The organism is Dyadobacter tibetensis Y620-1 (assembly GCF_000566685.1).
Classification (GTDB): domain Bacteria; phylum Bacteroidota; class Bacteroidia; order Cytophagales; family Spirosomataceae; genus Dyadobacter; species Dyadobacter tibetensis.
In genome coordinates this window covers 749,727-865,069 of the sequence record NZ_AZQN01000003.1, presented here as the reverse complement: position 1 = coordinate 865,069, position 115,343 = coordinate 749,727, and the positions used below count along the sequence as shown (strand labels likewise).

Below are 115,343 nucleotides of genomic sequence, written 5' to 3'. Positions count from 1 at the left end.
TGTAATAGCTTCATCGCGATCGCTTTGCCTATGCCACCAGATCCACCTGTTACCAGAGCTACCCGGCGCGATACGGTTTTCTCCTTAGGCATACGCTGAAGTTTCGCCTCTTCGAGTAACCAATATTCGATATCAAAAGCCTCTTGCTCAGGCAAAGAAACGTAGGAAGAAATGGCCTCAGCCCCTTTCATCACATTGATGGCATTAATATAAAACTCAGCTGCTACACGAGCAGTCTGTTTGTCTTTAGCAAAAGAGAACATGCCCACTCCTGGTATCAAAATAATTACGGGGTTCGGGTCACGTACCGCTGGGCTGTTATCACGCTTACAGCGGTCATAATAGGCTTGATAATCTACCCGGTAAGCCTCAAACTGAGGGGTAATCTGAGCCAGTATTTCCTCATCGGTACCTCCTAATAATTCAAAAGGGAAGTCCAGAACCAGAGGACGGATTTTGGTACGAAGGAAGTGATCGGGACAGCTGGTACCTAATGGTGCCAATTTATCCAGATCATTACTTCCGATGAATTCCAGAACACGTTCATCGTCGGTAAAATGTCCGATCATCGCTTGCTTGTCCGAGGCCAGTCCGCGAAGATATGGCGCCAACTTGCCAGCTACTTCCATGCGGCGCTCTGGTGCCTCATTTTCTATTTTCTTTCCGCCAAAAACGGGACCCTTTTTCCCATAATTTTCCGCCAGATATTCCGAAGCCTTTTCTATGGTATTCAAGGTGTTGATATAGGATTCATAGGCAGTATCGCCCCAGGTAAACAGTCCATGTCCGCCCAATACGATCCCACGGATACCGGGATTATCTGCCAGAGCCTTCTCTAACTGAAGCCCCAGATCAAAGCCCGGACGTTGCCAATTAACCCATGCCAACTCGCCCTCAAAAAGTTCTTTCGTAATAGCTTCACCGTCCTTAGAGGCAGCAATGGCTATTAACGCGTCTGGATGTAAATGGTCGATATGCTTAAATGGCAAGAGCCCGTGAAGTGGAGTATCAATGGAAGGAGCCTTCGATTTCAGATCGAAGATACAGTGGTTAAAAAGCTCCACCATCTCATCTTCAAATTCTAATCCACGATAGATATTCTTCAGGCTATGCAGACGCTCCTGGTATAATCCGGCAAGTCCACTACGGGTTAAGGTTCCAATATCCCCCCCCGACCCTTTGATCCACATCACTTCAACCTCTTTACCCGTCAAAGGATCTTTCTCCATGGTTTTACAACTGGTGTTACCTCCAGCATAATTGGTAAGTCGCAAATCTGCACCTAGCAGATTAGAGCGGTAAAGGAGTAGAGCTATCTGGTCATCTCCCAGGGAGTCTGCCTTCTCTTGATCCCATAAATAACTTACATACTTGTACTGAGCGACTTTGGTTTGGTTCATGTGTTCTTTTAATTTTAATACGAATAGGTAATTTTTAATTACTTCAAAAGGCTAGGGAAAGGAATAATTGATCCACTTCTAATGTTCTGCAAGATTATTGAACTTCCTGTTGGGTTCCGTCCTGTGGTATCCTGTCTGTAGCAATAAAATAAGATAGAATAGCAATTTATGAGCTTTCGTGAAAGGAAAGGCACAAAAAAAGTCTGGCTACTCACCAGACCTTTTTTTATAAATAAAATTTTTAACTCATTTTTTACTGCCAGACCAGTCCCATATTATGAAACATGAAACCATAAATATCGGCTTGAGTTTCCAGGGCTTTTCTTGTATTACTAGCTCCATGACCCGAATTCGTATCTATTCGTATCAGTAATGGATTTTCCGACGAAGGACCCGCAACCCTTTGTAATTGGGCAGCATACTTAAAAGAATGTGCAGGCACCACCCGGTCATCATGATCAGCAGTAGTAATCATGGTAGCAGGATAAGCCGTATTCTCCTTCACATTATGAAGAGGAGAGTAACTGTAGAGCATTTTGAACTCCTCAGCATTTTCACTGCTACCATAGTCAGCTATCCAGTTCCACCCGATAGTAAATTTGTGAAAACGCAGCATATCCATTACGCCTACCGCCGGAAAGGCCACCTGGCAAAGGTCGGGCCGCTGATTAATCACCGCCCCCACGAGCAGTCCACCGTTGGAGCCACCCTGCAGCGCTAATTTGGAAGGGCTGGTATATTTTTCTTGAAACAAAAACTCAGCCGCTGCAATAAAGTCATCGAAGACATTCTGTTTTTTAAGTTTCATACCCTGCTCGTGCCAGGTTTCACCATATTCTCCCCCACCCCGTAAATTCGCCTGTACATACACCCCTCCCTGGTCCAGGAATGGAATTCGGGTGGGGCTAAATGCTGGAGTAAGACTGATGTTAAAACCTCCATAGCCATAAAGAAGGGTGGGATTCTGCCCATTCAGCTCTAAACCTTTTTTAAAAGTGATAAAAGCTGGAATCCGTGTTCCATCCTTACTAGGATAAAACACCTGACGCGTTTCATAGTCCCCGGGTTCGAAAGCCAGTTCCGGTTTTTTAAACAAGCTGCTAACTCCAGAGGAAATATCATATTTAAAAATCGTCGGAGGATAGATAAAGGAGGTGTAGGTATAAAACACAAAAGTATCCGTTGCTTCACCTCCAAAACCTGTGGCAGTCCCTAAGCCAGGCAATTCTACCTCCCGTTCTTTTTTGCCCTGCATATTCAAGACATATATTCTTGTGCTTACATCCTTAGAGTAGGAAACAAATAGTTTCCCTCCTGCCGAGCCAACACCTTGCAACGGCTCAGGCTGTTCGGCCAGCACGGTACGCCAAGCCTTCTTAATGGGATCAAAATGCATCAGCTTACCATTAGGTGCCTCTTCATTGGTTTCTATGAGAAATCCATCCGAGACATTCTCTACCAAACTATAGCTATAGTTCGTAATTTCGGCTATTACAGGCCGGAAAGTAGAAGATTGAGCGTCCTTTACCCAAAGCCCATTTCCATCTTTACCTTTACCCCGATCGCTTACATAGAGTACCGCAAAGCGTTCATCTTCCGTGGTAGATACAGTATGAAAGCGTTGAGAATTAGCCTTATCTTCAAATATTAATTGATCGGCCGACTGCTCCGTTCCAATTTTATGGAAATAAACCTGATGATTTTCATTTTTAGCGGCCAAAGCGCTACCATCAGGCTTGGGATAGCGACTATAATAAAATCCATCACCCTGCCAGGCAGCACCTGAAACCTTCACCCATTCTACCCGATCGGGCAACATTTCCAAGGTTTTCATATCCATAACCTGATACGTTTGCCAGTCGGAGCCACCTTTGGAAAATCCACAAATGGCATAGGCACCATTTTTAGAAAGATTGAAGACGGTAAGCCGGGTGGTAGCATCCGTAGACAGTGAATTAGGGTCAATAACTACCTCAACTTCCCCATTTTCACCCTTCTGTCTGTATAATACAGACTGATTCTGCAGGCCATCATTCTTATAAAAATAATAATAGTCTCCCTTCTTCTTGGGTGCAGAATATTTAGGGTAATTATATGCCTTTTCCAGATCATCAAATATTTTTCCTTTATATGGGATCGCATCCAAAAATTGAAAGGTTACTTTATTCTGGGCCTTTACCCATGCTTCCGTTTCTGCGGACCGGTCGTCTTCTAACCAACGATAGGGATCGGCAACAGGGGTACCGTGATAGTCGTCCACCTGCTCAACGGTTGTAGTACTAGGATAGGCAATTTTTTGGGCCAGGGTGTCTCCACCCATTAACCCGGAAGTGATCAGACTCAACATTAATATATTATTTCTCATGATTACAAATTTCAATAGCATCAAAATAATGCAGGGACACTACTTTCTTTTAAAGTAATTCAAACTCACCGAGGATGCATTTCCCAGTTCACTTAGGGTATAATATCCTTTGAGGTCTTTATCGAAACAAATACCTTCCCCCTGAGGTTCGGGAGCGATTAAGAAGCTGCGCTTTGCTGGAGTTGTCAAGGCCTGAGCAACTGATTGCCCGGAAGAAAGGCGCCAATAGCTTACCGTTAAATAAGTCCGGATCAGAACCTCGTCTCCTTTTACCGATACATCTCCCCCGGTCACTAAATTCAGACTGGGGATATTGCCTACTTTTTCCGCGGTAATGACATTGACCGTTGATTGGGGATAGGGCAATCGGTAGATCCCCGCCCGATCGGCTTCTTTGGAAATAATGATCAGATCGAGCGTCAGCGGATCTAATAGCAAGGCTTCAGCATTCAGGTTTCCATCCGGATAACGAAACTGTATTTTCTCCACCGCATCTGCGGCAAAGCTACCGCCTACCACCTGCAGGTCAGGCACACGATAAATGGTATTATTTCTGTCCACCCCGCCATTATTGCCTATATCGGCAATATATACATAGTTTTTTGTGGCATCGGGACCTTTCCCCGATGCAATGTCTTCCCAATCGACATTCGAAGAGCCAGGAATCGTGTAAGGGGTAATAGAGCTGCCATTTTTGGCCACCAGAAATATGGCGTTCGGCCCCCCGGAATCCTCTACCGACCAAAGGTAATCATTGAGATATTGTGCCGGAGCAATACCCGAAGCTTCATCAATTATACCGGCAGCAATTGGAAAACTGGTTGGAACCGTTTGAAAATCATCGGTAGTGGCGACATCCGGATCTTTTCCATTGTCACAGCTATATAAAGCAAAAATGCTTAAGGATAAAAAATACGGTAAAATGTGTTGTACACTGTGTTTTGACAAATTCATAAAAAACTGTTCATGATAGATTTGGTAAAAATACGTAGTTTTGCGGCATTTATTATGAAGCACCTTCATTATACCAGTATTAAAAATATTATATGTTACGTTCACATACCTGCGGGGAGTTAAGTTTAGAGCAAGTTAATCAAAATGTCGTTTTATGTGGTTGGGTTCAGCGCGTTCGTGACAAGGGAGGCATGATCTGGCTAGACCTTCGCGACCGGTATGGAATTACCCAATTGTTGTTTGAAGAGGGCAAAACACCAGCAAATATTTTAGAAATGGCACGTTCGCTAGGACGTGAGTTCGTGATTTCTGCCTCGGGAGAAGTTATTGAACGAGTTGCCAAAAATGACAAAATCGCTACAGGAGCCATTGAGATCAGAGTTTCGTCCTTAGAGATTCTCAATCCCGCAAAACTCCCCCCCTTTCTGATAGAAGATGAGACCGATGGAGGAGATGACATCCGTATGAAATATCGTTATTTGGATCTTCGTCGCAGCATTGTTCGTAAGAATTTACAGTTACGCCATCAGGTTGCCAAACATACCCGCCAATATCTTGATAACTTAGACTTTATTGAGGTTGAAACCCCTGTACTGATTAAGTCTACTCCTGAAGGCGCCAGGGACTTCGTGGTACCCAGCCGGATGAATCCTGGCGAGTTTTATGCATTACCTCAGTCTCCTCAAACTTTCAAGCAGCTTCTGATGGTGGCAGGATTCGACCGATACTATCAAATCGTTAAATGTTTCCGCGACGAGGATCTTCGAGCCGACCGGCAGCCAGAATTTACCCAGATAGACTGCGAAATGTCTTTTGTCACCCAGGAAGACATCCTTAATACTTTCGAAGGTATGGTTGTACACCTCTTCAAGCATGTAAAAGGAATCGATATGCCGGAAGTACCCCGTATGACCTATGCCGATGCCATGAAATTATACGGCTCCGACAAGCCCGACATTCGTTTTGAAATGAAGTTTGTTGAGCTTAAAGGGCAGGATCGTGATCTTGTTTCCGGAAAAGGCTTTGGTATTTTCGATGAGGCACCCATGGTCGTTGGAATCTGTGCCCAGGGCTGTGCCACCTACACCCGCAAGCAAGTGGATGAGCTTACCGACTGGATGAAACGCCCGCAAATAGGCGCCAAAGGTTTAATTTACGTTCGTTATAATGCTGATGGTAGCATCAAGTCTTCAGTAGACAAATTTTATGATGAAGCCACCTTACGGAATTGGGTGGAGGTATTCGATGCCAAGCCTGGCGACCTGATATTGCTCCTTTCGGGAGCAGAAGATAAGGCTCGCAAACAGTTGAACGAGTTACGTCTTGAAATGGGAAGCCGGCTGGGCTTGCGCAACCCAGATGAATACAGGGCCTTATGGGTTTTAGACTTTCCATTATTAGAATATGGAGAAGAGGAGGATCGCTGGTTTGCCATGCACCACCCCTTTACCAGCCCGAAGCCAGAAGATATAGCCTTACTGGAAACGGACCCAGGGAAGGTTCGTGCCAATGCTTATGACCTGGTCATTAATGGCGTTGAAGTAGGAGGAGGCTCCGTGCGAATCTTCGAAAGGGAATTGCAACAGAGGATGTTTGGTATACTAGGCTTCAGCCCGGAGGAAGCTCAGGAACAATTCGGCTTCCTGATGAATGCCTTCGAATATGGCGCACCTCCTCATGCCGGAGTAGCCTTCGGTTTCGATCGACTTTGTTCCCTATTTGGCGGAGCTGATTCAATTCGTGACTTTATTGCCTTTCCAAAGAATAATTCGGGGCGTGACGTAATGATCGATTCCCCGTCTACAATCTCCGCTGCCCAATTGAAGGAATTAGCAATCGATGTAAAACCAAGTGTTTGATGTATATAGGTTTGAAAATCACCATTTAAAAAAAACTAACCAATTTTACATTTCAATTTTGTAAATTCGCTCGTCGTTATTGTAGATTCATTTTTGCAGTAGTTATATTGGATTCTATTTTTCCGATTGTAGAAGAAATTATATATAAATTTTTAAGTTTACAGGGCGATATATTAGATCACAAAACCGAATGTATTGGTTGGAACCTATGGCAGAAAATAGAATTGTTATTTTGGGCGATTCCCTAGCGATGCCAAGAATAATGGATGGGATCAGGTTCGAAGACACATACGCTTATCATTTAGCCAAAGAATTTGAACCTGATTTCACCTTGTACAATAGAGCTAAGAGGGCTAATACCTTTGCCAAACAAGCTGTAGAATGGACCCTAAATGATGATTTTATTTGCTATAATCCTAAGATTGTCATAATTCATTTAGGCATAGTAGATTGTGCGCCAAGATTGTTTTCTGAGTTGCAAAATAAAGTCATAGAAATGATGCCGGCCCCAATCAGGAAGCCAATTATAACTTTTTTTAGCAAACGCCGTTTATTCTTTACCCGCCTTTTTAAGAAGGTGTATGTTGACAAAAAATGTTTTGAAGCTGGAATCAGGAGTATCTTAACACATATTGATTCAAGCAAGCAAAAAACGATCATAGTAGGCATTGCGCCAACTAATACAGTGAACGCAAATCGCTCTTACGGGTTTGAGGCCAATATTATGGATTATAATAATATCTTAAAAAATGTAGCAGCCACGAAAGAGAATACTATTTTTCTGGATGTAAGAGACCAAATAAATCCAGATATTCACCTTTTACCTGATGGTATTCATCTGACAAAAGAGGGACATTTAATAATTTCCAAAATGATTATCAACCATCTGAATAATTCACTAAAACTTACGGCAATGACAAAATAGTAACCATCATTCTGGTATTCGTTATAATTATTAGGTTTTTTATGATCGCTATTAAGCACACTTGGAACATTTTCCCGCCGACAGGCACCTTTAATATGTTTAATAAATTTATAGTAACAGTATTCTTTCTGTTTTTACCCTTTGGTTTCCTTACTTACGCTCAAGAAGTCCCTACCCCCGCTCAGACTCCGACTTCAACGCCTACAAATCCCGACCAGCTCCCCCCCCAACAAGTCATAGATTATTATAATAAAGCAAAATCATCAGGAATGTCGGATTCCGATATTGAAAGGGCTGCCATACAAAACGGATACACCCCGGCACAGATTTCGGAAATACGTAAACGTCTGGAAAATTCATCTAATACTAACACCAGTAATGACACCGACCGGGACGACCTAGATGAAACCCGGGATGATGAGCTGGATGAAGACGAAAGCGATCCCAGCGACACCACCGCTACCAGCAGGGCCAGCAGAAGAAGACTTAGGAGTACATTCGGGTCATCCTTTTTCGCTCGTTCCTCCAAAACATTTGAGCCTAACCTAAGGATTGCCACCCCAAAAAACTATATTCTAGGGCCTGAAGATGAACTTAATGTAGACATATACGGAAATTCGGTCGAGCATTTCAAACTAAAGATAAGTCCGGAAGGGACAGTCAAAATGCTCAATTTGGCTCCAGTCTATTTGAATGGTTTGACTATTGAACAGGCAAGTGACAAAATCGTTAGTACCCTTCGCCAGGCCTATTCTACCCTGAATAGACCGGGTTCCGGAACTCGTGCCTCTATCACCTTAGGAAATGTCAGGAGTATACGGGTCATGATAACCGGGGAGGCCTATCGACCAGGAACTTACACGGTTTCCAGCTTGGCGACCGCCTTCAATGCTTTATCCGTTTCTGGAGGACCAAATAGAAATGGTTCTTTCCGGAACATTGAAGTAGTGAGGAATAATAAAGTAATCAAAACGATCGATTTATATAGATTTTTAGTAGATGCCGATCTGAACGATAACATAGCCCTTCAGGACCAGGATATCATTCTAATTCGCCCCTACCTCTCCCGGATTGAATTAAATGGGCAAGTGAAAAGGCCAGGAATCTTTGAAGCAAAGCCCAATGAAGGACTTGCCGATATTATTCGATATGCTGGTGGATTTACTCCAGAAGCCTATACTACGCTGCTTACCTATCAACGTAATAATGGAACAAATTATGTAATTGGTAGTATCGACTCCACGGAAATAGATACTTTTCAACCCAAGAATGGTGATATCATTAACGTGTCCAGAATATTGGATATGATATCCAATCAGGTCGAAGTAAGAGGGGCTGTTATGATGCCTGGATTCTATCCCCTTGAAGAACGTAGTAATACGGTAGGTAAGCTTATAGAGCGGGCACGTGGCATTTCTCCCAAGGCATTTTTGAATCGTGCCATCCTCGAAAGACCATATGGCAGTTTAGAAACGGGAATTATTTCCATTGATATAAGGAAATTACTCAATAAGGAAATTGAAGATATTGAATTGGTTCCTGGTGATATCCTAACCATCAAATCGGTAGATGATTTAAAGGAATCTGCATTCTTAACTATTTCCGGTTCAGTGATTAACCCTGGTAGTTATCATTTCTTTAAAGGAATTACTATTGAAGATCTAATTTTCACGGCAGGAGGTTTTAAAGAAGGAGGTATCCCCTATCGTGTTGAGATCTCCCGTCGAGTAAAAGCTGACACATTGGGTCTTGCAGACAACCAGAATGTCAGAATATTCACGCTAGAGGTGGATGAAAACCTGGCCCTAAATCCGGCAGATAAGGCTTTTCAACTCGCCCCCTATGATATCGTTTCTATCCGGAAATCGCCCCGTTACGAAACGCAAAAAACCGTCACCATTCTGGGTGAGGTCATGTATCCCGGGAATTATACAATTCAGAGCAGTTTTGAGCGTATAGCAGATATATTTCCTAAAGCAGGGGGTCTAAAACCAGGCGCTTATTTAAAAGGTGCTAAGTTTTACCGAAATAATGAATTAGTCGCTCTGGACCTTAAGAAGATTATAACAAAACCCGAAATATCAGCCAATCTGCTGCTTTATGATGGGGACACTATTTATATCCCTCAGAAATCGGAGATTGTACGGATACAAGGAGCCGTACAAAACCCCTCCTTGGTCAATTTTGAACCATCCTTTTCCTATAAGGACTATTTATCTCAGGCTGGTGGTTATCTGGATAACGCTCAAAAAAGAAACGTCTATGTTTCTTATCCAAATGGAAAAACACAACGGACCAAACGCTTCCTTTTCCTTAAGTCCTATCCAAAGGTAGAACCAGGATCGACCGTTACCGTTCCAGCCAAAACAGTTACGGCCGAAAACAAGCTTAGTCGTTCAGAGAGGATAGCGATTTTCTCCCTGATTGCAACGATGACCATAGCGGTTATACGATTGTTTTAACCTGATTCAGTAGTCTTAATTACTGCATGGCCGTTTCAGATTCTTTAGCTTTCATGCTTATTGCGGACAGAAGGCCCTGTAATTTTTTGATTTCGACAGCAACTTTTTAAGTACATATAATGAAACCAACAGAGACACCCTTGACGGAATCGCCTAAGGGAACAGAAATCAGTTTAAAGGATATTATTGGATTTTTGAAAAGGAATTTTCGATTTGTCTTTATTAGCGCTTTCATCTCCGGTATTCTGGGAATTGCCCTTAGCTTTTTGGTGACCAAAACATTTAAAGCGGAAACCATCATCCTCCCCGAAATGGGAAATGAGGATAAAAAAGGCTTAAGTTCCTTAGCCATGGGACTGGCAAGTCTGGGCATGAACACAGGAGATGCCACAGATGCCATTCGTCCTGATTTATACCCGTCCATAATTCAAAGTATGCCAGCAATGGTTCACCTGTTGGAAAGACCTGTCATGGATAAGACCGGGAAGAAGTATGCAACTTTCGAAAGCTACCTTACCCGCGATTCAAGCCAAACCTTTCTGGCCAAGATCATTCCAAAATCCGACAAGAAGGAGGAAGTATTTCCAGAAGTAAAGAAAGAAGGCGTCGTTTTTCTCCCACGAGAAAGAGAGAAAGTGGTAAAAATGGCGAGGGAAATGATTATTGCAAGTCTGGAACTTAAAAGCGGGGTTATCTCTATGACAGCAGAAACTGACGACCCGGTGGTCTCTGCTATCATTCTTCAGGAGGCCGTAGATTACCTGACTAACTTTGTTACTGAATATCGTACTGAGAAAATCCAACAACAAATCGATTTCCTTCGCACAAGTTCTATTAAGGCTAAAAAAGAGAAAGATATGGCAGAGGTACGACTACAAAATTATCGTGATCAAAACCGCAATCCCTTTCTCAATATGGCTAAGGTGGAAGAACAACGCTTGGTAGAAAGTTTAGCTTTGGCCCAAACCGTATATAATGACTTGATTCAGAGATATGAACAGTCCAAAATAAAAGTTAAGGATGAAAAACCCGTATTTAAGATACTAGAACCCACCAGGATACCCATCGATAAGGCCGGGCCCAAACGCCTGGTTTATGGAATGTTATATGCTGTAATTGGTACCATCTTAGCTTTGGTATATATTTTCTTCTATCGTGAAAAATTGCATCGTAAATTATTTTCCGAATTACAAAGTCTTTAGACATACACAGACCAAAAATTATGGAGTTAAATCTTAATGAAAAGTCAATCTTAATTACTGGAGGCACGGGTTCTCTGGGTAAAGCACTCACTAAAAAAATTCTGAAAGAATGGCCCTCGGTAAAACGATTGGTAATTTTTTCACGTGACGAGCAAAAGCAGTTTCAGATGGCTCAGGAATATCCTAGCCATTTATATCCACAATTACGATTTTTTATCGGCGATGTCCGAGATTTAGAAAGATTAAAAAGAGCCTTCCAGGGGATCGATTATGTAATACATGCAGCGGCAATGAAGCATGTACATATTGCAGAGTATAATCCTGACGAATGTGTCAAAACGAATGTTGGAGGGGCTGATAATGTCATTAAGGCGGCATTGGAAACCAATATCAAAAAAGTTGTGGCGCTCTCTACAGATAAGGCTTGTGCTCCCATTAATCTGTATGGTGCCACAAAATTGACTTCTGACAAATTATTTGTAGCTGCCAATAATATCAAAGGATATAAGGACATCCGTTTTTCTGTCGTTCGATATGGCAATGTAATGGGCTCTAATGGTTCTGTTATCCCCTTCTTTATCAACAAGCGTAAAGAGGGTATTTTACCTATTACGGTAAAAAGCATGACCCGGTTTAATATTTCATTGCAAGGTGGTGTGGACATGGTACTGCATGCCCTTGAAAATGCCTGGGGAGGTGAAATCTTCGTTCCAAAAATTCCTTCATACAAAATTACAGATGTTGCCACGGCCATAGGTCCCGAATGCGAACACCCTGTGGTGGGTATTCGCCCTGGTGAGAAAATTCATGAAGAGATGATCACTTCTTCCGATTCCTTTTTTACTTATGATTTAGGAAAATATTATGTGATTGTGCCCCAAACACCTGCATGGAAACTAGAGACCTTTATAAAGGAGTTCGATGCCAAATTGGTCGAGGAAGGTTTTTCATATAATTCCGGAGAGAATACAGAATGGGAAACTGTAGATAGCTTAAGGAAATTAATCAAGGAACACGTAGATTCAACCTTTGAGGCATAAAAATGAATTCGATACCATACGGAAAACAGTACATTTCCCAGGAGGACATCCATTGCATAGTCGAGACCTTGCAGTCTGATTTTCTTACCCAAGGCCCAAAAATCGAAGAATTTGAAGTGGCATTTGCCAATTATGTTGGCTCAAAATATGCAGTTGCAGTTTCCAACGGCACGGCCGCCCTTCACTTATGTGCCCTTGCCTTAGACGTAAATGAAAAAAGTAAGGTAATCACCACACCCATAACCTTTGCTGCTAGTGCTAACTGTATCCTATACTGTGGAGGCAATGTGGAGTTTGTCGATATCGACAAAAAAAATGCACTTATAGACATAGATGCCGTAGAGACACTCCTGAGAAGTCAGCCTAAGGGTACATTTTCCGGAATTGTACCTGTGGATTTCGCAGGACATGCTGTCGACCTGGAAAGGTTACGAAAGCTAGCCGATGAATATGAATTGTGGATTATTGAAGATGCCTGTCATGCACCAGGCGGTTACTTTACTGATAGTCATGGTGAACAGCAGAAATGCGGCAATGGAAAATTCGCAGACTTAGCCATTTTTTCTTTTCACCCGGTAAAGCATATTGCCTGTGGAGAAGGTGGGATGATCACCACCAACAGAAAGGACCTCTATAACAAAATTATCCGTCTGCGTACCCACGGGATCACAAAGAACCCTGAATTGATGCATGAAAATCACGGAGGATGGTATTACGAAATGCAGGAGTTGGGTTATAACTACCGCATTCCTGATATACTTGCAGCCTTAGGGCTGTCACAACTGAGCAGAGCCGACCAGGGCTTAGCGCGAAGAAGAGAGATAGCTCAGAAATACGATTCTGCCTTTGCTGAAAGTCAGATCGAGGTACTTCAAAGCCCTGAAGACAAGGGCCATGCGTATCACCTGTATGTGATCAGAACCAAAAAAAGGAAAGAGCTGTATAATTTTCTGAAACAACATAATATTTTTGCTCAGGTACATTATATCCCGGTTTATACCCTTCCATATTATAGGAACTTAGGTTATACTTCCGACGCTTACCCAATGGCTGAAGATTATTACGCAGAATGTCTGAGCCTACCCATGTACCCAACGCTGACGGAGAAAGAACAAGAATTCGTGATTGAAACGGTTAAAAAGTTCCATGATGAAGCTTAGTAATAAACTGGGAATTGGAACAGTGCAGTTTGGCCTGGAATATGGGATTAATAATCGTATGGGCATACCCAGCGATGAGGAAATCAACCATATTCTAGCATATTACAGGCAGTCTTGTCGCGAACCTCTAATCGACACCGCTGTGGCCTATGGAAATAGTCATGAAAGGCTAGGAATAGCCTTTCAAAAAGACAATAATTATAAAAATTGCATCGTTTCAAAATTTTCTCCAAGAGTTAGAACTGCCCAGGAACTCCGGGATGAGTGTCAAACCAGTTTGCAGATCCTAAAAGTGGAAGCACTTTATGGTTTTCTTGCGCATAGTGCCGAAACGCTCATAACCAATCCTTCTTTATTAGAAGCTCTATTAGAATTAAAGAAAGAAGGGTATGTTGAGAAAATTGGTGTTTCCGTTTATTTCCCTGCCCAGGTCGACTATTTCATTGATAAAGATCTTCCAATCGATATCATTCAGGCTCCTTTTAATGTGTTTGACCAGCGATTCGCAAAGACAATTGAGCTTGCTAAAAGTAAAGGAATTGAAGTTCATACCAGATCAGCGTTTATGCAGGGGCTGATATTTAAGCCTCAACCCTTCTTTGAAGGGTATTTTGCTCCCTTCCTTCAGGGAAAGAAATGCCTAGAAGATCTGGCGAAAACTTACGATATACCTGTACAAGGGTTAGCCTTGGCTTTCTGTCTGAAGCAGCCGTTTATTGACCGGGTAATCATTGGAGTAGATTCTAAGCATAACCTGGAAGAAAATATTGAGGCCATAGCGTTTTTCGAATCATCTGGACTGAATGAGACCATATTGAAGCGCTTTCAAGAGCTAGAATCTATTCCAGAGGAGATATTATTGCCATATAACTGGCCCAAATAAATGAACATGGAAATTTTCAATTTATCAGGAAAAAATGCAGTAGTTACAGGTGGTTATGGCTATCTGGGTACAGCCATGGTAAATGCCTTACATTCCTTTGGCGCCAATGTAATCGTAGCCGGAAGATCCAGGGCTAAGTTTGAAGAAAAATTTAATAATGAACATTCGAGGCTCAGCTTCCAGGAATGCGATATAATGCAATCTGAGAGCTTTAAAAAGTTATATCAAAATACGTTTGAGAATTTTGGAAGTCTTGATATCATTATCAATAATGCTTATTCCAGTCGAGGCAACGACCCCGAAAAGATGACGGATGAAGATTGGGCATATACTTTAGAAGGAGGACTAGCATCGGTCCATAAGTCCATAAGAGAATCTATACCCTATCTGAAGCAACAGCAATCCGGCAAAATCATCAATATTTCCTCCATGTATGGAATGGTTAGCCCGAATTTCGAGGTGTACGAGGGCGAAGAATGTAGGAGATTTTTGAATCCTCCGCATTATGGTGCTGCCAAGGCGGGTATAATACAACTGACAAAATATTATGCCGCATATTTGGGAAAGGATAATATACAGGTAAATACCCTGACACCAGGTCCTTTTCCCTCTGAAAATATAAAAAATGAATATCCAGGATTTGTAGATCGGCTCAAAACCAAAAATCCACAAAATAACATTGGGGTCCCAGAAGATTTGTCGGGAGCATTAATCCTACTTTCGTCCAAAGCATCCAATTTTATTACAGGTCAAAACCTTGTTGTAGATGGAGGATGGACCAGCTGGTAACCAACCGAGCCAAGGCCTATTAGTTAATAGTTTCAGCTAACTTTAGAATTTAGTTGAGCATAATGAGTTTATATTAGTATTTACTATTCACACCATTTAAATCTTGTATGATTTATCAAATTATTGAAGTAGCCAATACGCATGCAGGGAAATTCGATTACCTGCAAGAGTTGATTGAAACCTTCTCTGTCTATACAGAGGGCTACGGCATAAAGTTTCAACCACTAAAACCGGAAACCCTGGCTACCGCAGATTACGAATGGTTTGGCGTCTATCAGCAGCTGTACTTTGACAACCAGGAATGGGCTACCATCATCGACCAGGCGAATCAGACCAAGGATGTCTGGCTTGACCTTTTCGATGCTTATGGTGTTTCCATCCTAAAGGAAAACCTTAGCAAAGTCTACGGGATTAAGTTCCAATCTTCTGTGTTGTATAATTATGCTTTATTGGATCAACTTTCAAATGTGGACCTAAGCGATAAGCGTATTATATTAAATCTGGCTGCTCAACCCCTTTCCGATATTCAAGAAATAGTAGATCGGTTTGAATCACAACTCAAGCCCAAGGAGATCCTTTTCGAAATCGGTTTTCAGGGTTATCCCACTACTCTTGCAGACTCGGGCCTCAACAAGATTCGGATCATTAAAGAAAAGTTTGCGAATCGTCTGGTTTTTGCCGACCATACGGATGGCAATAGTGATGATGCTTTATGGCTTCCTGTTGTTGCCGCATTCGAAGGGGCTGAAGTGGTAGAAAAGCATGTTATGCTATCTAACCGCGAAACGAAATTCGATTTCTATTCTAGTTTGACTCCTGAGCGCTTTCAGGTCTTTACCGAGAATATTATTAAATATTTCTCTCTACTTTCCGAGCCCTTTATCAATAGGAAAGAGGAGCAATACTTAGAAAAATCCTTGATGGTCCCCATTCTAAATAAAAACAAAGATGCGGGGTCGGGGATTAATTTGATTGATGAAGTCGATTATAAACGATCAGGAAAGAATGGTCTGAATGTAAAGTCTATAGAGTCTTTAATTAATAACTATCATATTTTAGGAGCAGATAAGACCATGGGAGATTCGTTAAAAGCTTCCGACTTCAAAAAGGCATCGATTGGGGCCGTGATCGCATGCAGAATGAAATCAACCCGGCTAAAGAAAAAAGCCCTTCTAAAAATTGGAGACCTCAGCTCCATTGAACTTTGTATAAAAAATACGCTCAGCCTGCAAAATGTCAATACTGTTGTATTGGCTACGAGTACAGAGGAGGAAGATGCCATTTTGAAGGACTACACCTACGACCCTAGAGTAAAATTTCATCAAGGTCACCCGATCGATGTCATGCAAAGGGTACTCGAAGTCTTAGACCTGTATAACCTTGATATCTTTATCAGAATCACGGGTGACAACCCTTTTATCTCTAATGAAATATTAGAGATTCTCTTAGCTTCCCATTTCGAAACTGGCGCCGATTATACAAGTGGTCGTGCCACGGCATTCGGAGTAAACCTGGAAATTATTAATACTGCTGCGCTTCGAAAAGTCAAGTCATTTTTCCCAATGGCCGATTATTCGGAGTATATGACCTATTATTTCTGGAACAACCCTGAATATTTCAGCATCAATATGGTAGATCTGCCAGAAGACTTGGTAAGATCTTATAGACTTACTTTAGATTACGACGAAGATTTGCTGTTGTACAACAATATTGTCGATTACCTTTCTAAGGAAAAGCTGGAAATGTCTCTAAAAAACATTTTCGCCTATCTGGACGCTAATCCAGAAGTAGCGGCCATGAATTCCGGAGTTGAAGTTAAGTATCATACTGACAAGGATTTGATCAAGCGAATTTTTGAGCATACAAAAATAAAGCAGTGAGAAAAAAAGTATTTGTCCGTGCCGATGGAAATTCACAGATGGGTCTGGGCCATGTGGTCCGCTCCTTGTCTTTGGTAGAAATGCTTCGTGATTTCTTCGAATGTACTTTTGTCATACGCAATCCTTCCCTGGCACTTCAAAACCAGATTGAGGCCATAGCACACAAGCTGATAATGGTACCTGAAGAGGTAGCCATAGAAAATGAAGTAGCATTCCTGAACGATCAATATCTTTCTTCTGAAGATATTGTCGTGCTGGACGGCTATCATTTCCGGGAAGATTATCAGCGCTCAGTCAAAGACCTAGGCTGCAAATTGGTCTGTATTGACGATATACATGCCTATCATTTCCTGGCCGATCTAATTATCAATCATGCTGGAGGCATTCCCGACTCACTCTATTCCAGGGAAGCATATACTACCATGGCTCTGGGTCCCGAATACGCGCTTTTACGTCCTCCATTTCTGAAGGCCGCTCAGGAAAAAAGATCTGCAGAGCCTATAAAAAACGTCTTCATATGTTTCGGTGGCGCAGACCCCAAAAACCTGATGCCTTCAGTTGCTCAGGCCGTACTCGAATGTAAAGAGATAGAACGAGTAATAATCGTTGCGGGTAGTGCCAATAAGAATCTGGATAAATTGCTGGCATGGGCCCAGGCCAATGAAAGAGTTAAAGTCTATCATGACTTATCGGCAGCAGACATGATAGAGCTTATGTCTGCCTGCCAGCTGGCAGTGGCACCTGCGAGTACCATTTCCTATGAAGTATGTTCCCTAGGACTTTTGCTCTACTGTGGTAAATACGTTGACAATCAGGATTTCTTGTACCATTATTTAATTAGCGAAAAACTAGCATTGAGTGCAGGGGATTTTGAAAGTTCTTTTCCGCCCATGACCTCCCTGCCTAGCGAAGAGACCTATGCGTCCATTCTGGACTCCCAGCAACGAATTTTCGACGGACTGTCTGGTAAAAGAATACGAAAACTATTTTTAAAGCTTGCCCTGTTAATCAGAGATGCCAGAGCAGCAGACGCAAAGTTATACTTTGATTGGGCCAATGAGCCGGAAACACGACTAAACTCTTTAAATACGGAGGCAATTAAATGGGAAGATCATTGCCAATGGTTTTCCAATAGAATAGATCGTCAGGACTTTCGTTTTTATATTTTCGAAATTAATGGCATTCCCGTCGGGCAAGTACGGTTTGATATACAAGAGGGCATTGCTACCATCAATTACTCCATCGACAAATGCTATCGTGGAATTGGAATAGGGTCCCCCCTCTTAGAATTGGCCATTAATCAATTAAAAACAGATTTTCAGGAGTATATTAAAATCTGTGGCATAGTAAAATATGCTAATGTTTCATCGGCAAAAGTGTTCCGAAATCTGGGTTTTCAGGAAACCAAACACCCGGATTTCATTCAATTTTCCTTAAATCATTAAATGAATAAAACGATGGATAGTCAAAACATACAAATAGGTACTTTTGAAATAGGACAGAATAATCGCCCTTTTGTTATCGCTGAAATGTCGGGCAATCATAATCAGTCATTGAGCCGTGCATTGGAAATTGTAAAAGCTGCCGCAGAGGCCGGTGCTCATGCGGTCAAGCTACAAACCTACACGGCAGACACCATGACGGTTAAGGGGGCATACACCATTCATGACGACAATTCTTTATGGAATGGAAGAGAATTGTACGATCTGTACAAGGAAGCCTATACCCCATGGGAATGGCACAAACCTATTTTTGAGTATGCCAAAGAATTAGGTATGATCTGCTTTTCCAGTCCGTTCGACGAAACTGCCGTGGACTTTCTAGAGGAGTTAAATGCTCCCTTATATAAAATTGCGTCTTTTGAAAACACGCACCACCCACTCCTGAAAAAAGTTGCGAAAACGGGCAAACCCGTTATTATGTCCACAGGAGTGTCATCCATAGGAGATATTATGGAATCTGTGCAGGTACTCCGCGATAATGGCTGTAAAGAATTGATGTTATTAAAATGTACGAGTACCTACCCTTCTACTCCTGAAAACACGAACTTGGCTACGATTCCTGCTTTGCAGCAAATTTTTCCTGACTGCCTAATCGGGTTGTCGGACCATACCATGGGGATCGGAGTCGCTGTAGCATCTGTAGCCTTAGGAGCCAGAGTAATTGAGAAACATTTCACCCTTTCGCGAGCTGATGGTGGCGTAGATAGTGCCTTCTCTACGGAACCTGCAGAAATGAAAGCATTGGTTACAGAAACGGAAAGAGCGTTTCAAGCATTGGGAAAAATTCAATTAACTGTTCAGAAAGCGGAAGAAAAAAGCCTATTCTTTAAGAGGTCGGTTTATGTCGTGGAGGATATTGAAGCCGGAGAAAGTTTCACCACCAGTAATACGAGGGTGATTAGGCCAGGAGATGGACTGGCACCCAAACATTACGACGAGGTATTACGTAGTGTAGCATCTCAGAAAATCCCTAAGGGGACCGCCCTGAAACCGAAACATATTGGATAGTCTAAAAAATAAAATGGTGGGTTGGAATAAGTTGATTCAGGTAGCGAAATCAGGTGTGGTGCAATTCGTTGTGCTGCGTTATAGCACACTCGCTATTCAGTTTATCAATGCCCTAATCATAGCCCAGTTTCTGGGAGCCTATTATTTCGGTATTTATAGCTTTGTTACCCTGGTTCTACAGTATCTTACTTACTCAAACCTAGGGATCAATTACTCGGTCAATGTCCTGCTTTCTATCAAGAAAGGGAACCCTGAGTTGACATCTAAGTTATGGGCCAATTCTTTATATATCACCTTCATTGCAGGAATACTCGTGGTATTTATGGGGATAATAGGCTTGATGTTTGACCCTCCCTACTTTCAGAAATACGAATTCTCACGTTATATATTGCCTGTAGTTTTCAATGCCATTCTAGTCAATTATAACGGTCTATTTGTCAATAGCTTTCGCATTTACGGCAAACTTCGAGAGATCAATATTTACCAAATGCTAATTCCACTCGGAACTTTGGCTTTACTTCCATTTTTCAAAGGGCAGCTATTACTTGATGTTTGGATTGGGATGAATTTTGCGTGCAACCTTTTTTCCTTTTTATTATTTGTAAATAAGGCTCCTCATTCCTTAGCGCATCACCATAATGTCAAGATTCCAGCCATTCTCCTTCACAAAGGGGCTCATTTGCTGCTGTATAATATGAGTTTCTATTTTATCACCATTGCCGCCAGAACCGTAATCAGTGTGGGTTATTCCGTGGAAGAGCTGGGGTTTTACTCCTTCGCAAATGCCATAGCTAATGCAGTAATGACAGCTGGAGGGGCCTTTGTATTCGTATTTTTCCCGAAAATGCTCAACCGTTTCCACGCTATGACCAATCTCGAAACGCTCGCCTTTTTGAAGCGAATTCGGATTGCCTATATTACGGTATTGAATCTGATGGTACTTGCCAGCATGGTGGTGGTGCCATTGATCGCTTATTTTATTCCAGAAATGGCTCCCGCTGAAAATGCCATTCTAATATTGCTCTGCTCTCAGATCATAATTAATACTAATATGGGGAATGCCACCATGTTGATAGCCCGCAAGCAGGAAAAATATCTTACACCCTTCGGATTTGAAGCAATTTTGATTGTTGTCGTTTTCGGTTCTCTTTTAGCATGGATGGAGTACAATTTAGATTTCATTGCCCTCGTTGTATTACTGGCGTCGGCCTATTATACCTTGAGGGTAAACCGCTATGCCTTGAAATTTTTAGGGCTCAAAGATGATGGAGTGAAAAGAGATCTTATGCTGTACTATTGTTTAATCTCTTTGATAGTAATTGGTGTTTTCTTTAGTATATCTGCTTTGATTTATATTTCAATTCTTCTGTATGTTATACTTAAACGGGCTGATATTATAACCGCTGGAAGAGAATCTTTAAAGCTATTGGGCGGCAATGCCAATCAATTCTGAAAAGTCGATATACCATGGAAATACTACAAATGCCCGCACTAAACCATACCTTAATAAGGGAGAAACAAGAGTCGACATCCAAACTAATAATGCGTTTGTCGATTATACTTGGACTCATTTTGACAGGATTGATACTACAGTATGCTACCAGCTATACAGCTTGGTTTGCATATCTGGGTTGGGCCCTGTTTATGATTGCCCTGTATCAGATCTTTATCCTCGATACATTTTTCTTTATTCTACTCTTTATGATAATCATGGGCCACTGGGGGGTGATAACCTCCTTAATCCTGGTGGAAAGTGGTGCTTATATGGGAGAAATATTAGAGTATGGCTATCCCACTGGGGCTACCATGCGCTTTGCCTTCTATATCCTGTTATTTTTTCTAGGGGCATATCTGGCCTTCTATTACATTTTATATCCCAAAATTTACAAGAATCCAGTAAATATCCCATTCCTTAATCATAGCTCCTTAATCATAGGGTTCTATATATTGCTTGTGGGTATTGTTATCACTTTAAATATAATTGTAGTTTTTTATGGTTCTCCTTTGTGGTTGGGTATGTATCGAACCCAATATTGGGCGCATGTAGCCCCTCCGGGAACTGAATATATTCATAATACCTTACCTCAATTAAGCTGTATCAGTGGGCTGATTTATACTCAGGCAATCAAACCACGATGGAAAAAACTTATTTTGATTCTCTTCTTTATAACCCTATTTACAGAGATACTTCAAGGGGAAAAATTTTCTAAGTTATACGCGACGACCTACTTCTTCACATTGCCTATCCTGCTAAATAAATTTATGCTAAGGAATGTAAAAATTAATGTACGCCTGATCCTGTACATTGTTTTGGTTATAACTTTTGCATTAATACTAATTTTTGTCAATTATACCCTTACCAAGGGAAGCACAGGTCTAGCAGCTCTTACTCTGGCCAATAGACTTTCTTTACAGGGACAAGTCTGGTGGGCAACCGACAGACTGATGGGTATGGGAACAAAAGATTTTATGTATTTTTATAATCATGTATTTGGTTTCGGTGTACCTGAGGATGAGGTTGGATTATTTTACCTAATGAGCTTAATTAGTCCTGTTCGTGCCATCGAATATTATAATATGGGATCTTCATTTACTTGCGGGTATCCATCAATAATAATTATCGGTACAGGTTATATTTTAGCAATTCCCATCATTCTATTGAGTGGCAGCTTTCTTGGGTTAGTCGTATTTTTTCTTTATGAATTTATACGTCGAAAGGACATAATCCCTGTCCTTTTTGTAATTAAACTGTATTTCTTATGTTTCCTGGCATTCGTAATGGGTACCATGCAATTATTTATTTCTCTAAAGTTTTTATTATTTTTTGGAGGAGCAGTTTGTTTTTATTACGTTCGTTTTCGGAGTAATAACATATCTAAGCTAGTTGCGAACAAAGAAGAGCTTCACATATCAAATAGCAAGAATGAACTTATCCAATAAATTTAATTTACCGGAAGTTTCTCCGATTAAGCTAAGGTCAGAAGCAGACTATTATGGAACTTCAGACCTGGTAGCCTCCAGGTTAGGAATCCCGTCACCACCCGTTTCCAATGCCAGTTGGCTGCATGGATGGAGATTTCAGAATGTCAAGAATGTCGGGGAGCTAATCCTACCTTTTAACTCCCATGTCAAAAGGCATTTAGTTGCTAAAGAGATTCATACTCAATTCTTAAAAAGTAAAGGCTACGAAAATGTATTTACTGTGGGGATGCCTTTTGCCTATTTTTTGGAGGACTCCGACCTTACCGACCGGTCGAAAAAAATCCCCAACAGTCTCTTGGTTATGCCTCCCCATACAACCAAACGGGTAGACTCCGCTCCAGAGGAAAAAAAATACATCAACTATATCCGTGAGAACGTAAGTAAAGATACCTTTGTGTGCTTCTGTGTTCATCAGGATTGTGAAGCCAAGGGATACTGGGTAAACGAATTGAATGAGGCAGGTATTCCTTACGTTGTTGGGGCCTCCCTGGAAGACAAGAATGGAATCTTGCGTATGATTGAAATATATAAGCATTTTGAGGCCATGACCACCAATACCTTTGGATCGCATGTACTCCAGGCTAGTTTGTGTAATTTAAGCGTGTCGGTCTGTGGACCCATGTATAAACATTCTTTGAGTGGTGCAATCAATAGTACGCATTGGATATATAAGAAAGACGATATCCAGTCGTTTAAAAATCTAATCCATGGGTATGACCATGAAGTGCTATTAAAAGATTATCCGCATTTATTCTGCGATATTAAGGATGCTGTTCCTCACCTTGACTGGGCACGGGAAGAAAGCGGCTATAATAAAAAGGTATCATTCGAGGAGTTGGCAGTACTCTTAGGATGGAATGAAAAACTATACAATTTAATTGATTACCACACATTCCGGTACATGCGGCTGATCAAAAGAGAAATAGGCTATCATTTGTCTCGGTTGTCTAACAAATCGGCATAACTATATTCTACTTACTGAAAGCCTATATGCTAAGTACTATGTAAAAGAAATATAAATGATCAAAACAACACACACACCATACTTAATTTTTTTAATTGCCTTTATCTGCCTCCCCTCCTACCTGCTTGCCTTTTCAGGACAGCCACTCCAGGACTCTATCATCACCAAAAAAATTTGGGATGGCGGCACTCATAATGCATTCCCCGATATTATACGGTATAAAAACGCATTCTACTGCTCCTTTCGCGAGGGGCAGACTCATGTAGACTCTCTGAACCGGGGGATAGCCCGAATCATCAAATCGAAAGATGGGGAAAACTGGGAAACCGTTGCAATATTAAAAAGTGACATTTATGATCTGAGAGATCCTAAACTTTCTATTACCCCGCAGGGGAAATTGATGGTCATTATGGCCGGGTCCATATGGGGAAATCTTAACAAAAAATTTACCGCCAAAGAGATCGTTCCAATGGTTGCCTTTTCCGATAAAAAAGGAGAGACCTTTACCAGTCCCGAGTTGATCAATATGGATACTATTAACGAAGGACTCAACTGGATTTGGAGGGTTACCTGGCATAAAGGAACGGGCTATGGAGTAGTCTACCATATGATGTTCTATCGCCAGAACGAAGTTTTTTTGATGAAAACTAAAAACGGAAGAGATTTCGAAATGCTGTCGAAACTCGAAGTAGATGGGGCTCCTAGTGAAGCAACCGTTCGTTTCGATAAAAAAGGCAAGATGTTTATACTCTTGAGACGTATTAAAAACGGCATGCTAATCACCGGGAAACGTCCCTATAAAAACTGGACATATGAACCTCTGGATTATCCCCTGGGGGGCCCGAACTTTCTTTTTCGAAACAAAAATAAAATGCTGGTGGCCACGCGTGGTGGAGAGAAAAATCAGCGGACCATCGTTCAGGAAACAAACCGGTTGGGGCAAGTAGAGAAAAAGATTGCCTTACCCAGCGGAGGGGATACAGGATATCCTGGAATGCTCATTTATAAAGGCAAGTTATGGGTAGCTTACTACTCTTCCCACGAAAAAAAGGTAGCGATCTATTTGAGTAAAATCCCTTTGGATAAAACCTTTTGAATTAAATTAAACGTACTCATTTTCAATAGCTTTAAACAATCTAATATCCATAATTTCCTTGAATCCAGACATTCTATAATACCATACACTAAGCTACAGACATTATTTTTTAAAACATTAATTCAATAAGCCATTATGATTACCAAATCGATCAACCAGTTTCTGAAAAAGTGGAACTATAAGATAAGTAAGGATTACACGGAAAGTGAATTACTTGCTGACCCCGTTTTCGCAGATTTCCTTAAACGCTGTCAACCTTATACCATGACCAGTATCGAAAGGATGCATACGGTATATACTTCAGCCAATTACGTTTCAAAAAACAAAATAGCCGGCGACTATGTAGAATGCGGCGTCTGGCGGGGCGGAAGCTCGATGATGGCTATATTAACATTTCTCCATAATAAGGATACCAGCAGAGAAATCTATTTATATGACACCTATGAAGGCATGAGCGAGCCGTCGAAAGACGACGTCGATGTTAACGGAAAAACGGCAAAAGTTCTCTTGGAAACAGAAGATAAATTTGCCGGTAATAATAATTGGTGCTTCGCTACTTTAGAGGATGTAAAAAATAATATTTTAAAGCTGGGATATCCAGCCGACAAAATTCACTTTGTCCAAGGAAAAGTAGAGGAATCGATTCCTGCTACCATTCCAACAGAAATTTCTTTACTACGCCTGGATACGGATTGGTATGAATCTACCAAACATGAAATGGAATATTTATATCCGTTGCTAAAAGAAAAAGGTGTACTGATCTTGGACGACTACGGACACTGGCAGGGAGCCAAAAAAGCTGTCGATGAGTATCTTCTTCAGCATGGAATTACCTTGATGTTAAATAAGATCGATTATAGCGGACGTGTGGCCATTAAATAGCATTTTCCATTTCCTGAAAGGGTGATGTATCAATTATTCTTAAGACTGGTCCGACACAGAATTGATGTGGGCCTCTGAATATATTTTTAAACTTTCTAATGAAGCGTATTCTCCAGTATTTTCGCCAGCAGAGTCTGAACCCTCAATTGATAAGTATTTTTTTTCATCCATACTATTTCATCAGACGAGGACTATATCTGAATATTCAGAAATTTGCACCCAGGCTCAAAGGAAAGTTGATGGATTTTGGCTGCGGGCAGAAACCATACCAAAACTTGTTTTCCAATGCCAGCAGCTATATTGGTGTAGACATGGAGTTTACCGGTCATGACCATAGTACCTCCAAAGTGGATATTTTTTATGATGGTAAACATATTCCGTTTGAAGAAAATACTTTCGATTCCATATTTTGTAGTGAGGTTTTAGAACATGTCTTCAATATCGATGAAATACTGGCCGAGCTTAACAGAGTTTTAAAAGAAGATGGGCAATTACTACTGACGGTTCCATTTGCCTGGAATGAACATGAGATCCCCTACGATTTTGGCCGTTATACCTCCTTTGGTCTGACACATCTATTGAAAAAGCATCATTTCGACATTATCGAATTTGAAAAGAGTGGTCATTTTAGCCGGGTAATTTTTCAGCTAATCAATCTCTACAGCTTTGAAAATTTCATGAGACTATGGCCTAGGGCTAAGTGGACTTACGTCTTCATTATGCCACTCATTGCCCTTAATAATATAATTGGACTACTACTGACCAGCATATTACCCAAGGATAAAACGCTTTACTTTAATAATGTTGTATTGGTCAAAAAGGTAAAGAAGGAGTTAAATCCTGAGCTATAATGAAAGTACTATTAGTTAACGATTTCTGGGAAGCTGGTGGTGCCGAGGAGGTTTTTAGAAGAACAGGAGAATGCATTCAGGATCAGTATGCGGTGTCCTACTACTATAAAAGCAAAAACTATAGCAAGGCCGATGGACTTCTAGACTATATATTCTCATTCAGAAATAAGTCAACCTTCCTTGAGAAACTGAAAAAAGAATCTCCTGATATCGTTCATATCCATAATTATTATCACGTCTTATCTCCTTCGATTCTTTATTCGCTGAGGCAGTATAAGAAGAATCATCCAGTCAAGGTACTTATGACCGCTCATGATTATCATTTGATATGTCCCAACTCGGGCTTAACACATTTCAAGGAAATTGACGGCAAAAGGCAACTACAAAAGGTAGAGAAGCAACTTAGCATTTGGGATAAATTATTCCTTCAGTTCGACAACCGGGGCTTCGCTTACAGTACAGCCAAGAAATTACAATGGATATTGGCCTATGATATTTTAAAGCTTTATGATGTAATTGACCTGATCCTATCCCCTAGCAAATTTCTAAAAGACACTTTTCAATATCATCATCCCAGTCTGCCCGAAATTAAGGTAGTAAGGAATCCTATCAAACTAAAGAAAAACCAAGAGGGGACACATCTCCCTGTCAATAACACCGTTCCTACCCAAACCCTCCGTATGATCTTTTTGGGGAGGATATCACCAGAAAAAGGATTATTAGAGCTAATCGAAAGTCTTGGTAAGATAGATAAAACCAAATTTGTTCTTGACATTTATGGCTCTGGGGAAGAAGCTTATATGCAAGGTTTAAAAGACGCTGTTGCTCAACATGCCCTTCATGAAAATATTCATTTCCGGGGTTACGTTAGTTCCGACGTATTAGACACCGTCATGAATAATATGGATGCAGCCATTTTACCCTCCTTATGGTTCGAAAATGCTCCCCTCTCCGTGCTGGAAGCGGCTATTAAAGGTCTACAGATTCTCACTCTGAACTATGGTGGAATGAAAGAAATGGCCGAAATTGCCGGTAACTATCAATTATTTGAATTAAACGATTTTACCAGCTTAGAACGGGCAATAGATCATGCTATCCAGGAAAAAAATGCGAACCGAACCACTATTCCGTCCCTGGAAAATAATGCGGAATACAAGAAAATGGTAAATTATGAGGCGGTAATTACAAAGGTATATAAGGACATTCTCACCGATGTCTAGAATTGAAACCAATTATTTTTAAACTACAATTAGGCAGCTATGACGAAACCAACTGCAATAATCGCAGGTATTACAGGGCAAGATGGTGCATATTTATCCAAATTGTTGTTGGATAACGGATATCAGGTAGTTGGCCTACTTCGAAGTTATATCAATAATGCTCTCAGGGGCTTGCGTTATTTAAAAATTGACGATAAAGTAATTCTGGAAGAATGTGATCTTTTGGATATCACGCAGCTCATCAACGTGATTAAAAAATATCAACCCACCGAAATTTATAATCTTTCAGCCCAAAGCTCTGTTTCAATTTCCTTTAAACAGCCCATAGGAACTGTGCAGTACAATACCCTATCGGTACTAAATATTTTAGAAGCTATCAGGCTTACAGACACAAAACTTAAGTTTTACCAGGCTTCCAGTAGCGAAATGTATGGTATGGTGAACGATTTACCTATCACCGAAAATAGCATTATGCACCCCTTGAGTCCTTACGCGGTGTCTAAAGCGGCAGCACACTGGCTTTGCATTAACTATCGGGAGTCATATGATTTGTTTATCTGTTGCGGGATATTATTTAATCATGAATCTTATCTAAGAAGTGATAATTTCTTTATTAAAAAAATCATCCGGGAAGCCATTCAGATCAAGCAGGGAAAACAGGAGATTCTAAGGGTGGGAAATATTGATATATCCCGGGATTTTGGATTTGCTCCTAGATATGTGGAGGCTATGTTCCTGATGATGCAGCACAGTGTCCCCGACGATTATCTCGTTTGTTCAGGACAGTCGATATCCCTACGAGCGATCATTAATCATGTTTTTGATCAATTGCATATTGACAAAAACAAAATCGTAGAGGACCCTACTTTATTCCGCCCTACGGACATTGAAGATATCTACGGAAGTAATGTAAAGGCTAATGAAGTTTTAAATTGGAGCTACGACCATCATTTTTTTGAAATCTTAGATTTGCTAATCGAGGAGGAAATGCAGAACAGCTGATGGAATTATCCCTACCCCCGAGTATAATTATTAGAAAAAGTCAATAACGAATCCAGTATGAAGATTGCTATAGTTCAGGACGAATTAATCAGGAGAGCAGGAGGAGAACAGGTAGGCTTATGCTTTCATAAAGCCTTTCCCGAGGCAGATTTCTATACATCCACCTATAATCCAGAAACTACTTTCGCAGAATTTAAACAAATAAAGGTCAGAACAAGTTGGTTTACTAAGATCGCTCAAACAGAAAAGAGATTAAAAGCCCTTTTTTTTCCATTTGGGATAATGGCCATGAAGCAATTGGATCTAAGGGCATATGATATTGTGCTTATTTCGGGTACTAATTTTGGCAAATATGTTAAAATATCCCCCGACGCATTGGTTATCACCTATTGCTATACCCCTTTCAGACTGGCCTGGAACCCCACTTCCTATTCCGAGTATGAACGTTCAACAGGCCTGAAACGTCTGGCTTTTGACACGGTAATCAAAATCCTTAAGAAAATTGATTTTAAGGAAGCGCAAAGGACAAATTGGTTTTTAGCTATGACCGAGGAAACAAAAGAGCGTCTTCAACGAGCCTATAAACCCAAAAGCCCCATTACCATTATCCCCCCCCCGGTAAATACGGCTAACTTCAATCTGCTTCCCAAAATAGGAGATTACTATTTATTAGTTTCCCGTTTGGAATATTACAAAAAGGTAGACCTGGCCATAGAAGCATTTAATGAGCTGGGCTACAAACTCATTGTGGTTGGAAAAGGCTCTAAGGGAGAAGAGCTCAAAGCCATTGCCAAGGATAATATTGAATTCCGATCGGGAATCTCCAAAGAAGAGCTTGGACAGTTATACGCAGGCTGCAAAGCTTTTATATTTCCACAGCATGAAGATTATGGTATTACACCCCTGGAAGCTAACGCTTCCGGTCGACCCGTGATTGGTTATAGTGTAGGAGGAATACTGACCACTCAGATCCCTTGCGGTGAAGATGGTAAGAATGCTACCTCCATATTTTTCGACGATCAGACAGCTCCCAGCCTTTGTGAAGCCGTTAATAAAATGGAAAAAATAATTGACAGCTTCGACCCTAATTTTATCAGAGCACACGCAGAAAAATTCGATGATGAAGTATTTATCAAAAGAATTAAATCTTTTGTTCTTCAAAAATACGCTGATTTCAGAAAAATTTAATTGAAAGAAAGGCCTGATTCTTACTTTCAAGTGGTGGATACATAATATAAACCGAGCCCTGGAATATGGATAAAAACCCATTTCCTAAGGCTCGGTTTTCTCATATTATAGAAAAATAGTATCCCAGAAAACTATTTTCTATCAGACCGATGGTCCCAAAAATTCACTTCATCTGTTTTTTAAACGCAGGGAATCCCACTAATATTGGGATCATTCCCTGCCTTAATAGCCTCTCGAAGCGGTATCTCCGACAACCTTTTAGCTATTTTATGATAACCAATCTTTTGACTTCAATTTTATTAGAGGTGTGAAGTTGTACAAGATAGATACCATCCGTCTGATCGCTCAGATCTATAGTTTGTTTTTCTATCCTCCCACTACCTACTACAACTTTATCCCAGACGACCTGACCTAACATATTTACGATCGATAGCCTGGCTGGCACTGCTTGGTCTATATGGTAGGTAACAACCGTCTTTCCATTCGATGGATTCGGGGCAACCAGCATTTCCTGGTAGGGGTCATGTTCTATTTTCGCTTCCTCCATCACTGCCAAACGTGCTCCAGACCCGCAGGTTATGGTTTTTCTTTCAGACAGAATATAATTGGTGCCATTGATTCGGATGCTTAATTCATGAGGCTTACCATCTTTTAAACTAGCGGGAATCCCGGCTGTAAAGCCATATTTTCCCGTACCCGTCCCGTTTGAAGCTAAGTCAGCACGGTAGTAGGTTGACATAGTTGTAGCCAAAACAGTATTTCCTTCCATAAGCTGTACCGCAAGAACCTTATCTGGATAATTTTGATCCCAAACCCAGCCACTGAAATAGCCACAGTCGGCCTCCTCGAAAATTCCGGCAAAGTTCGGCGGTAATGCACAGGTAATCGATTTCCTCTCGCTTAAAATATGGGTAGTTCCATTGATGCGGATACTAAGTTCATGTGATTTACCATCGCGAAGGCTTGCCGGAATGGCCGCCCGAAAACCATACTTGCCGGTACCTGTACCATTGGCGGCTAAGTCAGAACGATGATAGGTCGACATGGTGGTAGCTAATACCGTGTTACCCTCCATTAACTGAACAGCCAAAACTTTATCGGGGTAGTTCTTATCCCAGACCCAGCCACTGAAATAATCGCAGTCAGCCACTTCGAAACTCCCTGCGAAGGAGGGTGGCATAGCACAGGTAATTGTTTTAGGAGAATTCTCCAATAAGTACGAGGTTCCTTTTACACGCATAGCAAGAGTATGGGGCTGGCCGTCCTTCAGGCTTTCGGGCAATGGGCTCAAATTATATCCGTAATTACCGGTGCCGAACTGAAGGTCTGAACGAGGGATGTCTGCTGTAATAGTGGCATGAACCGTATTACCTTCCACGAGTTCGAGGATTTGGGAGGAATTTGGGTTTGCGGAGTCCCAAATCCACCCCTTAAATAAGTTACAATCTGCACCATCGATACTACCCCTTAGGGCCGTTGAAGGACCACAATTAATGCTCTTTCTTTCACTTAAAATATGAGAGGTGCCATTGATACGGATGCTTAGCTCGTGAGACCTGCCATCCTTAAGGCTCGCTGGAATAGCCGCCCTAAAGCCATACTTACCGGTACCTGTTCCATTGGAAGCTAGGTCTGAACGATAATAGGTCGACATGGTAGTTGCCAACACCGTATTGCCTTCCATTAGCTGAACCGCTAATACCCGGTCCGGATAATTTTTATCCCAGACCCAACCACTGAAGTAATCACAATCGGCCACCTCAAAAGCACCTGCAAATGACGATGGCATGGCACAGGTAATTATTTTCTTTTCAGCCAATATGTGCGTTGTTCCATTAATACGGATACTAAGTTCATGGGGTTTGCCATCGCGAAGGCTCGCTGGAATGGCCGCCCGAAAACCATACTTGCCTGTGCCTGTACCATTGGCAGATAGGTCTGAACGATAATAGGTCGACATGGTAGTTGCCAATACCGTATTACCTTCCATTAGCTGAACCGCTAATACCCGGTCTGGATAATTTTTATCCCAGACCCAGCCACTGAAGTAATCGCAGTCGGCTACTTCGAAGCTCCCCCCATATGACGGTGGAATGGCACAGGTGATGGTTTTAGGAGAATTTTCCAAGAGATAAGTCGAGCCCTTAACCCGCATAGCCAGGGTATGCGGCTGACCGTCCTTCAGGCTTTCGGGCAAGGGACTCAGATTATATCCATAATTACCGGTGCCAAACTGAAGGTCTGAACGAGGCATATTTGCAGTAGTAGTAGCATGTACGGTGTTTCCTTCTACCAGCTCAAGAATCATAGCAGTATTAGGATTACCGGCATCCCAGGCCCAGCCCTTAAATGCATTGCAATCCGCACCTTCCATACTTCCTTTGTAGGCAGTTGCGGCTCCGCAGGTAAGTACCTTCTGCTCGGCCAGTAGATGGGTGGTGCCATTGATCCGGATGCTTAAGGTATGGGGCTTTCCATCCTTTAAGCTTACAGGAATGGCCGCTTTAAAACCATATTTCCCAGTTCCCGTTCCATTGGCTGCCAGATCGGAACGATAAGTAGTCGACATTACGGTGGACAACACCGTATTACCTTCCATTAGCTGAACCGCTAATACCCGGTCTGGATAATTTTTATCCCAGACCCAGCCACTGAAGTAATCGCAGTCGGCTACTTCGAAGCTCCCCCCATATGACGGTGGAATGGCACAGGTGATGGTTTTAGGAGAATTTTCCAGGAGATAAGTCGAGCCTTTTACCCGCATAGCCAGGGTATGCGGCTGACCGTCCTTCAGGCTTTCGGGCAAGGGACTCAGATTATAGCCATAATTACCAGTGCCAAACTGAAGGTCTGAACGAGGCATATCTGCAGTAGTGGTAGCATGTACGGTGTTTCCTTCTACCAGCTCCAGAACTAGAGCAGTATTAGGATTACCGGCATCCCAGGCCCAGCCCTTAAAGACATTGCAGTCCGCACCATCTATACTTCCTCTGTAGGCAGTCGCGGCTCCGCAGGTAAGTACTTTCTGCTCGGCCAGAATATGGGTGGTGCCGTTGATCCGGATGCTTAAGGTATGAGGCTTGCCATCCTTTAAGCTTACAGGAAGGGCCGCTTTAAAACCATATTTCCCAGTTCCCGTTCCATTGGCTGCCAGATCGGAACGATAAGTAGTCGACATTACGGTGGACAACACCGTATTACCTTCCATTAGCTGAACCGCTAATACCCGGTCTGGATAATTTTTATCCCAGACCCAGCCACTGAAGTAATCGCAGTCGGCTACTTCGAAGCTCCCCCCATATGACGGTGGAATGGCACAGGTGATGGTTTTAGGAGAATTTTCCAGGAGATAAGTCGAGCCTTTTACCCGCATAGCCAGGGTATGCGGCTGACCGTCCTTCAGGCTTTCGGGCAAGGGACTCAGATTATATCCATAATTACCAGTGCCAAACTGAAGGTCTGAGCGAGGCATATCTGCGGTAGTGGTAGCATGTACGGTGTTTCCTTCTACCAGCTCCAGAACCAGAGCAGTATTAGGATTCCCCGCATCCCAGGCCCAGCCCTTAAAGACATTGCAGTCCGCACCATCTATGCTTCCTCTGTAGGCAGCTGTAGGTGAATAGCTCACCGTTTTCTTTTCAGCTAAAACAAAATCTGTACCGTTGACTCTTATGCTAAGTTCATGGGGCTGGTTATCCATGATGCTCGCTGGAATGGCCGCTTTAAAGCCATACTTGCCCGTCCCTATTCCCCGTGCAGCCAGGTCGGCACGATAGGTAGTAGACATAGTCGTTGCTAATACGGTACTACCTTCCATCAACTGAACGGCGAGTACCCGGTCGGGATAATTTTTGTCCCAAACCCAACCGCTGAACTGCGAATTATCGGCCGTTTCAAAACTCCCTTCAAAGGCAGGTAATGCCGAGCAGGTTATTGTCTTTGGAGAATTCAGTAATTGAAAATCCGTACCTTTTACCCGCATGCTCAATACATGCGGCTGACCGTCCTTCAGGCTTTCGGGTAAGGGACTTAAATTATATCCATAATTACCGGTACCAAACTGAAGGTCTGATCGGGGCATATTTGCGGTGGTAGTGGCGTAAACTGTGTTGCCTTCCACCAGTTCTACAGTAAGGTTCGCATCAGGATATGCACCATCCCATACCCATCCTTTAAATACATTACAATCCGCACCATCTATACTTCCTCTGAAATTCGGAGTATTGCACCTCATCGTTTTAGGGGAGCCAGCTAGCATAAAGGTAGTACCTGCAATTCTTATGCTCAGCTGCTGTTCCTGCCCGTTTCGATATGATACGGGGAAATTAAAACTAAAGCCATAGTTTCCCGTTCCTGTGCCATTATTCTTTAAATCGGCCCTGTAATGATTGGCCAGGGTAGATTCAATCACCTTTCCGCCGACTAGCAATTCGACTGTAAACTGCTGATTCGGAAAATTTTTATCCCATGCCCAGCCCTTCACTGCGTAACAATCCACTTCAAAATCTCCATTAAATCCGCAGTTTACCGTTTTAGGAGAACCACTTATAATATGATTGCTTCCCCGAACACGGATACTGATTTGTCTATCCTGTCCGTTCATCAAACCTGCGGGCAAAGCAATCTTGAAACCATACTTTCCCGTACCTGTTCCATTATTTTTCAATTCCTGACGAAAAACGTTAGCAGTTCCAGTTCCATATACTGTATTACCTTCCATTACTTCAACAGTAAGTTCGGAACTGGGATAGTTCTGATCCCATACCCATCCGGTAACTTCATTACAATTCACAGCTTCTAATACCCCCGCATAATTTACTGGTAATACCTCCTGGTCCAGTCCACCCAGCGTGTACACACTATACTGGTTAGGCACTATGCTTTCCACAGTCGATATCGAACCGGAAGACAAAGTACTTTCAGCCCCGTGCAAAGCCAGGGCATCGACGGTAGATGTGAGCTTCTCCCATTGGGAAGTCGTATTATTCCAGCCCACAATGCTCAATCGGTTCATAGCCCCCCCTGTCAGCTCTCCAACCGCACTGGCAGCATTCCAGCTTAATGTAATCTTTGTGGGATTTGTCCCATCGATATCCCAAAATTCTCGGGCACTCACAGTTACCACTGAGCTGCCCCGATTGGTTATAGTAAAGGGTGCTCCTGCTGGCAAGGTTGCAGCGCTTGGGTTGGTTTGGAAATAGGCACCTAAGGTTCCATCAGCACCTGCCGCAAAGGGGCGGTATACACCCTTATTCCCAACTGGAAACTTCAATATGGCGGCACCATACTTTTTTACATAACCATCCACATGCTTTGTATCACTGATACCTACGAGCGTTGACGATTCCGTAAAACTTACCAATCCCTTGGTAGAAGATCTCTCCGTAACAATTATTCCCTTTTGCTGGCCAAAGCAAAATACCGAAGTCAGCAATATAATATAGCCCGACAAGGAAATTTTATTAAAGATTTTCATAACATTATTTGTTCACCACATCAATAGTTTCAAATTAAATCGGGCGTATCTTTCGTTCAGTTAATGAAAAGGCTAATCCCTTTCAAGGGTGTGAATCGATTATTTTGGGCCTTATAATCCAAAGCTTGTTAGACTAATTATAATTTATTCCCAAATATGTAAGGCAGGAAGACCCTTCATATGGTTGCCAGAAAAGAGCCTATTAGCCCGTTATATTAACATTATAATCTCCCAGGAATTTTAGCTCCCCTCCCTGTTCGACCTTTACATTTTTTGCGGTAATATTATGTCCTACCTCTACTATATGCCCTGGGTTAATTTTAATGGTAGAACCAGCATCGGGAACCCGACCATTCGACCAGATTTCGGGATTAATCCAGGATCCTGAGGAAATAGATTGGACGAAATCGGAAAAAAGTGAGGTAGTGTTAAAATTGCTAAAAAGGAACTGATCGGTTTTTGAAGCTGCACTTCCAAACCAGTCGTTAAGGATATCGGCATATACCCGGCGAAAATCTATTTGCATTTTGATATCCCGGTTGGTATTATTGGCAGTAGGGGTCAAGGGTAGTAAACCGTTGATCAGGTCGGGATTATTACCCACCAGTTGCCTCTTTATTCCGGTTCCAAAAACAAACATAGGAGCCCCTATTCCATGATCGGTACCTTTAGAAGCATTGGAGGTAGCTCTCCTTCCGAAATCAGAGAAAGTCATCCCCAATACTTTATTTTCGGTGCCCTGCAATTTTAGATCGTTCTGGAATGCAGCTATACCGTCCGATAATTTTTTCAGTAATTGTGCATGTAAGCCTTCTGTACTACTCGTACCGACCTGCTCTGCATGCGTGTCAAAGCCGCCCAGTTCTACATAATAGATTTTAGACTTGAGTCCACCATGAATTAACCGGGCAACAATTTTCAATTTTTCGGCCAGTTCGTTGTTTTGCGAAGCAGGGGGATAAGCGGCGAGATTTACTCCCGCTTCGGCCGCTTTTTTGATTTCAGACCCAAATCCGATGGTTAATACTTGTTGTTGACGGATGTAATTAATTAGATCTCCAGCATCGCAGCAGGGCAAATTGCTGTCAATGGTGGTATTGGGTTCCCCTATCAGTTGATAAAAAGTGGCAGGATCTTGTAGAGTGATACCCATAGATTGCTGAGGACCAAGTAAGGCCGTGGCTGTTATCTGGCCAATCTGAACCGCCAAAGGATCCTCCATCTCTCCATTTGGATAGTTCTGAGGGTAGCTCGGAAATCGATCGTCGAGATACCGACCCGCCCATCCTGACGATGCATACTGTGACGAATCCACACCGGTCATCCAAATATCTGTCGAACGGTGATGTGAAAGATTGGGGTTCGGATAGGAAACCGAATGTACAATAGCCAATTTACCCTCGTCATACATGGCGCGCATCCCCGTCATTGCAGGGTGAAACCCGGTCTCTAAATTTCCAGCAAGCTTAAGAACGCTGCTCTCAGGGATTGCTATATTACTCCTCAGCTGGTTGTATTCTGAATAGTATTCCAGGGGTATCACCGTATTCAGCCCATCATTGCCCCCCCCTAAATAAACGATGACCAGAATACGATCGTTATTTAAAGCCGATGTCTGCCGTAGCGACTCGACCATAGCAGAGCCCTTTGCAAATGACCTAACCCCAACGCCATCCAACATGACGGGTAGCATAAGCGATGATGCCGCAGCAAAAAATTCTCTCCTTTTCATATGTTTTGTTATGTCAAAATAATTGAAATTCGGCCATTCTCAAGATGTATTTAAGAAGGGCCCGACAGCGCCAAAAAATTACATTTTGCTTGGTTTCGTCCTGAGGTGTAGACCTATAGGCATTCCATTCGTGCTGCCATGTGGCGCGAGGACTACTCCCCTTCATCATGATTTGATCGATAAGAAAATCCTGTTGAGCCTGCGACAATTCTATAGCAAATAAGTTAGCTGTAAATCTCTGCAGGACTTGCTCACATGTGATTGCGGAGGTGCCAGCTACATCTTCGAAATTAGGTTGGATGGTCCTCAGTTCTTTTAAGATGTCTATCCCTAATACATAATCAGGCTTGATCACTGGCCCAGGATTGCTTAAAGCATCGGTTCGTACCCCGCGAAGCCCCAGGGTTGTGCCATTGATCCAGTTCTTAGAATAGCCGGTTTGATAATAGGGCACAAAGCCAAAAACAGAGGGTTGATCTAGAAAATTTTGTTCGAGCAATCGTAAACTGAAGTAGATATAATTCATCATCACCCGAAAAGGGACAAACTCAGTAGTCAGATCCGGTACGGGCTGGTCAAAAAACCGTATCGTCCCTATAACTAATTCTGCCGGGGACTTAACGATGGCACCAATATTTCGGGTGTCAAAAAAAATGTTACTGCTTAATAACTTTTTTACTACTGGCATAATCGCATAATTATTGGCCGGACTCGCAAAAAATGTCGCCAAGGGGATGATGACCTGATCCTCTATCTCCTGCGTAACATTGGGATTTACGTACCATCGGTACAGTTTTCTACAAATAAATTTGGGGGTTTCAGGATGGGCCAGCAGCATATTGACTAAATCGAGCAATTCCCCATCTCCTGCAGATTCACCACTGCGGCCCGTAATGACGGTATTATTGTATTTTTCCGAAAAGGACTTGTCCGATATGTCGTGCCGTACAGGATTGAACGTACTGCCAAAAGAGGTAGAGCCTATATTATTGCGATTCGTAACCTGCCAGCCTGTCAAGACCCGGGCGGCAGCCTTTACATCTTCTTCCGTATAATTATTATTGCCGGCAAAATCCTTTTGCCCTACCGTAAACAGCTCCTGTAATTCCCTTCCATAATTCTCATTTGGGAGTTCTTTCGTATTCTGGAAACCATTCTGAAAAACAAGCATGGCTGGATCCTTCGTTATCCCTATAGCCAGGTCCTTGAAATTCCCCAAGGCATTCGCTCTTAAAAAGCGAATGTATCGATCCACAAACCTGTAATCCTCTACAATCGTATGCGCGGTAACGAAATGATTTTGCCAGAAAGCAGTCAACTTCTCCAGGACAGATGGTCGCCCCTTTTGCTCAGTCATTAACCCTAACCACCAATACTGTATGTAATTATTATATACTCCAGAGCGACTATGGTCAAAGGGCTTGTTGAGAAATGGCTGCCCGGCATCGCTACGCGTCTCGTCCATTTCAACAGGAGGAGCCACGGAAACACCCAAAGCCGCATTGCTGATCAAAAGTTCTACAGCCTGCTGAGCAGTCTTACCAGTGAAGTCAATAATTTCCTGACGGGTAGGTCCAAAAGTTGCCCTCCTAAGCAAATGGGCCGCAGTGGCCGAGGTTAACAAGTTAGTATACGTATCTAAATATGCCATGGCATAGGTTAATGACGGTTGTTGTAATCCAGAAATTCAGATGTGGCCATATCATGAAAATGACCCGTGCGTGTGTAGAAAGGCCTTAAAGGCTGGGAACAAAAGGTGTAGATGGCTCTATAAGATGCTCTACCCCCTTATGTCTTACTCAGGTTTAGTAGATTAATGGATACAAATATTCAATATCCATTAATGCTCAAAACTACGAATAATTAATTTATTTTATCAAATACATAATGACAAAACTATCAAAATAGTTCGCTATATATACAAAAAGTAGTTTAGACCAGTAAGATTAAAAAGAATTACATAGAAAAAAGCCACCAATTAGGAATAAGGCCCAATAGGTCAAAAAACCTGTAATATTCAAGTATACAGGTCTAAACTCGAGCTATGTCCTGATAGATACTGAAAAAAATTTGTAGTAGTAGTTTGTATTGACTCTCACTTGCATAATTTGAGCAGATTAGCTCTCAAAATATTGCTCGAATATCCGGTATAGACTAAAGTAGAAACACAACTAACTACGTAGAAATACTTTATATTCAAAATACCGTCTTAAATTATGAGATAGGAACACCTTTTTACAACTGAAATAAGACGAATAATATTAAAGGAATGATGCTGGGTATGGACAAAATCTTGTCCGAAGACCTTGGAGAATTAAAGAGCTTTGCGAATCCTATCAGCAGCCCTATGTAAGGTTATAAGGCCAAGCATTTCAGCAGCTATTATAATGCCAGATCGACCATAACACATCGTATAGGCCTGACTTAAAAGATAGCTTGAGAGAGAGAGAGAGACAAAAACGGTCCCTAGCACACTATGCTATCGAATAAATTTCGAAGCGGGGAAACATTAGATTTTTAAATTCGGGATGCACCTGATGGAACCGTAACGGCAATCAAGTATTAACATAGGTCGCAGCCCTCAAGACCCGGCATCTGAGAAAAATTTTTATTGAAGTTTATTATAAAGAAGGTATCCGTATATCCAAAAATCATGCCCTTCCCCTGGAAAGCATCATGGAATAGACTCCGCAGAATGGCCCCCTGGTGCGTATACGGCCGCAAATCCGTTATTTTGATTTCTAAATAAGGATTGGAGCACCTACATGGTATACCTACCAATTGAAATGGCTGGTGAATTATTTGCCATGGCCGCCCAAAACGGTACCAATGGTATGGACGATCACTTTCGCATCCAAAATAAGTGAACAGTTTTCGATATATACCAGATCATACTTCATCCGCTCAACCATCTGGGCCACATTTTCAGCATACCCATATTTCACCATACCTAATGAGGTTAGGCCTGGCCTCACCTTATGTAAATACCGATATTCCGGTTGGGTTTCCGAGATAATATCAATAAAATATTGCCGCTCAGGCCGCGGCCCTACCAGGCTCATATCTCCTTTCAATACATTGAAAAATTGCGGTAACTCATCAATACGATATTTGCGCATAATTCTACCCCAGGGAGTTATGCGGGGGTCTCCGTCACTCGACAGAGAGGGGCCAGCTGCTTCGGCATTGATATACATAGACCGGAACTTATAGATCTCAAACACCTCTCCATATAAACCAATTCGCTCCTGCTTGTAAAGAAAGGGCCCCGTAGAGGAACGCCAAACCCTAATGGCGGCATAAAGTAAAACTGGAGATAATACCACCAGCGCGCCCAGTGCCCCGACAATATCCAACATCCTTTTGCAAACCTTTTGCCAATCCGGCATTAGTCTAGGGGTGATGCTAATGAATAGGGTGTCTTCGTAAATACTACTTATTTTAACAGACCCGGAAATAATGTCGTACAAATCGGGCAAAATACGAACGTACACAGGACGATAGCTTAGCTGAATCAGAATACTTTTCAGAAGCGTATGTTCATCACTGTCTACTGCTACAATTACTTCCTCTATCTGATATTTATCGATAATCTGCTCTAACTGATTTACGTCTCCCAGTTGGTTCAAATACTTATTCATCCCATTGGAGCTTTCCAGAGAAGAGTACACGAATCCTTTAAACCTATTTCCAATATGTCTTTTACTGGAAACCAGTTTCGTATAAATATCAATGGCATTCTGATTGCCACCTATAATCAGGGTATTAAATCCAACTTTACCATTCAGAACATTATTGCGTATCATAGTAAGATACATTAACCTTACGGCTAAGGTCAAGGTAGTATGCAGGAGAATATACCTGACGGTAGACTTACTCACATAGTCAAAATCTATGGCGTCATTTGGAAAGGCCACCAAAGCCACAATGATAGTTCCGACAAAACATGAAGCCAGAGTCCGCTTAATTTCGTCAATTCGGGACTTGCGATATAAATCAAAATAAGTTCCTGAAAGGTAATAGAGGAAACACCAGGCAAAAGGGATGACAAAAAATGTGAAGACCCAATCTCTTGGATAAAGCTCGCTCAGATCCTTATGCAAAAGAGCGTAACGATAGCGATACACGGTTAGCCAGGCGACTACAGCGACCAACCCGTCCAGAAATAGCAAGGTAAATACGGCCCCTCTCCTACTGGGAATAGTCATGGATGACTTTAAAGAGAAGTATCCTAAGAGGTGATTAAAATTGCTATTAATCGTTATCCAATCCAATCCACCTCTCTGTGCGGCATCAGACGATTCTGCTTCTGAGAAATTGTGCGGCATTATTTTATTATTTTCTAGTGTTGTGTATTTCTCCCAAAGATAGCCAACCCGGCGTAAACAACAAGTACAAAGCTTAAAAAAGCGAAACAATGACAAAATAAATCTACAAATAAAATTAATTTTTATTACTATTAATATATTATTTTTCTACAAATCTCTTTCCTAAACCCCGGTTTTAGCCAGAATATTCCCAGGAATATCCCAATTATTAATCAACATTATTATTCTGTTATAAAGTTAGAATAAAGTCTTACTTTGATTATATTGCGGTAATTTACACACTAAAAGTTACGCCATAATGCGTCTAATTCTTATTGTTACGATAAGTATATTTTGCCTTACTGCCTACGGCCAGGATTCAACTTTTCACTATTCCGGAGGAGTCCAAGCCGCTTTTTCTAATTCCCAAACACCTTTTTGGCTACGCGTTAATCAGCATGGATCGGTACCCACCGATGGATCCTTTATTTCTGCCAGCGCCCGGATCGCAAAGGTTTACCACCCTCACAATCCCCGATTTTTACAATGGTCAGGAGCGGTGGAAGCTATAGGAAATGTTAGCCAGAGAAAGGATTTTTTCTTTAGGGATCTTTTCCTAGCCGCAAAGGCGGGCCCTGTAGAGATATCGGTGGGTCAAAGAAGAGAGTTTATCGGCCTTGCTGACTCCCTACTCTCAACGGGTTCATTTGCCATGGCTCCCAACTACAGGCCTTATCCCAAAATTCAAATATCTACTCCCCAATTCACAAACCTGATTCCTGGAAACGACATTATAGCTTTTAAGTTCTCCTACTCCGATGGTTTATTAGGCTCCGCCAAAGTGCACTATGGCAATACCAACTGGGTACCCGAGGTCTATATGCATCATAAGTCATTATATCTTCGATTAGGCCGTCTGTCGCAAAAACTCAACTTTTATGGTGGAGCCAACCATCAGGCCATGTGGGGCGGCGAACAAAAAATTTTCAGCGGGGGACTGAAACCTTCCCTGGCATATGAGTATGTAGTACTGGGTAGACTCTGGGCATTAAGCCGGGTAGGCAATCATTTTGGTTCCATAGATTTGGCAGCAGAATGGAAGGGTAAATCCTGGGATATTTTCGTCTACAGGCAAAACTTATACGATGATGGGTCTCTTTCCAAATTATCCAATATCGCAGATGGACTTAACGGAATAAGGTTTACAAGGAAAAATAATAGCATCCCCCCTTCTTCCGCGCTTTTATTAAGGACCATTCTGTTGGAATATGCTTACACCAAAAGTCAGGGTGGAAGTATATTTGATTTTAAAACCCATACTTTCGGAAGGGACAATTATTTCAATCATTATGTATATGACCAAGGGTGGTCCTATAGGGGCCATTCATTCGGTAGCCCGCTCATAGGCCCTCAGGCCTTAAATCGGGACGAGCTGAAAGGCGACAGCACTATTTACACGATGAATAGTCGCGTTCTGGCTCTACACTGCGGTCTTGCTGGCAGCTGGAAGAAAATGAACTTTAGTTTAAAAGCCACCTTCACACATAATGAAGGAACTTATAACGACCCCTTTGACAAACCCATTATCCAGTCCAACATTTTACTTCAATCAGAAAAGAAGATTTCTACGAAGGGGAATCATCTGCTCAGTCTGAGCATAGCTGCTGATATAGGAAAGCTATACCCAAATACTGGAGCCATTATGGTAGGATGGAAATCCTATGGATTTTTAAAGTAGAATTACCTTATATCTGGCATCATAGGATTGCTAAAATAGGGGATTCTGCAGTCAGGAAAGCATAAATATTTTCCTACATCACCATACATAAAAGTCGGTTAAGCCGTTCATATCATAATCCAGTATGAATAATATAAAGTTATTAATACTTTTGTTTAATATTTATCAGCGATAACAAAACACCACTACAGATTAATTAAAACCTATATGAGATCACCCTCGTTTCTTTTTTTTATATTTCTGATAAGTATAAATTGCTCCCATTCCTTCTCTCAATCCAGTGTATCGGACTCCACCAATAATTATATTGAATTCTCGGGCATAGGTAGTACAGCCAGCAACACACCATTCTGGATTCACGCCAATCAATTTGGCATAGTTCCCCGGAGCAGCCCTGCCGGAATCGCCGCAATCGGTTTACAACGTATATGGAAGCTATCTAATAAGGAAACTAGTCCTTGGAGCGTTGGGCTAGGTGCGGAGGCTGCTGCAATTCTATCCGAAAAAACAGAAATACTGGTTCCTCAGCTTAATGCCTCCCTCCGATTTAAAAACTGGGAGTTGCTGGTAGGCAGACAAAAGCAATGGGTAGGCCTGGCGGACTCTACCATTGGTACCGGTTCCTATGCCTGGTCGGGCAATGCCCTTCCTATCCCTAAAATTCAGTTCGGAACCGTGAATTATGTGGACGTCCCCCTTACTAATGGTTTTGTAGCAATTAAGGCATTTTATGCCGATGGTTTTTTCGAAAAGGACCGCCCTATTACAAGTGGACTAAAATTACATCAGAAGGCCTTATATCTTCGGATAGGACGTCCTTCTTCCCAGCTGAAACTTTATGGTGGGATGAACCATCAGGTACAATGGGGAGGCGAATCTCCCTATCTGACGATTGATGGAAAAATGCCCTCCGGTTTCCAAAATTATGTGAATGTTGTCACGGGCAAGGCCTATGCCAAAAACCCAAAGGCGACGTCTTTTGATACGCTCAACCGGGTAGGAAACCATCTGGGCACAGTAGATCTGGCAATGGAAATTGAAACCTGGGGTAGTACCTGGTTTATTTATCGACAAAACATTTACGAAGATGGCTCCCTCTTTGTCCTTGCCAATATAAGAGACGGCTTAAATGGCATTCGCATGAAACGTAAGAATGTTTACGGAGCCAATTTTCAAGTTACAGAAGCTTTATTCGAGTTTCTGTATACAAAAAATCAAGGTGGAGCAGAGTTTCCCTGGAATGTGGTCGGTTTAAAAAGAGGCCATTTTGGACGGGATAACTATTTCAATAACTCTCAGGTCCGCGATGGCTGGGCCTACCACGACCGGACGATCGGGACACCTTTTATTCCTCCTACTTCCGATACGAAAGCAAATTTCCCTGAATACGCCGATTATTTCACCAGCAACAACCGGGTTGCCGTCTATCATCTCGGATTTAAGGGTACCTTCCTTCAAAACATTATCTGGACGAGTAAACTATCGTACTCCAGTAACATAGGAACCTATGATGCTCCCTTCAGAACCAGGCCCACTCAATTTTCCGGACTACTGACCTTACAGGGTAAATTAAATATTTTGGGCGGCACCATCCTTAAAGGATCGCTGGCTGCCGATGTCGGGGAACTATACCCTAACTCATATGGGGTAACTTTGGGTATCCGTAAGGAAGGCCTTTTATATAAATAACTGGTGTTATCTCCTCGTTTCTGACTATGATTTGCCGACAGATGCGAAAGCATACTGAATAAGGGATGAATGTATCCAAGCTTATTTTCTACGAAAATAAATCAGATGAGGCATGTGCGTTGTCCCCTGCAAGGTCCTTCAGTGCACAGAAAAAATTCCTTTAGCCTAATTTCCAGCAAACAGCTTATTTATGATTTCGGTTTAGGAGGTACTGAAGGTGAGAAATATCCGAGCTAACGGCCCTCGGATACAGCTTAAATAAGGCTCTGTAAACCGCTATGAAACGCCCAAAAGCAGCATAGGGACTGATAAATAACCTGAACAGAAAATGATGACTGCGATAAATTTACATACTTTTGCCATTTATATTTTCTATAACTTTAAAGCCGCTCCAATAACCGTTTACCAAGCTTGAAGCCCCATAAAATTGTAAAGAATTGAAACCAATGCGCTATTTTCTTCTAGTCTTAATTTTCATAGGTTATCAAGCAACTTTTGCCCAAGACTCGACCTTATTTGTAAATATGTCAATTACCGGCTCCGGATTTAAGGGGGCTACTCCCTTTTGGCAAAGTGCGAATTCAGACGGTACCGTCCCCGCGGACCAGGCACAAGTGGTAGGGCAATGGAGCCTGTATAAAGTTTATAACATCCATAATCCGCGCAAGCTTCAATGGTCAGCAGGAGCTTCATTGATTACCAGCTACAGCCCCGAAACAAAGGCTAATTTTTTCTTGACCGACCTCTACCAGGCTGTTAAGTTGGGGCCATGGGAATTGATGGTAGGCCAAAAAAGACAGAATGTGGGCTTGTCGGATTCTACTATGGGGCTGGGAGGTTTAGCGATTTCACGCAATGCGCGTCCTTTTCCCAGAATTCAGATTGGTCTGAAAGACTTTCAACCGATTCACCTTGCCAACGATTTTATAGCCTGGAAAATCTCCATCTCCGAAGGGCTATTAGGCAATAGCCAGATCAATTACGGCCCAGTATCCCAGGTGCCGAACACCTATCTGCACCAGAAACAAGTTTATTTCCGTCTCGGTATCCCAGAGTCTAAGTGGATGTTTTTTTTGGGCATGAACCACCAGGCCATATGGGGCGGAGAGTCGGAATTTTGGCCCAAGGAAAACCCCAGCAAATGGACTGCATACAAACATATGGTGACGGGCACCAAATATCAGCATAATATCGTAGGCAACCATTTTGGGTCATTCGATTTGGCCTTTAACATCAAAACGATACCCAACCTAGAGCTGCTGGCCTACAGAAATTCCGTTTTCAGTAATGGATCGATTTTCAAAGTTAACAACCTGCAGGATGCTCTTACTGGTATCAGAGTTCGATTTCCGAAAGCACCAACACATAGCAAAATTCAGCTCAAGGCAATTACAATTGAGTACCTCGATTTAGAAAACCAAAAAAGTCGCTTCAGCAATAATGAGAGCATACTATATGCAGAGGCTGATTATTATAACAGCTATCGGTACCGGCGGGGCTGGAGCTATTTCGGCAATAGCTTAGGTAGCCCCATCATAAGGACGGCTGCCCATTCCCTGCCTGAATTTGCTGGTAATCTAGCTCAATTCACCAATAACAACCTCTTAAAGGCCATACATTTAGCTGTAGAAGCCAATATTTTACAGACCCATATTTTGGCTAAAAGTACCCATTCATGGAATCGGGGCACTTATTTAGCCCCATTTTCCAGCACTACTCCCCAATGGTCGGGTTATTTGGGCTTGGAAAGAAGTATACCCTCCCTGCAATCTGTCAGCCTCAACCTTGGGATTGTCAGCGACATTGGACAATTATACGGGAATAATACAAGCTTAATCTTATCGGTTCGAAAAAGTGGATTCCTGAATTAACACTAAGAATACCGCTAATAGACGGCCTATTCCATCGGACTTTCTCCATTTATATGTTCCATGGAATAAGGTTAGAATGCTAAGCTCTGAAATATACCGGATATTAACACTTTCTTAGTCCATGGAAAGGTCGGACTACCCAAGTCATCCGTAGAGCAATTGGTTTTACAAACAGTCTCGAATCTCCGCCGCCAGTGCGGCCAATTCTTCAGAACTAGTTTTTATTTTCCTACTGAAGTCTGCATCCTTCATACTATTCAAGGGAAGCAGATGCACATGAGCATGGGGAACTTCAAGCCCTATTACGCTGACTCCAATTCGCAGACAAGGAACGGCCTTTTCTAATGCCGGAACGATTCCTCTGGCAAATAACATGAGTCGGGAAAACTCATCTTCCTCCAGATCAAATATATAGTCTACCTCCCTTTTAGGGATTACCAAGGTATGCCCTTTCGCTATAGGAAAGGCATCTAGAAAGGCCAGGAATTCATCATTCTCGGCAACCTTATGACTGGGAATTTCTCCACTGACAATTCTTGAAAATATCGAAGACATGTTGTTTAGCAGTATTTTAGCGGTAAAAATGCCCAATTTAAAGTATTAATTCAACAATTAGAAAGCCAAAAGTAAGTAATATTGCAGCTGAAACTTTTAACTTGTATTACTATGAAATTGATGAATCTGCGTTCTCTCGGCAAAGCCGCCGTAGTAGCTCTATTTGCTCTCAGCATATCTGGAAATGATGCCTTGGCTCAGAAAGGAAAATGGGTAACCCTGTTCGACGGAAAAACCATGAACGGATGGCACAGTTGGAAAGAGGATAAAGTACTTCCCCAATGGAAAGTGGAAGACGGTGCTATGGTTCTTACTGAAAAAGGCGGAAAAGACTTGGTTACCGACAAGGAGTATGGTGATTTCATCCTTGAATTGGAATGGAAAATCAGTGAAGGTGGAAACAGCGGAATAATTTACCATGTCACCGAAGAAGCTAAATACTGCTGCCCCTACTCTACTGGCCCCGAAATCCAGATTCTGGACGACCAAAAACATCCTGATGCCAAAGCCGGCAAGAATGGGAATCACAAGGCAGGCTCCCTGTACGACATGATCCCCGCTTCCGATTTTAGCGCGGTAAAACCCGCTGGCGAATGGAACAAGGCCAAGGTAGTCATCAAGAAAGGCAAGGGCGAAAGCTGGCTCAATGGCAAGAAAATCGTTTCTTTCCCAGTTAATGGTCCCGAGTGGGATGCACTCGTTGCCAATAGCAAATTTAAGACATGGGACGGCTTTGGCGTGCCTCAAAAAGGGAAAATCGCCCTGCAGGACCATGGTGACAAAGTATCTTTCCGGAATATCCGTATTAAAGAACTTTAGTCGACCGGCACTAGCTCCAGGGTTTTACTCCAGTACTCCCTGCTATAGACCCTTTTAAAAGGCCAGTTCTTAAGCTTCAGAAGGAGCGGCAGATAGGCATGAGGCTCCTTGGCGGTCCGACTATGGTAATATACCTCGTCGTCCGTAAGAACCAATGCCTTAAAAGCTGCTCCTTCTTTGATCGTAATATCACCAAAAGGCAGTTCGTCACTCAATGCGGGATTCTGGCTTATCAATTTTTCCTTTAACAACCATCCCGGACCTTGTGCTGCACCGCCCGAAGGCTGTGGCCTGAACTTACCCTCACTCACCGAGAGAGCAAATTGCATATAGGCCTTTAAAAGTCGTGGACCTTCATTGGTCGCCCCTTCCGTATGCAACTGATCGGGCCAGAGACTCGACACAAAGAAAATCTTCTCCCTCGCTCGTGTGACGGCTACATTCAGACGATTCTCTCCTCCCTGTGCATTCAGGCTTCCAAACTGCATGGAAATCTTTCCCTTTTCATCAGGGGCATAGCCCATGGAGAAAATAATGACATCGCGTTCATCACCCTGAACATTTTCAATATTTTTCACAAACAAGCCATTAGCTTCGATATTTCCCGCCTCAAGCCGCTCTTGTATGCATTGTTGCTGATGGAAATTGAAGGTAACTACCCCAATACTCTTCCCCGTGGCAGCCAGACTAGATATAATATCGGCCACCAGATCGGCCTCCACTACGTTGGCGTTCTGTGCCCATATCCCCTCGGTCTTCAAATAGGTGATCCCCGGCTCCATCGCATTAATATGCAGAAAGTCAGGAAGCAGCTTGAGTTTACTACTATAAAAGTGTCGGTTAGAAAAGGCAATTAAGTCAAGGGATAAGCTTCGATAATGGCCTGTAAGGGAGTACTGCCCCAACGACTGAGCGGCCAGACTTAATAAAGAATCCACTTCCAGTGCCGGGAGATATTCTTCTAACTCATCCTGCTCTTCATACCGTACCCTATACAAGTCGCTGGGAGCAAGCTGCATTGCATCACCGGCCACCACCACCTGTCGCCCACGAGCAGCGGCAGGAAGCCCAAATTCCGCATAACATTGAGAGGCCTCATCAAAAATAACCAGATCGAATAGTTCACGTTCTAGGGGAAACATGGCCGAAACTGACTCCGGAGATGCCAGCCAGCAAGGAATCAGATTAAAGATGTCATCTGCATAAGCTTCCAGTAACTTTCGTACCGGCCAGACTCTTCGCTTTTTGGTCACCTGATGGTCCAGTTCCCGATATGTAACACGATTGCCCAGTCTGTTTTTTTCTATATCCTTATAAGTATGTTCCCGTACCCTGATTCCTACAATATCCCGGGCCAAACGCTGACGAGCCTGAACAGCAGCCTGCAGATCGGACTCCCAATGCTGCAGTTTCTGAGAAGACACCGTCCTCAGGATCGGATATTTCTGCTCAATATGATCGATCCATGCCAACTCCAGACTGTTAATCCAAGCCGCCAATAGTTCTTCCGGGTCATTGCAAGTTACTTGTAAAGCATAGTCTAAGGCCGCATCTATAGCCTGGGTCTCCGGTTCCGACAGGGAAGCATAGGTATCGTCCATCTCGCATAATGCATCGAAATCTTTAGCCAGTGTCTGGCTCAGCTGACGACTATAACTTTCCGGGTTATGAAGTAAAACCCTACCCTGGGGGAAGGAGAAGTATTTTTGCATACGCACATCTAACTCCTGCCAATCCTGGAGCCAGCTGCGTAGCGCAAAAAGGACATTATGATAGGATGATAATTCTCCGGACTTGGAGCCTAGCTCCAGAAGTAAATCGGCCCAATCAGATTCCAATAACTGCTGCAACGCATCCATGGCCGCTTCGGCCCTTGCCAGAAATGCCTGGAACGACTCGGCACTTCCGTCCCTAACCATGCCCGGCTCAAATCCTAAAAGCGGGTCGCCTAACCATTGCTCCAGCTGTATTCGATTTAAAAGCCTATTTTCCAATAACTTCAGTTCTCTCAAAGAACTTCCCAACCCCTCCTCTGCCGCAAAGGTGGCAACGCGTTTATTATTTTTATTGAACCAGTCATATAGCTTCCCCGACAGCATAGATTCCTTGGCATGTATGGCCTCTAAAAGGGCCGAACGACACTCGGAAAGCTCCTCGGTGGCAAGCTGCAGGGCGACCCCATCCTCCGCTACAAAACCGTCAAATTCGTCACGAATCTGTCGGATAAAGGCCATACGGTGGCTGCTCCGGGATGCCGATCCTAAATACTTTTTAAAGAGCAGAAAGGTTTCGCTATCTTCAAGCCAGCCTGCCAAATCGGTCAACTCCTCCCTTCTTTGGGCGGGCTGCTCCAGATATTTAAGTGAAAATTCGACGCCGGTAAGTTCGGTAAATCTATTTTGAACCTGCTGCCATGCTTCAGGCCACAGCTGCAAGAGCCTCTCCATAGCACGGAGATCACTCAGATTATAGCCTATAAATGGCTTTCGATCGTGCCAGGGATGTGGGAACCTCAGTCGTAGTGCATAGGAAAGATATCGACCCATATTCCGGCTGAATTCATTTCTTCCCTCCAACCGAAAGGTTCTGTAGTGGTTTTCTACATCGAAATGTGGCGCATCCATATCGCAACGCAGATATAATGACTTCGCCGACTCTCCAGCGAGGGTCTCATCAAATAAAGCCTCACGAAAATTGTCCAACTCCCGTATCACCCGGTCGATTTGGCGACTTTCCTGAACGAACTGACGCTCAATAAATACGGCATCTAAGGAGTAATTCTGAGCCCGATATCCCTCGACCTGCTCAATCTGATTTTTCAGCTGACCATACAAGGCAGAGCGGTCGTTCTTGAAATCATGAATTAGACCCACAAATGGGTCCAGGCCAATGCTTTCTAAGCGATCGTGTACCACATCCAAAGCCGCCCGCTTCTGACAGACAACCAGAACCCGCTTTCCCTTAGAGATAAAGTCTGAAACCAGATTGCAAATCAACTGTGATTTTCCACTCCCGGGGGGGCCTTGTACTACTACGGACTTCCCTCGCTTAACCTCCAATATAATTTCTTCCTGAGACTCATCTACCGGAAAAGGAGTAAGTACATCTTCCTCCTTTATGACCATAGTGCAGGTGGGTTCGGGCTCTACATACAGGTCCTCCGGACTCTGCTCGAGGCCAGGGAGCAATACCGACTGGAAGCCAGCCCCCTCTTCCTCCAACATTTGCTGATAATCGGGAACCAGATAGGATCCTGCCTGAGGAAATATCCCTAATACCGCTTCAGGCACCAACCTTAACTCACCGTTCCGTTCGAGAAGTTTCAGATCGGCACTTTTAAGCGCTTCGAATGCTTGCAGCTTATTCTCAAATATAGCCTGATTGAAATTTATTTTTAGTCCCGTCTCCTTTAACCATTCGTACAGCTCGGTACGAAAGGTCAATGCATCGGAAGAAAATTCTTCGAATGACTTGTCTAGGACATCCTCAGACAGGGGGGACTCATTAAAATAGGAATAGGCCAATGCAATGCTTCTGTTTAGAATCACCCTGCTATCGCCACGCTCGGCCAGGCACCATTGCTCTTTCGAAATCGTAAGTGTGACCGGGAAAAATAAAAGGGGTCCATGGATGGGGGTCCCGTCGGCGAGCTTGCCCTTTAAGAATGGGTAGCCCACATATAAATCCTGGGTACCACGTTCATCGGCAACAAATTTTTCGGTACGACTAATCTTCCTTAGCCGTTTACTTACCAGATTGACCTTTTCGAAGCGTGGGTCCTGCACATCACAGATAGGAAAACTCTTTTTATCAGCAATCAGTTGGACAATAGCATCGAAAGCCGGTCTGTTAAGAAGATGATCGGTATCCTGTAAATCTAAAAATTGCTCACCAGGTAAACTGGTGAGCAATAGCGACTTATTTCGGGTACTCAGATTGGTTAATCGTTTCAGATATACTTTAAGAATCTGATGCATAATTAGGCTTACGAAGCTTATGGTGTCGGGTTTATTGTTGGGGAATAGCCGAGTTAGCTCCCCTTCTTATATTCTAGGCAGTCACTTTCTTTTCAGGAGTTTTCTTTTCAGGAATCACCAGTGATGCCAGAATGCTAACGGCCAGAATGCCCAGGATAATGTATAAAGAGTAAACTGTTTCAAAGCCCAGAGCTTCCAACTGGTGATGAGCGAGCATTTTGCCTCCTATGAATACCAAGAGAACCCCCAGCCCGTATTTGAGGAATCGGAATAAACTCATGATATTACTCAAAAAGAAGAACATAGAACGCAGCCCCATAATGGCGAATATATTAGAAAAGAACACTACATAAGGATCCTTCGTAACGGAGAATACTGCCGGTACCGAATCTACTGCGAAGATAAGATCGGTAAACTCGACAATAAGTACTACTACAAAAAGAGGGGTCAACAACCACTTCCCTTGTTTCAGAACGAAAAAGTGTTCTCTTACATATCGGGGATATACCGGAAAATACTTTGAAGTAAACTTCACCACAGGATGTTTCGCAGGCTCAATCTTTTCATCCTCGCCCCCTTCAAAGAAGATCTTGCCTCCTTGATATACCAATAACAAACCGAAAATATAGATAATCCAATCGAAGCGCTGCATGAGAGCAGAGCCAAGGAAGATAAATATAAAACGCATGATTATGGCGCCAAGTACGCCCCAGAAAAGCACTTTTTTATAGTATTTCGGCCTAACCCCAAAGGAGGAAAAAATCAAAATAATCACAAAAATATTATCAATCGATAGGGCATATTCCAGAAGATAACCCGTGATGAATTCAAGGGACATATTCCGCCTGTATATTTCCACGCTGGCTTCGAAGTTACCAGGTATCAACTCCAAATTTGGGGCATATTTATCTCGAACAGCCTCCAACTCTGCATAATTGCTCATCCCATGTATCCAGTCGCCATGGGTATTGATAATGGCGTAAAACACCAATGCCAATGCTATCCAGGCTACTGTCCAGGCCGCTGCCTCGCCAAACTTGACTATATGGTCTTTTTTGCTAAAAACACCCAAGTCAAGTAGCAACATCAGGCCTATGACTAAAATAAAAGCACCGAAAAATAGAATTTCGTTGGAGATCATGGAAAAATAATACTTTAATTAAAACTTATTTATGAATCATATCCCGGTTGAGCCCTGGTCTTTTACCACTGCTTAGGTACAGGTTATCGATCATGCGGCAAAGGTAAACAAAATTTAAGTGGCCAGAGTAAATTAAGGATGAACGGCTACCCCGAAAATATCCCATTTTATTCATTGATGAACAGAGTCCTTGGGTTCTATTCATTTCCTAATTTGATTGATGTATCCTTAAAAATCAGGCCAGAGACTATTCACAGCCTGGAGAACAGGGAAATATGGAAGTATCTTCCGGGCTATAAAGTGGAAATATGATGAAATCGTTAAGGGCATAAATACGATTACCTGCTTCTGGAGCCATTTATAGCGGATATTTGTGAGTGTGAAAATAAATTAATAAATATTTTTTCACTTCGATCTTACTGATTTCCAAAATGTTAAATTTTACGGTGATTTATTTGAAAAAATATTTAGAAGAAACGCTTGCGTAATAGAAATGGACTCCCTACTTTTGCATCACCATAAACGATATGGCGATTGCGAAAGTAGCTCAGCTGGTAGAGCGCGACCTTGCCAAGGTCGAGGTCGCGGGTTCGAACCCCGTCTTTCGCTCAAAAAAGCACCGGTTACGGTGCTTTTTTTTCTAAGCGGCCCTGCATTTATGCAGACACGCAGGCCGGGGTGGTGGAACTGGTAGACACGCAGGACTTAAAATCCTGTGAGCCGAAACGCTCGTACGGGTTCGATTCCCGTCCCCGGTACTGATTATCAAGAGGTTACACTTTTAAAAGTGTAACCTCTTTTTTGTTGGTACAACAATTCGCAAATAATTAAGGGTTCTGGATTGGGGGAACACCAGAATGTTGACAATTAAAAGGCACCTAAACTGCGAGTACCACAGGTCCCGCACGACCGTGATGAAAGTTTTTCTCCGCAGGTTCTACCCAAGCGGCGGCGGGTCATGGATGACATCGACGATCATGTACTTTCGCTTTACACTCACGGCATGAGTACCCGTGATATTGAAAATCATATCAAAGAACTTTACGGCGTTGATATGAGTGAGGCTACGATCTCATACATTACAGACAGGATCATTGAGCACATAGATCAATGGAAGAGCCGTCGATTGGCATCTGGTTGTATGGATGGACGCAGTGATTTTCAAAGTCCGTCAGGAAGGAAAAATAATCAACAAAGCTGTTCAGATCGCCGTTGGTCTCAATGACCAGGGCAAAAAAAGAAGTACTGGGTATGTGGACCTGCCAGAACGAGAGTGCATCCTTCTGGATGAGTGTGCTGATAAATCTAAAAAGCCAGGGTGTTGAAGATATCTTGATTAGTAGTACGGATATCATAAAGGGCTTCACTGACGCAATCAGAGCTGTTTCCCCTGAAACGAAAACCCAAATATGCATTGCGCACCAACTAAGCGGCCGCCGAGCGGAAATTCATTGAAATTTGTTGTTTGGAAGGACAAGAAACAAGTAGCAGCTGCTTTAAAAAAGGTGTATGACGCACCAGACTGTGAGACTGCTTATCGTGAATTGGAAGCTTTTGAAGCAATTTGGTCGAAAAAATATCCCTATAACGGGCAGTCTTGGAAGGCCAATTGGGACAATCTGACTACTTTTTTCGAGTTACCAATGGAAATCAGAAAGATCATTTGTACCACGAACATCATTGAAAATATCAACCGCATAGTTCGTAAATACACCGCAGCGGCGGCCGCCAAAACTAAGACATCTTTTACAAATGATTCGGCGATGGAAAAGGCCGTTTATTTGGCTTTGATGCAGGTTTCCAGAAAGTGGACAATGCCCCAAAGAAACTGGCCAATTATGCTTTTACAATTTATTAATATATTTGGACAGGAAAGATGTCAAATCAAAATTTAATCCCTTTGCACAGTTCTTTTAACACGAGGCTTACACCGTTAATTTAACACTCTCACATCACTGCCACTTACGGACATAGAAATATCAAGCACCTCGCTTTTGTTTATCAGGTAGAAGGAACTTTTGAAAATGCTAACGACGCTAAGGGCCAAATCATTAGACAAGTGTGCGTAACTCAAAGTGATTATGTTCGTCCTATGATGAGTTTTCACGACACATTATATTATTAACAGCTAGGTATCATAGCATCAAATAACGCGTATTCCTAGGTTTTAGAATGTTGTTATTCACTATAATTATCTACCGTTCATCACTTTTGGGTTTTGGTATCGGTTTTTACATCTTATATTAATATTCTAAACTCAGAAACGGTGGAAAATAAAAAGCACTCTAAATTTAGGATTAGGCTAGCCACAATGGCATTTGATATTCTTGCATTTTTGAAGCTGGCTTTGTTCTCATAGTTCGAATAGGCTCACGCTTTAATGTTTAAAAATACGCGGATCATTGTCTTCCAATCCTTCGGTCGCCAATCGTCTTTGTACAGGTTAGATTTACCCAAATTACAGGCTTTGCAGAGAATTTGAAGGTTTTTCGGGTTCAGTGCCAATCTGGGAAATTTAGAACGTGCTTTGACGTGATCGACCTGGATTATAACATTCAGAAAGGATCGGTATACGCAAGCTGCACAAGAGGGTCGAAGACTATAGGAGTTAGAATAATTAAGGATTGAGAGTCTCAGTTATATAATATGGATGATTAAATACCAAAAAAGATGGTTATAAATCCAATAGCATGAATATAAGAATTATACTTTTACTTCCCCTCTTCCTACTACCACTTGTAGGTAAGGGGGAAGTAAAATTTCGTAATAGCAATATCGACACGTTATCTCACACTTTCTCGCAAAAGAAAGTAAATATAGATGGGTTTGGATTTTCTTATCAGCAGGAAATTAATGTCTCTCAGAAAAATAATATCGTGTTGTCCGGTGGTTTGAGTAGCGCATTTATATTTACCAGTGGCAGAATAAATTCTAAATTTGGATATACGATAAATCCATTTCTCACTATTGGTAGTCGACATTATTACCGCATAAAGCCAGCCGCTCTTAAAAAGAAGCAAACCATAGGCAATTTTGTGGGTGTATCGCTTTCTTACGAGACTGCACCTATTGTACACAAAGGTCTATACCACCAGTCTGGTATTTATTGCACCCCACAATGGGGGATACAGAGGTCGTTTGCTAAGAACGGAAGCTTTGAACTAGGCTTAGGTCTAAGTTTAGGATACGGAGTTGAAAAAGAAAATCTGGGATCTTTTTCATTATCACCAGCAATTCAGCTTCGTTTCGGGTGGTTGATCAGGAAAAAATATGAATAAGTTTATTATATTTTATGTCTCTTTGTTGATGTTTTGTCTTTTGCATGTTTCATGTACAGAAAAGTTGGGTGCAAATATGCCCCCAATGAATTTTAGGAAATTGAGGAAACAAATAAGACCTCCATATGATTTCAGTAAATCATTGTTGAGCTACAGAGAAAAATACGGGTATTGGCCAAAGTCAGAGCTAGATTTTATCAATTTTGACAGACAAGCCGTCAATGATATCTACTGGAAGGATTTCTACGATTGGCATTTAGGTGAAGATTCAAAAGACAGTATTGTTGTTTACTTTACTCACGCCCCAGTCTTTAAAAACGCTCACATAGGAGGTGTGCCTATTCCTGCAAGGGAGGTAAAAATTAAAACACTATTCATCCATAGATTAGGGGCTGTGAAGACATCTTTTGACAAATGAATAGACTCAAAAAATTAACTATGAAGCTATTACAAAAATTCCTTATGCCACAGAGCCTAAATAAATGTTTTCTTTTTTTAGTATTAGTTTGCATAGCCTCTTGCGAAAAGAGTACTCCGGGTCGACAAGATGATGTCAGAATGATAGTCACCAACAAAACTGATCAGGATCTTCTTAAAGTATGGATACGTGGTGCTAATGGAAAGCGCAGTTGGTACTATCAGAATATAAAACCTGGAATTAGTGTAGGGCTTACTTTTAATGTCAGAGAACATTTTAACATGCCAGACGGCGATGTGACGATTACAGCATTTACATCTGCAACGGATTCACTTCAGCTTAAAACTGGATACTTTACAGACTATAAATATCAAGGCCCGCCCTCCTCTACTTACTTTGTATACGATGACAGAATTGAGATCCAATAGTTAACGGCTTTACTAGAAAGGGTTAAATTAAAAGTTAGGACTAAAAAATCTCGTCCTATATTATCAAATAGCGGCCTTTATACGGGTGTCAAAATCGCTATCTACTTCTAACTTCTTTTATTCATCGCAATATTAAATATATTCTAAAAATGCCTATAATACAAATATTCCATCGCTTGTCGTTTTTTTTTGTAACCTATCAGTCAATACGTTCACTTTACCAGTATTGAGGTAACGAACAAACAATAGAAACAAATCATTTATGAGGAACACATATAAGAAATTATTACTGTCATCACCACTAGGAATTGCCCTCTTATCCTGTAACGAACCGGAAGTGAAAACTCCTTCAAATCAAGCCGAAATTGCAACAACAGAGCTATTTGATTTCAAGGGAGTGAAAGTTTTGATACCCGCAACATTCCCATAAGAGCTTTTCAATCAATCCACGCAGGATTTTGAGGCATATTACAATAAATTATCTGGGTCTGATAATACAAGAAGTAGCGGGGAAAAGAAAATAATCTCTCTTGACGAACTACATGAAGTTTTACAAAACAGCTTAAAAAAATATCCGCAAGTAAATTTTGATCAAGACATATCAGAAACTGATTTAAAACAGATTTATAAGGATATTCCGGGCATTACTACAAAAGAACAAGCCTTATCTAAAATTGAATTGATCTTCGAATATTACAATACATTGTGTAAAAATGATGTTGCGAATGCCGTTGCAAAAATCGGAAATTCCAAGAATGCAAATGGCAGAGTTAATGGCCCATCACCTGATAATTTATCTATACCGGAAAGAAATCATTTATTGTCAAATCCTGGGTATGCTGTCGGTTATTCACTAGCTGCTAAGCATGCGATGCGTTTTGAAGCCACCTACGCATTGGAACATTTTGGCGGTGCCACTTGTAAACAAGACCAAATTAATGCATTTTTACATTCCACTTGGAATGCTCTTTCAATTCGATATATTTTGTGTAAATGGGGAAGCCTCAAATTGATCCGCCTTTATGCTGCGGTAGTTTTTGATTTTTATATATGAAATATACATCTGATCCGGAAGGTTTTATTGATACAAGTGGAAGGTACTTTACGATAATAATATACTCTTCAAACAATTATATATCTAGTAACCGGTTCGTCTAAGAGCTTAAAAATGTATTGATTTGAAATTTCTTCCTAATACACGACTAGCCGAGCTTTTCTTTCAATAACTCATACTGTTCCCGGTGTTTTCAGGGTTGCGTTGTTTTAGGATATTTAAATTACGCAGTTTCCATTGAATCGAGGGGAACCTCTCAAAATCATAAATGGACCAATCGGGCTCTGCATTTTTAAAACTCAGAAGAAAAGCTTTATCTGATTTGGTCAGGTTCTCGTTGACCGTCGTAACAAGTTGTTCTCTTATGGCTTCATATTCCTCGTAGCTGAACTCCTCAGCGCTCATTCCCGAAAATTGGTTAACCATAGCCAAACGCTGATCCTGAAAATTCGGCATGATCACTTCATTTATTGGTCGGTCACTACCCAGTAGGCAGAAGAGAAAACCCTGTCTGACTTCATCAGAAAATCCCTCATTGCTCAAAAGATATTTAACATCAAATAAATCCCGTGGGTGCTGGCGGTCAAGGGCGGCACATATTTTTCCGCCAAAAAGTTGCCCAAATGGAACAACCGGAATAGCGGTAAATACATCAAATTCTTCCTGAGCTCTTTCACAAAGGCGCATTTTTACCGGTCCCTTGAATGAGCCCCGCCCGACCAAATTGACTTCTAGTTTTATTTCCGCCCCTTGTGAAGAAATCAGAAGCTTTGCAATCTCCCTTTTATGCTGCACACGAACAGGCGTAATCGTCTTCTCAATCCGTCCCTGTATTCTTTCCAAAGCTTCCCCGATATTGCGTAAAGATGTTTCCCTGTCTTCAATCGGCAGATAGGTTAAATCTATATCCACAGACAGGCGAGGCATATTGCGAACAAATAAATTGATAGCAGTGCCGCCGTGGAGTGCAAAACAATTTTCCTTTGCAACTTCTGGCAATACATCCAGAAGTAAGCCGACCTGTCGTTTATAAAGTTTGTTTTCCATTCTCTTCCATTTCTTTGGGTACTGTTATCTGATACTTGGGAACATAACTTCCATTCTTAACGAAACTGCGTTTGCCCTTCCCCAAGTCGATTTCTTCGATGGTCAGATACTGAACCCATTGGTGATCTGCCTTTTCTGCCATATAAAGAAATAGGCGTTTTACTTTTATAGATTTACATTGCTCTAAAAGTTGCTGAACCGAATTAGGGCGCAGGTTATTCATCCCTTCCATCAACTGATAGCATTCTACTAAATCCTGGCTGGTAGTGGCCAGATACAGGCATTCCATCATCGCCCTGGCTGCCGACGACACTTTGATGGAAAATGATTTAACGGTCACTTCTGTCATACCTATTCCGGCAGGTAAAAAAGCAGATTGGTGATAGACCAGCTTTATGCCCCAATCTGTGTTTTTGAACCAGGCTGGCAATACTTCTTTCTCAGCGCCGAATAAATCGACTTTGGACTGAGCCAATTCCAGATAATGGGCTTTACCCAGTAAGGATAAAGCAGCTCTACCCCCTGGATGGATGGAGAGAGCGAGTTGGTGTTGTAAGGTATAGATAGCCCCATCATAACTTACTGAATCGCCGACACGCTTCACTGCGCCTGTCTCAAAGGATTCTAGCCACCTGCTCTTTTTGTACCGGTTGAGCAACTGATTAGAATATCCCTTTTGATTAAGCCACGATGTGGCACAGACCGTCCCTAAGGGCCAGCCTTGCAACAAAAGGTTTATTTTGGTTTCAGTTGATATACTCATAGTTTATTTATACAGATTAAAACAAACTTCGTAACGCATAAAGTTCATAATTACCGCAATTTATAAACCTATAGTTTATAAATTGCGTGTTTGGTAAACCTTTTTATGTGCCGTTTAGTTTCCTGAGCCGGAAAACAGAGCCGTTTTGAATATATTCCAGCGGTAGAATGTTCATTCTTCTTGGGGCTGATATAGATTAGGCTAGATCAGCCCCAAGGTTTATTTATTGCTTCTTTTGCGCACGACTAAGCTTTCGCTGCCGTCCTGTCCGCCTGCGTCGCTAAGTCGATCACATGATGAACAAGGAAATCCTCAACCAGTGACAGGGCATGACCCTTGTTTATCGGCAACATATCTGGCGTCAGCATGGTGTCCACATAATACTCAACATCCCAAAGCTCGCGCGTTAGGTCTGGACTATCTGGCTCTATCCGTTCCATGACATCCTCGAAAGCCTCATTTGCTGTTTCAATAAAATCAGCACGATCTATTGGATTCAATGGAAGTGCGGTGATTTGTCCATTTGGTGCTTTTTTTCGTTGCGGCGTTTTGGTTTTGGCAAGGTGTTGATCTTCAGCTTGTGGCTGGCGAATATCGGGATGCGCTTCCTCAGGGGGTAGACCTAACCATACCTGACTTAGAATTTGAAATTGTGCATCGGGATCAAGTTTAACATCATTGTCCATCTCGACACCGAAAACGTAATCTTGCCATTCTTCCACGTTGACGCTGTCGCGATAATCAAACAGTAATTTAGCTACTTTTAGCTGATCATCAGGGGCTTTTGCCAAATCTGCCCATTTTTCAAAGCCGGACATGAGGGCAATGATGTGCTGGGCTTTCATCAGGCTGAAGCCTTCTTTATCATAACCAAATTCATGGGTCACAATGTATTCAGCGTCGTCAGGAAATCGCTTTAGTGCTTTTTCCTTGAAATCTTTAAACAGGTTTTTGGCTTGTAGTTTGAAATAATCTACTTGTGTCATGGATACAATCCTTATGTTACCAAGGCTGTCATCTGGATATTTTGCATCCGTAAGCTGTGATCAGATAACAAACTGGGATAAGGTTGTATGATCTATCTATCGGTTGATGAAATCTTTACACGGATGAGCAGGCCTACCAAAAGGCACTAGTAATAAATAGTTCAAAATTGTTTTTAAGTCAAGAATCACCTTCTTCCTCAAATTCCTTTTGAAGAAGCTGTTGCAAGAGCTAAAAAGAAAAATAGAGTTGCCCTCTCCACTTTTCCAACACTTCTATATCGAAATAGGATTGAACATTGCGTTGCTGGCCTTTTCAATCGAGGCTCTGACTGGATCAAGATTGAGGCGTGCATACACCAACGTAGATTGTGGAGATTTGTGTCCCAAGCTTTTCCCTATTATCTGCAAGCTCGCACCTGTGATGGCTTGATAGCTGCCAAAAGTTCTGCGGATATCATGAATGTGGATATCCATTAATCCTTTGGTCAGCTCTATTTTTTGTCTTTTTGCTTTGAACAAAATTTGTTCATAAAACTCATCCACCGCTTCATAACTGCTGACGCTTAATTTGTCAGTGTCAATCAGCTTCGAAAATCTTTCATCACGAAGCCATGAATAAATCGTAGCCTTTTGCAACGTTCTCCTCCAAGGACGCTTAAAATTTACGAGATGTTTTTCATTATCAAAGTCACTAGGAAATACCCAGTCGCTCTTTGATGATTTTTTCCTATGTTTTAGAATATCCAGAGCTTTGTCTAGCAACGGTACTGTTAATGGCTCACCATTTTTCGTATCCGGAATACGCCATTCTTTACTGTCCCAATCAATGTTTGTCCATCGCATTGTTAGGGTATTTGTCCGACGTACACCTGTAAGTAATAGGATTAAAAAATAATCCTTTGCTGTTTGATTGGTCTCTTCCTTCAGAGATTTAAGGAGGCATGGCATTTCATGAGGCTGAATGAACCTGTCTCTACTTTTCTCCTAGTATTTTTTTATTCCTATCGCTGGATTGACACCCTCCCAACCCCATTTATCCCTTTATTATAGATTGCTCGTATGCGCTCAAGTATACGGTTTGCTTGATATAACCCATTTTCAGCGAAGATCTTTTCATGCAGTCGCTGAACTTCAACTTTGGTAATGTCAGACAGCTGACGTTTTAGCCAATGAGAGAGAAACTTTTTCACTTCTCTTTCATCGTATAACCATGACTTTTTATGAAGCTTGCTATATCGCTCAATATACTCATGGAATAAATCACCGAATATTTTCCGGTTCAGCTTTCCTTACGTTCCTCAACTTTTGGATCTATGTTAGAGGCGACCAAACCCTTTAAAGCAGCAGCACGTTTTCTTGCTTGCTCAATCTTGATATCTGGAAACTGGCCAATCAGTATCCTTTCGTCTCTACCTTTTACACGTTTCCTTACAAAAAATATAATGATACCGTTGGCAGTAATGTAAAGACTGAGCCCCTTTTCTTTTATGTCCTTAAAAACAACAATACCTTTATCCGGGGAAGTGAGCGCAGAAATTGATTGAACTGTGAAATTGAATTGTTTGTCTGATGTCATTAATAACCTCTAAAAATCGAAGCAAAGTTCTTTGAGAGTATAGATGGAGGCATAGATGCCACTATTTAGCCATTTCCATTGCCGCACCATTGCCGGATTTTAGCTTAAATTAAAATGCTCGTAATCAATCTCATTGGATATTCCAATTTGAAACAGTCTTCATAATTGTGTCAGATTTCCCCAGCTCAAACTTTGTTAACGGATTAAGGCTTTCTTTAAGCCGACTCGAATCGATTCCGACGTTTACATCCTCCACCATTGCCCCAAGCAATGCCCTTACTCGTGGCGGGTATGATAATGCCAAAGCAATCATTTGGCTTTGCTGATCTTGCTCCAATTCCTTTATCCTGTTTTTAAAGAGTGCCACTGCGTCCGAAATATCTACATCTGGGATTTGTTTCAAATCCTTCATAGCGTCCAGAAAACCAAGAATTTGATAGTTTTGCTCGGTAACTTCTACATAGCTTTTGACCGGACTAACCTTGATGGCACCCGATACCACTGATGTTACGGCGTGATCTGCTTGCTATCTGAATAACAGAAGGTATTTGACTGGTTAGCCCGAGCTGGTTATAAAGGCTGATCCCGGTGATATAGGCTGTACGCTGCCCTTTTTGATATAAATAGGATTTAAGGATATCTTGTTCCCCAGGCTGTTTTTCTCCAAAAACTGTCATTTTAGGCTTATAGAATTTGCCCTTAGACAGCTTTTTAACCAGACCTTTCGTCTGCAAACGCTCCATAGTCTTAGCTGCTGACCAGAATTCTTCCCGATTGATAGGTAACTGCTCATACCCGAAAATAATAACTTCGGGCATGCTGTTGATCTTTTGCGTTATTTTTTCAGATATACTTAACATGCTACAAAAATAGCATGCCTGGAAAACCAGTCAAGTTTTCGCTCAAATGAATACTTGTTGCCGTAAATTGGAATACGTCTGCAGATATATATGTAAATAGGTGGCAGGTTAAATGCATGGACCACGGTTTCGTCAACTCCAATTTCCTGGATACATTCTTCAAATAGTCATTACAACTACGAACTCTCGTCTTGATAAAACTCTGAACTTTATACAATTTTGTTAGATCAGGCAGTTTGGCTAGGTCAGGAAATACTAGGCAAGGTGTATTTGCCCCTCTTGGGTACTGTTTCCAGGTTTCAAGAACCTTGTCCAGAACCTTCAATTACTCTACTTTGAGATTTAATCCAACAGCTTAATAAAGCCTGTCATTTAAAGGCCTTGGCCTTCTATACACCTTTAAGTCCAAACCTTAGCCCCGCCGGGGGTAGCATCTTATTAGAAATAATTTCCCATTCACCCCTCCCCTCAATCACCAATCAAAACATGACTTATTAGCAGTGGTGTTCCTCCTCATTTCCTACTGGTTATTAGCTAGGAGGAAAACGACCGTACGAAGACAGATTCTGGAAACTGCCCGGAGTATGCAGACAATTTCAGGTACCATGGGACGAGCTAAAATTAAAAGCTAAGACATTTATCCACCATCCAGGAATACTGAACATCTATTAACATAAGTATACAGTAACCAATAATAAACTAAACCAACTATTCAACAATAATATTAATGTATCCGGCATATATAACATCATTAGCAAATTATTGCTAATGATATTAATACATGTAGCAATAATTAATTAATAATGAATAAGTCAATTTGTATATTTTATAATATTATACAGCTTTGTACAATAGATTTAAATTAAATAATCATCGCATAAAATTTCTATTTTATTTAGCAAGAAAACGATAACCAATATAACATGAACCGTATAAAATTGGCGAAAATAGTCGGGTGTGTTTGGCCGGAAACTTATATATGACTTAAATCCGGGCTATAAATGTATAGTGATTCGGACCGAATTCTTTAGAGTTTTACTTGAAACCGAATCTTCAAGTCCGGAATCATCTTTTCGAAGTGCAATACTAAATACTGTATCAGAAAGACTAGCATTAAGATTTTATCCTTAAAAGTGTTCCAACCAAAGCTGACAAAATTTTCTAGCAGATGTAGGAATAACTCTGGACTTCCCAACACAGAAAGTAGATGATCAATGTCTGTCAGCCTGCTTAATTTTGGTTTCAAGGCTCATAGATAGCAGATCCTGCAATCATTTAATGCCTCTAATAAGATTATAAAACAAAAGTGACCAAAGATAACGTACCCATAACCATAGCCTGTCTGAAAGCCTCTGGTTTTTAGAGTAACCCAATGTGAATTATCAATTAAACTATACACTTTTTAATTACTAAAAATGAGCACTATCATGAAAATAACATAATTACATCTTCATTTCTGAAAAATGCGTTTTCAAAACACTTCTAGGAAAGTGTAAAAAAACGGAACAGCTAATAAGCTACCAGCATACTCCTCAATAGTACTTCAAGAGTGGAACTACCAGGTTAGTATCTACTTTTTGAAGTTATTTAGAAAACCCTTCTCTTCGAACCGAACAGGGCATGACTGCAAAAAGTCAGCGATTCTACTATGAATATTCAGAGCTGATTACTGTTAGGACTTTAATTTCATATTTACTCCAATTCCTTGTCACTAATTAATCCTACAAACCAGTATGATAGTAAAACCATCAATATGCTAAAACCATTTGTACCAATAAAAAAAGACACTCTTCAACATACTATAAATATTAAATGATGAAAACATCGACTCAAAATATTCGAAATACCATATTTGGAACTATGCGATTGGCTATGGTTCTGATGGCTATGGCAATGCAATCTGCATATGCGCAACAAACCTGTGCCCTGGATATTCACATTGCCAATGATCAAAGTGGATCAATCGATGCGGTAGAAAACAGCCAGGGTAAAACATTTGTGCGAAAGCTTGCCCAAAGTATCAATTTGGGGACTGGAGAAACGGGCAACCGTATTGCGGTATCTAACTGGGCCAATACCAATACCTGGGAGCAATATAATTTCCCATCTGCAGGAAAAAATTATACCACCAATGTATCCGATCTGATCAGCTATGCCAATTCACGTCAGACCATCTTCGGTGGCACAGATCCTTACCAGGCTCTTCAAAAGGCATATAGCAAAATTAACATTACTCCGATTGCAGGGCGTACGGCTCCGAAAGTGATTGTGCTGATGACAGATGCATATTGTTCGCAAGTGCAGGCTGGTATCACAACTTTAGCAAGCCAAATCAAAGGCTCAGGAATCTATATCATGGTCCTTGCTTTAGACGATGCTACAAAATGTAGTAAATTACAAGGAACGAATGTGGCTTCGCCAGGAATGTACCTTTCTGGTGGAAGCTATAGCAACTTGCAAAACAATGCCATTTCAATTTTGCAAAATCTTATTAATAGCCTCTGCTCAGGGACGAGCAAGGCATGGGATCTTAAAATCGCCCTGGATGCAGCCAAATGTAATACAGGAACTGCCACCTACACGGTGGATAATGTCGGTACAGCTGTATTCAATGGACCTTTACATGTTAGCTTTTACAACGGCGACCCTACTTTGCCCACTACCAAACTACTGACAAGCACATCGCATACAGGTCAGACTATTGCACCGGGCAGCAGTACCAGCCTGAGCTATACCTCCCCGTCGCTTGCTGGAGTAGGAAAATTATTCGCTGTTGTGAACATTGACCCTGCAAATGCAGCACCGCCATTGGCTTATAACTTGAGTAATGTACTGGCAGTATCCGGCGAGGGGGGCGCAACCAATAATATGAGTGGCGTGTTTACGGCAACGGGTTGCCCTACTACTGGGCCGGTACTCGAAGTAAGCAAGGTATTTGCTGGGATTGACTGTAACAGGCATGCGGTATACAATGTGCAGGTATGTAATACCAGTGCGGTAGATGCCACTGATGTGCTCATTACCGATTACCCTAGCCTTGAATCTGCAACGTTAATCAGCTCTACAAGTAACCCAAGTGAAGCCCCGCTAGGCCCTAATATTACCAGAACGTATAACTTACCAACCTCGACAGACGGAGCTAGGAATGGCTACGATGGCTCCAGCAGCGGGCCTACATCTACAATTTTAAATGATTATGCCATGGGTGGTCACCCTAGCCAAAGGGTGGGCTGGAATTTCCCGATAGGAGCAAAACCTATTCCTAAAAATGCGGTAATCACAAGCGCAAAGTTTATTGTCGGAGCGGTAGGATATGCCCCAGGAAGGACCCAGGAAATGAATGTAAAAGCCACTTTCAGGACTACAGATATACCGTTTAACAACACGTCCGCAGATGGCATCTGGAACGAACATGAAAAGTCCGGAGCGACCGTCAAGGCATCATTTTCGTATGGAGACGCTACTCCTGTAACCGTTGATGTTACGTCATTGGTCCAGGCGATTGTTAATAATACCAGCTGGAGTACGGATGGAAATATCATTATGACCGGCAGTTTCCCTGCCGACAACGGGGGGGTCGTATATTTTAAAGAGCCTAATGGTTTTCCAGCGTCGCTAGAGATAAAATACAGGACGGTTCCGACTGCAACCCTTCCGGCAGGTCAGTGTATTACCACCTCATACACTTACGATATGTCTACCGGTACCACGGGCACCACCTACCAGAACAGTGCGGGAGTAACGACTTCAACTGCCAATGCTACCATACTACCAAACAATGCCCCCTTTAGCGTAGGAAGCACCAATGGCATCAGGGGGTATAATGGAGCCGTAAATACGGGTGACGAATTTAAGATGCCGGCCCCTTGTACGCAGCAGCCAGCACGGCCCATTACAACTTCGGTAGACATTGAGCCCACAGAAGTGTGTGGTGGTGGAGGTAATTTTGTCACTGCAACGGTAACAATTTCCAATCCCAATACAATGTCGATGTACAATGCACTTCAAAACCTCAATCTTACAGGTGCAGGTTCTACTTACGGCGGAGAACCTTACGATGCTACCAACGGGCTTTCACTAGCACAGGCGAATGTACTGGACCCAAACTATCCGTCTGTTCCCAATGCGTTGTATGGTAAATCTGGAAGTCAGGAACTTACCATATACCAGATCCCTCCCGGCACCAGTACGTTTAAAATTGACTTGAGTGCGGGAACAGCGACTTTCAACCTAGCATCTACAATATCAAATCTGCCTACGAAGTACAACAGTACAGGCAAAAGTAATACCGCATCAGATGCTCAAGCTGTTAAAATAAACAAAGGTCCCACATTAAATATTACAACGGCAAGCTGCGGCTCGGCAGTCCCTTTCAGTACGACGAACATATCTCTGACCGGAACCGCCACAAACTCTGTTAACAGTACCTGGACCAGTGGAACGTCGGGTCTGATTACCAATACTGGTTCTGCATCGGCTCCTGCAGGCACCTACACGATCAGTGATCAGGATAGAGCCAATGGCTACGTAAACATCACACTGATGGGGGTATCATCTGCAGGATGCGATAATGCCACGTCATGCAGAATTGGTATTGAAGGAGCAACTTATGACTTTGGGGATGCTCCAAGCAGCTATGACTATGACCAGTCTACCACAACGGCTGCTGGTGGAGCCATGATCAAATCTTCCAATATTTTCTTTGGAGCACTCGCTCCTGATGCGGAGTCCGTTCCCATGTGGGGAACACTAGCTACCAGCGATGACAACGATAATATTGATGATGAAGACGGGGTGGCCGCATTTACAGTAATTACAGAAGCTACCAAATCTTATACTGTTAACTTCTCAGCAACAAATACGAGTAGTACAGCATCCACTGCAATAGCGTGGATTGACTGGGACAATAATGGTACTTTTGAACCTTCGGAAGCATCTGAGCCCGTCAGCGTACCAGCCGGAACTGTCAACGGAAGTTTTGTTGCCAATTGGTCAGATGTAAGTACTACTGCAGTGAGCAAATATGCAAGGTTCCGTATTGCGTCCAACTTAACCATCTATGACTACGTGGGTGCTACTAACGACGGCGAAGTGGAAGACTATGTTATTGAAGCAGATCCACTACCAGTAAAACTCACTAAGTTCTCCGTATCAAAAGAAGAAAATATGGCAATTTTAAACTGGTCAACCACGGAAGAAATCAATAGTGAGTCGTTCGAAATACAGCATAGTCTGAACGGCAAGGAATGGAAAAAAATCGGAAGTGTGGCCGCCAAAGGTGAAAGTAAAGAGCTGGCAGATTATCGATTTACCCATCATGAAACTGCCGGTGGTGAAAACCTTTACCGCCTGAAAATGCTCGACAGGGATGCATCTTATTCTTTTAGCAGAATTAGAAGTGTATGGTTTGAACAGACTGGCTTAAAACTTAATCTTTACCCCAACCCTGTTTCAGATTACCTTTACGTACAAGATGTAAATGGGCAGGTAATAACTCTGGATAAAGTGAAAGAAGTCTCAATCATTAATATCCACGGTGTGACCGTTTATAATTCAACCTCCCAGGTTTCAGCAAAAGGAATTGATATGAGTGGACTGGGCTCAGGTATTTATCTGGTGAAAATTATACTTACCGACGGTACATACAGCACACATAAAGTCGCAGTCGAGCGATAGGATTTCTTTAGCTCCAATCTAGTTAACTTTTGCTCCCCTTTCAGAAAGTTCATTTTCTGAAAGGGGAGCATTTTTAATTTATACCCAACAACACCCTAGCTATGTATCTGAAATACAAATTTCACCTCAGTTCGGCTGGAAATCGATTAATTCTCTTCCTACCTGCTAAGAAAACGACCCCATAGCCTGGGACCAAATTGCCATAACTTCAGCAATTGCCTGTGGCCATCCCGATAACCTATAAGCTAATTAGGATAAATACTATTCTCTAGCACGGAATAACGGCCATTACCAAACAGCTTCTCCCCTTTTTTTTAAGACTTCATTATTATATATTTGAAGTTATCCTAAAACATAGCCATGGGGTATGTTCTCTTTGGAGCTACCCACCACCGATTTCATATCCTGAAAAATGAAAGTAGCTCCTAATAAACCTTTTAAAATCATATATGCCATCCTGAGTCATGAGTATCTGGGATATATCTTCGAGTCATTTGTAGTACAGCTCAATGATCAGGGGCAGTATACTTATCAGGTTCAGAATATTTCATCGAAGAATGTTCAGGAATTTAAATCAGGGATTGACACGGCCGATTACGAACTGGTCAAGCTCATCGATGACATACAGCAAGACTATATCCTCAAGAAATTCAATCCAAAAAAGCTATCGGCTCTGGATTTTTTCTTGAAAGTCTATGACCCACATAAAGGTGACAAGGGACTTCAGGAAGCCATTGCCGAAAGTCTGGACAAAAAGAAAAAGGCAATTTTGGAACGACTCAAAGGCAAGGCTCTCTTCATTATGGGAAGCGATGGAGATCCTATGTGGAAAGAAGTGATCTGGGAAGAAGAGCCCGTTAAGGTGCGATTTCATTTCGTACGCAACGAGGACAACACCCATTATTTCCCTGGAATGCTGCACAAGGGTGAGAAATTAGATTTCCAATACAAAAACGCCATGATTCTCTGCGAGGAATCGGCTTGGATGGAGGTAGATGGTCACCTCTACCATTTCGAAGGAGAAGTAGACGGAAAAAAAATAAAGCCATTTCTCAATAAGAAATTTATTGCCATCCCGCGAAGTGTAGAAGATCAGTATTATAAAAAGTTTGTTAGCCCGCTGATCGCCTCCTATAACGTGGTTGCCCGGGGTTTTGAGATTCGGCAAATAGAGCCCACTCCCCGCCCAACGCTTACGATCTCCGATCTGGCCCCTGCCAAGCAGCTAGCCCCCAGCCTCTTTGGCGACGAGGACATAGACGACTCCAGCACCGACCACGAGGTGGTGATGGAATTGAGCTTTCGATATGGTAGCTACCACTTCCCCATAGACGACTTCGATCATCCTAATAGCGTGTACCTGGAGAAAATTGGTGATGACTATACCTTCCACAAGATAAAAAGGGATCTGAAGGTAGAAAAGGAAAATTTAAATCAGCTCTTAGCACTTGAGCTTCCTTTGAAACACGGCAAGGCAAAACTAGCCAAAACCAAGGCTTTTGGTTGGCTGCAGCAAAACCTATCTACTCTGAATGATCGGCGGTACACCATCAAACAAAACACAGCCGATAGCAAACGCTATTTCTTGGGGTATTCTTCTCTGGATATCTCCATACAAGAAAATCGTGATTGGTTTGATATCCATGCCAAGGTAAGGTTTGGAGAGTTTGAAATCCCATTTATCGACCTGCGCAAATATATTCTGAAGCAAAAACACGAGTTTACTTTACCAAACGGAGAGATTGCTGTAATCCCCGATTGGTGGTTCACCAAATATTCTGAACTCTTTTCCTTTTCCGAAAATGGAAACGAACAGCAGGGTATCCGTCTAAAAATGCATCATATGGCCTTGGTACAGGAGCTTTCTAATGAAAATCTGGCTACGACCGTGATGAGCAGAAGGTTGGAAGGGCTGAGACATTTTGACCAAATAACACCTCACCCCACCCCTGAACGCTTCCAGGGTACCCTACGTCCCTACCAGAAAGCGGGCTACGACTGGATGAACTTCCTGAATCAATATCGTTTGGGCGGCTGCCTGGCCGACGATATGGGCCTGGGTAAGACCGTTCAGACCCTCGCCCTGCTACAGTCACAGAAGGAAGCCGGTATTACCGAACCCTCCCTGCTGGTGATGCCCACCTCTCTACTGTACAACTGGTCGCTAGAAGCATCCCGCTTCACGCCCGATCTAAAGGTTCTGCATTATACGGGCACTTATCGGGAGAAAGACACTCACCTTTTTCAGGATTATGATCTGGTGATTACCTCCTACGGAATCGTTCGGCTGGATATAGATATGCTCAAGACCTTCCGCTTCAACTATATCATTCTTGACGAGTCTCAGGCAATCAAAAACCCTTCATCCATTATCAGCAAAGCCGTCAAAAAGTTGCAAAGTGCCCATCGTCTCATTCTTACCGGCACCCCGATAGAAAATAGCACCATGGATCTTTGGTCGCAGATGTCATTTGTCAACCCAGGCCTATTGGGTACCCAGCATTACTTCCGCGACGAATTTCAGATTCCTATAGAAAAGAAAAATGACGAAGAGAAGTCGCGTCGCTTATTCAACTTAATCAAACCTTTTATTCTCCGCCGCAATAAGAGTCAAGTAGCCACCGACTTACCAGAAAAGGTAGAACATATCACCTATTCAGAGATGAGCCAGGAGCAGGAAAAGGCCTATGAAGAAGCTAAAACATATTATCGAAATCAGATTTTAGAGAGTATCGAAAAGGAGGGATTCGCCAAGTCGCAGCTGACCGTATTGCAGGGCCTCAGCCAGCTTCGGCAATTAGCCAACCATCCCCGCATGGTTCAGGCTGACTATCCGGATGGATCCGGGAAATTTGAGGATGTAGTGCACAAAATAGAGACGGTAATCAGCGAGGACCATAAGATCCTGATATTTAGCCAATATATTAAGCATTTGGCCATCTTCCGGGAATACCTGGACAAGGCCGGGATACATTATGCATATCTGGATGGCTCTACAAAGGACCGGCAGGCGGAAGTGGAGAGATTCCAGCAAGAGCCAGAATTGAAGGTTTTTTTAATTTCACTAAAAGCAGGGGGACTAGGACTTAATCTTACTGCCGCCGACTATGTATTCCTTTTGGATCCTTGGTGGAACCCTGCTATTGAGGCTCAAGCAGTAGACAGGGCCCATCGCATTGGCCAGGACCGTACTGTTTTTACCTATAAATTCATTACAAAAAACACGGTCGAGGAAAAGATTTTGGCCCTGCAGCGTTCCAAAAAGCAACTTGCCGATGGGCTTATTACCAGTGAAGATGGCTTTATGAAGTCATTAAGTAAAGACGATGTACTCAATCTACTGGCATAGAAGATATACCTCCTAAAATAGACAGGGTCTGCCTTAAAAAAAGCAGACCCTGTCTCAGTATTTAAGGACAAAAGCATGTCCCGTATTTCTTATTATTTTGTAGTAGCGGCTATCTGCCGGCTAATCAACGCCTCACGGTCGGGACCTGTAGATACGAAACGTATTGGTAACTGAAGCTCCTCTTCAAGATATTGAATATAGTTGGACAGTGCTTCAGGAATACCATCGAAGTCACGAATCCCCTCCAACGACTGCTCCCATCCCGGGAAATCGCGGTATACGGGCTCCACTTCATTATCACAAAGGTCATAAGGAAGCTGTGAGGAAAGCGACCCATCAGGAAGACGATACTCCGTGCATACGCGAATGGTATCGAATGCATTGAGCACATCCACCTTCATCATAATGAGTTGGGTAACCCCATTGATCATAATGGCATATTTAAGTGCAGGAAGGTCGAGCCATCCACAGCGACGGGGGCGACCGGTTGTAGCGCCAAACTCACGGCCTTCCTGGCGGATTTTCTCGCCAGTTTCATCCATCAATTCGGTAGGGAAAGGACCGCTGCCCACACGTGTACAATAAGCCTTAAATATTCCAAATACTTCACCCACCTGGCTTGGAGCGATACCCAGACCTGTGCAAGCTCCCGCTGCCATGGTCGTAGAGCTCGTTACAAACGGATAGGAGCCGAAATCGATGTCAAGTAGTGAGCCTTGTGCTCCTTCAGCGAGTACCGTTTTATTATCAGTAAGTGCCTGATTGATTACATACTCCGAATCAACTAAAGTGAATTGCTTCAGGAATTCAATAGAGTCCAAGAATTTAGCTTCTGCTTCAGCAAGTTTCTCCGTATAATCGAACTTATAGAAGTCCAGGATCACCTTATGGGCATCAACTAATTTTTTATATTTATCAGAGAAGTTGGGCGACAACACATCCCCTACCCGAAGACCCAGCCGAGCTATCTTATCCTGATAGGTAGGACCGATACCACGGAGGGTAGAACCGATCTTAGAATCGCCTTTCGACTGCTCATAGGCCGCGTCAAGCAGGGCATGAGTAGGAAGTATGATAGAGGCTTTCTTAGAAACAAATAGATTCTCCGTAAGTTTCAAGTTATATTGAGCCAGGTTCTCCACCTCTCTTTTGAAAACAATAGGGTCGAGCACTACACCGTTTCCGATGATATTCTGAATATCGCTTCTAAAAATTCCAGAAGGGATCTGATGCAAGACATGTTTGATACCGTCAAATTCCAGGGTATGTCCGGCGTTGGGCCCGCCCTGAAAACGAGCGACCACCTCATACTGAGGAGCCAGAACATCTACAATTTTTCCTTTACCCTCATCTCCCCATTGGAGACCTAGCAATACGTCAACTTTCATTCAATATTCGGTTACTAATAACTATTTTTCTAAACGCCTTATCGGGATAGTACTTCTCCACAGCCCTTTTTATATGATCAGGGGTGCTTTGTCTGTCTCATTCCGGTTTTCACAATTTTCCCGGGTGCAGTTACCATAAAAGATCAGAGAATGGTGCATCACTGTAAAGTTGAGCATCTCTCCCACCATATTTTGTATGGACTGAATCCGCGGGTCACAAAATTCCATCACTTTATGGCAGTCGGTACAGATCAAATGATCGTGTTGCTTATTACCATACGACTTTTCGAACTGTGCCAGATTCTTGCCAAACTGATGTTTGGTTACCAGATCGCAGTCTACCAGCACGTCTAAAGTGTTGTATACAGTGGCCCGGCTCACCCGGTATTTTTTATTTTTCATACTGATATAGAGCTCATCTACATCAAAATGATCTTCCCGGGTGTAAATTTCTTCCAGGATGGCGAAGCGTTCAGGAGTTTTCCTAAGACCCTTGTTTTCCAGGTAGGCCGTCAATATTTTTTTTGCGGCTTCAAAATTTGGTTTACTTGCTTGTGGCATAATTCTTTCAAAATCACGCACAAATTACGTGCTTTTTTGGTTAAATCTTGGTCTAATTGAATCGATTAATCTTAATTTCTTAAACAACACCCCCCTTAATTGGTTCAATTCTCAACTGGCATGTAGCAAGTTGGCATCAAAGCGAAGGACCTTATAAACGCCTTCTACATGCTCCAATTTACCAATCAGCTTGTCTAAGTGCTTTTTGTCCTGTACATATAACTTAATTTCTCCATTGAAAACGCCGTCCTTGGTATCGATGGTCAATCCACGCATATTGATATGTAGATCGTTGGAAATAATTCGGGTAATATCGTTGATCATCCCCATACGGTCGGTACCCGAAATATAGAGTCCGGCCAGGAAAGCCTCTTTTTTGCTGGACTCCCATTTGGCCTTGATGATGCGGTTACCGTGCTTGGCCATGAGTTCGGCCGCATTGGGGCAGGTAGTCCTATGAATTTTAATCCCTTCATTTACCGTTACAAAACCAAAAACGTCATCTCCTGCAATGGGATTGCAGCAGGGGGCCAGTTTATAATCAATCTTATCCATGTCATCGCCTATTAGCAGCGTGTCGCTATCGGCTCTTTCCCCATGGAGGTTTTTTAGCATTTTACTGTACGACTTTCCGTCATTGGGCTCGCTCGTCGGAGCATGTACGGCCCCATCACCGGCTTTGCGCTCCTTCATCTCCTTGTCTTTCTTGAAGCGCTTTAGCTCGTCGAGCTGTATATACCCCTTTCCTATTCTATAGAAAAAGTCTGTAGTCGTTTTACACTCAAAAAAGGCTCGCAGCTGATTAACCACCTCTGAGGTCATCTCAATGCCCAGGATTTTGAGCTTTTTCTCTACCATCTGCCGGCCATCCGACTCAAACTGCTTATTATCTTCCTTGAGAAAGTCTTTGATCCGGGCCCGGGCCTTCGAAGTGATCACGATCCGTAGCCAGTCTTCATTGGGTTTCTGCTTACTGGAGGTGATAATTTCAACCTGATCCCCGTTATTAAGTACATAGCTGATAGGGACCAGAATCCCTCCTACTTTGGCCGCCATACAGTGGGCGCCAATCTCGGAGTGTATATCGAAGGCGAAGTCCAGGGCCGTGGATCCGCTCTGCAATACCTTTAACTCTCCTTTAGGGGTAAATACGAAGACTTCCTCATTAAAGAGGTTACTACGAAACTCGTCAAGGAACTCAATGGCTGCAGTTTTGTCTCCAAAACCATTTTCCAGTGTTTCTCGAACCTGATTGATCCATTGTTCGATATTTCCCTTAACCTTGGTATCGTTGCCTTTATATTTCCAATGCGCCGCATAGCCCTTTTCGGCAATCTCGTCCATACGGGAGGTTCTTATCTGTACCTCCACCCATTGTCCACTCTTGCTCATCACCGTCGAATGCAACGACTGATAACCATTGGCACGAGGCGTGCTTAGGAAGTCTTTAAGCCGGTCAGGGTTGGGCTTATAATGGTCTGTCACAATGGAATATGCCTGCCAGCAAATGGCCTTTTCCCGATCTATCTCCTTGGCCGACTCCAGAACAATCCGGATAGCGAAAAGGTCGTAGATTTCTTCAAAAGGTTTATTCTGTTTGCGCATTTTATTCCAGATAGAATAAATGCCCTTGGGTCTTCCTTTGATGATAAAGTTCAGCCCTGCAGTTTGCAAATCCTGAGTAATAGGCTCCATGAACTTTGAAATAAACCGATCCCGGGCTCCTTTGGTCTCTCTTAGCTTTCGGGCAATGGCCCTGTATTCATGAGGCTCTGTATATTTAAGATAAAGCTCTTCCAGCTCCGATTTTATGGTATACAGACCCAACCTATGAGCCAGTGGGGCATAGATAAAGATCGTTTCAGAAGCTATCTTCAGCTGCTTATCCCTGGGCATACTATCCAGAGTGCGCATGTTATGAAGGCGGTCGGCCAGCTTTACCAGGATCACCCGAACATCGTCGGACAGGGTCAGCAGCATCTTACGGAAATTTTCTGCCTGCTGGGAAGTGCCATGTTCGAAGCGGCCGGAGATTTTGGTCAGGCCATCGATAATCCTTGCCACCTTCTTGCCAAACATGCGTTCGATGTCGTCAATACCCATATCGGTATCTTCCACCACGTCGTGAAGCAAGGCGGCTACGATACCGGTGGTCCCCAAACCGATCTCCTCTACGACGATCTGGGCCACGGCCAGGGGGTGATAAATATAGGGCTCTCCCGACCGACGCCTCATGTTCTGATGGGCATCCACAGAGGTATTAAATGCCTTTTTGATTAATTTGGCATCATTATCCTTTAAAAAAGGCTTGGCGGTTCTTAATAATCGACGATATTTTTTTAAGATATCTTTGCGCTCCTGCTCCAGATCTATGGTCAGTGCATCCACATGTTGCTCCACTCGCAAATAATTAGTTTGTATACCCTACTAAAGTAACAAATTTCGGGGAGTTTAAGACCATGTTAAAATTATTTTAAATTTTTTTTTCAAAACATTTGCAATTCTAAAACTAAAAGAGCTACCTTTGCACTCGGAAATTTAACGAACGCAGTTAAATACGACGAAAATACAAGAGCGGGCGTGGCGGAACTGGTAGACGTGCTAGACTTAGGATCTAGTGCCGCAAGGCGTGGGGGTTCGATTCCCTCCGCCCGTACAAAAATAAGGGAGTGACGGGGCGTCAGGTTCCTATCTGGCAACCAGACAAATGCTCCGAAGACCCGTCAAATGCCCTCAGGACTTAGTTTTGAGGGCATTTTTGTTTTTACTCAAATCAATATTTGGCTTTTTATAATCATCATATAAGTTTCGCATGGAAGTTCAGTTAGAGAAAAGTTCGCCTACATTAGCATCTCTTCAGATCACATTGACTAAAGAGGATTACCAACCTAAGGTCGACAAAACCATTAAAGATTACGCCAAGCGTGTAACCTTAAAAGGTTTCCGTCCAGGCAAAGTACCGACCCATGTTGTACAACGCATGTACGGAAAGAGTATATTAGTGGATGAGGTGAATGGACTTCTAAGCAAAACCGTTACCACCTACATCAGAGAGAACAAACTTCCGGTAGTAGGAGATCCTATTCCCGACACCGAAAAGGCGGCTCAGGTAGACTGGGATAAACCCGAAACACTTACTTTCAGCTACGACCTTGGATTGGCTACTGAATTTGAGGTGAATCTTTCGGAACTGCCTGCAATCAAGAAATATAGCATCGAGGTAGACGACAAGGAGTACACCAAGACTATTGATGGTCTTCGGGAGCGCTTTGCCGCCACTACTCACCCAGAAGTTAGTGAGAATGGAGATACCATCTTTGGAACCCTTTCTCAGGAATCTTCTGAATTTTCTACCCATGCCGCCATCCCTACCAAGCAGGTATCGGAGGAGGCTCTGGAAAAATTCCTGGGAGTAAAGAAGGAAGACACGATCGTGTTTGATATTCAGAATACCTTTAAAGAATCTTCAGCCATTGCACATGTAACGGGTAAGAAGAAAGATGAAATCGATAGCCTTTCTGGGGATTATACTTTCCTGGTTGACGACATCACCCGCATGGCCCCTGCAGAAATTGATCAAAACTTTTTTGATCAGGTACTAGGGCCAGGTCAGGCTGAAAATGAAGAAGATTTCAAATCGAAGGTAATGGAAATTATCCAAGGCAACTACGAGCGCGAGACCAAGGCACTTCTCAAGCGGGATATAGAACTGGCTTTGATCGACCAGATCGCCATAGATGTTCCAGATGAATTCCTTAAAAATTGGCTGGAGCGCTCTAACGAAGGGAAATTTACCCGTGAGCAAATCGAAGAGCAGTTCGAAGACTTCAAAAAATCCTTGAAGCTTAGCCTTATCAAAAACCGTGTTGCCGAAACTGGTGAAATCAAGGTTGAATATCCGGAGATCATGGAATTCACCAAAGAAATGGTTCGCGGTCAGTTTGGCATCTATGGCAACGACGAAGGAATGGAAGACACCATCGACCGGGTAGCTCAGGGATACCTGGCCGATAAAGAACGCGACAACTATGGCAATGTATATAATCAGGTATTCGACACGAAGGTTTTCGCTGCTATTCGTAGCCAGGTGAATACCGACGAGCAAACCATTTCGGTAAGTGAATTCGAAGCCCTTGTTAAGGCCGAAGAAAAAACTTCTGAAGAAGCAACTGAAGAGGCATAAGCCTGTTTATAATACCATAAAAAGCCCTATTACTTCGAAACTAATAGGGCTTTTTTTTATAGGCTAAGCAGCTAAAATCCGATCGGATTCCGCTGTTTATCCTGCTGGCGCTCTGTTAACAGCCAATACCATTGTTTCCACTGCTCCAACTCATTATGCAGTCTCCCATTCAGGGCGATGAGCCGGGCGTTCTCCTGACGCAAATAGTCAATCTCAGGTAAGCCATCAGTGTCCAGACCCAGTAGATCGGGCAGGGCTACGGCCAACACCTCGGCGACAGATTCGAGCCTGGAAAGGGTCATCTCCGTCTTCCCCCGCTCCAAATCTCCATAAGCAGTAGTAGAAATATGCAAAAGGTCCGCCATATTTTCCTGAGAAAGCCCCTTAGCCAACCTGAGGTTTCTTAGTTTTTCGGGTATACTTCTTTTTTGATTCATCGCTATCCCAATCTATAAGTAATTGATTTAAAGATACTGTACAAAACAAAGGATCGGTGCTCGTAATTTCAAACAATATATCGGCATTTCCATTGGTCTAATCTGCCAATAATAGCCAACTTTGTATCCAGAACTTTTAGCAGTTCAACAGCGCAAAGTGAAACTTCCCAGGAAAGCATTTTGTTCTCTGCCATAAGATTCCTTTATTTAGTGATCAAAAATTAAAGCATTATTCATGAACTACGGAAATGAATTTAGAAAATATGCCGTCAATCACCTTGGTGTAAACGGTCTTACAGTAGACGGGTATATGAACCATACGGTCGAAAATATGACCCGTTCGGTAATCGAGGAACGCCCGATGAACTTCCGTGAGGTAGACGTATTCTCCCGACTGATGGCCGACCGTATTATATTTATGGGAACTGGCGTCGACGACAATATCGCCAATATCGTAGTAGCTCAGCTGCTCTTTCTCGAGTCGGCCGATCCTAAAAAGGACATCCTGATGTATATCAATAGCCCTGGAGGATCCGTATATGCGGGTCTGGGCATCTACGATACCATGCAATATGTGCGTCCCGACGTAGCCACAGTATGTACCAGCCTGGCAGCGTCGATGGGTGCTGTTCTGCTGGCAGGTGGAGCAGCTGGCAAAAGAGCCGCCCTCCCCCACGCAAGAGTGATGATTCACCAGCCTTCCGGTGGAGCACAGGGAACATCAGTAGATATTGAGATCACTACCCGTGAGATTGTAAAACTTCGCCATGAACTTTACGATATTCTGGCCAAACATACGGGACAATCGGCCGAGCAAATCGGAATAGACTCCGATCGGGACAAATGGCTACGTGCTGGAGAGGCCAAAGAGTATGGCCTGATTGACGAAGTACTTACCCGGGAAAAATAAATCCCTCTCCCTGTATGATGATTAAAAACGCCGATGAAACCAGTTTCATCGGCGTTTTTAATGCCTCTATGCATGCATATTTGGTAAGCCGCTCAAAAAATCGGAACTTTGTAGCTGAATTTTAAGCCGTAACCACAAGTCAAATACCTAGATTCTCAAATAGTTGTCTGCTGCATATGGGTAGCATTCCTATTTTTGAACCCAAAAGGTAGTCATCAGTGTTTTCCATGATGAAAACGCTGCTTGCCTATTAATTTGACTGGCAAGGAATTGGTATAGATAATAGAACAGTATAGCATAATCAAATGGCACAAATAAGTTGTTCGTTTTGCGGACGGAAAAAAAGCGAAGTCGAATTATTACTCTCAGGCATCGATGCCCATATCTGTAATCATTGTATTTCCCAGGGCAATCAGGTTATCACTGAGGAAATGGGAGGGAAGGAAGACAAGAAGGACAAGAAGTCGAAGTTACCTAAACTTAAGTCGATTCCTCCTGCAGAGATCAAGCGATTTCTGGAGCAGTATGTAATCGGACAGGATGAGGCTAAACGATCGCTGGCCGTAGCCGTATACAATCATTATAAGCGCCTCAACCAGACTTCTACCGACGATGACGTCGTGATTGAGAAGTCGAATATAATTATGGTCGGTGAAACCGGAACCGGAAAGACCTATCTGGCCAAGTCTATCGCCCGCATTTTACAAGTTCCCTTCTGCATCGCCGATGCCACGGTAGTAACCGAAGCGGGTTATGTAGGGGAAGACGTAGAAACGATACTGACACGTCTGCTCCAGGCTTCGGATTATAATGTAGAAGCGGCCGAAAGGGGTATTGTATACATCGATGAGATCGACAAAATAGCCCGTAAGTCCGACAATCCTTCCATTACCCGCGATGTCAGTGGAGAAGGTGTTCAACAGGCTCTTCTGAAACTTCTTGAAGGATCTGTCGTAAATGTTCCACCGCAGGGAGGAAGAAAGCATCCTGATCAAAAAATGATCAGCATCAATACGGAAAACATACTTTTTATATGCGGCGGAGCCTTCGATGGTATCGACCGTCATATTGCCAAGCGGATCAACACCCGCCCAATAGGCTTCTCGGGGGATAACCGTATTATCGAAATTTTTGATAAGGGAAACCTTCTCCGCTATGTTACCGCACAGGATTTGAAATCTTTTGGCCTTATTCCTGAGCTCATCGGCCGGCTTCCGGTACTTACCCACCTGAACCCACTGGATAAGGAAACGCTGAAACGCATTCTGACAGAACCTAAAAATGCCTTGGTAAAGCAATATGCCAAGCTTTTTGCCATGGAGGGCATCACGCTGCACTTCGAAGATGCCGTTCTGGACTTTATCGTGGATCAGGCATTGGAATGTAAATTAGGAGCCAGAGGTCTAAGGGCTATTTGTGAGTCCATCATGACAGATGCCATGTTCGATCTGCCTTCGCAAACAGAAATCAAAGAATTCACCCTGACATTGGCCTATGCCGAGGAGAAATTTAGTAAGTCATCCATGTCCCTGCTACGATCTGTGGCCTAATGGCCCTACCATCCTAGATATATAAAAAGACCCTGGTGAACCCCTATAGTTTGCCAGGGTCTTTTTATATCTTAAGGAATAGTTCTATTTTGCGTCAAAAAACGAATAATAATATGGAAAACTGGCTATCACGCAAATCGATTGTGATCATTGGAGGTACTACTGGAATCGGCTTTTCGGCAGCAAAAGCCATGGTCCAGCACGGTGCATCAGTGGTAGTGGTAGGAAGAAATCCCGAAAATTGCCTCGTGGCCGAGCTCAATCTGGGCGCTAATGCCCGGGCCATGCAGGGCGATGCTACCCATGTGCAAACGCCAATGGCCGCCATACAATTATGTATCAGGGAATTTGGCAGCTTCGACGGACTCTATCATGTGGCAGGTGGTATAGGGAAAAAATTTGGCGAAGGAAGTCTTCACAACTTGTCCCTTGATGGATGGAATAAGACCCTGGACCTCAATCTTACCTCCTTGATGCTGTCGAACCAGGCTGCGGTACAAACCTTCTTAGGCATGAACAAAGGGGGAACCATCCTGAATATGGGATCGGTACTCGGATATGCCCCTTCTTCCGACCTCTTCTCCGACCATGCCTATGCTACAGCCAAATCGGCAGTCATTGGCTTCTCTAAATCTATAGCAGCCACCTATGCCAAAAATAATATCCGGGTGAATGTACTTGCTCCCGGGGTCATAGAAAATAGCGCTCCCGATGATGCTCCACTACAGGATCTGATTCGTGAAAAGCAGATATTGGACGGCGGAAGATATACCTTAAATCAGGACTTAGATGGCGCAGCAGTGTACTTCATGTCCGACTACTCAAAATTTTCTACAGGCCAGGTTCTGGCAGTAGACGGAGGCTGGAGTGTCACCGACCGCAACCGGTCCAAATAGTCCTATATAAATAGCCCTATAATTTAGAACTTACTAAACTCATCATTATGGCAAGTGGCCCAATTGTAACATTAACTATCAACCCGGCCCTGGACAAGAGCTCGGAGGTCGGTCGGATTGTTCCGGAAAGCAAGCTTCGCTGCACTGCCCCTGCATTCGAAGCGGGCGGAGGGGGTATTAACGTGGCCAAGGCCGTTCACCGCCTAGGTGGAAGTCCTGTAGCCCTATTTACTGTAGGCGGCCCCACAGGACAGCGACTCCATAAGTTGGTAAAAAATGAAGGCGTAGAAACCATCGTTGTTGAAACGAAGCAATGGACCCGCGAAAACTTCCATATCCTGGAGAAAAGCACAGGCTTTCAATACCGTTTTGGTATGCCGGGCACCGAAATGATGCCGACAGAAGTGCGTACGGTGCTGGAGACCCTTGAAGACCTGAATCCTAAACCATCCTATATTATTGCTAGTGGAAGCCTTCCGCCCGGTGTACCGGCAGATTTCTATGCCTCTGTAGCGAAGATAGCTAAAGATCAGGGAGCGCGCTTTATCGTTGACGCCTCCGGCGACTCATTGCGCTCGGTTAGCGACTGCGGCCTGTACCTTCTCAAGCCTAATATTACCGAACTCAGCGAGCTCGTGGGGGTAGACAAATTGGAAATGGATGAAGTCGATGATGCAGCCAGAGCCCTGATTATCCGCGGCCAATGCGAAATCGTTGTCGTTTCTATGGGTGCCATGGGTGCTATGCTCGTTACCGAAGATCTGGTGGAACATATCCCTGCCCCGCCCGTTCAACCCAAAAGCACTGTAGGCGCCGGAGATAGCATGGTTGCCGGAATCGTTTGGACCCTCTCTCAGGGGAAGTCCATCCGGGAAGCCGTTCGCATGGGCGTAGCCTGTGGATCGGCGGCGACGATGAATGCTGGAAGTGAGCTTTTTAAAATGCAGGATGTCAGCAAACTCATGGATTGGCTTAACCGCTATGACAAACGCTATGTCAATACCTTATAATATATAGCCCCTCATTTAAAAACCGAAAGTCAGTAGATTCCTGAACTTTCGGTTTTTTTTATACTAGAAATAAAAAACTCACCCATCTCCCACTGAATCCATGCAGAACAAACAATCGCGTCGCGACTTTGGTAAAATGGCGGCTTTAGGAGCGGCCGCCCTGACGCTCCATCCCTTCCATATCCTGAAATCCCAGCCAAAAGCCAAGGGAGAAATTATAGGACAGGGTTCTCATCGCTACAGGGTTTTGCCTCAATGGGGGCGTCTGGACAGCAGTAAGTTCCCCGTCAACAACTGTCATGAAATGGTACAGGACAGCAAGGGAAGACTGATTATGATTGGTGACGAGGTAAAGAATAATATCCTTATTTACGATCGATCTGGCAAGCTCCTGGAAAGTTTTGGCCACGAATTCCCAGGAGGCCATGGCCTCACCATCTGGAATGCCAACGGAGAGGAGTTTCTTTTTGTCTGCGACCCCAATCTGGGAAAGGTATTCAAAACAGATTTGAAGGGCAAGGTACTATTAACCATAGGCCACCCTTCCACGGTGGGTGCCTATAAGGAGGCCGATGCTTTCAAACCTACCGAAACGGCCATTGGTCCCGACGGGAGTATTTATATTGCCGATGGCTATGGCTCTCAATGGATCCTTCGCTACAGCGCCAATGGTGACTTTATCAGCAAATTTGGAGGTGCAGGAGATGGAGACGAGCAGTTTTCAACTGCTCATGGAGTGGCTATAGACCAGCGCAACAAGGCCAACCCCACTTTGCTGGTCACCTCCCGAGCCCATAATGCCTTTAAACGATTTACACTGGAGGGTAAATACCTAAGCACCATTTTTCTGCCCGGAGCCTATGTCTGCCGCCCGGTGTTCAAAGCAGATACCCTCTATGCCGGCGTCTGCTGGTCGCGCTTGCGCTATCTCAACCAAACACCTAATTCAGGCTTTGTCACCATCCTGGATAAAAACGATCAGGTAATTTCTAACCCTGGAGGCACCGCCCCGGAATATAAAAATGGTAAGCTACAACTCATGGTTCAGGACAAACCCATCTTTATGCATTGTCATGATGTATGCGTAGATCAGGATGAAAATATCTACGTCTGCCAATGGAATGCACAAAAGACCTACCCTATCAAACTCGAAAGAGTTTAATAGCCTTTTACTCCCTGTGTACACCTTCCGGGTCCACAGGGAGTAAGGTTCCCATTTTCCTTCCCCACGCGCTAGGGCATTCCCCTAAGCCTTCTTTTCCAGGGATATATCCGTTTCGCAAAAATGGTCCCAGGAGTGCATGCTACTTCCTTCTCTGAATGATCATCCAAGCTGATTCTATTTATTGCCATCTATAAAATAAATTATAGGGTAACATTGCAACGGAGTTGCATAAAGATTACTTTTGCAACCTAGTAGCATTGGGCATTCTCGTTTCTCTATTACTTAAAGGAGAAACGAGCACTTATTGCATTATCCCCAGCTAGCTCCCCGTTTCAATGAATTATATATTATCAATACTATTACTCCTCAGCTCTTTTGCAATGTCTTTTGGCCAGTCTACCAACTGTCAATGCTTTGTAAAAGGGATTATACGTGATCAGCACACGGGGCAACCACTCCCTGGCGCTACGGTATTGCTGCAGCATACAGGAGAAGGCACGGTAACCGACAGCAAGGGAACCTATGAGATCAGGAACCTATGTCCCGGCAAATATGTGGTGGAATGCCGCATGGTAGGTTACGGTACATTTACGCATGAGGTAGACCTTACAGAAGGCCATGAAGAGAACATTGATCTGGCCGAACAAGAGATACACCTGAACGACATAGAAATCCGGGCGCACCGGACCGATGCTCCCGCCTCTCTACCGGTAGAAGAACTGAAAGGGCAGGCATTATTTGAAACCAGAGGACAATCCCTGGCCGAAGGCCTGAAAGGACTTACCGGAGTAAGCACCCTGCAAACGGGCAGCTCCATAGCCAAGCCTGTGATTCATGGGCTTCATAGTAACAGAGTACTGATTATCAATAATGGTGTGCGCCAGGAAGGGCAGCAGTGGGGCTCCGAACATGCTCCCGAGATCGACCCCTTTACGGCAACCCGGATTACGGTGGTAAAAGGAGCTGCGGGAGTGCGCTATGGTTCCGACGCTATCGGAGGGGTTATCCTGGTTTCTCCTGACGAACTGCCCTATGGACAGCCCCTTAGTGGACAGGTAAATGTAGTAGGAAGTATTAATGGCCGTCAGGGTGTAACCTCCGGAACCTTGCAGGGCAGCATCCCCGGACTATCGGGCCTGGCCTGGAGAGCTCAGGGAACCCTCAAAAGAGCCGGAAACATGAAAACTCCAGGATATTTCCTGGACAATACCGGTACCCGGGAAAAGAACCTTTCTCTGGCAGCCGGCTTCCAGAGAAAGGGCTTTGGCATCGATCTGTTTTACAGCCATTTCGCTACCGATCTGGGTCTGTTTTCAGGGGCTCATATAGGGAGCATTACCGACCTGCTTCAGGTCATAGAAAAGGGGGAGCCCTTTATCAAATCGGGATTTGCCTATGCTATTGGCCGGCCAAGGCAGCAGGTCCGCCATCAGCTAGCCAAAGCCGAGGCTCATTATCATTTTAAAGATGGTAATCGCCTCCAATGGACCTTTGCCAGTCAACATAACAACCGATCGGAGTACGATCTGCACAGCTCCCGCAACGACTCTATCGCAGCCCTGAACAATCCGGAGCTCTCCATGAAGCTCAACACCCTTACCAACGACCTGGTTTGGGACCATAAGCCGCTGGCTGGCAAGATTGCCGGTCAACTCGGTCTTAGCTCACTTTACCAATATAATATCATGGATGGCCGTCCCCTGATTCCTAACTTTAATCAGTGGACCCTGGGGCTATTCTGGATAGAAAGGTATGTAAACAACAGCTGGGAACTGGAAGCAGGAGCGCGCTGGGACTACCGAAATCTGCTCACCCACCGCCTGATCAATCGGGAGAAAGTCAGCGACCAGTTTAATTTTGACAACCTGACGGCCACCCTAGGTGCCACATACCGTTTTAACAGACAGCTCTCGGCTCAGCTTCACTCAGGGACGGCCTGGAGAGCCCCCAACGTCAGCGAGCTCTTTAGCGACGGTGTCCATCACGGGGCCGCAGCCTATGAGCGGGGCGATGCCAGCCTGACCGAAGAAACCGCCTTTAATAATCAACTAAGCCTTCAGTACGAAGGAGAACGCCTGGGCGTGGAGATCGGGGGATATTTCAATTTGATTCGGGACTATATCTATCTGAAACCTCTGCCCGAGCCTATCCTGACCATACGAGGGGCTTTTCCGGCCTTTCAATACCATCAGACCAATGCTACGTTTAAAGGCATAGACTTGAGTACGCGCTGGGAATTTATAAAATCGCTGACCTGGAATACCAAGCTAACCTATCTGCAATCATATGACCAGAGCAGCGACGACTATCTGGTCATGATCCCTGCCAATAAACTCGAAAATGGATTGAAATGGTCTATACCCCATACAGGCTCCTGGACGGGAACGGAGCTATCGATCAACCACCTTTGGGTAGGGAAGCAGAAAAGAGTCCCTGCCAACAGTAATTATGCCCCCCCACCCCCGGCATATAACCTATGGTCAATCAAAGCGAGCAGCCAGTTGCCCCTCTCCGAATTACAATCTTTGGAATTCAGTATTACCATCGACAACCTTTTAAACACCCGGTATCGGGATTATATGAACAGATTTCGGTACTACGCCGACGATCTGGGCCGCCAGATATCTCTCCGTATTCGTTATCAGTTTGGATCTAAATCTTAATTTATCGTAAAACCATAGAATCTGTTACCATGAAAAAACTAAATTTATTTCGCTTTGGAATTCTATTGGCTTCTGCCTCCCTTTTTTATCAATGCAAAGACTCGAGCGAAGATCTGAAACCGGACGAGGAAAATGAATTGATTACTACCGTTAAGCTAAATTTTAAAGATGAAACCGCAGGCACCCTGAAAACCTTTGTATTTCAGGATAAGGACGGTGAAGGTGGAAATGCTCCTACTCGTTTTGACACCATACGTCTTGCGGCCAATACCAGTTACAGCCTTAGTATGGAATTCCTGGATGAGAGTAAGAATCCTGTAGATGATATTACAGAAGAAATTTTAGAGAAGGGTGATGAACACCTTATTGTGATCACTCCTACCCCCACTTCGGCACTTACCTATGCCTATACTGACAAAGACGAAAAGGGTCTGCCCATAGGTCTGAAAGGTACAGCCACTACCAAGGCAGCTGCTATGGGGAAGCTTAAAGTGCAGCTAAGACACCAGGCCGGCACCAAAGATGGTACTGCCACGCCTGGAAACGACGATGTCCACTTGGATTTTGTATTGGATATTCAGTAACCTGCTACACTCCCGAAACAAAAATGACCTTGTTTCGGGAGGCTCAGTTACATTTGGGACAAACTCCCTGAATCAGCAAATTGAAGCTTTCTGGCTGGTAGCCTACTGGCAACGAGACGGCTGGAATATGCAGATTTTCTAAACAGTTGGTCTGCCCACATTCGCTACACTTAAAATGAATGTGATCGTGCTGATGCTGCTCCTCCGAACAACGGTGGGAGCACAGTGCATAACGCAGTCCTTCGTCATCCAAAACCTTATGGATGATGCCTTTTTCCAAAAAAGTCTTTAAGGTTCTGTAGATCGTAACCCGATCATATTGCTCCCCTAACGCCCCTTCCAGATCACCATGTGACAGGGCTATTTTTCTTTTTATAAACGTAGAAAGTACATCTTCCCGGCAGGTAGTTGAGCGCAGATGATGTATTTTCAAGGTTTCTTTTAACTCGTTCATCGTTGATTTCTTTGTATAGTTATCCGGAATCGCTGCTAATACAACCATCCCATTCAAAGTTAAGTTCTTATCATAGATATTCGCAACCTCCCTATCTTTTTAATTAGGGTTTTCCCTGGCACCTGTCAGTAAAGCCCTTCTGTTCAGCCTAGTTCTCCGGCTTTGATTTTCCTTTGCTCAATAAATTTATTCTGCAACTCTGTTGCAGAATATGATATTCGTCTGTACTTTTGCAACATCATTGTATTTAGCATGAAAACACAACATCCACATAACAAAGCTGATTATATAGGAATCCTTGGTTCTATTTTGTGCATCATACATTGCCTATTACTGCCGGCCGTTTCTTTGGGATCCGCTTTAGGCCATGGGCATGGGCATAGCCATAATTCTGGACTTCTATCTCTTGACCTACTGTTTATAGTGGTCAACGGAATTGCCGTTTATTACGCTACCAAGTCTCATCCGACCAAGGGTTTGAAGTTAACCTTATGGGGTTCTTTGGCTCTGTTTGCCATAAGTATCGTTTTCGAAGGTGAAGCATCAATATTTACCTGGTTAGGTTATCTGGCTTCAGTTATGCTCATCGGAGGGCATTTTTATAACCTTTATATCTGCCAGATTGCTCCTCGCATGAAATTCCGTCAGGCCTGATTATTTCTTATTTATCGTAAGTCACCTCAAACCGATCCAGATCCGGTCTGGTTTTTCGTTTCCGGTTTACCTCATATTCGAATAGGGTTTTGCCCAGGTCAGCCATAAAGGGCAGCCCTACCTCTTCGTATTCGTATTTCCCATCGTTTAGCACTTCATTGGCATTGCAGTAGATCACAGCCGTCACCATCCATTCCACCCCTTTTTCAAAATCGGCCACAAAGGCGTTGTCTAACAGGTAGCCATAGGCATTCCCTACTTTATTAAAAAGCCGAATATGCCTTGGCAGCCGGGTTTTGGTTCCACCAAACAAAATATATTTGGCATAGCCATCATAATAATCATCCGTATAAGTTTCGGGATAGCTAGTTTCCACAGGGTACTGGGACATATAGCGATAAATAAAGCTATAATCGTCCTGCGTGAGTCCAAAACGTTCCTTGGCAGGTACAGATTCGGGGAAATAAAGGGCCCTCAGCAACCGGTGCTGCTCGTCGATAGGGAAGTAATTTTTTTTGGAGAAATCCATAGGTTCTCCTACCTTATTCCCTTGCTCATCTATACTGGCGGTTCCTATAAGGATTGGCTTTTCTAACCAGTAGGGCTTGGCTGCATATTGTTCCGGCTGTTCATACACCTTCTTCCCATCCTTAAAAAAGGACATCGGATTGGTATATCTGTTTTCTTCAGGGGGCAATACAATGCTAAGTCTATGTGTTATCCGCGATTGAGTATACCCTTTTGCATGCAGGGAATCGTTAAATGCTGCCTGTCCGATAAATTCATACAACCGGTTAAAGGCATCATTATCGCTAACCAACAAGATTTTTTTGGCATAATGCCCTATAGAAGCATTTCCATCTTCACTGGTACTATCACCCATCACGGCAGTTTGACTGGGTCTATTTGTTCCGATTTTCAGGGCCGTATATTTATCAAGCCCCAGGGCATTCATTTTTTCCAGTGCCAAGGCAACTGCCGCCAGCTTTACGGTGCTGGCAGGGTAAAAATAAGTATCGGTGGGCAGGCCATACGAATAGGTGGTAAATTTAGGCTCATTCCTCTTGTTTCTATCGATCCGCGTATAGCGCACCTGCACCTGATACCGATCCGGATGAGCCATTATTTCCCCAAAGCGGTCGGGTCGGTCGCGCATTAATTTCTCCAGTAGATCCTGAGCGCTGAGTGTTGTGGGAGCCATGGCAGTTAGGAGGGCCATACAGAGTAAGGTAAAGAAAAAATATTTCAAAAATGGGTTCATCTACGCTTCAATGGGTTTGAGAGACGTAATTTACAATATTTTATTTTTATAGGTTAAATAGAATTATATTTTACATATATCCTGCTTTACCCAATAAATATTAAATCGTATATGTAATGGAAGATAATCAACTAAGGAGTCGGGGATGGTTTGGAAAAACGGGGAAGGATGGATTCATCTACCGCGCTTGGATGAAGAATCAAGGATATCCTGCCGACGAATTCGACGGCCGCCCCGTAATCGGAATATGCAATACCTTTTCGGATCTTACCCCCTGCAACGGACATTTCCGGGAGCTGGCAGAATCTGTCAAGAGGGGCGTTTGGGAAGCGGGTGGCTTCCCGGTTGAATTCCCGGTAATGTCGCTGGGAGAGACCTTAATCAAGCCCACCGCCATGCTATACCGCAACCTGGCCAGTATGGACGTTGAGGAGTCTATCCGGGCCAACCCTATCGACGGGGTGGTATTGCTCTGTGGCTGCGACAAAACGACCCCTTCCCTGGTCATGGGAGCGGCCAGTGTCAATATCCCTACCATTGTGGTATCGGGCGGCCCAATGCTAACAGGAAAATACAGGGGTAAAAATATTGGAACCAGCGATGTTTGGCGTTTTTCAGAAATGCATCGGAAGGAGGAAATCACCCAGGAGGAGCTCTCCAATGCCGAGGCATGCATGTGCCGCAGCAACGGGCACTGTGCCGTAATGGGTACGGCCTCCACCATGGCCTGTATGGTAGAATCCCTGGGCCTTACCCTGCCGGAAAACGCCGCTATCCCAGCTGCTGATTCCCGCCGGAAAGTGATCGCACATCTGTCGGGGCGCCGCATCGTTCAAATGGTGAAGGAAGACCTTCGCATGTCGGATATCCTTACCCGGGAGGCATTCGAGAATGCAATCATGCTGAACGCTGCTATCGGAGGATCCACCAATTTTGTAATCCACCTATTAGCCATTGCCGGCCGGATCGGCGTGGAACTAACCCTGGACGATTTTAACGCTCTCTGTGAGAAAATCCCCTTATTGCTAAACCTCCAACCTTCAGGAGGGTATTTTATGGAAGATTTCTACTATGCCGGTGGGCTTCCTGTGGTGATAAAGGAAATGCTAAGCATCCTGCACCAGAACACCATTACAGCCAATGGAAAAACCCTGGCAGAAAACGCCCAGTCGGCCGAATGCTTCGACAGCGATGTGATCGCCACCCTGGCCGAGCCCATTAAAGACCTCACCGGTCTGGCCGTACTGAAGGGTAATCTCTGTAAAGATGGGGCCGTCATCAAGCCTTCTGCATCGCTCAAACCCGAGCTGATGAAGCACCGGGGCGCGGCCATCGTCTTCGAAGATATAGATGATTATAAGGCCCGCCTGGACGACCCCGATCTTCCTGTTGACGAAAACAGTATCTTAGTCCTTAAAAATGTAGGCCCCAAAGGCTACCCCGGCATGCCGGAAGTAGGCAATATGTCCCTGCCCAAAAAGCTTCTGGCCAAGGGAGTAATGGATATGGTACGGATCTCCGACGGCCGTATGAGCGGAACAGGCTTCGGAACGGTCGTGCTGCATGTTTCCCCTGAGGCCGCCGTAGGCGGTAATCTGGCCCTGGTACGCGACGGTGACATCATTTCTCTGGACGTAGACGCGCGCAGCTTACAGCTGGAGGTGAGTGATGAAGAGCTCGCCCAGCGGCGACTGGACTACAAACCCCTGGACCTGGGCTATAACCGAGGCTTCGTCCGCCTGCATATAGAACATGTGACCCAGGCACATCTGGGAGCCGACCTGGATTTCCTTATCGGAGGCTCAGGAGACAAAGTAACCAGAGATTCTCACTGATCCATTTTTTGTCAAGATCTTCGTTCTCAGCCCATCCTGAAGGCCAATGGCCTCCTCAGGATGGGCTGTTGTTATCGGCTCTACTTCCGGCCCCCGCAATGGTCTTTGCCATCAAAAATCCGTATATTGAGTATACATTTTTAAAAACTATAATCCCGAAATTCCATGAACACCCTGCAATTTAAAGATCAGGTGGCCCTTGTCACTGGCGCTGGACAGGGCATCGGCTACGAAATAGCACGCCAGTTAGCGCTGGCAGGCGCGGGCGTGATCCTGAACGACAGCGACGAGAATCTGGCAATGGAGGCCTCCGAACGCATCAGAGACGCCGGAGGAGAATGCATCGCCTTTCCCGGCGACGCCTCCGACTCCGGCACGGTTCAGGGTATGGTACAGGAGGCCGTCAAATGCTTCGGCAAGCTCACCATCGCCATCGCCAATGCAGGTATCACCCTCTTTGGCGATTTCTTCGATTATCCCGTCGACCATTTGAAAAAAGTGCTGGATGTGAATATGGTAGGAACCTTTCTACTCACCCAGGCTGCCGCCCGACAGATGCGTCAGCAGAAGTCTGGAGGCCGCATCCTACTGATGTCCTCCGTAGTTGGCCACCAGGCCCACCAATATCTGGCGGCCTACGCCATGACCAAGGCGGGCTTAGAAATGCTGGCCAAAAACCTAGTACTGGAGCTCTCTCCTTTTGGCATCACCATCAATACCATCGCCCCAGGAGCCACCCTTACCGAACGCACGCTCCACGATGACCCCACTTATTCGAAAGTCTGGTCGGCCATCACCCCCCTGGGCCGCCCTGCAATCAGTGAAGATATAGCCCATGCGGCCCTTTTCCTTTGTTCCCCCCATTCGGGCCATATCACCGGCCAGAGTCTGATAGTAGATGGAGGATGGACCTCGGTGAGTCCTCTCCCCGATCTGAGCAACCTTCAGGATGGCCCAAAATAAAAGTGGGCCCAAGCTTCCCCCGGACCAGGGCGTGACTACAACCAAAACATTTTTCTGCGCCTTTAAACAGCATTCCCTATTTTTGCAGAATATTTCGTTTAAACACATCATACATGAAAACCATACCCTTACACCAGATTCATGTGGATCTGGGCGCCAAAATTGTTCCTTTTGCAGGTTTTGAAATGCCTGTCCGTTATTCATCCGATCTGGACGAGCATCTAGCGGTGCGCAATAAGGTGGGTGTTTTCGACGTGTCCCATATGGGCGAGTTTACTGTGAAAGGCCCGGGAGCACTAGAATTGATACAAAAAGTCTCTGCAAACGATGCTTCCGTTCTCGTTGACGGGAAAGTACAATATAGCTACCTGCCCAATACGCAGGGGGGAGTCGTCGACGACCTTCTGGTCTACCGCATCGAGGCCGACGACTATCTGCTGGTAGTCAACGCCTCTAATATAGAAAAAGACTGGGATTGGATTCAACAATACAATACGGAAGGGGTAGCCATGGAAAATATTTCCGATCAAACCTGCCTTTTTGCCGTTCAGGGCCCTCTGGCAGTCGACGCCATCCAGTCTTTAACTTCTATTGACCTGGGAGCCATGACCTATTATACATTTCAGATAGGAACCTTCGCCGGAGTAGAAAACGTGATCGTGTCCGCTACAGGCTATACCGGCTCCGGAGGATTCGAGATTTACGTAAAAAATAAGGATGCCGAAAAAGTATGGAAAGCCATATTTGAAGCTGGAGCCCCTGTGGGCATTCAGCCGATTGGCCTGGGTGCCCGGGATACCCTGCGCCTGGAAAAAGGATTCTGCCTGTATGGCAACGACCTCAACGACACCCGCTCGCCTTTAGAGGCAGGCTTAGGCTGGGTTACCAAGTTCACCAAAGACTTTGTAAATTCAGAAGCTCTTAAAAAGGAAAAAGAAGCCGGGATCAAAAACAAGCTCTCAGCCTTCCAGATGATTGACAGAGGAATACCCCGGGGGCATTACGAACTTTGTGATGCTGAAGGCATAAAAATCGGAGAGGTAACCTCCGGCACGCAGTCCCCTACCCTGCAAAAAGGCATAGGCCTGGGGATGCTGCCCATCGGGCAGAGTAAGCCAGGTACGCTTATTTTCGTAAAAGTGCGCGACAGGCTGCTTAAAGCAGAAGTGGTAAAGCTACCCTTCGTATAACTGTCATTATCTTATTTTTCTACCTATTATAACCAGCACAAGGCCCCAGATTGATGAAGCAACTCGATGTTTGTTTGACCCCAGAATTATTACATCTTCATAACCTTTCCAACTCCATTGTAGTAGTAGCCGACATTTTCCGCGCTACCTCCTGCATGGTGACAGGACTGGCTTACGGCGTAAAAAGCATTACCCCTGTAGCCACCCTGGAAGAATGCCGCCTGCTCCAGGAGCGGGGCTATATCGGTGCAGCCGAACGCAACGCCCAAAAAGAAGAGGGTTTCCAGCTCGACAACTCCCCTTTTAGCTATATGGCCGAGAGCCTGATAGGTTCCGATATCGCCATGACCACCACCAACGGGACTCTTTCTATTACCAAAGCCAAGCCTACGGCTGTGAAAGTATTAGTGGGCTCCTTTCTCAATCTGGGCGCCTTGGCCAATTATCTGAAGTCGGAGGTGTACGATGTCACCGTCCTCTGCGCAGGATGGAAGGGTCGCCCCAATCTGGAAGACACCCTCTTTGCCGGAGCACTCGCCGATGCCCTGCAAGATCAGTTTATGCTCCTGGAAGATGGCACGCTTATGGCGCAGCGCCTGTATAGCCAGAGCAAAAACAATCTGTTGGCCTCGGTGGCTAATTCCTCGCATGTGCGTCGCCTGCAGCGCCTGGGCATACAAAAAGACATTTCGTACTGCCTTCAAACCGATCTGTACGATATCGTACCGGTCCTTAGAGGAGGCAAACTTATCGCCATGCATTAATGGTACTCACCACCAGACCGAATTCAATTAGTCCTTCTATGAATCGTTTCAAATTAATTATTCTGACCCTGCTGATGGGCACTGGCGCCTGGGCGCAAACAACTCCAGCTTCCCTGCCCGACAGCACCCAGCAAGAGCTGGATGAGTCCGACGGGCCCATCATTACCGAGCAAGAGGCAGAAGAAGCGCTCGAGAAAGAGCTCAAGGGAAAGGCAGACAGCGTTCAGGCGTACCAGATCCTGCTTCCCAGGCTCGACTTTCTGTCGGTCTGCGCAGGCGCCACCATTACCATTCCCTTTAAAACCATAGGGCCCTTTGATACGGATAACACTTTTATGGCCCAATTGATCGACCGGCAAGGTAAGGTCATAGGCATATCGCTTCCTTTCAAAAAAAGCCCCATTCAGGCGGTCATTCCCTCCTATAAGTTGGGAAGTGAAGTATACCAGATTCAGATCATAAGCACCATACCCATTATTCAAAGCAATATGGTGCCCATCCGTCTATTGGAAACCCCCACTGCCCAACTTACGGTGGCCGATGGCAGCCAGGCAGTGCGCATTATGCCGGGCCAGGAAGCTACCTTAAAGGTCAATCTGAGTGGAACGGCCCCCTGGTCCTTTCTACTATCGGACAGTACCCTGGTCACCCAAACCATGTCCAACCCTCATTACCTCAGTGTAAAGCCGCAGGCGGTCAAACCTTATTCGATTGCTGCTGTGGCCAATGCCTGTGGCAGCGGGAAGACCGGCGGGCAGGTCATTGTTAACGTCGACGACAATCCTGAGCCCAAGCTGGAACTAAAGGATGCCGCCAAACTCGCCCGACTTTGCAACGGGATACCGTTTCAGGTGGCTATTAATGCTACTGGGAAATATAAAAAGGGCAACCGGTTTGTCATTCAGCTAGCCGACAAAAGTGGGGTGTTTAAGAACATATCCACTCCCGACTCCAGTGGCCAGCTAACCACCCAGATCCCGGCAAGCTATAAACCTGGAGCCTATAAGCTCAGGGTAAGCTCCACCGCTCCGGTCTTGCTTAGCGAGACCGCTACCATTACCATTGTTGAACCTACCGTGGCTACCCTGTTAAAGGATTCACTCCACCTGGGAGAAAACGAAACCGGAGAGCTTACTGTGAAGTTTACCGGGGCCGGCCCATGGTTTGTACTCCTCTCCGATGGCACCTATGAAAACAATATACTGGAGTCCCCACATAAAATGAAGGTAAAGCCCTTGTACAATACCAATTACCAGATCAGCTCTGCGGGGGGCCTCTGTGGGGTAGGAACTTTCTCAGGGCAGGCTAAAGTGTCCGTGAAAAGCCCTCCGGTAACCATCAGCATCGACCGGCTGCCTCAGAATATGGCCTGCCTGGGTTCTACCATCGAAATACCCTACAAGACTACCGGACGTTTCAATCCGGGCAATAAATTTTCTGTACAGATCACCGACAAAACGGGGCGTTTCGTAGACCTGCCCACTACCGTTACTCCCACCTCTATGCAGGTAAAACTGACGGGAATTGCCCAGACCGACACCATCAAAACCCAGCTTATCCGCATCATTTCCTCATCTCCTGCCGTGTCCAGTACCCAGGAAGAGCTAGACCTGATTGCCCCTAATAAGGCCCTGGGAGAAGTATCCGGACGGGGAATCGTTACGCCGGGACAGAGCACCAGAATAATGCTCAAATTCAAAAATGGCCTCCCTCCCTGGTCATTTACCCTGTCCGACGGCAGCGCGATCAGCGGTACCTTTCTGAACCCCTATCTAATATCCGTGGCTCCGGAAAAGACCACCGAATTCAAAATCGTTTCCCTCAAAAGTGGCTGTGGCACAGGCACCGGCAAGGGCAGTGCCGTCGTTCAAGTAGAAAAATAATAGCTACCCCATGCCAACCGGATAGAGGCTTTTGTTTCTATCCGGTTTATTCAGAACTTTGTAACAAACTATAAAAAGTAGCCGTACCAGCTTCAGGTAGTATCAGGCCGGCACAAATTCACATCATGACAAACCAGAAGGCGCCCTATATCATAGGGATTACAGGCGGAAGTGCATCAGGGAAAACGTATTTTATGAAATCGCTCATAGATTCGTTTGCAGAGGAGGATATTTGTCGTATTTCGCAGGACAATTACTACCGCCCCATTCATGAAATCCCCAGAGATAGCAATGGAATCGAGAACTTCGATCTGCCAGAAACCATTGATCATCAATTATTTGCTCAGCATCTGGCCATTCTACGCAAGGGCCAGGAGGTGCAACAGAAGGAATACACCTTTAACAACCAGGCCATAACACCCAAAATGTTGGTCTTTACCCCCCGGCCCGTAATTGTGGTAGAGGGGATCTTTGTTTTCTTTTTCCCCGAAATTGCCAAACAGATCGATCTGAAAGTATTTGTTGATGCCAAAGAGCATGTAAAAATCAAAAGAAGGATCATCCGCGACAATAACGAACGGGGGTACGACCTCAACGATGTACTCTACCGCTGGGAACATCATGTAGGCCCTACATACGACAAGTTTATAGAGCCTTTACGCCATGAGGCCGACATCATCATCAATAATAATACCCGCTGCGACACGGGGCTGGATGTGCTCCGCGACTTTCTGAAAAAGAAAATTCAAGAAAGGAGCTGAGGCCATACTATACCTGAGGATTATAAAGTTAATACAGTAATAAAGGGCCCCGAAGCCGATAGGTACGGGGGCCCGATCAACTATCAACACATTACCGGTGAAAAAACAACTACCCACACGCCCCTATGTAATATTACTTCGCCTGAGCTTCAGCATCGCTCTGGCTGCAACCCTATGGTCCTGCGAAAAGGAGAATACAGCCCCTATAGACCATTATGCCTATTACCCACTGGAAATTGGTAGCTCTCAGACCTATCAGGTGGACGAAACCATCTATTCGGCCGGGCAGAAAGATCCCGTGATAAAAACCTGGCAGGAAAAAGATGAGGTAAATCGCATTACCGAGCGGACAGAATTTACCACGACCTACATCGTATCCCGTTACCAGCGGAACACCCCGAATGACTATTGGCAAAAAGTAAAGGAATTTGCCATTACGAAGTCCCCGGACAAGCTGCTGACCAACTTGGATAACCAAACCATCGTCTCCCTGGTGTTCCCGGTGGACCCAAACCTGAGGTGGAATGGGAATCTGTATAATAATCAGGATGAACGTAAATACCGCTATGAGTCGATCCATCAGCCACTTACCCTGGGAGAATTATCCTTCGACAATAGCCTTACCGTAGTTGAGCGTAGAGATTCCAGCTTTATTAACAAATATGTAGGCGTCAAAAAATATGCCCTAGGGGTAGGACTGGTAAGCGATGAGCAGATCAATATCGAATACTGCCAGGACACTGACTGTATCGGAGATTATATCATCGAGTCGGGAAGCCTTAAAACCCGTACCATCCTGAGCTACAGCGATGGAAAGTAATTACAAATCCAGTAAAACCAAGAAAATATTAAAATAATACCAAGAAATATTAGCTTCAAGCCTTTTATCCTATAAATATTAACGTTTAATTTGTAGAGAATTAAAAAAGACCTATTTTTACACACGGATACTATCAACTTTAACAATAGAAATTATGAAAGCAATGAATTCGCACGCTACACCATCAAAGAAAAATTACCGCAAGCCGGTATTGAATACAATCGGAAACGTTAAGTCATTGACTAAAGGTGCAAAAGTTGGAAGTGGAGACCTCGACACAGGACTTCAAGTGTAACTAATTTCCCAATATTGAAATTATATGTATATTGGTATTGCTGCTACAAATGCGCAAAATACGTATAATATACCTATAACGAAAAGCCAGATGATTTGTGATTTGCATCATGGATCTCTGGCTTTTTATTTAGAATCAGAAAAATATAATAGAACTCCTATTGTCGCAGTGGAGGATATTTCTGGTGAAGTCCACCTTTATAATAGCCATTTACTTCCCAAAACCTACGACTCAAAGTCGACCTTCTTTATTAAATTAAAACAGATTGAAGAATGCATATATAGGCCTGTTATTTTTGTTGATAGGACACAAAGTGAAGTACAAATAATAAGAGATCTTTTTGGTCTTGTCCCAATGTATTATTTGCATATCCCGGGAATAATATTCGCTTTTTCTTCAAGCTTGGCATCGTTAATTTCGCTTCCACAACTTAAACCCTATTTAGAGCTAAATCGTCAGAAAATTAATAGTTACTTGACTTGGCTAAAGGACGGTGACACTTATGATACCACCACCTTTTACCAAAATATTTTCCGATTGCTACCAGGAAAAAGTCTTGTAATTAATCAGGATTCAATCAAAATTAATCAGTTTCATCACTTTGATTTGGAGAAATGGTCTGATACTCCCAGTAAGTTACAGATAGCAAAAAAAATTCGTCATACTTTACAGGAAAGAATAAAAAAGGACATTCCAGAACAGCCAGGGAAATTCCTGTCGCAATTAAGTGGAGGTCTGGATTCCTCTTCCATATGTGGTTTGCTCAGGAAATGTCGACCATCTACCACGTTCGATACCCTATATCTAGATACTGATACAGATTTAACCAATGAATTTGAATATGCAAAGGAAGTTGCTGACTACATAAATTCCCCTATTCACAAAATAAGTCTAAAAGAAAATCATTTGGAGTATGCAAGACTGCACATTGAAGCTTTTGGACATCCAGAATATATGCAAAACAGTGCTTTACTCAACAGTACTGTACTAGAAGAAGCGCATAACTTAAAATGTTCAGTAGTCTTCAGTGGTCACCCAGGAGATGCAATAATTGGATACGGAACCGCCCACCTGGCCACCTTATTTGAAAACTATAAGTGGAAAGAACTGGAAAATCTTATCGATAAGGATACTAATTTAAGTGAAACTTTTAAAAATTCGACTAGCCAGAATCCCAAGTTCAAAATCATTTATTCTTTAATTGCCAATCAAAAGTCTCGGCTAAATAAACTCCAGCTAACGGTTTTAATTTATAAAGCATCAAGTTACTTCAAAATACCATTCACCTTTTTCATTCTAGCCTTCATTAGAAAGATTAAGGATAAATTTGATTTACCTGCACAAATCCATCGTGAACAAAAAACTATAGAAAAGAGCACAGAAAGCCCAACAGTATCCCATAACGATTATGTTAATAATACTCAACTAATGGCTGAAACAGATCAGTTCTATGCAGTTTACAGTGAGCAAATTATTAATATAAATGAAGAATTCTATATTTTAGATCATCTATATAAAATTCAGCATGCATTTCCCTTCATTAATAAAGAACTATTTGAACTTAGCATGACAGTTCCTTCCGAAATGAAATATGCTGAAGGTCAACGAAGGGGGCATTTACGTGCCGCGCTGATCAATGTCATTCCAGAAAGAGTAAGGACACGCCAATCTAAAGCAAATTTCGGAAAATATGGTAAACAGGCAGCGATTGAACTATTCAATCAATCTCAACATCTCCTAGCAAACGATGAAGGGGTTATATGGCAATATGTTTCTAAAACAGCCTTTCTTAAGGCAAAAGCTCTGCTACTTAAAGAAGACGCTCCACTATATATTCAAAACCGAATGCAATTTTATATATCCCGCACAATTTATTTGGCAATATGGCTAGATCATAATCAGAAATCGAAATTTAAGAGCTTTTTCTAAACTCCATTTGTCGCCTAAAATAAAATTATTGGTGATTCCATTTATTCTGTTTTACTAGTAATGTATTACCTTACCACTGAATTGCTGAGAATAACCATCTGAACTCTCCGACAATATTTTGTATATATAAATTCCTTGGGGAAGTCTATCCTCTGGATACCAAAACCATTCTCTTAATTTCTTATCAACCTCTTTTCTGACGATTCTTTTCCCATTAGGATCATATATTTCTAGTATTACTGAATCTAATGGGCCATTCTTTTCCAAACCATCAACGGAGAATTTTAAAAAGTTCCAGAAGGGATTGGGAGAAACAATTAATTGAGGTTGAATTTCGCTAGACACTTTTAAAATAGCTTTAAAAGAAAATGGGCTTGTGTTTCCAGCTAAGTCCTTGGCAATAATTAATAACTCATACATTCCAGGTTCTGAAAATATTAAGGGCAAGGACAGTTCGACTACACCATCCGATCTCATTATTATGGTTCCACCATTTTCTTCAAAAGACATCCTCTCGAAATCACAGTTACCATCATTACAATTTTTAAGAAATATTTCGAGCAGAGAGGGATCCGGTAATAAGGGATAGTTATCGGCCAAGCTAATCTTAACCTCATTTTGTGTGCTAACCGTTAAAGTTTTATCAAACCGCATACCATTAACATAAACATCCATTACCGGTGGAATTAGGTCAGAGCCAAAATTAGTTGGATAATAAATTAAATTAGCAGCCTCATTCCAATCAATTTGAAGTTCAGCAGTGTTATTGTTTTCATTAATTTCCTTAATTAAATTTCCTTTATCAAGGTAGCATTTTATCGAATTGATTCGTTTTCTGCTATTGTGAACATAGTACAATGTATCTTGAAAACTGGTATTAACATTTTGAAACTCGTAATTTATTATCTCACCTCCATCCAATCCTAATTGAAGATTCAAGGTAACTATATCTTTCGGCAAAAATCTCCCATTGTTACGGATCACTATTGCAATCTTCGTCTGTTCTGTAGATGCCAATGTCTTTGTTTCATCCATCGATGAAATACTAATACTCTTAGAATCTAATTCAAAATCCAATAGGTCGTTGCGCATAACCGCAACAGCAGGGTCTCCCTGCAGTATTGATTGATGAATATTTGATATATCATATTCCGATGTGCTCTGTTTAACAATTTCGGCTGCAACATTTTTTTGTACTTGACCAATCCCTATTGAACCTTCAGTACTTTTCTGGAAAATTTGCGCATATATACCGGAAAGGTATCGTGACGAACTTGATAAAAAGCTGTAATAGGAATTTGCAATCACTGCAATACTACCCTTTTCACTATTTATCCAATCACTTGACAAAGGAAGTTTGTCATCAGAGGTAATTAGAGGGTTATTCCTTCCATTAAATATGTTTCCAACACCGCACCCATTAAAATACATGAAAGGGAAATTCTCATTATTAGCATAACCTCTTTTGGGGTCTGAAATATAGCCTAAATCATAATCTGTGATGGTAGAAGATCCATGGCCATAATATGAAATCCATCCTACTCCATCATTTACCTCGCTAGTAATATCAACTTCCAGGGTTTCAATGGCACTTTTTTTAACAAAAGGAGTCACTTTCCCACCAAATTGGCTGTCTTCCACCTTAGTAGTAAGATTTTTCAATTCCCCCGCCAGCTGTTGTATTTCAGAGGGAGACTTACCTCCGCTCAAATGTAATATTTGTTTCTTCCAACGGATACTCATATTCATCTCATAAGTTTTCACTTTGGATAGATAAGCAAGAACTTGCGAATTCTGTGTAGCAGAAATCCTTCCTATGGGAATTGCAGGCACATCAGTTGGCACGCCAGCAAGACCATCCACTAACAATATATCAGACCCAGGAAATCCAATGGTAGGAACCTCTTGGACCAAATCTTTCGTCATTCGATTCCATATGGTTGTTGAGTGGCCAATCAATAATAAATTATGTTTGGGACGAATACCGTCTTTTAGCATAAAATCAATGAAACGTTTTATCGCTACTGGACTTGGCTCCCCATAATTAAATTGATTATAAACGTCCTTAATATTAACAATTACAACATTGTATTTTCCGCCTTGAACAGACGATCTGTAATTGCCGTATTCAATTGCTGAAGATTTTAAATTATCATTAGTAATAATAATATAATCACCATTTTTGGCATCGGGAGAAAGAAAGGTAACTGGCTCAATAACAGCATCTTGAACACTTGAGGAAATCAAAATGTTTGTATACTCTCCATTTAACGTATTCAAAGAGGCAAACAGGTCTCCATTCTCTCGTAAATAATTAATCTTAATGGGGTTGTCAGGATCACTAATCTCTAAAACCTCAACATTTTGGGGAATATCCTGTATGTTAATGGACAAGCCGTTTTTTGCGGTATTTGAATATGAAAAAACCTTATCCTTCAAACCACTCATTGAGGGGCTTTGTGGATACTCAATTTTAATATAATTAACCGAAAAAACTCCGGTAGTAGAACTTTCTCCTGTAATTTTTAATGACTCTAGTCTAATTGTACATTTTCCATTTGCATCAATCATATCAGGATCTAAATCAAATTGCACAGTGTATGGCTTAAAGCCAGAAAATTCGATTTTCTTCGGCAATTCTTTTAAATTATTAATTGATTGACCAGCGGACAACTTAATATTATTTGAAGAATTGGTCCGTCCATTTAACTGAATTTCTACTCTAACTTTTTGGTTTACGTTATTAACAATATTTTTTAAAGTTAAAGGAAATGTAAAAACGGGATCTCCTGAAGTGCTACCGTCTGAGTTTATTCTTTTATAATATGCCTTACTTGACCTTCCTTTCCCCTCGGTAAAATAACTATGATCCAAAGTATGAAGAACGATATTCTGCGATCCGTCATAAGTATCACTAGTTGTAAAGGTTGTTAATTGAGTTTCCAAGTGGTAAGTCTCAGTTGCCTTATCCTTCGAACCAGCTAATTGGGACTTGACTATTTTGCTAGGTATGTCACTTGAAAAGGTAAGAAAATAAGAAGATTTATCTGAAAACCAGCTGTAATAAGGATTGGCCCGTACCCCAGTATAAGGCCGATACAAAAGAGCATCAAAAGCACCGTCGTTTTCCACGCCATAAAACTTAATTTCAGTTGAAGATGCTGAAATTAATGATACCTCTTTCCCTCGATGGTAAAGATGCAATTGAGCGGCCTTGTCTTTAAAATTATCAGGTAGAACAACTCGATATACACCTGCTTTTGACACTTGAATTTTCAACCATTCTTGTGCATACCGGTCATTCAACCATTCGTTTCCGTACACTCCGCTCCAAGCTTGTTGAGAATACGAATGAGTATCAAGGCCAGTTACAAAAATAATAAGAAGAAGACATCTAAGTAGTACTATTTTGTTCATAATTTTTTTTTCAGTATCTAAAACCAAACGTAGAGACAATCCTTAAGATTGTCTCTACGAGAACATATATGAGTCTTTAAACGCTTATTTTTTTATAACTTTCTTTCTTGTTACCATTCCGTTAGCCATCCTTATTTCTAGGATATAAAGACCAACAGGATAATCACTTAAATTAACCATTTCACCATTGAACTTTGGCTGAGATTTTACCCCTTTACTATCATAGATAATTATAGATTCAACTACATTTGAGCCCGAGAAGGATAACTGTATATTATCAGCTGTAGGATTAGGTAGGACAACTATCTCGATACCTCCTTCAATAGGTACATTAATAATTCTAGAATAGGTACCAACTGATGTATTAGCGACATCCTGATCAACCTGTAATAATCTATAATAATTGTTCCCTTGAGCAGCCGAATTATGCGAAAATGAATATAACGTTTCTACATTACTATTTCCCTTACCATCTACAATACCTATTTTTGAAAAATTTATGGCATCAGTACTATATTGAATTTCGAAATGGCTATTACTCTTTTCCCAGGCCGTTTTCCACTCCAATATCACTTCACTATTATTAATATTTTTGGCCTTAAAATATATAAGTTCCACTGGGAGGGGATCTAGTTGAGTTAGTACCTGTAATGCAGGATCACCTAACAGTAGTGATTGGTGAGCATTTGCAATATCATATTGGCTAGCCGCTGCAACTCGTGCACCTTCACTACCTGTCATCACCAACATGGAAGCATCTCTCTGTAACCATCCAAGTGTTTTCCTATTTTGATCCGATTTAAACATACTCCTATATAAATTATCAAGATAATTGTTCGAAGACGTCTCAAAAGCATAATATGAGTTACCAATAACAGCGATGGCTCCTTTATTTGCAGACATTAACCAATCTGCCGATAAAGGCAGTTGATTTGCTATTGGACTCGTAGGAAACTCCCCAAAAGCTCCATTAAATATATTCGCTACTCCACAGCCATTAAAATACATAACAGGATATTTCCCTTGATTGTCATAACCACGTGCAGGATCACTTGCATAACCTGGATTATTATCGGTATAATGTGATGTACCATGACCGAAATAGGAAATCATCCCCACACCGTTATTTACATTCGAAGAAATATCTAATTGTGTAGAGGGATAACCATAGTCTCCATCAGCTTTTACTTTTGCTGTTACTGACCCATTAAATGCAGGAGCCGTAACCCATTTATTATGTCCCGCTAGATAATTTCCAAACCTAGTGTTTTCATTAACATATATTCCGCCACTAATGTGAAGTACCCTTTTCCTCCATGACTTGTCGCCAGAAGGTGATTCATATTCCTTAACTTTGTTTAAATAATTCAAAACTTGTGTATTAGATGTTGCTGGAATCCGACCTACAGGTATAGCTTGGACTTCTGCAGGCGAACCCGCTAACCCTTCGATTATCAACGCATCAGAACCTGGAAATCCAATAGTAGGTATTTCACCAGGTAATTCCCGGACCGTAGCATTCCATTTGGTCGTAGATGGACCAATCAACAATAATGAATGTTGAGGTCTTACTCCATTCTTCAACATATAATCAACAAATCTCCGAATCGCAACAGGACTTGGTTCACCATAATTAAATTGATTATAAATATCCTTGATTTTAACAAGCAAGGTTCTGTAGTTCCCCCCTGTGCTAGATCGATAATCTACATACTGAGAAGCTGAGCTAAATAGCGTTTCATTCGTTATAACAAGGTAGTCCTTATCCAAGGGATTTAGATTAGTAAAAGAAATGGGACTGGAAGTTTTCTGGGTGCTCTCCGAAGTAACTAATAATTTCACCTCTTCACCAATTTGCCTATTTAACATAACCTGAAGGTTTGAACCAGTATAAACTCCAGTTACAATTTTAGGATTATGAGGATCTGTTATATCAACTATCCTTGCAGCGGTCGGAGCATTAGTTATATTTAGTAGAGAAGTAGATCCTTTCGCAGCAGGTAAGTTAAAGAGTTTAGACGCAGCTCCTGACATATTAAAAGATTGCGGATATGCTAACTGTACATAGGTCACAGAATATATTCCCGTTGAATTGTTATCAGTAGTAACTTTAACCGATTCCAGCTGGAAAACTCCTTTGCCAGTTGCATCATAGTTGGTCGATTCAATATCGTACGAAACTTTGTGAGGTATAAAATCCGAGAATTGAATTAATTGGCTATTAGCAACTAAAGTTGAAGTAGTTTTCCCAAATGAAACTTTTATTTGATTAGTAGAAAAAGTCCGGCCATTTAGCAATACCTCAATATTAGGTTTATAATCAGAAACTGCCACATAATTTTTCATCTCATAGGGATGAGAGTAAATAGGGTTTCCTGAAAAAGTACCATCACCTCTATCCTTCTTATAATATGCTCGACTTGAGCGTCCCTTCCCTTCCACAAAATAACTCTGATCAAGTGTATGAAAAACCAGATTTTGAGAACCATCATAATTATCACTATTCGTATACACGGTCAAGTCTTTCTGGATATGATAAGGTTCTGGTGTGCCGGAAGGAGTGATAACCGCTTGGGTTGGGGCAAGTTTTGTGGCAGTCGCAGATGAATAAGTTAAGAAATAAGCACTTTCATCGGAAAACCAGCTATAATAAGGATTTGCACGTACTCCTGTATAGGGTCTATATAAAAGCGCATCGGACGCACCATCGTTAGGCACCCCATAAAATTCGATCGAGCTTGCCGTAGCCGAAAGTAATGCTACCTCTTCTCCCCGATGGTATAAATGCAATTGCCCCTGTTTATTCAGAAAATTCCCTGTAAGATTTACCTTTTGAACACCTTGTGTATTAACGCCGATGCGCAACCACTCCTGTCCATACTTGCCGGCCAGCCACTCATTCCCATAAGCGCCACTCCATTGGGCTTGGGCTGGTTGGGGCGAAAGGCCAATTAGCAGGATTGCGAGTAGCCATATGTTTTTAGTAAAATTATGTATTTTCATAATGCTATGTAGAATTTTATTTGATCTGTATAGAATGACTATTTGGTTTACGAAAAAAATACTTGGATCGATGTCATCAACACCTATTTAGTATACGGGATTTCAAGCCTAAAGTTACAAAAAATTGAGTTTAGTTTTAAAAAAACTAATTCCCGCCAAAACGGTCATCTCCTTATTAATCAAGGCAAATAGCCCTTAATTCCCCCTATAAGGCCGATTTAAAAAAAATGCATCTGGAATTTTTATATTACTTTGGCAGGCTTTTTTTAGAACTTATTTAATAGTCCCATTTTATTTAAACTAGAACAAAATCGAAATTATTCTCCAATGCTATTCCTTCCTCCCCTGGCGTCCGACCGGTCGCCCGAACATCGAAATATCCTATCCCGGCGAGTCGTTTTTCGTTCTCCGATCTGCCCCATCTCTTCCCTATTTCTGCCGTACTAAATCTGCTGATTGTCTTTTTCCACGGAAAAACATCAGATAAAGAATATCAGTTACATCCGTGTCGGCAGGGATTTTTACCGTTTAATAAATCCTTATCCGATTAAGATTATCCCGAGCAACATTCTATTTTTTAAACGAAATACTTTTAATAGATTGCCTCCAATCAACACATCTTTATATAACAAAACGCTAATAATTTAAGTAAACCTCTCTTTCACATCCCATGAAAAAAAATTTCCTTCTGATGCTGGTCATCCTGACCTCCCTTATTTCACTCAGAACCCGGGCTCAAATCGTACTTACCTCCCCGGCCGACCGGGTGGTCTATCAACGTGATGCGGCAAATCAGTTTAATCTGCAGGTCCATGGCTATGTTGAGCAATGTGTAGAAAGTGTAGAATTTCGTCTGGTCCCCATTTCTTCCCGTCCGTCGGGGCCCGTTCTTGGCTCACCGGCTCCTGCCACCGGATGGATGACCGTGAGTCCCTCTGGAATTTGTTCCAACTTCTCGGGAAGTCTTACCGTTACAGGAGGCTGGTACAGGCTCGAAGCCCGAGCCTTTCAGGGTGGGGTCGTTACCTATACGACCACCGTTGATCATGTCGGGGTGGGCGAGGTGTTTGTCATCGCCGGCCAGTCAAATGCCACCGGTGGGGATAGCAACCCTACCGGGCCCGGAGCCACCGAAGATGCGGTGAGCAGCGTTAACTTCCAGAACTTACCCATACAACCCTACTCCGACGTGGAGCTACCCTGCCCGGAGTATGTGCATCTGGACCAATATACCAAAACGGCACCCTTCGGAAATTATGCCTGGTGCTGGGGTGTATTTGGCGACAAAATGGTCCAGAAGCTCGGTGTTCCGGTCATGATTTTCAATGCGGGCTGGTCGAGTACCGGAGCCTGGAACTGGAAAGAGAGCATCGATTATAATAGTGCTACCCCTACCATTTCTTACTGGGGTTATTCCTTCCCGAAGGGGCTTCCGTTTGGCCATTTGCGGCTTGCCCTGAACAATTATATCGCTCAGTTGGGCGTTCGTGCGGTACTATGGCACCAGGGAGAAACCGATAATGCCGCAGAAAGAAATCAGACTACCTACTATAACGACCTGCGCTCGGTGATAGAAGCCACCAGGAGTCTGTCGGGAAAGGCTACCCTTCCCTGGGTTGTGGCCCAGGCCAGCCGTTTCACCGTCAACGATGTGAGCAGGGTATGGGAACCAGTAATCGCTGCCCAGCGTGCCATAGCGGGACTGGACCTGCCCGAGCAGAAAATGTCGGGTGTTTTCCCCGGCCCGGATACAGACCCATATTTCACGTCGGAATACCGCTCCGACGGTATACATTTCTCCGGCAACGGGCTGAACACCCTAGCCGAGCTCTGGGCCGACAAGCTGGATACACCATTTTTTACAAATGCTACCCCCTACCAGCCCATCCCGTCTCCGGTGGTGAGCATTCAGGGAGCGGGGGCCGAAACGCGCCTTACAGCCAATACCGGATGGGATCAATATGGCTGGCTACCCAGCGGCTCCTGCCATAATCCCATCGACACTACCAACAGTGTAAAGCCGGGACCCGGCGTTTTCCGGGTTAAGACCACCGATAATTATCAAAATGTGGTCTTCAGCCCCAATTATTTCATCCCGTCTACCGCCCTACCCGTTCGTCTGGCTTCTTTCGATGGAAAGGCTGCCGAAGGACAGGTTATGCTTCAGTGGACAACGGCACAGGAGGATAACGTAGACTACTTTGAAGTAGAGCGTACTACAGACTTGAAAAACTTTACTTCTCTGGGCCGGGTGAGCGCGGAAGGCTTCTCCAGCCAGGAAGTGAAATATGACTTTTTTGACCGGGACCTTGCGAGTGGACAATACTATTATCGACTCAAATCGGTGGATCGCGACCTGACTTTCAGCTACAGTCGCATGGCTGCGGTAAAAGTTGAATCGCAGCAAATCCTCTACGCCTATCCCAATCCGGCCACGGGCCATATCTATGTTCAAGGCGAAGGAAGAAATGTTGCCACCGAAATATACAATTCTACAGGCCAGATAATAAAGCAGTTCACCACCCAGGGGAGCCGGGAAAAGGTAGATATAAATACACTTACACCCGGGCTATATACGATCAGACAGGGCGGACAGTCCTATAACTTTATCAAGACCGCATATTGAAAAAGTAAAATTTAAGAAGCTCATAAGTAAGCTCCCGAGGTAGACTTAGGTGATAAATATTGGATCATATAAGGTATTTATTGTCCCTAAAAAAGAAGTTTATCCGGGAGCTTCTTTTTGCCTTCAAAATGAGCGAATTTCGGAAACGAATAGTATGACCATCCTTGTTAAATAATTATTAATAGGATTTTTCCGAGTTACGACTCAATCATATAAAATTTGTTTTCAATGGCCACAGATAAGACCAACAAAGTACCAGCCCAGGACGTTGTTTTGATTGGAGCGGGCATAATGAGTGCTACACTTGGCGTATTGCTCAAAAAATTAAACCCATCTTGTACCATTTCCATCTTCGAACGGTTGGATCGCGTAACGGCAGAAAGCTCGGATGCCTGGAATAATGCAGGAACAGGACATTCCGCCTTTTGTGAGCTTAACTACACGCCCCAGAAAGCAGATGGGACGGTGGACATTAACAAAGCCATCAAAATTGCGGAGTCCTTCGAGGTATCTAAAGAGTTTTGGTCTTTCCTGGTAGAGAACGACATTATAGACTCTCCCGAAGATTTCATTCATCACATCCCCCATATCAGTTTTGTCTGGGGAAAGGACAATGTCTCCTTTTTAAAAACCCGCCACCAGCAGCTCACCAGCCATCATTTATTCGAAGGGATGGAGTACACCGAAGATCAGGAAGAGATCAGACGCTGGGTACCCCTGATCATGGAAGGTCGCGATCCGGGCCAGCCAGTAGCTGCTACCAAAATGGAACTGGGCACCGACGTGAACTTTGGAGCCTTGACCCGCCATATGTTCCAGTATCTGGAAAAACAGGAAGGCGTAAATTTATATCTGAACCACGAAGTTGAGAAGCTTAAAGAAAAAGATGGAGGCTGGGCACTAAAAATAGAAAACCGGGAAACGGGCAAGAGTTTTAAGGTGAAGTCTAAATTCGTATTCATCGGCGCAGGAGGTGGGTCTCTGCCTTTGCTCGAAAAATCGAATATTCCTGAAGGAAAGGGCTTCGGAGGCTTCCCGGTAAGCGGGCAATGGTTGGTATGTACCAACCCGACATTGATAGAGCGCCACCAGGCCAAGGTATATGGAAAGGCTGCCGTGGGTTCTCCTCCTATGTCAGTTCCGCATCTGGATACCCGTATGATCGACGGTAAGCAAGCCCTGCTTTTTGGCCCTTATGCAGGCTTCTCCACCAAATTCCTGAAAAATGGTTCTTATCTGGATCTGCCTCTTTCCATCAAACTTAATAATATCAAGCCCATGCTTTCTGCTGGGATCCATAATATTCCGCTGACCAAATATCTGATTGACCAGGTGCGCCAGTCCCCTCAGGACAGGCTAAATGCATTACGGGAATATTTACCAGAGGCGCGTTTGGAAGACTGGAAACTTGAAAAAGCCGGTCAGCGCGTGCAGGTAATCAAGAAGGACAAAAAAGAAGGTGGGGTACTGGAGTTCGGCACCGAAATGGTCACTGCGGCCAACGGATCGCTGGCCTGCTTACTGGGCGCTTCTCCAGGAGCTTCTACCGCTGTATCTATTATGATCGAACTGGTACATAGATGCTTTAAAGAACAAGCCGACAGCCGGGAATGGAATACAGCCTTCAAAAAGATGATCCCCTCCTATGGGCAGTCTCTTGCCGAGAATGCCGCGTTGCTCCGGGCTACCCGCACCCGCACCAGCGCCACTCTGGAGCTAGGCACTTCCCATTTTGAGGAAGAGTTTTTCGTCTGACATATCAGCTTTATAAAAAAAGGGCAGACCCGACGGTGCTGCCCTTTTTTTTGTCCATTTCACTTCTGTATAAATACCCGGACCCCCTTTTTATTCCCCGTTACCACATCGGGCTTGCCGTCCTTATTAAGATCTTCAATGGTAACATGCAGGCCTACGCCAGAATCCTGATCGATCAGGTGGCGCTTCCAACGGGGTGTCTTACCTGGCTGATAGGCATACCAATAGATCACGGCCGGCTCCTTACCCCCGGGATCTTTTCCACTATGGGCAAAGTACCGCTTACCGGTAACGAAGTCTATATGTCCATCTCCGTTGATATCGGCCAGGGCCAGGCCATGGGTCTGCGAATAGGTGCTATCGATCAGATGATGCTTCCAGGTGGCCTCTCCCTGTGCATTTATCCCCTGCTCATGCCACCAGATGCCATAGGCATGGGCAGAAGCCGAGAGCACATCGTTCCGACCATCCCCATTGAGGTCCAACACATACATCTGTGAGCAATCCTGCCCCAGATCAGCCTCTGTAAAAGTCCACTGCCCATTATATATATCATCTGGCCCTTTCCACCATCCATTTTTCACCAGCACATCTTTCCGTCCATCTCCATCTATATCGCCATATCCCAGCCCATGGGTGTACATATGGGTGGCCCGATCGGGCTGACTACTGATCACGAATTTGGTCCAGCTGGTAGCCCCTAGTTGCACCGGCGACTTAAGCCAAATCACTTCTTTGCTGGTCGGATCGTTACATAGAAGATCCTCCCTTCCGTCTCCGTCCATATCTACAAAGATCGGAGACTCATTGCCTACGGAAGAATGAATCATATGGCGGGGCCAATGTCCTCCTACTCCTTTAGGGTTTTCGTGCCAATAGGCCGGCTTCCCGGGCCAATCGATGCGAATGAGGTCTACCCAGCCATCCTGATTGACATCCATGGCAAAATCAAGGAAAGAGTCGCTGTAGCTGCCCACTACCTGAAAGGTGTCGGGCTTGGCCAATTCATGCGGGGTCCAATGGGGAGCTTCAAACCAGTAGGCTCCAGCCAAAACATCGGGTTTCCCATCCCTGTTGACATCTCCCACGGTAGCGCCCTCAGAAATGAAACGCGTGGTAAGCGGAGTTTTAATAAAATCAGATTCTTCCCCGGCTTTCTGAGCCCGGAGCGGAGTCCCTGCCAGCAGACCTATGGCTAGGAAGGACAGGAATAAGGTGCATGCTTTCATATTTTCTTAAGGTTTAGAAGCCGGGCAGGAAACACCTGCGCTTCCTGTTCATGGCTTCATAGCAAAGACATCATCATACAAAAACTCCTCAATCGGATCTGGCACTTATAAAACAGGCCCACCTAACCCATAAAATATCAGTGGCCCGCCTTCAGAGACGGCCTTAGCCTAATTTTTAGCTGTTGTCACCATCCTGGGCCACAAACAAGTCCCGGGGTTTGGTGTGGGACTCGGGCCTAACGGCCATAAAATTTTGATACTGTACATCCGAAATCAGCGCGAGCTGTAAGGCCCTCCTGAGGACAACTGGAAAGGGTACATGGAAATGACTGGCTATATCAGCGGCCAGAAAGGCGGGGATTTTTACAATATCGGCCCGAAAGAAACTCTCTACCTCCGTAGCTGGTAGTAGCAGATCGAAAACCAGTTGCTCAGCCCTCAACTGTAAAGAAGCTTCGGTAGTATATAAACCCTGCAAACCTAAGGAAGCGGTTAGCAAATGGCGGTAATAATTAATTTCATAGGTGTCGGCTCCGGCTCTTAAAAATATCCATCCCTTCTGATGGAAAAGCGCCGAGAAAGCTTCAAAATTGCTATCTGTGCTTTTTAGCTGGGCAATTCGTACTTCCTCCGGATAGGGTAACCTTAGGGCAAGAGAATCTATCACCTCCTGAGCGAAAGAAATATCGGCAAATTCTCCGGCGGGCTCCAACTGCCATTGCCCCTTGAGAAGCCCCTCGAAGAGCTCCTCAGCCGCCGCCTGCTGCGGGGGGCTACCCAGATTCATAATAATCCTGTTTCCATGCACAGTAAAATCGAGGGGAAGCTGATTCTTTGGAGGCTTTCTGGCCATGACCTAATGGGAGCGTGTTAAACAAATCAAAGATAAGTGTAAATACCTGGAGTACAACTTCACTCCTGATTTTCCTTCCAGGAGAGGGTGTTTAGGAGCTGAATCATATCGGCCTCTATAAAGTCGATGACAGGGGCCAGGGAATCATTTTTCACAGCAGTAGGAAAATAGATGGCTCCTCTCAGGAAATGGCTCGTGCTATCGGTCGTGTAAAATTGGTAAGGACTGGGTACATCCCCTTCTATTTTAAAAATAATGGCCGTCTTACCACTTTTAGAAAGTACCCGGCGCTCCTGAATTGAAGAGGCCCTTATCTGGTGCTTGGCCGCCAGTTTATAGGCATCGTCGATAAACTCCTTTAAATGCCCTTCTTTTTTCCCTATGGGTTTATAGGTGATCTGAATATTGGCCTGAAATGCCGGATAGTGGATAAATATCCAGTCCTTGCCGGCCGTTTTAAAGGTATCGGGCAACACCTGCGCCCATTTCGATACGGCAAATTGGTAGGGATATTTCTCTTCAAGTGGTTGATATTGATGGCTGGGGAGAACAATTCGGTTGAAACCTTTCGGTTTGGGTGCGTAGTAAGCTTCTTCACCTGAGCCGCAACTGATCAATACGAAAGTTAATGCCATGGCGAATAACGCCTTATAAATATCTCTTAAGGTCATTCCGTGTAAAGCTTTTGAAGAGTCACAAAGCTAACGAAAACATTCTTGAAATATTTGGTAAGACTCCCCCGGAGAACCGAAAAAAAACCGATTTCAACTGCGGAGAAGCCTATAAGCCTATTCTACCGTAACCGACTTGGCGAGGTTGCGGGGTTGATCGACATTACGTCCGCGCATCACGGCAATATAATACGATAGCAGCTGCAGGGGTATCACCGAGAGCAGGGGTACCAAAATTTCGTGTACGGGAGGGACCTCAATTACGAAATCGACCATCCCAGGAATCAGCTCATCGCCCTCAGTCACGATGGCAATCACCCTTCCCTTCCGGGCTTTCACTTCCTGAATATTGGAGACGATCTTGTCATAGGAGCCATCTTTGGTCGCCAAAAACACCACGGGCATATCCTCATCAATCAGGGCGATAGGGCCATGTTTCATTTCGGCTGCCGGATACCCCTCGGCATGGATATAAGAAATCTCCTTCAGTTTAAGCGCACCTTCCAGTGCTACCGGAAAGTTAAGTCCGCGTCCGAGATAGATAAAATTACGGGCATAGGTAAAGATAAATGCAATTTCTTTGACTTTATCCGCATTTTCGAGCAGCTGCTGAACCTTTTCCGGAATCGTTTCCAGCTCAATCAGCAGCTGACGATAGATGTTCTCCTGAAGGACACCCTTGCGTTTGGCAACGGCGATGGCGATCTGGGTAAGAACGGTAACCTGGGCAGTGAAGGCCTTGGTACTGGCCACCCCTATTTCCGGACCGGCATGGGTATAGGCCCCTGCATGCGTCGCCCGGGCTATGGATGAGCCTACTACATTGCAAACCCCAAAAATGGTTGCACCTTTTTGCTTAGCGATCTCGATGGCCGCCAGGGTATCAGCCGTTTCTCCCGACTGGGATATCGCAATCACCACGTCGTTTTCGCCTATTACCGGATTGCGATACCGGAATTCGGAGGCATACTCCACCTCTACGTTGATTCGTGCCAGTTCTTCAAATAAATATTCGGCCACCAGGCCTGCATGCCATGAAGTGCCGCAGGCTACAATCACTATTCTTTCGGCCTGAGCCAGCTTATCCATATAATGATTGAGCCCCCCTAACTGCAAGGTCCCTTCAGAAGCATTGGACCGGCCTCTCATGCTGTCGGCAATGGAGCGGGGCTGTTCAAAAATTTCCTTCAGCATAAAGTGGTCGTAGCCCCCCTTTTCAATGGCTTCCAGCTCAAGCTCCAGGGTCTGGATATAAGGGATAGCAGGCAGGTTGTCCAGA

Annotated in this window: 82 protein-coding genes and 3 tRNA genes (2 of these 85 cut by a window edge); 55 read left to right on the top strand and 30 right to left on the bottom strand. The window is 43.4% G+C overall.

The features are described from left to right. The 3 genes from X939_RS0110665 to X939_RS0110655 all read right to left on the bottom strand — a co-directional run. A protein-coding gene (locus X939_RS0110665; RefSeq protein WP_025763248.1) for a bifunctional rhamnulose-1-phosphate aldolase/short-chain dehydrogenase crosses the window boundary here: on the bottom strand, positions 1 to 1,400 show its 5' portion. 724 nt of this gene lie to the left of the window's left edge; 1,400 of the gene's 2,124 nt are visible here — the first part of the coding sequence; its start codon is at positions 1,398 to 1,400; the stop codon falls past the left edge of the window. 253 nt (positions 1,401 to 1,653) lie between these two features. Beyond that, positions 1,654 to 3,765, bottom strand: a complete 2,112-nt coding sequence (locus X939_RS0110660) for a prolyl oligopeptidase family serine peptidase (protein ID WP_025763247.1) — start codon at positions 3,763 to 3,765, stop codon at positions 1,654 to 1,656. A gap of 39 nt (positions 3,766 to 3,804) precedes the next feature. Continuing rightward, positions 3,805 to 4,719 carry a hypothetical protein gene (locus X939_RS0110655; RefSeq protein ID WP_052353454.1) on the bottom strand — a complete coding sequence of 305 codons (915 nt, stop codon included), beginning with the start codon at positions 4,717 to 4,719 and terminating at the stop codon, positions 3,805 to 3,807. Between the two features lie 92 nt (positions 4,720 to 4,811). Between X939_RS0110655 and aspS the strand changes: the two genes are divergently transcribed. The 20 genes from aspS (at position 4,812) to X939_RS0110555 (ending at position 29,614) form a co-directional block, all read left to right on the top strand. After that, entirely contained in the window at positions 4,812 to 6,578 is a 1,767-nt protein-coding gene (gene aspS / locus X939_RS0110650) for an aspartate--tRNA ligase (protein ID WP_025763245.1), read from the top strand. Between the two features lie 208 nt (positions 6,579 to 6,786). After that, entirely contained in the window at positions 6,787 to 7,503 is a 717-nt protein-coding gene (locus X939_RS0110645; RefSeq protein ID WP_198034389.1) for an SGNH/GDSL hydrolase family protein, read from the top strand. A gap of 95 nt (positions 7,504 to 7,598) precedes the next feature. Further along, entirely contained in the window at positions 7,599 to 9,965 is a 2,367-nt protein-coding gene (locus X939_RS0110640; RefSeq protein ID WP_025763243.1) for an SLBB domain-containing protein, read from the top strand. A gap of 119 nt (positions 9,966 to 10,084) precedes the next feature. Further along, positions 10,085 to 11,167 (top strand): Wzz/FepE/Etk N-terminal domain-containing protein, encoded by a 1,083-nt coding sequence (locus tag X939_RS0110635; RefSeq protein WP_025763242.1) that lies wholly within the window; start codon positions 10,085 to 10,087, stop codon positions 11,165 to 11,167. 20 nt (positions 11,168 to 11,187) lie between these two features. Beyond that, complete coding sequence (gene pseB, locus X939_RS0110630) at positions 11,188 to 12,207, top strand: UDP-N-acetylglucosamine 4,6-dehydratase (inverting) (RefSeq protein WP_025763241.1); 1,020 nt, start codon at positions 11,188 to 11,190, stop codon at positions 12,205 to 12,207. Positions 12,208 to 12,209: 2 nt separating this feature from the next. After that, positions 12,210 to 13,367, top strand: coding sequence for a UDP-4-amino-4,6-dideoxy-N-acetyl-beta-L-altrosamine transaminase (gene pseC / locus X939_RS0110625; protein WP_044198920.1), 1,158 nt, complete (start codon positions 12,210 to 12,212; stop codon positions 13,365 to 13,367). Continuing rightward, complete coding sequence (locus X939_RS22320; RefSeq protein ID WP_025763239.1) at positions 13,354 to 14,250, top strand: aldo/keto reductase; 897 nt, start codon at positions 13,354 to 13,356, stop codon at positions 14,248 to 14,250. Before pseC ends, X939_RS22320 begins: the two co-directional genes overlap by 14 nt. A 6-nt stretch (positions 14,251 to 14,256) precedes the next feature. Then, positions 14,257 to 15,039: an SDR family oxidoreductase gene (locus tag X939_RS0110615; RefSeq protein ID WP_044199144.1), complete on the top strand. Its 783-nt coding sequence runs from the start codon at positions 14,257 to 14,259 to the stop codon at positions 15,037 to 15,039. Between the two features lie 107 nt (positions 15,040 to 15,146). After that, positions 15,147 to 16,919, top strand: coding sequence for a cytidylyltransferase domain-containing protein (locus X939_RS0110610; protein WP_025763237.1), 1,773 nt, complete (start codon positions 15,147 to 15,149; stop codon positions 16,917 to 16,919). After that, positions 16,916 to 18,364: a UDP-2,4-diacetamido-2,4,6-trideoxy-beta-L-altropyranose hydrolase gene (pseG, locus tag X939_RS0110605; RefSeq protein ID WP_025763236.1), complete on the top strand. Its 1,449-nt coding sequence runs from the start codon at positions 16,916 to 16,918 to the stop codon at positions 18,362 to 18,364. The genes X939_RS0110610 and pseG overlap by 4 nt, the downstream gene beginning before the upstream one ends. Before the next feature lie 12 nt (positions 18,365 to 18,376). Further along, the gene (gene pseI, locus X939_RS0110600; RefSeq protein WP_025763235.1) at positions 18,377 to 19,429 is read left to right on the top strand and encodes a pseudaminic acid synthase; all 1,053 of its coding nucleotides are present in this window, start codon (positions 18,377 to 18,379) and stop codon (positions 19,427 to 19,429) included. After that, positions 19,422 to 20,882, top strand: coding sequence for a lipopolysaccharide biosynthesis protein (locus X939_RS0110595; RefSeq protein ID WP_131694817.1), 1,461 nt, complete (start codon positions 19,422 to 19,424; stop codon positions 20,880 to 20,882). Before pseI ends, X939_RS0110595 begins: the two co-directional genes overlap by 8 nt. A gap of 14 nt (positions 20,883 to 20,896) precedes the next feature. Beyond that, positions 20,897 to 22,369, top strand: coding sequence for a DUF6418 domain-containing protein (locus tag X939_RS0110590; RefSeq protein ID WP_131694818.1), 1,473 nt, complete (start codon positions 20,897 to 20,899; stop codon positions 22,367 to 22,369). Continuing rightward, on the top strand, positions 22,353 to 23,375 hold the full coding sequence (locus X939_RS0110585) for a hypothetical protein (protein WP_025763232.1): 1,023 nt from the start codon (positions 22,353 to 22,355) through the stop codon (positions 23,373 to 23,375). The genes X939_RS0110590 and X939_RS0110585 overlap by 17 nt, the downstream gene beginning before the upstream one ends. Positions 23,376 to 23,430: 55 nt before the next feature. Further along, complete coding sequence (locus X939_RS0110580) at positions 23,431 to 24,471, top strand: hypothetical protein (RefSeq protein WP_025763231.1); 1,041 nt, start codon at positions 23,431 to 23,433, stop codon at positions 24,469 to 24,471. A 135-nt stretch (positions 24,472 to 24,606) separates the two neighbouring features. Further along, positions 24,607 to 25,353: a TylF/MycF/NovP-related O-methyltransferase gene (locus tag X939_RS0110575; RefSeq protein WP_025763230.1), complete on the top strand. Its 747-nt coding sequence runs from the start codon at positions 24,607 to 24,609 to the stop codon at positions 25,351 to 25,353. Between the two features lie 98 nt (positions 25,354 to 25,451). After that, positions 25,452 to 26,204 (top strand): methyltransferase domain-containing protein, encoded by a 753-nt coding sequence (locus X939_RS0110570; RefSeq protein WP_025763229.1) that lies wholly within the window; start codon positions 25,452 to 25,454, stop codon positions 26,202 to 26,204. Next, the gene (locus tag X939_RS0110565) at positions 26,204 to 27,424 is read left to right on the top strand and encodes a glycosyltransferase (RefSeq protein WP_025763228.1); all 1,221 of its coding nucleotides are present in this window, start codon (positions 26,204 to 26,206) and stop codon (positions 27,422 to 27,424) included. Before X939_RS0110570 ends, X939_RS0110565 begins: the two co-directional genes overlap by 1 nt. A gap of 39 nt (positions 27,425 to 27,463) precedes the next feature. After that, complete coding sequence (locus tag X939_RS0110560) at positions 27,464 to 28,426, top strand: GDP-mannose 4,6-dehydratase (RefSeq protein ID WP_025763227.1); 963 nt, start codon at positions 27,464 to 27,466, stop codon at positions 28,424 to 28,426. 57 nt (positions 28,427 to 28,483) lie between these two features. After that, positions 28,484 to 29,614 carry a glycosyltransferase gene (locus X939_RS0110555; protein ID WP_025763226.1) on the top strand — a complete coding sequence of 377 codons (1,131 nt, stop codon included), beginning with the start codon at positions 28,484 to 28,486 and terminating at the stop codon, positions 29,612 to 29,614. Positions 29,615 to 29,876: 262 nt separating this feature from the next. On the opposite strand, the gene X939_RS23020 is transcribed toward X939_RS0110555, so the two are convergent. The 4 genes from X939_RS23020 to X939_RS0110530 all read right to left on the bottom strand — a co-directional run bounded on the left by X939_RS23020 (position 29,877) and on the right by X939_RS0110530 (position 41,150). Beyond that, complete coding sequence (locus tag X939_RS23020) at positions 29,877 to 35,090, bottom strand: T9SS type A sorting domain-containing protein (RefSeq protein ID WP_025763225.1); 5,214 nt, start codon at positions 35,088 to 35,090, stop codon at positions 29,877 to 29,879. A gap of 202 nt (positions 35,091 to 35,292) precedes the next feature. Further along, positions 35,293 to 36,822, bottom strand: coding sequence for a DUF1501 domain-containing protein (locus tag X939_RS0110545; protein ID WP_025763224.1), 1,530 nt, complete (start codon positions 36,820 to 36,822; stop codon positions 35,293 to 35,295). A gap of 13 nt (positions 36,823 to 36,835) precedes the next feature. Continuing rightward, positions 36,836 to 38,473 (bottom strand): DUF1800 domain-containing protein, encoded by a 1,638-nt coding sequence (locus X939_RS0110540; protein WP_025763223.1) that lies wholly within the window; start codon positions 38,471 to 38,473, stop codon positions 36,836 to 36,838. A gap of 1,147 nt (positions 38,474 to 39,620) precedes the next feature. Next, positions 39,621 to 41,150, bottom strand: coding sequence for a sugar transferase (locus X939_RS0110530; RefSeq protein ID WP_084299420.1), 1,530 nt, complete (start codon positions 41,148 to 41,150; stop codon positions 39,621 to 39,623). A gap of 298 nt (positions 41,151 to 41,448) precedes the next feature. Between X939_RS0110530 and X939_RS0110525 the strand changes: the two genes are divergently transcribed. The 3 genes from X939_RS0110525 (at position 41,449) to X939_RS0110515 (ending at position 46,427) form a co-directional block, all read left to right on the top strand. Beyond that, a complete protein-coding gene (locus tag X939_RS0110525) occupies positions 41,449 to 42,867 on the top strand; it encodes a capsule assembly Wzi family protein (RefSeq protein WP_025763221.1) in 1,419 nt (472 codons plus the stop codon). 207 nt (positions 42,868 to 43,074) lie between these two features. Continuing rightward, a complete protein-coding gene (locus X939_RS0110520) occupies positions 43,075 to 44,556 on the top strand; it encodes a capsule assembly Wzi family protein (RefSeq protein ID WP_025763220.1) in 1,482 nt (493 codons plus the stop codon). Positions 44,557 to 45,002: 446 nt separating this feature from the next. Next, positions 45,003 to 46,427: a capsule assembly Wzi family protein gene (locus X939_RS0110515; RefSeq protein ID WP_025763219.1), complete on the top strand. Its 1,425-nt coding sequence runs from the start codon at positions 45,003 to 45,005 to the stop codon at positions 46,425 to 46,427. A 165-nt stretch (positions 46,428 to 46,592) separates the two neighbouring features. On the opposite strand, the gene X939_RS0110510 is transcribed toward X939_RS0110515, so the two are convergent. Beyond that, positions 46,593 to 46,982, bottom strand: coding sequence for an HIT family protein (locus X939_RS0110510; protein WP_025763218.1), 390 nt, complete (start codon positions 46,980 to 46,982; stop codon positions 46,593 to 46,595). 111 nt (positions 46,983 to 47,093) lie between these two features. Between X939_RS0110510 and X939_RS0110505 the strand changes: the two genes are divergently transcribed. Then, on the top strand, positions 47,094 to 47,801 hold the full coding sequence (locus X939_RS0110505) for a 3-keto-disaccharide hydrolase (protein ID WP_025763217.1): 708 nt from the start codon (positions 47,094 to 47,096) through the stop codon (positions 47,799 to 47,801). Here the strand turns inward: X939_RS0110505 and X939_RS0110500 are convergent. Further along, a complete protein-coding gene (locus tag X939_RS0110500) occupies positions 47,798 to 51,778 on the bottom strand; it encodes an AAA domain-containing protein (protein ID WP_025763216.1) in 3,981 nt (1,326 codons plus the stop codon). The two genes, X939_RS0110505 and X939_RS0110500, sit on opposite strands and share 4 nt — an antisense overlap. Before the next feature lie 73 nt (positions 51,779 to 51,851). Then, on the bottom strand, positions 51,852 to 52,919 hold the full coding sequence (locus X939_RS0110495; RefSeq protein WP_025763215.1) for a TerC/Alx family metal homeostasis membrane protein: 1,068 nt from the start codon (positions 52,917 to 52,919) through the stop codon (positions 51,852 to 51,854). 536 nt (positions 52,920 to 53,455) lie between these two features. Here X939_RS0110495 and X939_RS0110485 point away from each other — a divergent pair. From X939_RS0110485 to X939_RS24015, 5 genes are all read left to right on the top strand, one after another. Continuing rightward, positions 53,456 to 53,528: transfer RNA gene (locus X939_RS0110485), tRNA-Gly, on the top strand. 63 nt (positions 53,529 to 53,591) lie between these two features. Continuing rightward, positions 53,592 to 53,677: transfer RNA gene (locus tag X939_RS0110480), tRNA-Leu, on the top strand. A gap of 125 nt (positions 53,678 to 53,802) precedes the next feature. After that, the gene (locus X939_RS24130; protein ID WP_084299418.1) at positions 53,803 to 54,144 is read left to right on the top strand and encodes a transposase; all 342 of its coding nucleotides are present in this window, start codon (positions 53,803 to 53,805) and stop codon (positions 54,142 to 54,144) included. Then, the gene (locus X939_RS24120; RefSeq protein WP_025763213.1) at positions 54,141 to 54,374 is read left to right on the top strand and encodes a transposase; all 234 of its coding nucleotides are present in this window, start codon (positions 54,141 to 54,143) and stop codon (positions 54,372 to 54,374) included. Before X939_RS24130 ends, X939_RS24120 begins: the two co-directional genes overlap by 4 nt. Continuing rightward, positions 54,371 to 54,814: a transposase gene (locus tag X939_RS24015; RefSeq protein ID WP_025763212.1), complete on the top strand. Its 444-nt coding sequence runs from the start codon at positions 54,371 to 54,373 to the stop codon at positions 54,812 to 54,814. Before X939_RS24120 ends, X939_RS24015 begins: the two co-directional genes overlap by 4 nt. A gap of 475 nt (positions 54,815 to 55,289) precedes the next feature. Here X939_RS24015 and X939_RS24115 read toward each other — a convergent pair whose 3' ends face one another. Continuing rightward, the gene (locus tag X939_RS24115) at positions 55,290 to 55,544 is read right to left on the bottom strand and encodes an HNH endonuclease (protein WP_374754300.1); all 255 of its coding nucleotides are present in this window, start codon (positions 55,542 to 55,544) and stop codon (positions 55,290 to 55,292) included. 65 nt (positions 55,545 to 55,609) lie between these two features. On the opposite strand from X939_RS24115, the gene X939_RS0110460 reads away from it, so the two are divergent. The 4 genes from X939_RS0110460 (at position 55,610) to X939_RS0110445 (ending at position 58,097) form a co-directional block, all read left to right on the top strand. Then, positions 55,610 to 56,197 carry a hypothetical protein gene (locus tag X939_RS0110460; protein ID WP_025763211.1) on the top strand — a complete coding sequence of 196 codons (588 nt, stop codon included), beginning with the start codon at positions 55,610 to 55,612 and terminating at the stop codon, positions 56,195 to 56,197. Continuing rightward, complete coding sequence (locus tag X939_RS0110455; RefSeq protein WP_025763210.1) at positions 56,190 to 56,615, top strand: hypothetical protein; 426 nt, start codon at positions 56,190 to 56,192, stop codon at positions 56,613 to 56,615. Before X939_RS0110460 ends, X939_RS0110455 begins: the two co-directional genes overlap by 8 nt. 140 nt (positions 56,616 to 56,755) lie before the next feature. Next, positions 56,756 to 57,043 (top strand): hypothetical protein, encoded by a 288-nt coding sequence (locus tag X939_RS0110450; protein ID WP_131694709.1) that lies wholly within the window; start codon positions 56,756 to 56,758, stop codon positions 57,041 to 57,043. Positions 57,044 to 57,722: 679 nt separating this feature from the next. Beyond that, the gene (locus X939_RS0110445) at positions 57,723 to 58,097 is read left to right on the top strand and encodes a hypothetical protein (RefSeq protein ID WP_025763208.1); all 375 of its coding nucleotides are present in this window, start codon (positions 57,723 to 57,725) and stop codon (positions 58,095 to 58,097) included. 165 nt (positions 58,098 to 58,262) lie between these two features. Here the strand turns inward: X939_RS0110445 and X939_RS0110440 are convergent, their stop codons facing one another. From X939_RS0110440 to X939_RS22995, 7 genes are all read right to left on the bottom strand, one after another. Continuing rightward, entirely contained in the window at positions 58,263 to 59,144 is an 882-nt protein-coding gene (locus X939_RS0110440; RefSeq protein WP_025763207.1) for a nucleotidyl transferase AbiEii/AbiGii toxin family protein, read from the bottom strand. Next, positions 59,125 to 59,907 (bottom strand): type IV toxin-antitoxin system AbiEi family antitoxin, encoded by a 783-nt coding sequence (locus X939_RS0110435; protein ID WP_025763206.1) that lies wholly within the window; start codon positions 59,905 to 59,907, stop codon positions 59,125 to 59,127. Before X939_RS0110435 ends, X939_RS0110440 begins: the two co-directional genes overlap by 20 nt. Before the next feature lie 245 nt (positions 59,908 to 60,152). Further along, entirely contained in the window at positions 60,153 to 60,893 is a 741-nt protein-coding gene (locus X939_RS0110430; protein WP_025763205.1) for a hypothetical protein, read from the bottom strand. Positions 60,894 to 61,166: 273 nt separating this feature from the next. Beyond that, positions 61,167 to 61,856, bottom strand: coding sequence for a site-specific integrase (locus X939_RS0110425; protein ID WP_262485434.1), 690 nt, complete (start codon positions 61,854 to 61,856; stop codon positions 61,167 to 61,169). Positions 61,857 to 62,172: 316 nt separating this feature from the next. Next, positions 62,173 to 62,469, bottom strand: coding sequence for an Arm DNA-binding domain-containing protein (locus tag X939_RS0110420; protein ID WP_025763203.1), 297 nt, complete (start codon positions 62,467 to 62,469; stop codon positions 62,173 to 62,175). A gap of 130 nt (positions 62,470 to 62,599) precedes the next feature. Next, positions 62,600 to 62,881, bottom strand: coding sequence for a hypothetical protein (locus X939_RS23000; protein WP_131694710.1), 282 nt, complete (start codon positions 62,879 to 62,881; stop codon positions 62,600 to 62,602). A 64-nt stretch (positions 62,882 to 62,945) separates the two neighbouring features. Further along, positions 62,946 to 63,329, bottom strand: coding sequence for a DUF6088 family protein (locus X939_RS22995; protein ID WP_052353434.1), 384 nt, complete (start codon positions 63,327 to 63,329; stop codon positions 62,946 to 62,948). 1,812 nt (positions 63,330 to 65,141) lie between these two features. Between X939_RS22995 and X939_RS22990 the strand changes: the two genes are divergently transcribed. Both X939_RS22990 and X939_RS0110395 read left to right on the top strand, forming a co-directional pair. Then, positions 65,142 to 69,005: a GEVED domain-containing protein gene (locus tag X939_RS22990; protein WP_084299411.1), complete on the top strand. Its 3,864-nt coding sequence runs from the start codon at positions 65,142 to 65,144 to the stop codon at positions 69,003 to 69,005. A 412-nt stretch (positions 69,006 to 69,417) separates the two neighbouring features. Next, the gene (locus X939_RS0110395) at positions 69,418 to 72,354 is read left to right on the top strand and encodes a DEAD/DEAH box helicase (RefSeq protein ID WP_025763199.1); all 2,937 of its coding nucleotides are present in this window, start codon (positions 69,418 to 69,420) and stop codon (positions 72,352 to 72,354) included. 92 nt (positions 72,355 to 72,446) lie between these two features. On the opposite strand, the gene X939_RS0110390 is transcribed toward X939_RS0110395, so the two are convergent. The 3 genes from X939_RS0110390 to X939_RS0110380 all read right to left on the bottom strand — a co-directional run bounded on the left by X939_RS0110390 (position 72,447) and on the right by X939_RS0110380 (position 76,703). Continuing rightward, positions 72,447 to 73,742 carry an adenylosuccinate synthase gene (locus X939_RS0110390; protein WP_025763198.1) on the bottom strand — a complete coding sequence of 432 codons (1,296 nt, stop codon included), beginning with the start codon at positions 73,740 to 73,742 and terminating at the stop codon, positions 72,447 to 72,449. A 69-nt stretch (positions 73,743 to 73,811) separates the two neighbouring features. Then, positions 73,812 to 74,303: a Fur family transcriptional regulator gene (locus X939_RS0110385; RefSeq protein WP_025763197.1), complete on the bottom strand. Its 492-nt coding sequence runs from the start codon at positions 74,301 to 74,303 to the stop codon at positions 73,812 to 73,814. 111 nt (positions 74,304 to 74,414) lie between these two features. Continuing rightward, positions 74,415 to 76,703 (bottom strand): RelA/SpoT family protein, encoded by a 2,289-nt coding sequence (locus tag X939_RS0110380; RefSeq protein WP_025763196.1) that lies wholly within the window; start codon positions 76,701 to 76,703, stop codon positions 74,415 to 74,417. 174 nt (positions 76,704 to 76,877) lie between these two features. Between X939_RS0110380 and X939_RS0110375 the strand changes: the two genes are divergently transcribed. Both X939_RS0110375 and tig read left to right on the top strand, forming a co-directional pair. Beyond that, a tRNA-Leu gene (locus X939_RS0110375) sits at positions 76,878 to 76,959 on the top strand. A 156-nt stretch (positions 76,960 to 77,115) separates the two neighbouring features. Then, positions 77,116 to 78,486, top strand: coding sequence for a trigger factor (tig, locus tag X939_RS0110365; protein ID WP_025763195.1), 1,371 nt, complete (start codon positions 77,116 to 77,118; stop codon positions 78,484 to 78,486). 71 nt (positions 78,487 to 78,557) lie between these two features. Here the strand turns inward: tig and X939_RS0110360 are convergent, their stop codons facing one another. Then, a complete protein-coding gene (locus X939_RS0110360) occupies positions 78,558 to 78,923 on the bottom strand; it encodes a helix-turn-helix domain-containing protein (RefSeq protein WP_025763194.1) in 366 nt (121 codons plus the stop codon). Positions 78,924 to 79,158: 235 nt separating this feature from the next. On the opposite strand from X939_RS0110360, the gene X939_RS0110350 reads away from it, so the two are divergent. From X939_RS0110350 to X939_RS0110320, 7 genes are all read left to right on the top strand, one after another. Continuing rightward, the gene (locus X939_RS0110350; RefSeq protein ID WP_025763193.1) at positions 79,159 to 79,833 is read left to right on the top strand and encodes a ClpP family protease; all 675 of its coding nucleotides are present in this window, start codon (positions 79,159 to 79,161) and stop codon (positions 79,831 to 79,833) included. 305 nt (positions 79,834 to 80,138) lie between these two features. Continuing rightward, positions 80,139 to 81,383: an ATP-dependent Clp protease ATP-binding subunit ClpX gene (clpX, locus tag X939_RS0110345; protein ID WP_025763192.1), complete on the top strand. Its 1,245-nt coding sequence runs from the start codon at positions 80,139 to 80,141 to the stop codon at positions 81,381 to 81,383. 113 nt (positions 81,384 to 81,496) lie between these two features. Beyond that, entirely contained in the window at positions 81,497 to 82,279 is a 783-nt protein-coding gene (locus X939_RS0110340; RefSeq protein ID WP_025763191.1) for an SDR family NAD(P)-dependent oxidoreductase, read from the top strand. Between the two features lie 47 nt (positions 82,280 to 82,326). Then, positions 82,327 to 83,289: a 1-phosphofructokinase family hexose kinase gene (locus tag X939_RS0110335; protein WP_025763190.1), complete on the top strand. Its 963-nt coding sequence runs from the start codon at positions 82,327 to 82,329 to the stop codon at positions 83,287 to 83,289. A gap of 100 nt (positions 83,290 to 83,389) precedes the next feature. Further along, positions 83,390 to 84,451 carry a 6-bladed beta-propeller gene (locus tag X939_RS0110330; protein ID WP_025763189.1) on the top strand — a complete coding sequence of 354 codons (1,062 nt, stop codon included), beginning with the start codon at positions 83,390 to 83,392 and terminating at the stop codon, positions 84,449 to 84,451. 338 nt (positions 84,452 to 84,789) lie between these two features. After that, entirely contained in the window at positions 84,790 to 87,117 is a 2,328-nt protein-coding gene (locus X939_RS0110325; protein ID WP_044198915.1) for a TonB-dependent receptor, read from the top strand. Between the two features lie 29 nt (positions 87,118 to 87,146). Next, positions 87,147 to 87,701, top strand: a complete 555-nt coding sequence (locus tag X939_RS0110320) for a hypothetical protein (protein ID WP_025763187.1) — start codon at positions 87,147 to 87,149, stop codon at positions 87,699 to 87,701. 43 nt (positions 87,702 to 87,744) lie between these two features. Here X939_RS0110320 and X939_RS0110315 read toward each other — a convergent pair whose 3' ends face one another. Further along, positions 87,745 to 88,155 (bottom strand): Fur family transcriptional regulator, encoded by a 411-nt coding sequence (locus X939_RS0110315; RefSeq protein WP_025763186.1) that lies wholly within the window; start codon positions 88,153 to 88,155, stop codon positions 87,745 to 87,747. 252 nt (positions 88,156 to 88,407) lie between these two features. Between X939_RS0110315 and X939_RS0110305 the strand changes: the two genes are divergently transcribed. Beyond that, positions 88,408 to 88,809 carry a MerC domain-containing protein gene (locus tag X939_RS0110305; RefSeq protein WP_025763185.1) on the top strand — a complete coding sequence of 134 codons (402 nt, stop codon included), beginning with the start codon at positions 88,408 to 88,410 and terminating at the stop codon, positions 88,807 to 88,809. 7 nt (positions 88,810 to 88,816) lie between these two features. Here the strand turns inward: X939_RS0110305 and X939_RS0110300 are convergent, their stop codons facing one another. Continuing rightward, positions 88,817 to 90,028, bottom strand: a complete 1,212-nt coding sequence (locus X939_RS0110300) for a serine hydrolase (RefSeq protein ID WP_044199126.1) — start codon at positions 90,026 to 90,028, stop codon at positions 88,817 to 88,819. A gap of 158 nt (positions 90,029 to 90,186) precedes the next feature. Here X939_RS0110300 and X939_RS0110295 point away from each other — a divergent pair, with 158 nt between their 5' ends. The 8 genes from X939_RS0110295 to X939_RS0110260 all read left to right on the top strand — a co-directional run bounded on the left by X939_RS0110295 (position 90,187) and on the right by X939_RS0110260 (position 100,510). After that, positions 90,187 to 91,905 (top strand): IlvD/Edd family dehydratase, encoded by a 1,719-nt coding sequence (locus tag X939_RS0110295; RefSeq protein WP_025763183.1) that lies wholly within the window; start codon positions 90,187 to 90,189, stop codon positions 91,903 to 91,905. 165 nt (positions 91,906 to 92,070) lie between these two features. Continuing rightward, positions 92,071 to 92,868, top strand: a complete 798-nt coding sequence (locus X939_RS0110290; protein WP_025763182.1) for an SDR family NAD(P)-dependent oxidoreductase — start codon at positions 92,071 to 92,073, stop codon at positions 92,866 to 92,868. 113 nt (positions 92,869 to 92,981) lie between these two features. Next, positions 92,982 to 94,058 (top strand): glycine cleavage system aminomethyltransferase GcvT, encoded by a 1,077-nt coding sequence (gene gcvT / locus X939_RS0110285; RefSeq protein WP_025763181.1) that lies wholly within the window; start codon positions 92,982 to 92,984, stop codon positions 94,056 to 94,058. 53 nt (positions 94,059 to 94,111) lie between these two features. Then, on the top strand, positions 94,112 to 94,822 hold the full coding sequence (locus X939_RS0110280) for a 2-phosphosulfolactate phosphatase (RefSeq protein WP_025763180.1): 711 nt from the start codon (positions 94,112 to 94,114) through the stop codon (positions 94,820 to 94,822). Between the two features lie 38 nt (positions 94,823 to 94,860). After that, complete coding sequence (locus tag X939_RS0110275) at positions 94,861 to 96,705, top strand: hypothetical protein (RefSeq protein ID WP_131694712.1); 1,845 nt, start codon at positions 94,861 to 94,863, stop codon at positions 96,703 to 96,705. A 125-nt stretch (positions 96,706 to 96,830) separates the two neighbouring features. Continuing rightward, the gene (gene udk / locus X939_RS0110270) at positions 96,831 to 97,466 is read left to right on the top strand and encodes a uridine kinase (protein ID WP_025763178.1); all 636 of its coding nucleotides are present in this window, start codon (positions 96,831 to 96,833) and stop codon (positions 97,464 to 97,466) included. Between the two features lie 97 nt (positions 97,467 to 97,563). Continuing rightward, the gene (locus tag X939_RS0110265) at positions 97,564 to 98,286 is read left to right on the top strand and encodes a hypothetical protein (RefSeq protein WP_025763177.1); all 723 of its coding nucleotides are present in this window, start codon (positions 97,564 to 97,566) and stop codon (positions 98,284 to 98,286) included. A gap of 319 nt (positions 98,287 to 98,605) precedes the next feature. Then, a complete protein-coding gene (locus X939_RS0110260) occupies positions 98,606 to 100,510 on the top strand; it encodes an asparagine synthase-related protein (RefSeq protein ID WP_025763176.1) in 1,905 nt (634 codons plus the stop codon). A 54-nt stretch (positions 100,511 to 100,564) separates the two neighbouring features. Here the strand turns inward: X939_RS0110260 and porU2 (X939_RS0110255) are convergent, their stop codons facing one another. Further along, the gene (porU2, locus tag X939_RS0110255; protein WP_025763175.1) at positions 100,565 to 103,927 is read right to left on the bottom strand and encodes a putative type IX secretion system sortase PorU2; all 3,363 of its coding nucleotides are present in this window, start codon (positions 103,925 to 103,927) and stop codon (positions 100,565 to 100,567) included. A gap of 84 nt (positions 103,928 to 104,011) precedes the next feature. Continuing rightward, positions 104,012 to 106,930 carry a putative type IX secretion system sortase PorU2 gene (gene porU2, locus X939_RS0110250; protein ID WP_025763174.1) on the bottom strand — a complete coding sequence of 973 codons (2,919 nt, stop codon included), beginning with the start codon at positions 106,928 to 106,930 and terminating at the stop codon, positions 104,012 to 104,014. Positions 106,931 to 107,600: 670 nt separating this feature from the next. Here porU2 (X939_RS0110250) and X939_RS0110245 point away from each other — a divergent pair. Next, positions 107,601 to 109,556 (top strand): sialate O-acetylesterase, encoded by a 1,956-nt coding sequence (locus X939_RS0110245; RefSeq protein ID WP_025763173.1) that lies wholly within the window; start codon positions 107,601 to 107,603, stop codon positions 109,554 to 109,556. A gap of 228 nt (positions 109,557 to 109,784) precedes the next feature. Next, complete coding sequence (locus X939_RS0110240) at positions 109,785 to 111,311, top strand: malate:quinone oxidoreductase (protein ID WP_025763172.1); 1,527 nt, start codon at positions 109,785 to 109,787, stop codon at positions 111,309 to 111,311. Positions 111,312 to 111,370: 59 nt separating this feature from the next. On the opposite strand, the gene X939_RS22295 is transcribed toward X939_RS0110240, so the two are convergent. The 4 genes from X939_RS22295 to glmS all read right to left on the bottom strand — a co-directional run. Beyond that, positions 111,371 to 112,540, bottom strand: coding sequence for an FG-GAP repeat domain-containing protein (locus X939_RS22295; protein ID WP_044198911.1), 1,170 nt, complete (start codon positions 112,538 to 112,540; stop codon positions 111,371 to 111,373). Positions 112,541 to 112,715: 175 nt separating this feature from the next. After that, a complete protein-coding gene (locus tag X939_RS0110230) occupies positions 112,716 to 113,327 on the bottom strand; it encodes a hypothetical protein (RefSeq protein ID WP_229236039.1) in 612 nt (203 codons plus the stop codon). A gap of 125 nt (positions 113,328 to 113,452) precedes the next feature. Next, positions 113,453 to 114,064, bottom strand: coding sequence for a gliding motility lipoprotein GldD (gene gldD / locus X939_RS0110225; RefSeq protein ID WP_044198909.1), 612 nt, complete (start codon positions 114,062 to 114,064; stop codon positions 113,453 to 113,455). A 117-nt stretch (positions 114,065 to 114,181) separates the two neighbouring features. Beyond that, on the bottom strand, positions 114,182 to 115,343 hold the 3' portion of the coding sequence (gene glmS / locus X939_RS0110220) for a glutamine--fructose-6-phosphate transaminase (isomerizing) (protein WP_025763169.1). It continues 677 nt past the right edge of the window; only the last 1,162 of its 1,839 coding nucleotides appear in the window; the start codon falls outside the window, past its right edge; the stop codon is at positions 114,182 to 114,184.

What these genes read in the sequence shown, in the direction of transcription:
- X939_RS0110660 (WP_025763247.1), bottom strand. Translation starts at nt 3,765, where the DNA reads ATGAGAAATAATATATTAATGTTGAGTCTGATCACTTCCGGGTTAATG.
- X939_RS0110655 (WP_052353454.1), bottom strand. Translation starts at nt 4,719, where the DNA reads ATGAATTTGTCAAAACACAGTGTACAACACATTTTACCGTATTTTTTA.
- aspS (WP_025763245.1), top strand. Translation starts at nt 4,812, where the DNA reads ATGTTACGTTCACATACCTGCGGGGAGTTAAGTTTAGAGCAAGTTAAT.
- X939_RS0110645 (WP_198034389.1), top strand. Translation starts at nt 6,787, where the DNA reads ATGGCAGAAAATAGAATTGTTATTTTGGGCGATTCCCTAGCGATGCCA.
- X939_RS0110640 (WP_025763243.1), top strand. Translation starts at nt 7,599, where the DNA reads ATGTTTAATAAATTTATAGTAACAGTATTCTTTCTGTTTTTACCCTTT.
- X939_RS0110635 (WP_025763242.1), top strand. Translation starts at nt 10,085, where the DNA reads ATGAAACCAACAGAGACACCCTTGACGGAATCGCCTAAGGGAACAGAA.
- pseB (WP_025763241.1), top strand. Translation starts at nt 11,188, where the DNA reads ATGGAGTTAAATCTTAATGAAAAGTCAATCTTAATTACTGGAGGCACG.
- pseC (WP_044198920.1), top strand. Translation starts at nt 12,210, where the DNA reads ATGAATTCGATACCATACGGAAAACAGTACATTTCCCAGGAGGACATC.
- X939_RS22320 (WP_025763239.1), top strand. Translation starts at nt 13,354, where the DNA reads ATGATGAAGCTTAGTAATAAACTGGGAATTGGAACAGTGCAGTTTGGC.
- X939_RS0110615 (WP_044199144.1), top strand. Translation starts at nt 14,257, where the DNA reads ATGGAAATTTTCAATTTATCAGGAAAAAATGCAGTAGTTACAGGTGGT.
- X939_RS0110610 (WP_025763237.1), top strand. Translation starts at nt 15,147, where the DNA reads ATGATTTATCAAATTATTGAAGTAGCCAATACGCATGCAGGGAAATTC.
- pseI (WP_025763235.1), top strand. Translation starts at nt 18,377, where the DNA reads ATGGATAGTCAAAACATACAAATAGGTACTTTTGAAATAGGACAGAAT.
- X939_RS0110590 (WP_131694818.1), top strand. Translation starts at nt 20,897, where the DNA reads ATGGAAATACTACAAATGCCCGCACTAAACCATACCTTAATAAGGGAG.
- X939_RS0110585 (WP_025763232.1), top strand. Translation starts at nt 22,353, where the DNA reads ATGAACTTATCCAATAAATTTAATTTACCGGAAGTTTCTCCGATTAAG.
- X939_RS0110580 (WP_025763231.1), top strand. Translation starts at nt 23,431, where the DNA reads ATGATCAAAACAACACACACACCATACTTAATTTTTTTAATTGCCTTT.
- X939_RS0110575 (WP_025763230.1), top strand. Translation starts at nt 24,607, where the DNA reads ATGATTACCAAATCGATCAACCAGTTTCTGAAAAAGTGGAACTATAAG.
- X939_RS0110570 (WP_025763229.1), top strand. Translation starts at nt 25,452, where the DNA reads ATGAAGCGTATTCTCCAGTATTTTCGCCAGCAGAGTCTGAACCCTCAA.
- X939_RS0110565 (WP_025763228.1), top strand. Translation starts at nt 26,204, where the DNA reads ATGAAAGTACTATTAGTTAACGATTTCTGGGAAGCTGGTGGTGCCGAG.
- X939_RS0110560 (WP_025763227.1), top strand. Translation starts at nt 27,464, where the DNA reads ATGACGAAACCAACTGCAATAATCGCAGGTATTACAGGGCAAGATGGT.
- X939_RS0110555 (WP_025763226.1), top strand. Translation starts at nt 28,484, where the DNA reads ATGAAGATTGCTATAGTTCAGGACGAATTAATCAGGAGAGCAGGAGGA.
- X939_RS23020 (WP_025763225.1), bottom strand. Translation starts at nt 35,090, where the DNA reads ATGAAAATCTTTAATAAAATTTCCTTGTCGGGCTATATTATATTGCTG.
- X939_RS0110545 (WP_025763224.1), bottom strand. Translation starts at nt 36,822, where the DNA reads ATGAAAAGGAGAGAATTTTTTGCTGCGGCATCATCGCTTATGCTACCC.
- X939_RS0110540 (WP_025763223.1), bottom strand. Translation starts at nt 38,473, where the DNA reads ATGGCATATTTAGATACGTATACTAACTTGTTAACCTCGGCCACTGCG.
- X939_RS0110530 (WP_084299420.1), bottom strand. Translation starts at nt 41,150, where the DNA reads ATGCCGCACAATTTCTCAGAAGCAGAATCGTCTGATGCCGCACAGAGA.
- X939_RS0110525 (WP_025763221.1), top strand. Translation starts at nt 41,449, where the DNA reads ATGCGTCTAATTCTTATTGTTACGATAAGTATATTTTGCCTTACTGCC.
- X939_RS0110520 (WP_025763220.1), top strand. Translation starts at nt 43,075, where the DNA reads ATGAGATCACCCTCGTTTCTTTTTTTTATATTTCTGATAAGTATAAAT.
- X939_RS0110515 (WP_025763219.1), top strand. Translation starts at nt 45,003, where the DNA reads ATGCGCTATTTTCTTCTAGTCTTAATTTTCATAGGTTATCAAGCAACT.
- X939_RS0110510 (WP_025763218.1), bottom strand. Translation starts at nt 46,982, where the DNA reads ATGTCTTCGATATTTTCAAGAATTGTCAGTGGAGAAATTCCCAGTCAT.
- X939_RS0110505 (WP_025763217.1), top strand. Translation starts at nt 47,094, where the DNA reads ATGAAATTGATGAATCTGCGTTCTCTCGGCAAAGCCGCCGTAGTAGCT.
- X939_RS0110500 (WP_025763216.1), bottom strand. Translation starts at nt 51,778, where the DNA reads ATGCATCAGATTCTTAAAGTATATCTGAAACGATTAACCAATCTGAGT.
- X939_RS0110495 (WP_025763215.1), bottom strand. Translation starts at nt 52,919, where the DNA reads ATGATCTCCAACGAAATTCTATTTTTCGGTGCTTTTATTTTAGTCATA.
- X939_RS24120 (WP_025763213.1), top strand. Translation starts at nt 54,141, where the DNA reads ATGACCAGGGCAAAAAAAGAAGTACTGGGTATGTGGACCTGCCAGAAC.
- X939_RS0110460 (WP_025763211.1), top strand. Translation starts at nt 55,610, where the DNA reads ATGAATATAAGAATTATACTTTTACTTCCCCTCTTCCTACTACCACTT.
- X939_RS0110455 (WP_025763210.1), top strand. Translation starts at nt 56,190, where the DNA reads ATGAATAAGTTTATTATATTTTATGTCTCTTTGTTGATGTTTTGTCTT.
- X939_RS0110450 (WP_131694709.1), top strand. Translation starts at nt 56,756, where the DNA reads ATGATAGTCACCAACAAAACTGATCAGGATCTTCTTAAAGTATGGATA.
- X939_RS0110440 (WP_025763207.1), bottom strand. Translation starts at nt 59,144, where the DNA reads ATGGAAAACAAACTTTATAAACGACAGGTCGGCTTACTTCTGGATGTA.
- X939_RS0110435 (WP_025763206.1), bottom strand. Translation starts at nt 59,907, where the DNA reads ATGAGTATATCAACTGAAACCAAAATAAACCTTTTGTTGCAAGGCTGG.
- X939_RS0110430 (WP_025763205.1), bottom strand. Translation starts at nt 60,893, where the DNA reads ATGACACAAGTAGATTATTTCAAACTACAAGCCAAAAACCTGTTTAAA.
- X939_RS0110420 (WP_025763203.1), bottom strand. Translation starts at nt 62,469, where the DNA reads ATGACATCAGACAAACAATTCAATTTCACAGTTCAATCAATTTCTGCG.
- X939_RS23000 (WP_131694710.1), bottom strand. Translation starts at nt 62,881, where the DNA reads ATGAAGGATTTGAAACAAATCCCAGATGTAGATATTTCGGACGCAGTG.
- X939_RS22995 (WP_052353434.1), bottom strand. Translation starts at nt 63,329, where the DNA reads ATGTTAAGTATATCTGAAAAAATAACGCAAAAGATCAACAGCATGCCC.
- X939_RS22990 (WP_084299411.1), top strand. Translation starts at nt 65,142, where the DNA reads ATGATGAAAACATCGACTCAAAATATTCGAAATACCATATTTGGAACT.
- X939_RS0110395 (WP_025763199.1), top strand. Translation starts at nt 69,418, where the DNA reads ATGAAAGTAGCTCCTAATAAACCTTTTAAAATCATATATGCCATCCTG.
- X939_RS0110390 (WP_025763198.1), bottom strand. Translation starts at nt 73,742, where the DNA reads ATGAAAGTTGACGTATTGCTAGGTCTCCAATGGGGAGATGAGGGTAAA.
- X939_RS0110385 (WP_025763197.1), bottom strand. Translation starts at nt 74,303, where the DNA reads ATGCCACAAGCAAGTAAACCAAATTTTGAAGCCGCAAAAAAAATATTG.
- tig (WP_025763195.1), top strand. Translation starts at nt 77,116, where the DNA reads ATGGAAGTTCAGTTAGAGAAAAGTTCGCCTACATTAGCATCTCTTCAG.
- X939_RS0110360 (WP_025763194.1), bottom strand. Translation starts at nt 78,923, where the DNA reads ATGAATCAAAAAAGAAGTATACCCGAAAAACTAAGAAACCTCAGGTTG.
- X939_RS0110350 (WP_025763193.1), top strand. Translation starts at nt 79,159, where the DNA reads ATGAACTACGGAAATGAATTTAGAAAATATGCCGTCAATCACCTTGGT.
- clpX (WP_025763192.1), top strand. Translation starts at nt 80,139, where the DNA reads ATGGCACAAATAAGTTGTTCGTTTTGCGGACGGAAAAAAAGCGAAGTC.
- X939_RS0110340 (WP_025763191.1), top strand. Translation starts at nt 81,497, where the DNA reads ATGGAAAACTGGCTATCACGCAAATCGATTGTGATCATTGGAGGTACT.
- X939_RS0110335 (WP_025763190.1), top strand. Translation starts at nt 82,327, where the DNA reads ATGGCAAGTGGCCCAATTGTAACATTAACTATCAACCCGGCCCTGGAC.
- X939_RS0110330 (WP_025763189.1), top strand. Translation starts at nt 83,390, where the DNA reads ATGCAGAACAAACAATCGCGTCGCGACTTTGGTAAAATGGCGGCTTTA.
- X939_RS0110325 (WP_044198915.1), top strand. Translation starts at nt 84,790, where the DNA reads ATGAATTATATATTATCAATACTATTACTCCTCAGCTCTTTTGCAATG.
- X939_RS0110320 (WP_025763187.1), top strand. Translation starts at nt 87,147, where the DNA reads ATGAAAAAACTAAATTTATTTCGCTTTGGAATTCTATTGGCTTCTGCC.
- X939_RS0110315 (WP_025763186.1), bottom strand. Translation starts at nt 88,155, where the DNA reads ATGAACGAGTTAAAAGAAACCTTGAAAATACATCATCTGCGCTCAACT.
- X939_RS0110305 (WP_025763185.1), top strand. Translation starts at nt 88,408, where the DNA reads ATGAAAACACAACATCCACATAACAAAGCTGATTATATAGGAATCCTT.
- X939_RS0110300 (WP_044199126.1), bottom strand. Translation starts at nt 90,028, where the DNA reads ATGGCCCTCCTAACTGCCATGGCTCCCACAACACTCAGCGCTCAGGAT.
- X939_RS0110295 (WP_025763183.1), top strand. Translation starts at nt 90,187, where the DNA reads ATGGAAGATAATCAACTAAGGAGTCGGGGATGGTTTGGAAAAACGGGG.
- X939_RS0110290 (WP_025763182.1), top strand. Translation starts at nt 92,071, where the DNA reads ATGAACACCCTGCAATTTAAAGATCAGGTGGCCCTTGTCACTGGCGCT.
- gcvT (WP_025763181.1), top strand. Translation starts at nt 92,982, where the DNA reads ATGAAAACCATACCCTTACACCAGATTCATGTGGATCTGGGCGCCAAA.
- X939_RS0110280 (WP_025763180.1), top strand. Translation starts at nt 94,112, where the DNA reads ATGAAGCAACTCGATGTTTGTTTGACCCCAGAATTATTACATCTTCAT.
- X939_RS0110275 (WP_131694712.1), top strand. Translation starts at nt 94,861, where the DNA reads ATGAATCGTTTCAAATTAATTATTCTGACCCTGCTGATGGGCACTGGC.
- udk (WP_025763178.1), top strand. Translation starts at nt 96,831, where the DNA reads ATGACAAACCAGAAGGCGCCCTATATCATAGGGATTACAGGCGGAAGT.
- X939_RS0110260 (WP_025763176.1), top strand. Translation starts at nt 98,606, where the DNA reads ATGTATATTGGTATTGCTGCTACAAATGCGCAAAATACGTATAATATA.
- porU2 (WP_025763175.1), bottom strand. Translation starts at nt 103,927, where the DNA reads ATGAACAAAATAGTACTACTTAGATGTCTTCTTCTTATTATTTTTGTA.
- porU2 (WP_025763174.1), bottom strand. Translation starts at nt 106,930, where the DNA reads ATGAAAATACATAATTTTACTAAAAACATATGGCTACTCGCAATCCTG.
- X939_RS0110245 (WP_025763173.1), top strand. Translation starts at nt 107,601, where the DNA reads ATGAAAAAAAATTTCCTTCTGATGCTGGTCATCCTGACCTCCCTTATT.
- X939_RS0110240 (WP_025763172.1), top strand. Translation starts at nt 109,785, where the DNA reads ATGGCCACAGATAAGACCAACAAAGTACCAGCCCAGGACGTTGTTTTG.
- X939_RS22295 (WP_044198911.1), bottom strand. Translation starts at nt 112,540, where the DNA reads ATGAAAGCATGCACCTTATTCCTGTCCTTCCTAGCCATAGGTCTGCTG.
- X939_RS0110230 (WP_229236039.1), bottom strand. Translation starts at nt 113,327, where the DNA reads ATGAATCTGGGTAGCCCCCCGCAGCAGGCGGCGGCTGAGGAGCTCTTC.
- gldD (WP_044198909.1), bottom strand. Translation starts at nt 114,064, where the DNA reads ATGACCTTAAGAGATATTTATAAGGCGTTATTCGCCATGGCATTAACT.